Origin of the sequence: Thiogranum longum (assembly GCF_004339085.1) — a bacterium.
Classification (GTDB): Bacteria; Pseudomonadota; Gammaproteobacteria; order DSM-19610; family DSM-19610; genus Thiogranum; species Thiogranum longum.
The window spans coordinates 1250513-1365855 of the sequence record NZ_SMFX01000001.1 but is presented as its reverse complement, the minus strand read 5'-3'; the positions used below and the strand labels follow the sequence as shown (position 1 = coordinate 1365855).

108 protein-coding genes, 3 tRNA genes and 1 pseudogene (2 of these 112 running past the window's edge) are annotated in these 115343 nt (G+C 53.6%); 37 read left to right on the top strand and 75 right to left on the bottom strand.

Annotated elements, in window-relative coordinates:
- A protein-coding gene (locus DFR30_RS06875; RefSeq protein ID WP_132971955.1) for a peroxiredoxin crosses the window boundary here: on the top strand, positions 1-138 show its final stretch. 507 nt of this gene lie to the left of the window's left edge; the window shows 138 of its 645 coding nt (coding positions 508-645); its start codon lies off the left edge, out of view; it ends in the stop codon at positions 136-138.
- Between the two features lie 91 nt (positions 139-229).
- Here DFR30_RS06875 and DFR30_RS06870 read toward each other — a convergent pair whose 3' ends face one another.
- The 14 genes from DFR30_RS06870 to uvrB all read right to left on the bottom strand — a co-directional run bounded on the left by DFR30_RS06870 (position 230) and on the right by uvrB (position 13809).
- Positions 230-907, bottom strand: a complete 678-nt coding sequence (locus DFR30_RS06870; RefSeq protein ID WP_132971954.1) for a polyamine aminopropyltransferase — start codon at positions 905-907, stop codon at positions 230-232.
- Between the two features lie 57 nt (positions 908-964).
- Complete coding sequence (gene dbpA, locus DFR30_RS06865; protein WP_132971953.1) at positions 965-2350, bottom strand: ATP-dependent RNA helicase DbpA; 1386 nt, start codon at positions 2348-2350, stop codon at positions 965-967.
- 21 nt (positions 2351-2371) lie between these two features.
- Positions 2372-2448, bottom strand: a tRNA-Pro gene (locus DFR30_RS06860).
- 27 nt (positions 2449-2475) lie between these two features.
- Positions 2476-2832 carry a MerR family transcriptional regulator gene (locus tag DFR30_RS06855; RefSeq protein ID WP_132971952.1) on the bottom strand — a complete coding sequence of 119 codons (357 nt, stop codon included), beginning with the start codon at positions 2830-2832 and terminating at the stop codon, positions 2476-2478.
- Positions 2810-3112 (bottom strand): integration host factor subunit alpha, encoded by a 303-nt coding sequence (ihfA, locus tag DFR30_RS06850; protein WP_132971951.1) that lies wholly within the window; start codon positions 3110-3112, stop codon positions 2810-2812. The genes DFR30_RS06855 and ihfA overlap by 23 nt, the downstream gene beginning before the upstream one ends.
- A gap of 4 nt (positions 3113-3116) precedes the next feature.
- Positions 3117-5486 carry a phenylalanine--tRNA ligase subunit beta gene (gene pheT / locus DFR30_RS06845; RefSeq protein WP_132971950.1) on the bottom strand — a complete coding sequence of 790 codons (2370 nt, stop codon included), beginning with the start codon at positions 5484-5486 and terminating at the stop codon, positions 3117-3119.
- An 18-nt stretch (positions 5487-5504) separates the two neighbouring features.
- Positions 5505-6524 carry a phenylalanine--tRNA ligase subunit alpha gene (gene pheS / locus DFR30_RS06840; protein ID WP_132971949.1) on the bottom strand — a complete coding sequence of 340 codons (1020 nt, stop codon included), beginning with the start codon at positions 6522-6524 and terminating at the stop codon, positions 5505-5507.
- 98 nt (positions 6525-6622) lie between these two features.
- Positions 6623-6982, bottom strand: a complete 360-nt coding sequence (gene rplT, locus DFR30_RS06835) for a 50S ribosomal protein L20 (protein ID WP_132971948.1) — start codon at positions 6980-6982, stop codon at positions 6623-6625.
- Between the two features lie 16 nt (positions 6983-6998).
- Entirely contained in the window at positions 6999-7196 is a 198-nt protein-coding gene (gene rpmI, locus DFR30_RS06830; RefSeq protein WP_132971947.1) for a 50S ribosomal protein L35, read from the bottom strand.
- 127 nt (positions 7197-7323) lie between these two features.
- Positions 7324-7830 carry a translation initiation factor IF-3 gene (gene infC, locus DFR30_RS06825; protein ID WP_481557201.1) on the bottom strand — a complete coding sequence of 169 codons (507 nt, stop codon included), beginning with the start codon at positions 7828-7830 and terminating at the stop codon, positions 7324-7326.
- Between the two features lie 21 nt (positions 7831-7851).
- Positions 7852-9783, bottom strand: coding sequence for a threonine--tRNA ligase (gene thrS, locus DFR30_RS06820; protein WP_132971945.1), 1932 nt, complete (start codon positions 9781-9783; stop codon positions 7852-7854).
- Positions 9784-9938: 155 nt separating this feature from the next.
- The gene (locus tag DFR30_RS06815) at positions 9939-11528 is read right to left on the bottom strand and encodes a cation:proton antiporter family protein (RefSeq protein ID WP_132971944.1); all 1590 of its coding nucleotides are present in this window, start codon (positions 11526-11528) and stop codon (positions 9939-9941) included.
- Positions 11529-11664: 136 nt separating this feature from the next.
- A tRNA-Val gene (locus DFR30_RS06810) sits at positions 11665-11741 on the bottom strand.
- Between the two features lie 79 nt (positions 11742-11820).
- Complete coding sequence (gene uvrB / locus DFR30_RS06805) at positions 11821-13809, bottom strand: excinuclease ABC subunit UvrB (RefSeq protein ID WP_243640757.1); 1989 nt, start codon at positions 13807-13809, stop codon at positions 11821-11823.
- Between the two features lie 62 nt (positions 13810-13871).
- Between uvrB and DFR30_RS06800 the strand changes: the two genes are divergently transcribed.
- From DFR30_RS06800 to DFR30_RS14280, 3 genes are all read left to right on the top strand, one after another.
- Complete coding sequence (locus DFR30_RS06800) at positions 13872-15098, top strand: pyridoxal phosphate-dependent aminotransferase (protein ID WP_132971942.1); 1227 nt, start codon at positions 13872-13874, stop codon at positions 15096-15098.
- Positions 15099-15165: 67 nt separating this feature from the next.
- Positions 15166-15241 (top strand) — tRNA-Asn (locus DFR30_RS06795).
- A 173-nt stretch (positions 15242-15414) separates the two neighbouring features.
- Positions 15415-15759 carry a hypothetical protein gene (locus DFR30_RS14280; RefSeq protein WP_207891833.1) on the top strand — a complete coding sequence of 115 codons (345 nt, stop codon included), beginning with the start codon at positions 15415-15417 and terminating at the stop codon, positions 15757-15759.
- Here the strand turns inward: DFR30_RS14280 and DFR30_RS06790 are convergent, their stop codons facing one another.
- From DFR30_RS06790 to mtnA, 34 genes are all read right to left on the bottom strand, one after another.
- A complete protein-coding gene (locus DFR30_RS06790) occupies positions 15760-16743 on the bottom strand; it encodes a Wzz/FepE/Etk N-terminal domain-containing protein (protein WP_132971941.1) in 984 nt (327 codons plus the stop codon). It lies immediately after the preceding gene.
- A gap of 7 nt (positions 16744-16750) precedes the next feature.
- A complete protein-coding gene (locus tag DFR30_RS06785; RefSeq protein ID WP_165869120.1) occupies positions 16751-19258 on the bottom strand; it encodes an SLBB domain-containing protein in 2508 nt (835 codons plus the stop codon).
- Between the two features lie 23 nt (positions 19259-19281).
- Positions 19282-21393, bottom strand: a complete 2112-nt coding sequence (locus DFR30_RS06780) for a YjbH domain-containing protein (RefSeq protein ID WP_165869119.1) — start codon at positions 21391-21393, stop codon at positions 19282-19284.
- 80 nt (positions 21394-21473) lie between these two features.
- The gene (gene galU, locus DFR30_RS06775) at positions 21474-22391 is read right to left on the bottom strand and encodes a UTP--glucose-1-phosphate uridylyltransferase GalU (protein WP_132971938.1); all 918 of its coding nucleotides are present in this window, start codon (positions 22389-22391) and stop codon (positions 21474-21476) included.
- Between the two features lie 21 nt (positions 22392-22412).
- Positions 22413-24317, bottom strand: a complete 1905-nt coding sequence (locus DFR30_RS06770) for a polysaccharide biosynthesis protein (protein WP_132971937.1) — start codon at positions 24315-24317, stop codon at positions 22413-22415.
- 149 nt (positions 24318-24466) lie between these two features.
- Positions 24467-25039, bottom strand: coding sequence for a sugar transferase (locus DFR30_RS06765; protein WP_132971936.1), 573 nt, complete (start codon positions 25037-25039; stop codon positions 24467-24469).
- A 7-nt stretch (positions 25040-25046) separates the two neighbouring features.
- A complete protein-coding gene (locus tag DFR30_RS06760; RefSeq protein ID WP_207891832.1) occupies positions 25047-26090 on the bottom strand; it encodes an NAD-dependent epimerase/dehydratase family protein in 1044 nt (347 codons plus the stop codon).
- A gap of 18 nt (positions 26091-26108) precedes the next feature.
- Positions 26109-27239: a glycosyltransferase family 4 protein gene (locus DFR30_RS06755; RefSeq protein WP_132971935.1), complete on the bottom strand. Its 1131-nt coding sequence runs from the start codon at positions 27237-27239 to the stop codon at positions 26109-26111.
- 85 nt (positions 27240-27324) lie between these two features.
- On the bottom strand, positions 27325-28767 hold the full coding sequence (locus tag DFR30_RS06750) for a hypothetical protein (RefSeq protein ID WP_132971934.1): 1443 nt from the start codon (positions 28765-28767) through the stop codon (positions 27325-27327).
- A gap of 5 nt (positions 28768-28772) precedes the next feature.
- Entirely contained in the window at positions 28773-29474 is a 702-nt protein-coding gene (locus tag DFR30_RS06745; RefSeq protein WP_132971933.1) for a nucleoside/nucleotide kinase family protein, read from the bottom strand.
- Positions 29474-30565 carry a glycosyltransferase family 4 protein gene (locus DFR30_RS06740; RefSeq protein WP_132971932.1) on the bottom strand — a complete coding sequence of 364 codons (1092 nt, stop codon included), beginning with the start codon at positions 30563-30565 and terminating at the stop codon, positions 29474-29476. Before DFR30_RS06740 ends, DFR30_RS06745 begins: the two co-directional genes overlap by 1 nt.
- Complete coding sequence (locus DFR30_RS06735) at positions 30562-31908, bottom strand: hypothetical protein (RefSeq protein WP_132971931.1); 1347 nt, start codon at positions 31906-31908, stop codon at positions 30562-30564. Before DFR30_RS06735 ends, DFR30_RS06740 begins: the two co-directional genes overlap by 4 nt.
- On the bottom strand, positions 31898-32689 hold the full coding sequence (locus DFR30_RS06730; RefSeq protein ID WP_132971930.1) for a glycosyltransferase family 2 protein: 792 nt from the start codon (positions 32687-32689) through the stop codon (positions 31898-31900). Before DFR30_RS06730 ends, DFR30_RS06735 begins: the two co-directional genes overlap by 11 nt.
- Before the next feature lie 36 nt (positions 32690-32725).
- A complete protein-coding gene (locus tag DFR30_RS06725) occupies positions 32726-33595 on the bottom strand; it encodes a class I SAM-dependent methyltransferase (RefSeq protein WP_132971929.1) in 870 nt (289 codons plus the stop codon).
- A gap of 34 nt (positions 33596-33629) precedes the next feature.
- Positions 33630-35075 carry a polysaccharide biosynthesis protein gene (locus tag DFR30_RS06720; RefSeq protein ID WP_132971928.1) on the bottom strand — a complete coding sequence of 482 codons (1446 nt, stop codon included), beginning with the start codon at positions 35073-35075 and terminating at the stop codon, positions 33630-33632.
- A gap of 58 nt (positions 35076-35133) precedes the next feature.
- Positions 35134-35649: an acyltransferase gene (locus DFR30_RS06715; protein WP_132971927.1), complete on the bottom strand. Its 516-nt coding sequence runs from the start codon at positions 35647-35649 to the stop codon at positions 35134-35136.
- On the bottom strand, positions 35646-36560 hold the full coding sequence (locus DFR30_RS06710; protein WP_165869118.1) for a class I SAM-dependent methyltransferase: 915 nt from the start codon (positions 36558-36560) through the stop codon (positions 35646-35648). The genes DFR30_RS06715 and DFR30_RS06710 overlap by 4 nt, the downstream gene beginning before the upstream one ends.
- 163 nt (positions 36561-36723) lie before the next feature.
- The gene (locus DFR30_RS06705) at positions 36724-37842 is read right to left on the bottom strand and encodes a Wzz/FepE/Etk N-terminal domain-containing protein (protein WP_243640756.1); all 1119 of its coding nucleotides are present in this window, start codon (positions 37840-37842) and stop codon (positions 36724-36726) included.
- Between the two features lie 9 nt (positions 37843-37851).
- On the bottom strand, positions 37852-39270 hold the full coding sequence (locus DFR30_RS06700) for a mannose-1-phosphate guanylyltransferase/mannose-6-phosphate isomerase (protein WP_132971924.1): 1419 nt from the start codon (positions 39268-39270) through the stop codon (positions 37852-37854).
- Between the two features lie 303 nt (positions 39271-39573).
- Positions 39574-39849 (bottom strand): ComEA family DNA-binding protein, encoded by a 276-nt coding sequence (locus DFR30_RS06695; protein ID WP_132971923.1) that lies wholly within the window; start codon positions 39847-39849, stop codon positions 39574-39576.
- A 294-nt stretch (positions 39850-40143) separates the two neighbouring features.
- Positions 40144-40875: an orotidine-5'-phosphate decarboxylase gene (gene pyrF / locus DFR30_RS06690; RefSeq protein WP_243640692.1), complete on the bottom strand. Its 732-nt coding sequence runs from the start codon at positions 40873-40875 to the stop codon at positions 40144-40146.
- Entirely contained in the window at positions 40872-41888 is a 1017-nt protein-coding gene (locus tag DFR30_RS06685; protein WP_132971922.1) for a lipopolysaccharide assembly protein LapB, read from the bottom strand. The genes pyrF and DFR30_RS06685 overlap by 4 nt, the downstream gene beginning before the upstream one ends.
- Positions 41889-41902: 14 nt before the next feature.
- The gene (locus tag DFR30_RS06680) at positions 41903-42190 is read right to left on the bottom strand and encodes a LapA family protein (RefSeq protein ID WP_132971921.1); all 288 of its coding nucleotides are present in this window, start codon (positions 42188-42190) and stop codon (positions 41903-41905) included.
- A 223-nt stretch (positions 42191-42413) separates the two neighbouring features.
- Positions 42414-42779, bottom strand: a complete 366-nt coding sequence (locus DFR30_RS06675; RefSeq protein WP_132971920.1) for an integration host factor subunit beta — start codon at positions 42777-42779, stop codon at positions 42414-42416.
- An 81-nt stretch (positions 42780-42860) separates the two neighbouring features.
- The gene (gene rpsA / locus DFR30_RS06670; RefSeq protein ID WP_132971919.1) at positions 42861-44537 is read right to left on the bottom strand and encodes a 30S ribosomal protein S1; all 1677 of its coding nucleotides are present in this window, start codon (positions 44535-44537) and stop codon (positions 42861-42863) included.
- Between the two features lie 160 nt (positions 44538-44697).
- The gene (cmk, locus tag DFR30_RS06665; RefSeq protein WP_132971918.1) at positions 44698-45372 is read right to left on the bottom strand and encodes a (d)CMP kinase; all 675 of its coding nucleotides are present in this window, start codon (positions 45370-45372) and stop codon (positions 44698-44700) included.
- Between the two features lie 20 nt (positions 45373-45392).
- Positions 45393-46712: a 3-phosphoshikimate 1-carboxyvinyltransferase gene (gene aroA / locus DFR30_RS06660; RefSeq protein ID WP_132971917.1), complete on the bottom strand. Its 1320-nt coding sequence runs from the start codon at positions 46710-46712 to the stop codon at positions 45393-45395.
- A 127-nt stretch (positions 46713-46839) separates the two neighbouring features.
- Complete coding sequence (locus DFR30_RS06655; RefSeq protein WP_132971916.1) at positions 46840-47718, bottom strand: prephenate dehydrogenase; 879 nt, start codon at positions 47716-47718, stop codon at positions 46840-46842.
- Complete coding sequence (gene hisC, locus DFR30_RS06650) at positions 47715-48833, bottom strand: histidinol-phosphate transaminase (RefSeq protein WP_132971915.1); 1119 nt, start codon at positions 48831-48833, stop codon at positions 47715-47717. Before hisC ends, DFR30_RS06655 begins: the two co-directional genes overlap by 4 nt.
- On the bottom strand, positions 48834-49916 hold the full coding sequence (gene pheA / locus DFR30_RS06645) for a prephenate dehydratase (RefSeq protein WP_132971914.1): 1083 nt from the start codon (positions 49914-49916) through the stop codon (positions 48834-48836). It lies immediately after the preceding gene.
- 14 nt (positions 49917-49930) lie between these two features.
- On the bottom strand, positions 49931-51094 hold the full coding sequence (locus DFR30_RS06640) for a phosphoglycerate dehydrogenase (RefSeq protein WP_132971913.1): 1164 nt from the start codon (positions 51092-51094) through the stop codon (positions 49931-49933).
- Positions 51095-51228: 134 nt separating this feature from the next.
- Entirely contained in the window at positions 51229-52311 is a 1083-nt protein-coding gene (gene serC / locus DFR30_RS06635; RefSeq protein ID WP_132971912.1) for a 3-phosphoserine/phosphohydroxythreonine transaminase, read from the bottom strand.
- 176 nt (positions 52312-52487) lie between these two features.
- Positions 52488-55070: a DNA gyrase subunit A gene (gene gyrA / locus DFR30_RS06630; RefSeq protein WP_132971911.1), complete on the bottom strand. Its 2583-nt coding sequence runs from the start codon at positions 55068-55070 to the stop codon at positions 52488-52490.
- Between the two features lie 190 nt (positions 55071-55260).
- A complete protein-coding gene (mtnA, locus tag DFR30_RS06625; RefSeq protein WP_132971910.1) occupies positions 55261-56301 on the bottom strand; it encodes an S-methyl-5-thioribose-1-phosphate isomerase in 1041 nt (346 codons plus the stop codon).
- 291 nt (positions 56302-56592) lie between these two features.
- On the opposite strand from mtnA, the gene DFR30_RS06620 reads away from it, so the two are divergent.
- From DFR30_RS06620 to DFR30_RS06600, 5 genes are all read left to right on the top strand, one after another.
- Positions 56593-57423 carry a mechanosensitive ion channel family protein gene (locus DFR30_RS06620; protein WP_132971909.1) on the top strand — a complete coding sequence of 277 codons (831 nt, stop codon included), beginning with the start codon at positions 56593-56595 and terminating at the stop codon, positions 57421-57423.
- Positions 57424-57568: 145 nt separating this feature from the next.
- On the top strand, positions 57569-58897 hold the full coding sequence (locus DFR30_RS06615) for a TRZ/ATZ family hydrolase (protein ID WP_132971908.1): 1329 nt from the start codon (positions 57569-57571) through the stop codon (positions 58895-58897).
- A gap of 19 nt (positions 58898-58916) precedes the next feature.
- Positions 58917-59627, top strand: coding sequence for a bifunctional 2-polyprenyl-6-hydroxyphenol methylase/3-demethylubiquinol 3-O-methyltransferase UbiG (gene ubiG / locus DFR30_RS06610; RefSeq protein ID WP_132971907.1), 711 nt, complete (start codon positions 58917-58919; stop codon positions 59625-59627).
- Between the two features lie 2 nt (positions 59628-59629).
- Complete coding sequence (gene gph / locus DFR30_RS06605) at positions 59630-60316, top strand: phosphoglycolate phosphatase (RefSeq protein ID WP_132971906.1); 687 nt, start codon at positions 59630-59632, stop codon at positions 60314-60316.
- Between the two features lie 11 nt (positions 60317-60327).
- Positions 60328-61014 (top strand): rhomboid family intramembrane serine protease, encoded by a 687-nt coding sequence (locus tag DFR30_RS06600; RefSeq protein ID WP_132971905.1) that lies wholly within the window; start codon positions 60328-60330, stop codon positions 61012-61014.
- A 183-nt stretch (positions 61015-61197) separates the two neighbouring features.
- Here the strand turns inward: DFR30_RS06600 and DFR30_RS06595 are convergent, their stop codons facing one another.
- Positions 61198-61854, bottom strand: coding sequence for a glutathione S-transferase (locus DFR30_RS06595; RefSeq protein ID WP_132971904.1), 657 nt, complete (start codon positions 61852-61854; stop codon positions 61198-61200).
- Positions 61855-62042: 188 nt separating this feature from the next.
- Between DFR30_RS06595 and DFR30_RS06590 the strand changes: the two genes are divergently transcribed.
- Positions 62043-62852, top strand: coding sequence for a motility protein A (locus tag DFR30_RS06590; protein WP_165869117.1), 810 nt, complete (start codon positions 62043-62045; stop codon positions 62850-62852).
- 7 nt (positions 62853-62859) lie between these two features.
- A complete protein-coding gene (locus DFR30_RS06585; RefSeq protein ID WP_132971902.1) occupies positions 62860-63852 on the top strand; it encodes an OmpA/MotB family protein in 993 nt (330 codons plus the stop codon).
- 16 nt (positions 63853-63868) lie between these two features.
- On the opposite strand, the gene DFR30_RS06580 is transcribed toward DFR30_RS06585, so the two are convergent.
- From DFR30_RS06580 to DFR30_RS06565, 4 genes and pseudogenes are all read right to left on the bottom strand, one after another.
- Positions 63869-65083, bottom strand: a complete 1215-nt coding sequence (locus DFR30_RS06580; protein WP_132971901.1) for a cation:proton antiporter — start codon at positions 65081-65083, stop codon at positions 63869-63871.
- Between the two features lie 111 nt (positions 65084-65194).
- Positions 65195-66427, bottom strand: coding sequence for an organoarsenical effux MFS transporter ArsJ (gene arsJ, locus DFR30_RS06575; protein WP_132971900.1), 1233 nt, complete (start codon positions 66425-66427; stop codon positions 65195-65197).
- Positions 66428-66442: 15 nt separating this feature from the next.
- Positions 66443-66616 (bottom strand): annotated as a pseudogene (locus tag DFR30_RS14555) (ArsJ-associated glyceraldehyde-3-phosphate dehydrogenase); the annotation flags it as partial.
- Positions 66617-66945: 329 nt separating this feature from the next.
- Positions 66946-67299 (bottom strand): ArsR/SmtB family transcription factor, encoded by a 354-nt coding sequence (locus tag DFR30_RS06565; RefSeq protein WP_132971898.1) that lies wholly within the window; start codon positions 67297-67299, stop codon positions 66946-66948.
- Between the two features lie 124 nt (positions 67300-67423).
- On the opposite strand from DFR30_RS06565, the gene DFR30_RS06560 reads away from it, so the two are divergent.
- The 6 genes from DFR30_RS06560 (at position 67424) to DFR30_RS06535 (ending at position 72368) form a co-directional block, all read left to right on the top strand.
- Positions 67424-68587 carry an efflux RND transporter periplasmic adaptor subunit gene (locus DFR30_RS06560; protein WP_132971897.1) on the top strand — a complete coding sequence of 388 codons (1164 nt, stop codon included), beginning with the start codon at positions 67424-67426 and terminating at the stop codon, positions 68585-68587.
- Positions 68574-69260, top strand: a complete 687-nt coding sequence (locus DFR30_RS06555; protein ID WP_132971896.1) for an ABC transporter ATP-binding protein — start codon at positions 68574-68576, stop codon at positions 69258-69260. The genes DFR30_RS06560 and DFR30_RS06555 overlap by 14 nt, the downstream gene beginning before the upstream one ends.
- Position 69261: 1 nt before the next feature.
- Positions 69262-70470, top strand: a complete 1209-nt coding sequence (locus DFR30_RS06550; RefSeq protein ID WP_132971895.1) for an ABC transporter permease — start codon at positions 69262-69264, stop codon at positions 70468-70470.
- Between the two features lie 88 nt (positions 70471-70558).
- A complete protein-coding gene (locus DFR30_RS06545) occupies positions 70559-70801 on the top strand; it encodes an HP1242/YdcH family protein (RefSeq protein ID WP_132971894.1) in 243 nt (80 codons plus the stop codon).
- 13 nt (positions 70802-70814) lie between these two features.
- Complete coding sequence (locus tag DFR30_RS06540; RefSeq protein ID WP_132971893.1) at positions 70815-71144, top strand: TraR/DksA family transcriptional regulator; 330 nt, start codon at positions 70815-70817, stop codon at positions 71142-71144.
- Between the two features lie 24 nt (positions 71145-71168).
- Complete coding sequence (locus tag DFR30_RS06535) at positions 71169-72368, top strand: ABC transporter permease (RefSeq protein WP_132971892.1); 1200 nt, start codon at positions 71169-71171, stop codon at positions 72366-72368.
- Positions 72369-72474: 106 nt separating this feature from the next.
- Here the strand turns inward: DFR30_RS06535 and DFR30_RS06530 are convergent, their stop codons facing one another.
- Entirely contained in the window at positions 72475-73626 is a 1152-nt protein-coding gene (locus DFR30_RS06530) for a porin (protein WP_165869116.1), read from the bottom strand.
- Between the two features lie 171 nt (positions 73627-73797).
- On the opposite strand from DFR30_RS06530, the gene DFR30_RS06525 reads away from it, so the two are divergent.
- From DFR30_RS06525 to DFR30_RS06505, 5 genes are all read left to right on the top strand, one after another.
- Positions 73798-75087, top strand: coding sequence for a DNA recombination protein RmuC (locus tag DFR30_RS06525; RefSeq protein WP_132971890.1), 1290 nt, complete (start codon positions 73798-73800; stop codon positions 75085-75087).
- Positions 75088-75173: 86 nt separating this feature from the next.
- Positions 75174-76103 carry a squalene synthase HpnC gene (gene hpnC / locus DFR30_RS06520; protein ID WP_132971889.1) on the top strand — a complete coding sequence of 310 codons (930 nt, stop codon included), beginning with the start codon at positions 75174-75176 and terminating at the stop codon, positions 76101-76103.
- A 74-nt stretch (positions 76104-76177) separates the two neighbouring features.
- On the top strand, positions 76178-77053 hold the full coding sequence (gene hpnD, locus DFR30_RS06515; RefSeq protein ID WP_132971888.1) for a presqualene diphosphate synthase HpnD: 876 nt from the start codon (positions 76178-76180) through the stop codon (positions 77051-77053).
- Entirely contained in the window at positions 77046-78377 is a 1332-nt protein-coding gene (gene hpnE / locus DFR30_RS06510; protein WP_132971887.1) for a hydroxysqualene dehydroxylase HpnE, read from the top strand. The genes hpnD and hpnE overlap by 8 nt, the downstream gene beginning before the upstream one ends.
- Before the next feature lie 20 nt (positions 78378-78397).
- Positions 78398-79156, top strand: coding sequence for a YciK family oxidoreductase (locus DFR30_RS06505; protein ID WP_132971886.1), 759 nt, complete (start codon positions 78398-78400; stop codon positions 79154-79156).
- Here the strand turns inward: DFR30_RS06505 and DFR30_RS06500 are convergent.
- Positions 79153-80172, bottom strand: a complete 1020-nt coding sequence (locus tag DFR30_RS06500) for a thioredoxin family protein (protein WP_132971885.1) — start codon at positions 80170-80172, stop codon at positions 79153-79155. The two genes, DFR30_RS06505 and DFR30_RS06500, sit on opposite strands and share 4 nt — an antisense overlap.
- 273 nt (positions 80173-80445) lie before the next feature.
- Here DFR30_RS06500 and DFR30_RS06495 point away from each other — a divergent pair, with 273 nt between their 5' ends.
- Entirely contained in the window at positions 80446-81357 is a 912-nt protein-coding gene (locus DFR30_RS06495; protein ID WP_132971884.1) for a GGDEF domain-containing protein, read from the top strand.
- Between the two features lie 46 nt (positions 81358-81403).
- Here DFR30_RS06495 and DFR30_RS06490 read toward each other — a convergent pair whose 3' ends face one another.
- From DFR30_RS06490 to DFR30_RS06480, 3 genes are all read right to left on the bottom strand, one after another.
- Positions 81404-82018, bottom strand: a complete 615-nt coding sequence (locus DFR30_RS06490) for an NAD(P)H-dependent oxidoreductase (protein ID WP_132971883.1) — start codon at positions 82016-82018, stop codon at positions 81404-81406.
- Between the two features lie 27 nt (positions 82019-82045).
- Positions 82046-83071: a GGDEF domain-containing protein gene (locus DFR30_RS06485; RefSeq protein ID WP_132971882.1), complete on the bottom strand. Its 1026-nt coding sequence runs from the start codon at positions 83069-83071 to the stop codon at positions 82046-82048.
- An 80-nt stretch (positions 83072-83151) separates the two neighbouring features.
- On the bottom strand, positions 83152-83502 hold the full coding sequence (locus DFR30_RS06480) for a thioredoxin family protein (RefSeq protein WP_132971881.1): 351 nt from the start codon (positions 83500-83502) through the stop codon (positions 83152-83154).
- 72 nt (positions 83503-83574) lie between these two features.
- Here DFR30_RS06480 and DFR30_RS06475 point away from each other — a divergent pair, with 72 nt between their 5' ends.
- Complete coding sequence (locus tag DFR30_RS06475) at positions 83575-84522, top strand: LOG family protein (RefSeq protein WP_132971880.1); 948 nt, start codon at positions 83575-83577, stop codon at positions 84520-84522.
- A gap of 144 nt (positions 84523-84666) precedes the next feature.
- Entirely contained in the window at positions 84667-85008 is a 342-nt protein-coding gene (locus DFR30_RS06470; RefSeq protein ID WP_132971879.1) for a TusE/DsrC/DsvC family sulfur relay protein, read from the top strand.
- An 82-nt stretch (positions 85009-85090) separates the two neighbouring features.
- Here DFR30_RS06470 and DFR30_RS06465 read toward each other — a convergent pair whose 3' ends face one another.
- Positions 85091-87070 carry an ankyrin repeat domain-containing protein gene (locus tag DFR30_RS06465; RefSeq protein WP_165869115.1) on the bottom strand — a complete coding sequence of 660 codons (1980 nt, stop codon included), beginning with the start codon at positions 87068-87070 and terminating at the stop codon, positions 85091-85093.
- Entirely contained in the window at positions 87057-88283 is a 1227-nt protein-coding gene (locus DFR30_RS06460) for an NAD(P)-binding domain-containing protein (RefSeq protein ID WP_207891831.1), read from the bottom strand. Before DFR30_RS06460 ends, DFR30_RS06465 begins: the two co-directional genes overlap by 14 nt.
- Before the next feature lie 623 nt (positions 88284-88906).
- On the opposite strand from DFR30_RS06460, the gene DFR30_RS06455 reads away from it, so the two are divergent.
- The 6 genes from DFR30_RS06455 to DFR30_RS06425 all read left to right on the top strand — a co-directional run bounded on the left by DFR30_RS06455 (position 88907) and on the right by DFR30_RS06425 (position 96596).
- Positions 88907-89791, top strand: a complete 885-nt coding sequence (locus tag DFR30_RS06455; protein ID WP_132971876.1) for a transcriptional regulator — start codon at positions 88907-88909, stop codon at positions 89789-89791.
- Positions 89792-89836: 45 nt separating this feature from the next.
- Positions 89837-91378: a cytochrome c3 family protein gene (locus DFR30_RS06450; RefSeq protein ID WP_207891830.1), complete on the top strand. Its 1542-nt coding sequence runs from the start codon at positions 89837-89839 to the stop codon at positions 91376-91378.
- Positions 91362-93026, top strand: coding sequence for a cytochrome c3 family protein (locus DFR30_RS14275; protein ID WP_165869114.1), 1665 nt, complete (start codon positions 91362-91364; stop codon positions 93024-93026). The genes DFR30_RS06450 and DFR30_RS14275 overlap by 17 nt, the downstream gene beginning before the upstream one ends.
- Positions 93027-93128: 102 nt before the next feature.
- Complete coding sequence (locus DFR30_RS06435) at positions 93129-93491, top strand: hypothetical protein (protein ID WP_132971873.1); 363 nt, start codon at positions 93129-93131, stop codon at positions 93489-93491.
- A 2-nt stretch (positions 93492-93493) separates the two neighbouring features.
- Positions 93494-95947, top strand: a complete 2454-nt coding sequence (locus tag DFR30_RS06430) for an SPOR domain-containing protein (RefSeq protein WP_165869113.1) — start codon at positions 93494-93496, stop codon at positions 95945-95947.
- Positions 95948-96014: 67 nt separating this feature from the next.
- Positions 96015-96596, top strand: a complete 582-nt coding sequence (locus DFR30_RS06425; RefSeq protein WP_132971871.1) for a DNA-J related domain-containing protein — start codon at positions 96015-96017, stop codon at positions 96594-96596.
- A gap of 9 nt (positions 96597-96605) precedes the next feature.
- Here the strand turns inward: DFR30_RS06425 and DFR30_RS06420 are convergent, their stop codons facing one another.
- The 5 genes from DFR30_RS06420 to DFR30_RS06400 form a co-directional block, all read right to left on the bottom strand.
- Complete coding sequence (locus tag DFR30_RS06420; protein WP_132971870.1) at positions 96606-97367, bottom strand: ABC transporter permease; 762 nt, start codon at positions 97365-97367, stop codon at positions 96606-96608.
- Positions 97364-98290 carry an ABC transporter ATP-binding protein gene (locus DFR30_RS06415; RefSeq protein ID WP_132971869.1) on the bottom strand — a complete coding sequence of 309 codons (927 nt, stop codon included), beginning with the start codon at positions 98288-98290 and terminating at the stop codon, positions 97364-97366. Before DFR30_RS06415 ends, DFR30_RS06420 begins: the two co-directional genes overlap by 4 nt.
- A 7-nt stretch (positions 98291-98297) precedes the next feature.
- Entirely contained in the window at positions 98298-100076 is a 1779-nt protein-coding gene (locus tag DFR30_RS06410; protein WP_243640691.1) for a GMC family oxidoreductase, read from the bottom strand.
- Positions 99983-100588 carry a gluconate 2-dehydrogenase subunit 3 family protein gene (locus DFR30_RS06405; RefSeq protein WP_132971868.1) on the bottom strand — a complete coding sequence of 202 codons (606 nt, stop codon included), beginning with the start codon at positions 100586-100588 and terminating at the stop codon, positions 99983-99985. Before DFR30_RS06405 ends, DFR30_RS06410 begins: the two co-directional genes overlap by 94 nt.
- 107 nt (positions 100589-100695) lie before the next feature.
- Positions 100696-101199: an Hsp20/alpha crystallin family protein gene (locus tag DFR30_RS06400; protein ID WP_132971867.1), complete on the bottom strand. Its 504-nt coding sequence runs from the start codon at positions 101197-101199 to the stop codon at positions 100696-100698.
- 159 nt (positions 101200-101358) lie between these two features.
- Between DFR30_RS06400 and DFR30_RS06395 the strand changes: the two genes are divergently transcribed.
- Positions 101359-102381, top strand: a complete 1023-nt coding sequence (locus tag DFR30_RS06395; protein WP_132971866.1) for an NAD-dependent epimerase/dehydratase family protein — start codon at positions 101359-101361, stop codon at positions 102379-102381.
- Between the two features lie 34 nt (positions 102382-102415).
- Positions 102416-102985, top strand: a complete 570-nt coding sequence (locus tag DFR30_RS06390; protein ID WP_132971865.1) for a TetR/AcrR family transcriptional regulator — start codon at positions 102416-102418, stop codon at positions 102983-102985.
- Positions 102986-103105: 120 nt separating this feature from the next.
- Here the strand turns inward: DFR30_RS06390 and DFR30_RS06385 are convergent, their stop codons facing one another.
- From DFR30_RS06385 to DFR30_RS06370, 4 genes are all read right to left on the bottom strand, one after another.
- Positions 103106-104443 carry a tetratricopeptide repeat protein gene (locus DFR30_RS06385; RefSeq protein WP_132971864.1) on the bottom strand — a complete coding sequence of 446 codons (1338 nt, stop codon included), beginning with the start codon at positions 104441-104443 and terminating at the stop codon, positions 103106-103108.
- A 291-nt stretch (positions 104444-104734) separates the two neighbouring features.
- Positions 104735-105013, bottom strand: a complete 279-nt coding sequence (locus DFR30_RS06380) for a hypothetical protein (protein WP_132971863.1) — start codon at positions 105011-105013, stop codon at positions 104735-104737.
- A gap of 103 nt (positions 105014-105116) precedes the next feature.
- Positions 105117-105404 (bottom strand): heavy-metal-associated domain-containing protein, encoded by a 288-nt coding sequence (locus DFR30_RS06375; RefSeq protein WP_132971862.1) that lies wholly within the window; start codon positions 105402-105404, stop codon positions 105117-105119.
- Positions 105405-105502: 98 nt separating this feature from the next.
- Entirely contained in the window at positions 105503-106024 is a 522-nt protein-coding gene (locus DFR30_RS06370; RefSeq protein WP_132971861.1) for a hypothetical protein, read from the bottom strand.
- 255 nt (positions 106025-106279) lie between these two features.
- Here DFR30_RS06370 and DFR30_RS06365 point away from each other — a divergent pair, with 255 nt between their 5' ends.
- Positions 106280-106507 carry a hypothetical protein gene (locus tag DFR30_RS06365; RefSeq protein WP_132971860.1) on the top strand — a complete coding sequence of 76 codons (228 nt, stop codon included), beginning with the start codon at positions 106280-106282 and terminating at the stop codon, positions 106505-106507.
- Between the two features lie 48 nt (positions 106508-106555).
- Positions 106556-108982, top strand: a complete 2427-nt coding sequence (locus DFR30_RS06360) for a fatty acid cis/trans isomerase (RefSeq protein WP_165869112.1) — start codon at positions 106556-106558, stop codon at positions 108980-108982.
- 28 nt (positions 108983-109010) lie between these two features.
- Here the strand turns inward: DFR30_RS06360 and DFR30_RS06355 are convergent, their stop codons facing one another.
- The 6 genes from DFR30_RS06355 to DFR30_RS06330 form a co-directional block, all read right to left on the bottom strand.
- Positions 109011-110138, bottom strand: coding sequence for an NAD(P)/FAD-dependent oxidoreductase (locus DFR30_RS06355; protein WP_132971858.1), 1128 nt, complete (start codon positions 110136-110138; stop codon positions 109011-109013).
- Between the two features lie 47 nt (positions 110139-110185).
- On the bottom strand, positions 110186-110416 hold the full coding sequence (locus DFR30_RS06350) for an SHOCT domain-containing protein (protein ID WP_207891829.1): 231 nt from the start codon (positions 110414-110416) through the stop codon (positions 110186-110188).
- 42 nt (positions 110417-110458) lie between these two features.
- Positions 110459-111052 carry a ubiquinol-cytochrome c reductase iron-sulfur subunit gene (gene petA / locus DFR30_RS06345; protein ID WP_132971857.1) on the bottom strand — a complete coding sequence of 198 codons (594 nt, stop codon included), beginning with the start codon at positions 111050-111052 and terminating at the stop codon, positions 110459-110461.
- Positions 111053-111130: 78 nt separating this feature from the next.
- Positions 111131-111679, bottom strand: coding sequence for a cupredoxin domain-containing protein (locus DFR30_RS06340; protein ID WP_132971856.1), 549 nt, complete (start codon positions 111677-111679; stop codon positions 111131-111133).
- Between the two features lie 36 nt (positions 111680-111715).
- Positions 111716-112543, bottom strand: a complete 828-nt coding sequence (locus DFR30_RS06335; RefSeq protein WP_243640690.1) for a copper resistance protein B — start codon at positions 112541-112543, stop codon at positions 111716-111718.
- 32 nt (positions 112544-112575) lie between these two features.
- Positions 112576-114333, bottom strand: coding sequence for a copper resistance system multicopper oxidase (locus tag DFR30_RS06330; protein WP_132971854.1), 1758 nt, complete (start codon positions 114331-114333; stop codon positions 112576-112578).
- Between the two features lie 254 nt (positions 114334-114587).
- On the opposite strand from DFR30_RS06330, the gene DFR30_RS06325 reads away from it, so the two are divergent.
- Positions 114588-115271, top strand: a complete 684-nt coding sequence (locus DFR30_RS06325) for a heavy metal response regulator transcription factor (RefSeq protein WP_132971853.1) — start codon at positions 114588-114590, stop codon at positions 115269-115271.
- 10 nt (positions 115272-115281) lie between these two features.
- A protein-coding gene (locus DFR30_RS06320) for a heavy metal sensor histidine kinase (RefSeq protein ID WP_132971852.1) crosses the window boundary here: on the top strand, positions 115282-115343 show its beginning. 1324 nt of this gene lie beyond the right edge of the window; the window shows 62 of its 1386 coding nt (coding positions 1-62); it begins with the start codon at positions 115282-115284; its stop codon lies off the right edge, out of view.

The following is a 115343-nucleotide window of genomic DNA, read 5'->3' as shown; positions in this document are numbered from 1 at the left end:
GGCGTGGCTACACCGGAAGGCTGGCAGCCAGGTGACAAGGTTATCGTCCCGCCTCCGGCAACGGCCGACGCTGCCGAAGCGAGGCTTGCCGAGGGCCACGAATGTGTGGACTGGTACTTCTGCAAGAAGGCTTTATAACCGACGAAACCGGTCTGCCTGAAAAAAAGCGGCTACCTGTTGATGCAGGTGGCCGCTTCTACAGGCTGAATACCGCGCGGAGTCTTTAAACTCAAGCCGTACGCCGGGCAAACCAGAGGGTGTGCCGCGCGCCCTTCGACCCGTGTGCATATACACGCACTTCTTCCACGTCAAAGCCCACTTTCCGCAAGCGCTGCTGAAAGTCCCGATTCGGCCCGGCCGACCATACCGCCAGCACCCCGCCTGGCGTCAGTGCGGCATAGGCTGCGTTCAACCCACTCATTCCGTATAGCCAGTCGTTTTCCTTACGCGTCAGTCCCTCGGGACCGTTGTCCACGTCCAGCAAAATGGCCTCAAATGACGACTGAGCACCCCCGAGAATACGGGCGACGTCCACTTCACGCACAGCCACGCGTGGATCTTCCAGCGGGTGACCGGCACACTCACCAAGTGGCCCCTTGTTCCACACCACCACGGCCGGAACCAGCTCTGCCACCACAACCTGTACCCGGCTCTTGAAATGCCGAAGCGCCGCCGCCAGCGTAAACCCCATGCCCAGGCCCCCGATGAGCAACCGGGGGCTTTCACACTCCGCCAGCCTGGCACAGGTTTGCTCCGCCAGCGCGTCTTCAGAACCATGAACGCGACTGTTCATCAACTCACCGCCACCTGCGATTTTTATGGAGAATTCATCGCCGCGCCGGTACAGGCACAACTCGCCGCCATCACCGGGCACCGGTGCACGATCGAGTAAAACCCAGGGTGTCATGATCCTGGATACCCCATCAGTTTGTTCATGATTCGTTTCATCCAGAATGTCAGTCCGCTAGCGGAGCTTGCTGGCCTTGAAATAGCGCCCTTTTATCTTTCCCGAAGTAAGTTGCTGCAACGCCTTGTCCACCCTGTCTCGCTCGATAGCCACGTAGGAACGGCGATCGAAAATATCGATCTTGCCAACCTGGTCACCGGCAATACCTGAGGCATTGGTCAATGCCCCCAGAATATCACCGGGACGTACCTTGCTCTTGCGTCCCCCGTCGATACACAGGGTGACCATAGGTGGCCGACGGTCCGACTTTTCATCCACTTTCAGGCTGCCGATATCCGAAAATTCCAGCGGACTCTGCTGGTAATCCTCAATGGCATTCACCCGGTGAGACTCTGCAGCAATATACAGACCAAGCGCCAACCCTGATTTGCCCGCACGACCGGTACGCCCGATACGGTGAACATGCACTTCCGGGTCCTGGCTCAACTCGAAGTTGATTACGACCTCGAGGTCCTTGATGTCCAGACCGCGTGCCGCAACATCGGTAGCCACCAGGATGGAACAACTTCTGTTGGAGAACTGCACCAGCACCTGGTCACGCTCGCGTTGCTCGAGGTCGCCATGCAGGGCAAGCGCACTGAACCCTTTTCTGCTCAGTGTGTCGGCAACCTCCTGGCATTGCTGTTTCGTATTACAGAAGACCACACAGGAGGCCGGACTGTAATGTCCCAGCAACGTCACCAGCGCAGCGCCACGCTCGCCCTTGCCAGCCACTTCGTAAAACACCTGCTCAATCCTGTTTGGCGTATGCGTTGGCTTTACACAGACTCGCTCGGGGTTCTTTTGCATGGATGCGCTGATCTGTTTGATCGTATCCGGGAACGTCGCGGAAAATAACAGGGTTTGCCGTTCCACCGGTGTGGCGGAAATGATTTCCGCCATGTCATCATAGAAGCCCATATCCAGCATCCGGTCTGCCTCATCCAGCACCAGTGTCTGAAGCTGGCCCAGGTCGAGCGACCCCTTGCGCAGGTGCTTCAACACCCGTCCCGGTGTCCCGACAATAATATGCGCGCCATGTTTCAGTGAACCCGACTGCGGCCCATAGGGCACACCACCGCACAACATGAGTAATTTGATATTCGGGATCACGCTTGCCAGGCGACGAATCTCTTTGCCAACCTGGTCGGCAAGTTCCCGGGTCGGGCACAACACCAGTGCCTGTATATAAGCACGGCGTGTGTTCAGGCGGGTAAGGAGACCGATCCCGAAGGCGGCTGTTTTCCCGCTGCCGGTCTCGGCCTGGACAATGAGATCCTTGCCCTGCAGGATAACCGGCAAACTTTGTGCCTGGACAGGTGTCATGGCTTCGTAACCCATGGAATCCAGGTTTGCCACCAAAGCGGGGTCCAGTTGCAGACTGGAGAAAGCGATTGTCGTCATTGAGAGTACTACTTGGAGAAATGGTCGGGGCGAGAGGATTTGAACCTCCGACCACCTGCACCCCATGCAGGTGCGCTACCAGGCTGCGCTACGCCCCGAAAGAGCGCTGCATGATACAGCATCTGCTAGCGTTTGAGTATCTGTAACAACTCTTCCAGCTCCATGCGCATCTGGCGCACGATCTGCTGTCGCTGACTGACATCTTCCTTCGCCTCGTCGCCGGACAGTTGCTGGCGAGCCCCACCGATGGTGAAACCCTGCTCGTACAGCAAGCTGCGGATCTGACGAATCATGATGACGTCATGACGCTGGTAATAGCGACGATTACCACGGCGCTTTACCGGCTTGAGTTGAGGAAATTCCTGCTCCCAGTAACGCAGCACGTGCGGTTTTACGCCACACAGCTCAGAGACCTCACCTATGGTGAAGTAACGTTTGCCAGGAATCGCGGGTAGTTCGTTATTGTTGCTGGCTTCCAGCATAGGCCTCTACGCGTGCTTTGAGTTTTTGACCAGGACGGAAGGTTACAACCCGACGGGCGGAAATCGGAATTTCCTCACCCGTTTTGGGGTTACGGCCTGGTCGTTGATTCTTTTCACGCAAGTCAAAATTTCCGAATCCGGAGAGCTTAACCTGCTTGCCATTTTCGAGGGCACTACGGATTTCCTCGAAGAACATTTCAACCAGTTCCTTGGCTTCGCGTTTGTTGAGCCCCAGATCCTCGAACAGCTTTTCTGCCATATCGGCTTTCGTTAGCGCCATGGGATCACTCTCTTAAAATTGCCCCGAATTTTTGTTCCAGCTGACCGGTAATAACCGTGATAACCGCGTCAACGTCATTGTCAGTTAGTGTGCGTGAAGAATCCTGTAGAATCAAGCCAAAAGCGATGCTTTTTCGCCCGGATTCTATACCTTTACCTTCGTAGACATCGAAAACCCGCAGATCCTGGAGCAATGGCCCCGCTTCCGCCCGTATCGTGTCACAAAGTGCGCCGGCTGATGTCTCCGCACTCACTACTACAGACAAGTCACGGCGGATTGACGGAAATCTTGAGAGTTTTTCAAAACTTGGCACCCGCCCTTTAAGCACAACATCCAGTTCAAGCTCAAACAGGAAGGTTTTACCGGGAATTTCCAGTTTTTGGGCCACCTGGGGGTGTACACGGCCAAGCCAGCCCACCCGGCGTTCCTCGACATAGATGGCAGCACTCTGGCCGGGGTGCAGTGCTGGCTGCTCGCCAGCCTCGAAACGGGCCTCGACGCCCGCGTAATCGAGCAGACATTGCAGGTCGGCTTTAACGTCAAAGAAGTCGGACGGCTCGGGTTTTGCGCCCCACTGCTCCGGAAGACGGTCGCCGACCACAGCACCTGCTATTACTCTTTCCTGTTTTAATTCATTATGTTGCTGAATAAACTTAAGGCCCGACTCGAAGATTCTGATGCGGCTCTGCTGGCGCGCAATATTGAATTTCACCACGCCCGCCAGACCGGGCCACAGACTGGTGCGCATGACGGACATCTCAGACGAGATGGGGTTGGCCAGCGCCACGGCTTCGATACCCGGCACGATGACAGACTGCGTATCCGCATCGACAAAGCTGTAGCTGATCACCTCGCTGTAATCGCGATCTACCAGCATGGCCTTCACCCGCTCCAGCGGCGTGACCGTCTCCGGTACCGGGCGAAGTTTGAGATCACCCCGGTTGTTGGCCGAGGGCAGGTTGTTGTAACCGAACACACGTCCGACCTCCTCTATCAGGTCAGCCTCGATAGCAAGGTCGAAACGGAATCCCGGCGGGATCGCCAGCCAGCCGCTATCCACGGATTCAACAGCAATGCCGAGCCGGGCCAGTATATTCTCGACTTCTGCATCATCCGGCACGAAGCCAAGCAATCGCCTGATTCGGTCGCGACGCAGTGTTACAGGTGTTTTCTGCGGCAAGTGAGCTTCAGACACGGTTTCCGAAACCGGTCCGGCTTCACCACCGACCAGTTCAAGCAACAGTGCAGTTGCACGCTCCATCGCGCGCGACTGCAAACCGGCATCGACACCTCGTTCAAAGCGAAACGCCGAGTCGGTTGCCAGTCCATAGCGCCGTGCGTGCCCGGCAATTTTCTCCGGCGTAAAGAATGCCACTTCCAGAAACAGGTCGTGTGTGTTTGCCGAGATACCCGAATGTTCTCCTCCCATAATGCCGGCCAGCGCAAGCGGCTTGTCCTGATCGCAGATCAGCAGGGTGTCACTGGCCGGTTCAATCTCGCGTTCATCAAGCAGCGTCAGGGTTTCACCGGCTTTGGGATAACGGACTTCGATTCCGCCGGACAGTTGTGCCAGGTCGAAGGCATGCATCGGCTGGCCCAGTTCCAGCAGCACGTAGTTGGTAACATCCACCACCGGGCCCAGGCTGCGCAACCCCCCGCGGCGCAACTTCTCCTTCATCCACAAGGGTGTCTGTGCGTCCGGGTCAATACCGCGAATCACCCGCCCCAGGTAGCGTGGGCAAGCCTCCGGCGCCCTGACTGAAACATCCAGCGCATCCTCGATCGCGGTCTTTACGGGCGTCATGTCCGGAGTTGTCACATCGGTCTTTGTTAACGCGCCGACTTCTCGCGCCACGCCCTCCATACCAAGACAGTCACCCCGGTTGGGCGTCAGATCGATTTCAATCAAGGTATCATCCAGCGAAAGGTAATCGCGGATGTCCTGCCCGACCGGTGCATCCACCGGCAGGTCCATGAGACCTTCGTGGTCTTCACTCAGGCCCAGTTCTCTTGCGGAACACAGCATGCCGAACGATGGCACACCACGCAGTTTGGCTTTTTTGATTTTCATGTCGCCGATGCGGCCACCGATGGTCGCCAGCGGTGCTTTCATTGCGGCGCGGACATTGGGCGCACCGCAGACAATCTGCAGCGGCTCGCCCTCGCCTGTCGATACCTGGCAGACACGCAGCTTGTCGGCATCCGGGTGCGCTTCAACGGACAACACTTCTGCCACCACCACGCCACTGAACTCACCCGCCGCCGGTTCGATGGAATCCACTTCCAGGCCTGCCATGGTCAATTGCTCGGCAAGCTGTGCGGTTTCGAGATCCGGGTTGACCCATTCACGTAACCAGGCTTCACTGAATTTCATATCGGGTAACTCTTGTGGTTAGCGGAACTGCTGCAGGAAGCGCAGATCGTTTTCGAAGAACAGGCGCAGGTCATCGACACCGTATTTCAGCATGGTCAGGCGTTCCACACCCATCCCGAAGGCGAGCCCGGTCCAGTCTTCATTGTCGACGTCCACATGGGCGAATACGTTCGGATGCACCATGCCGCAGCCCAGCACCTCGAGCCAACCGGTATGACTGCATACACGGCATCCCTTGCCGGAACAAATCACACATTCAATATCGACTTCCGCCGAAGGCTCGGTAAAGGGGAAGTAAGACGGGCGGAAACGCACGGCAAGATCATCGCGCTCAAAGAAATCTTTCAGGAATTCGTCGAGCAAACCCTTCAGGTCGGCAAAGCTGACATTTTCATCCACCAGCAGACCTTCCACCTGGTGGAACATGGGCGTATGCGTCAGGTCGGAATCACAGCGGTATACCCGTCCCGGCGCAATCACGCGGAACGGTGGTTTGCGTTCTTCCATCACGCGAATCTGTACCGGCGAGGTATGTGTTCGCAACACGTGGTGCGTATCGATATAGAAGGTATCGTGCATGGCACGCGCCGGGTGATGGGCAGGAATATTCAGTGCCTCGAAGTTATGATAATCGTCCTCGATTTCCGGACCTTCGACCGACTCGAAACCCATGGAAGAAAACAGCTGCTCGATACGTTGCAAGGTACGCGTGACCGGGTGCAGACCGCCCGCGCCCTGCCCGCGCCCCGGCAAAGTGACATCGATACGTTCCGAAGCCAGGGCTTCCGCCAGTGCAGCATTCTGCAGTGCTTCCTTGCGCGCCTCGATGGCCTGCTGCACCTGCCGCTTGGCGACATTGATCGCCTGCCCGGCCTGCGGCCGTTCCTCGGCCGGTAGCTTGCCAAGCTGCTTGAGCTGTTCCGTCAACAGCCCTTTTTTACCCAGGTACTGAACACGCACCTCGTCGAGCGCCTTGAGATCACTGGCGGCATCGATGGCTTCACGGGCCTGTTGTTCGAGTGTGGCTAACGCCTCCACATCACTTCTCCTGAAAACAAAAAGGGGAAGGTTGGCATTTCACCAGCCTTCCCCTTTAACGGGTTTGGTTTTAACGCTGCTGTTACACAGCGTGTGGACTAACCTGCGAGGCTGGCTTTCGCTTGTTCTGCCAGCGCACTAAAGGCAGGCGCATCAAACACGGCCAGATCGGCAAGCACCTTGCGGTCGACTTCGATACCGGCCTTGCTCAGTCCGTTGATGAAACGGCTGTAGGACATGCCGTTCTCCCGGGCTGCGGCGTTGATACGGGCAATCCACAATGCACGGAACTGACGCTTGCGTTGACGACGGTCACGGTAGGCGTACTGGCCGGCCTTGATGACCGCCTGTTTGGCGACACGGTAGACCTTGCGGCGTGCGCCGTAATAACCCTTGGCCTTGTCGAGGACCTTCTTGTGTTTGGCTCGCGCCTGAACACCACGTTTTACTCTAGGCATGGCTTATCCCCTCCGGTTAGACAAATGGCAACATGCGGCGAACGGCACGCTGATCGGCTTCGTGCACCTGTTCGGTGCTGCCGAGATGGCGCTTGCGCTTGCTGCTTTTCTTGGTGAGGATATGGCGCAGATGCGACTGGCCACGCTTGAAACCGCCACTGGCGGTCTTGCGGAACCGCTTGGCGGCCCCACGATTGGTTTTCATCTTAGGCATAGTATCTCTCCCGCTTAATTAAAGGGGGACAGATTTAATATCTGTCCCCTCAAAGTCGCCCCAAGGTGCGGTGAGTACCCGGGTCGAACACCATCAATGGGGACAGGTTTAAACCTGTCCCCATTACTTACTTCTTCTTTGGTGCCATCACCATAATCATCTGACGGCCTTCCATTTTCGGAAACTGCTCTACCGTAGCAAGCTCCGACAAATCACCCTCTACACGCTTCAGCAAATCACGCCCCAGTTCCTGGTGCGCCATCTCGCGGCCGCGAAAGCGCAGGGTAACCTTGACCTTGTCCCCGTCATTCAGGAACCGGGTCAGGTTACGCAGCTTGATATTGTAATCGCCAATATCGGTACCGGGCCGGAACTTGATTTCCTTGACCTGGGTCTGCTTCTGCTTCTTGCGTGCAGCCTGTCGTTTCTTCTGCTCATCGAAACGGTACTTGCCGTAATCCATGATCTTGCAGACAGGCGGTTCTGCCTGTGGTGAGATCTCGACCAGATCAAGACTGGCTTCCGCCGCTTTTTCCAGGGCCTCGGCAAGTGGAACGACGCCGATTTGTTCACCTTCGGCGCCAACCAGGCGGACTTCAGTTGCATCAATGCTCTGGTTGAGCCGGTGTTTCAGTTTGTTTGCTGCAGCGATAGTTCAGTTCTCCAAAACGTTTCGGCCGCGGCTCGCGATTTCAGCGGTCAGCCCTTCTGACAGGGCTTGCAAGGACAGGCTTCCCAGGTCCTTGCCGCTTCGCGTGCGCACGGCCACAGTATTCGATTCAGCTTCCCGGTCGCCGACGACCAGCAAGTACGGGGTGCGCTGAATTGTGTGCTCGCGGATTTTAAAGCCGATTTTCTCGTTTCTCAAGTCCGAATTGACCCTGATTCCCTGATTTTTCAAGGTTTCTGCAACTTTTTTGACATATTCGGCCTGATTGTCGGTGATATTCATCACCACGGCCTGAATCGGGGCCAGCCACAGCGGCAGTGCACCGGCGTAATGTTCGATCAAAATGCCGATGAATCGCTCCAGCGAACCGAGGATAGCACGGTGCAGCATCACCGGCACATGCTTGCTGCCGTCCTCGGCGATATAGGTGGCACCGAGCCGGTCCGGCATGGAGAAATCGAGCTGGATGGTGCCCAGCTGCCAGACACGGTCCAGGCAGTCCTTCAACGAGAATTCGATCTTGGGGCCATAGAAGGCGCCCTCACCCGGCTGCAGTTCCCAGTCGAGTTTTTTATGCTCGAGCGCATCTTGCAGCGATTTCTCGGCCTTGTCCCACAACGCGTCGGCACCGACACGTTTATCCGGGCGCGTGGAGAACTTGATGATGACATCCTCGAAACCGAAATCACGGTAGACCTCGAACAGCAGGTCGATAAACGCCGACACTTCATTGAGCACCTGCGCTTCGGTACAAAAGATGTGCGCGTCGTCCTGCACGAAACCGCGCACGCGCATCAGCCCGTGCAGTGTGCCGGACGGTTCGTTACGGTGGCAGGAACCGAACTCGGCCAGCCGCAAGGGTAAATCGCGATAGCTTTTCAGGCCCTGGTTATAGATCTGGATATGCGCGGGACAGTTCATCGGCTTGATCGCAAAGGTGCGCTTCTCCGATTCGGTGATGAACATGTCATCCTGGAATTTCTCCCAGTGGCCGGACTTCTCCCACAGACTACGGTCGATGATCGTGGGTGTATGCACTTCCTGGTAATCATGATCGCGTAACTTGTCGCGAATGTACTCCTGAACCATCAGGTAAATGCGCCAGCCCTTGTCGTGCCAGAACACCATACCCGGCGCTTCTTCCTGGGTATGGAACAGGTTCATGGTCTTGCCGAGCTTGCGATGGTCGCGCTTCTCGGCTTCTTCCAGCCGGTGCAGGTAGGCCTTGAGTTCGTCCTTGTTGCGCCACGCCGTTCCATAGATGCGTTGCAACATGGGGTTGTTGGAATCGCCACGCCAGTAGGCGCCGGCCACGCTCATCAGCTTGAAAGCTTTTGGCAGTTTGGCGGTGCTGGGCAAATGCGGACCACGACACACATCGAACCATTCACCCTGGCGGTAGATGGATAACTCCTCGCCTTCCGGGATAATGTCCTCGATGATTTCGACCTTGTAGGTCTCACCCAGCTCGCTGAAGGTTTTGATCGCCTGTTCGCGTGTCCACACTTCACGCTCGATCGGCAGGTTACGCTTGACGATTTCACTCATGCGCTTTTCGATTTTCTTCAGGTCTTCCGGGGTGAACGGCTCTTCGCGTGCAAAGTCATAGTAGAAACCGTTTTCAATGGCCGGACCGATAGTCACCTGGGTGCCGGGATACAGCTCCTGCACCGCCTGCGCCATAATGTGCGCGGCATCGTGGCGGACCAGTTCCAGCGCATCGTCATCCTTGTTGGTAACGATAGCGAGGTCAGCATCGTTCTCGATACAGTAACTGGTATCCACCAGCTCGCCGTTGACCTTGCCGGCCAGCGCGGCCCTGGCCAGACCCGGGCCAATGTCGGCTGCGACTTCAGCGACGGTGACAGGGTGATCAAAACTGCGCTGACTTCCATCGGGGAGGGTGACTACGGGCATGCTCTGCTTCTCCAGTGGTGGCCGGTACGAGAGGCCACTTGTATAAAATTTAAATTCGCGCCATCGGCCGAAACCCTTGCGGTTCCGGACGATACGGGAACGCGGATACTACACTGCCGTTAACACCTTCGCAATCGGCGTCCCGGGCTCAACATTCACTTGTCCGCTTCCGGGAGCAGCGCTTTACAGACGTGTTCGGCAAAACCTGCGCCGGCCTCTGCATACAGGTTGAAGGCGGCATCTACACCGGCCTGCTTCAGTTTCTCGACTTCGTCTGCGTACTTGGCAACAGCGGCCACCTTGCCTTTGTAACCGGCTTGCGCGAGCTGTCTGGCAGCAAACAGGTTTTCCTGCGTATTGGGCATGGCCAGCAGAATCAGGCTGACCCGGTCAAAGTCCAGGTTGATACGGTCCCAGAACTCCGGGTCAGTCGCACTGCCGCGGATCACATTTCGGCCACTGGCTTTAAGCTTGTCGACGGTATCCTTGTCCACATCCACGCCGAGCACTTGCTCGCCCAGTCGTTGGCGGATAGCGTCATAGGTGCCGCTTCCGACACGCCCCATGCCGAACACCACGACGTTCACCTCACCCGGATCGATCGACTCTTCCTCGGTAATACGTTCTTTTGTTTCAAACCGGGACAACGGCATTCGCATGGCTGAATATAAGGCATAAGACACCCGGTTCAGGCTGGCTGCCCCGATAAACGACAGCGACAGTGCAATAGCGATGGCGATAAGCCATTCACCACCAAGCCAGCCGTTAGTGACACAGATAGCCGCCACGATCAATCCGAATTCGCTGTAATTGGCCAGACTCAACGAGGCCAGCAGCGCGGTTCGAACACGCAGGCGGAATCGACTCAACAGACCGAAAAACAGCAGCGTTTTAAATGGCACGAGCAACAACAACACGACACCTGTGACAAGCGCTTCCCGGCTGAGCGGGCCGGACAAACCGATGGACAGAAAAAACCCGACCAGGAAAAGATCCTTGAATCCCAGTAGCTGGCGCGCCAGCTCGGAAGCGCGGGAATGGCTCGCGAGCATGACACCCAGAATCAACGCACCAAGATCGCCTTTAACGCTGACCAGTTCAAACAAATGCGCTCCACCCAGCGCCAGCACCAGGCCGAACAGTATTTGCAACTCACCGCGTCCGGAAAATTCCAGCAATTTATGCAAGAGCGGTCTTAGCGGGATCAGCAGTAAAAGACCCAGCGCCCACACAGAAGGAACCTTGCCGGCAGATACCGCCAGAAAAATCACCGCAACGATATCCTGAACAATAAGGATACCAATGGAAATGCGGCCATACAGCGAACTCATCTCGCCCTTTTCTTCCAGTACCTTGACGGCAAACACGGTGCTGGAGAAGCTCAACGCAAACGCAATCAGGGCGATCGCTGACGGATCCAGACCGGTGAACAGCGACACGCTGATGCCACCCATGATGGCTATAAAGATTGCCGTCACTGCTACAGTGATCAGCATATGCAGGGAAGCCACGGCCCAGATCTGCGGCATAAGCAGGCTGCCAAGGCGGAGCTTGAGCCCGATACTGAACAACAACAGCGTTACGCCGATGTCAGAAAATTCTTCCAGCGTGGGTGTGATGCGGAAACCGATGGCGTACAGGATAAACCCGGTAATCAGGTAACCGACCAGCGGCGGCAGACCCACCAGCCGCGCACCCAGGCCCAATACAAAAGCGATACCAATAGCGATGAAGTCTGGCTGCACAGGTCATCCTGGTTAACTCAAGCTTGTCCGGGCCAAGGTTAACGCACCGGGAAATGCTCGTCGATGCTCTGCACCGGTTCGCAAGGCGTTACCGGCATAAAAAAGGCCACCCGAAGGCGGCCTGATTTCCGGAATTTGGTAGGCGCGATTGGATTCGAACCAACGACCCCCACCATGTCAAGGTGGTGCTCTAACCAACTGAGCTACGCGCCTGAAGTCGTAAAACGGGCATTATAGGTGGCCCGGCAGGCATGTCAATGACGGGTTAATCAGGTTCCCCGAGGGTTATCTCTCATACCCCTTCCATCAGCCCGAGGTTGCGCTCCTGGATGATGCGAATGCGGTCACGGAGCTTCGCCGCCTCCTCGAATTCAAGGTCCTGCGCATGCTGGTGCATCTGTTTTTCCAGCTTTTTGACTTCTTTCGCCAGCTTGTCGGGCGACAGGCTGGCATATTCAGCCACTTCCTCGGCAATCGCAGCAAACTTCTTCGCACCACCCGCACCGGAGGCATAGGCGCCTTCCATAATGTCGGCAACGGCTTTCTGGATGGTCACGGGGGTAATGCCATGTTCCTCGTTGTAAGCTACCTGTTTGGCACGGCGGCGTTCGGTTTCACCGATGGCGCGTTCCATGGAACCGGTCATCTTGTCGGCGTACAAAATAGCCTTGCCACGCACGTTACGTGCTGCACGTCCCATGGTCTGGATCAGTGAACGGTCTGAGCGCAGGAAACCTTCCTTGTCGGCGTCGAGGATGGCGACCAGCGATACCTCGGGCATATCCAGGCCCTCGCGCAGCAGGTTGATGCCGACCAGCACATCGAACTCACCGAGACGCAGGTCACGAATAATTTCCACGCGTTCCACAGTTTCGATATCGGAATGCAGGTAGCGAACCCGCACATCGTGTTCGCTCAGGTATTCGGTCAGGTCTTCCGCCATGCGCTTGGTCAGGGTGGTAATCAGTACGCGCTCATTGACTGCGGCCCGTTTGCGGATTTCCGACAGCACATCATCGACCTGCGTGCCGGCTGGCCGGACTTCGATCTCCGGGTCCAGCAGACCGGTTGGCCTTACTACCTGCTCGACCACTCGCCCTGCGTGTTCCGCCTCGTATTTGCCGGGTGTTGCAGACACAAAAATCGACTGCGGTATCAGGCGCTCGTATTCATCGAAGCGCAACGGACGGTTATCCAGCGCGGAAGGCAGGCGGAAACCGTATTCGACCAGCGTTTCCTTGCGCGAGCGATCCCCCTTGTACATGCCGCCCAGCTGGGGAATGGTGACGTGTGATTCATCCACCACAACCAGTGCATCGTCCGGCAGGTATTCCAGCAGGGTCGGCGGCGGCTCGCCGGCCTTGCGACCGGACAGATAGCGGGAATAGTTCTCGATGCCGGAGCAGTAGCCCAGCTCGATCATCATTTCGATATCGAAGCGAACGCGCTGCTCCAGCCGCTGTGCCTCGACCAGCTTGTCATGATTACGCAAGTGCTCCAGCCGTTCGGCCAGTTCTTCCTTGATATCATCGATGCAGTCCAGCAGGGTCTGGCGCGGGGTGACATAGTGACTCTTTGGATAAATGGTCAGACGCGGTACGCGGCGCAGCACCTCGCCGGTGAGCGGGTCGAAACAGGATAAGTTCTCGATTTCGTCATCGAACAGTTCGATACGCACGGCCTCGGCATCGGATTCCGCCGGGTGAACATCAATAACCTCGCCACGCACCCGGTAAGTGGCACGCGACAGTTCGACATCGTTGCGGGTGTACTGGAGCTCCGCCAGGCGCCGCAGCAGCTTGCGCTGGTCGATACGGTCGCCCCGGTCCAGGTGCAGCACCATACTCAGGTAGGAACGGGGGTCACCGAGGCCGTAGATGGCCGATACCGTGGCCACCAGCACCGTGTCACGCCGCTCCAGCAGCGCCTTGGTCGCTGACAGGCGCATTTGCTCGATATGGTCATTGACCGACGCATCCTTCTCGATAAAGGTGTCAGACGACGGCACATAGGCTTCCGGCTGGTAGTAATCGTAATAGGACACGAAATACTCCACGGCATTATGCGGGAAGAAGGTCTTCATCTCGCCGTACAGCTGCGCCGCCAGCGTCTTGTTCGGCGCCAGGATCAACGTCGGGCGCTGCACCTGCTGCATAACATTGGCGATGGTGAAGGTCTTGCCAGAGCCGGTGACGCCAAGCAGCGTCTGGTGGGCAAGACCATCGTTCAGTCCTTCGACCAGGCCAGCGATCGCCTCCGGCTGGTCGCCGGCCGGGGTCATGTCTGTTACCAGATGAAATTCTTTGCTCACAGGGATTAAGTAATGCGTCGGGTTTCAGTATCATGGGCCGCCATCATGCAGCCATTATCAAAAGGATCGCCGGAGTGAATGACATCACCCTGTCACAACGTGTGCAACGGGTTAAGCCCTCACCGACCCTCGCCGTCACCGCACGTGCCGCTGAGCTACGCGCCGCGGGCAAGGACATTATCGGCCTTGGGGCCGGCGAGCCGGATTTCGACACCCCGGATCACATCAAGGAAGCCGCCATCCAGGCGATCCGCAATGGCGCCACCCGTTACACGGCGGTGGACGGCACAGCAGAACTCAAAAGCGCCATTATAAACAAGTTTAGGCGCGATAACGGATTAACCTGCCAACCCGACGAGATTCTGGTGTCGTGCGGTGGCAAGCAGAGCTTCTACAACCTGTGCCAGGCGCTGCTCAACCCGGGTGACGAGGTCATCATTCCGGCACCCTACTGGGTATCCTACCCGGACATGGTGCGGCTGGCTGACGGCGAACCGGTCATCGTGCGTGCCGGACTGGAGCAACGCTTCAAGATCACGCCGGAGCAGCTGGAAGCCGCCATTTCACCCAGGACACGGCTGTTTGTCATCAACAGTCCTTCCAACCCCACCGGCGTCGCCTACAGCCGCGCCGAGCTGGAAGCACTGGCGGCAGTGCTGTTGAGAAACCCGCAGATCCTGGTGGCCACTGATGATATGTACGAACACATCCTGTGGTCGGATGAACCGTTCGTAAACATCGTCAATGTAGCGGAAGAACTGGTTCCACGCAGTATTGTGCTGAACGGGGTTTCCAAGGCCTACGCCATGACCGGCTGGCGCATTGGCTATGCCGGCGGACCAAAGCCGCTGATCCAGGCGATGAAAAAAATCCAGTCACAAAGCACTTCGAACCCCGCCGCCGTGTCACAGGCGGCCGCCGTGGAAGCACTGGACGGCGACCAGTCCTGTATTGCACCCATGCTGGCGGCCTTTCATGAACGCCATGATTATGTAGTCGCCGCGCTCAACGCGCTGGATGGCGTGCGCTGCGCCGAAGCCGATGGCACCTTTTACGCCTTTCCGGATTTCAGCTCCGTTATCGAACAGCTGGACGGTATCAACGATGATGCCGAACTGGCCGAGCATCTGCTGAATGAAGCCGGCGTAGCGCTGGTGCCCGGCTCTGCCTTCGGTGCTCCCGGCTACCTGCGCCTGTCCTTCGCCACCGGCATGGACACCCTGAAAGACGCGCTGGGACGTATCGCCGGCGTTCTTTGACGCTAATGCTATCCGGTTGACCGGCCGGGGGCAGTTCCGTATCATCCCCGGCTTCGCGAAACGCGATTCCCCGGTAGCTCAGTTGGTAGAGCGGGTGACTGTTAATCACTAGGTCGGCAGTTCGAGCCTGTCCCGGGGAGCCATCTACAGAAAAAGGCCAGTGAATCTCTTCACTGGCCTTTTTTATTGCAACTTACCCAGGAATACTTCACGTTCCATTTTCAGTAACGCACTGAATCCGGAGCCTTACTCAGCAAATAAAACTTGACTTCGCTTCGTTCATTTACGATTCTGGCCGCAAGTCAGGCAAACCGCCATGAGCAGGCCAGCCAGGGAGCATGATAACGTGACCAAAAACCCCGTATTCCAGTTTGTCATCTGGGCACTTTTCCTTAACAACCCCGTTTTTGCACAGGAAGCGATCCAGATCGAAATCGACAGCGCCCCGGTCGAGGTCGAGATCAAACCACCACCTGCGCCTGCAAAACCTCCGGAACCGGCACCGCCCAAACAGGCCAGTAAGGAAGAACCGAAAAAGGCCAAATCCGGTGGTTACGGGGTCGCAGTAGGTATTGGCGCGCTGGTAGCCGGAGCACTGGCGGCACTGGGCGGTGGCGGTGGTTCTGGCTCCGGTGGCGGGAGTTCCACCCCGGGACACTGATCAGTCAGCGCTGGCGCCTGCTGCATTGCGCTCACCCCGAATGGCGTTTACGACCAGCGCCACGACAATACCGAATATTAATCCGAAAATCGCTGACAGCACGAGGGTCATCACTAGCCGGACGTTAAATGGCTCCTCTGGCGCTGTGGCCGGATCGATGACCTTGAAGGCATAAGCTTCATTGATGTTGGCGAAAATGATTTTCTTCATTTCAGACTCGATCAACTGGTGCAGTACCTGCTGCAACTCGACCACACTGGTTTTACCCAGCTGTTCCTGAAGATAGGCGATCGCCTGCCTTGATGTTTCAACGGTCTGCTGACGCAGGGTCTGGTTAATGCTGGACACCAGCGCATTGGCCCACTGCGCAGCGATCTCGGGATCGTTCCATTCAATCGACAAGGTCACCAGGCCGGTATTCCGGTCTTCGCGAACTGTACGGACCTGTTTGTTGAATTTTTCATAGCTGTCCCACAATGTCGGCTCATCCTTCTTGTCCGAAACATCCCAGCGCTCGCTCTTTTCATCCCACCGGTCAGAAAACAGGATTCGGTCCAGCTTGTTGTCCTGGATGAACTGCTCGTTGAATTTGCGCGATTTCAGTGTTGCGATTGACTCGCTCTTTTTGTCACCCCGGTTCAGGTTAACGCCCGCCAGCGCGGCAATGCCGCCAAACTCCTTGAAGGGTTGCAGGTACCGGCTCCCTCCATCCTGTTCTGTGACCGGTGCCAGTAATACCTCGGCGCGATACAGGGGTGTTTTCAGCCACGATGCCAGCATCGCCAGCACAATGGCCGACATGGCAATGCCAAGTACCAGCATCCGGTACTTGCTGACAACCTGCCAGAGGTCGTAGAGACTTATCTCCCCTTCATCAGCGTAGGTCTCTGCTCTGTCGCCCGACACAGGAACACGTGCAATGCCGGGTAATTGATGCCCTGCCCCCTTGCGTTTATCGCGTAACAGTTTGTCTCTGGCGTACATGCGGATCCTAGAATACTCCAATCGCGTTGGCGCTGGCAGCGGTTATCGCCAACTGGTAAATAATCTGGCTGACATTGGTCCACAAGGTAATTGGACGCACACGCTCGACATCCAGTGGTACGACGATTGTATCCCCCGGCTTTACACCACCGCCATTGAAATCCTGGTACCAGTTACCGCCGGTTTCAACACTGCCATCAGCACGGATCACATAAGTGCGGCTGGTATCTGCCTTGCCGGTGGCACCACCGCTCATATTGATATAGCGATCACGATCCAGTCCTTTAGCATACAAGTGTGAAGTGGGATAAAAAACCTCACCTGTCACGGTGACTTCCTGCGTGACTGGCGGAACATAAAGCTTGTCACCGTCGGCAAGTGTCACATCATAGTCACTGCGACGACCTTGCCGGGTTTCCTCGATCAGCTTTGGCAGGTTGATGACAAGACGACCAATGGGTCGAACAGAGCGCAACTGATCTCCAAGCTCGCGAATTATGTCCAGTGAGCCGGCATTACCACCCTTTTCCTGCGCCAGCTTGAGCGACACCGAGGCAAGGTCAGATTCCAGCCTGCGGCTCATTTCATCGATACGCTGTTTCTCGCGCTTGCGCAGTTCTTCCCTGAGAAAAACCGCCCCCTGCGGAAACGCCATGTCGGTAACTCCACCTGCACGTTGCAGTACTTTACTGAGCTGTTCACCACGCGCGATAGGATAAATTCCCGGGAAACGCACCTCACCATGAATTTCTACCGTCTCGGCCGTGGCCCATTCCGGCAAGCGTTTTATATTGAGAACGTCGTGGGGTAGCAAATCAATATCCGCATCGCCTTCATTCTTCAGTATGGATGCAAGATCAACATTCACGTGGGCAATTTCACGGTAGCTGCCGTCGACAACGGCGTAACGGGTCAACTCTGCGCCCAGGGCATAGGCGGCTTCTGACAGTCCACCACCGGCGCGTATCAGATCGCTGACCTTCATCCCAGTTTCAAGCGGATAGTCCCCCGGGTGGCGTACAACACCTCCGATATGCACGGTACGTGCGGGCTGGCGAAAGCTGGCCTGCAACCTGAGCTGTTCAACCAGGGGGTCGACAATCTCACGGCGATCTTCGCTGGCACCAAACACAATCACTTCATCACGCGACTGGAGTACAACATTGTCCTGTGACTGCGGGTGTTGCAACGCCTGTCCCAGGTGAACGGAAAAAACCTCAATGCGCTGGTCCGGCATCAACTCGCGCCGCACCAGGGCATAATCAAGATCGGGCCGTGGCAGCAAATCATCCCGGATGGAGTGAATCAGATCCGAGAGGCGCATACCCTTACGCCACTGGTAACCGCCCGGCCGGTGGACATGTCCTGACAGTACAACAATATTTTCCATCTTTTCCAGAATGGAAAAGACATGCAGTGTGTCGCCGGACTGTATACGGGTCGACAGCACTGATTTGTCACTGAGATCCACATCGACCAGCGTACGTTCGCCACGGGAATTGATCCGCTCGATTTGCGAGGCCTGCGGGTATGCGGTGGGCAGCAGACCACCGGACAGTTCCAGCAACTGCTGAAGATTGCGTTCATGCTTGAGCTCATAGATCGCTGGACGCCTTACTTCGCCCGCCACTCCGACAGTTTGCCCAAGGGGCGGCACAAAAATGACATCGCCCGGTTGCAGGCGGACATCATTACCGGTATCGCCCTGTAGCAACAGGTCATACAGGTCCAGGTGCGCGACGACCTTGCCTCGACGTTTCAGCTGGATCTTGCGTAAGGAACCCACTTCACTGACACCGCCACTCACGAATAACGCATTGGTCATGGTCGACAGTGCGCTGACGGTATAGGAACCGGGCTGATTGACATCACCGAGAATGAAAACACGGATCGAGCGCAAGGCGCCGAGGGTGATAACGGCCTTCTCGCCAATCATCTGTTTTTCTATCTGCGTCTTGACGACATCCTGCATCTCGCGGAACGTCAAACCGGCCACCGGGATGGGGCCAAGTTTGGGAAAGTGCAACCGCCCTTCACGGGACACGACCAGGCTGTACTCGGCATGCTCCTTGCCGAACAGCTGGATTTTTACCGTGTCGCCGGGGCCCAGCACATAGTCAACATCAATGGGAATATCCGTCGCCGGCGCAAAGGTCGTGGGGACACCGGTGAACAGGTCATAGCCAAACGGCTTGAGCGGCTCCCGGGATTTGTCGGCTTCGGTCTCAGCACTTTCCGTGACGGCGTTTTCATCCTCTTCTTCCGGAGCGTGCCCGGGCTCAACCGGCAGGGGCAGAACCAGTTGCGGCTGTTCGAGTGCAGGTTCATCCACCTGTTTGGGTATGTCCTGCCCGATGACTTCCATCACACGAGCCTGCTGTGCGGGCGTAAGTTGCTCAAAGCGCTGCACCTGTTCCGCCGTGAGCGTTTGTGCGGCAGCAACCATCGCAAGACCGAACATCAGGATAAAACCTGTCAGGCGGGCCAGGAAGGCGGATTTTTGATGTTTTGTCATGGACATTATCGCTATCTGGTCAATCACTGGCCCAACTGGCTTGCGGTGTCTTCATCTGGCGCATCCAGCAGGAGGGCGCGTTCCGTTATAGTGTACAGATCACCGGGCGAAACCACCATTTGTCCAACGTCCCGCGCCCAGGGCGCCAGTGAGAATTCACTGCGCGCCCGGGTATCGCGGGTCAACAGAGGGTCAAGCGGGATCGACATAAAGATGCCCTTGTCGAAATAGGGTGAACCCGGACTACCCGGGTTTGTGATGTCGTTGCCATCGGTACGCGTGTACCAGGCGCCAAAGGTAACCCCCGAGCGGAAACGCCGCTTCAGCTCAAAGCGTACACCCTTGTCTTTGGCCAGGAAGCGGCCCGCACGGGCCGTAGCCGTCACGCCCCACACCGGGAAGCGGTAATGCAGCGCCCCCAGTGCAGTGACCGTACTGTAGTCACGAAAAGCAAAGCCCCCGTCCGGGTCACGCTGGCGCAGCCAGTCAACCGACAGGTCTGCCGCCCAGTTACCCCGCTGCGGCAGGTACAACACCTGCCCGCCGGCACCGGCGAACATCATTTCATAGATACCTGCACTCAGGCGGGCGTACACCTGCCTTCGTGGCTGGAAGTACTGGTTCACCAGCAGGCGGGTCAGCTTGAGACGACTACTTTGCAGGTAGCGCGCGATATCAGAACGCACATGCGGCAGCGTACTGTTGTTGGAACCGCGTGAAGATTCGCTGACATCTTCATACCAGATGAGCTCTGCGCCCGTTTCAAGGAAAAGACCGTGCCTGAGCTGCTGGGTATAGTTGGCACTTGCAAACAGGTTGAAACGCGCCACACCGTTACGGTCGTTAAAAATAACACCTGCATTGAAGGGCACGAACTGAAAACCACTCAGGTCCCGGCTTTCAAAACGGTAGCTGAGTACATGACCTTCGTCAGAGCGTTGCACATCGTCATTCAGGTCAAGGTCATCGATAACCGCTGCAGGAATGTCGATTTCATTTGCTGTCAATCGAGTATTGAATGAAGGATCTGTATAAGTTATCTCCAGGTAGCGATCCAGTTGGTCACGTGACAAGAGCCCCTGGAAATAGCGCCGCAGTTTGCTTGTATCACTGAACCGGTAGGTCAACAACGGCATATCGTTTCTGGTATAGGTGATTTCCAGCGCCTGTGTCTCGATCGGACCCAGTGACAACATCACACGCGCAGCACGGCCGACAGCCCTGCCGATACGGGATATACGTGTATTGGTCAAACTCGCAACCAGCGTATGGCCATCAAATCCAAGACGGATATTTTTATATTCCTGGCGATAAAGCTCCCGCGCCAGCCTGGCGGCGGCATCAGTGTCGGCGTGCCACTGATCAATGGTTACATCGGGTTGGCTGACGGGATAGGGTGCCGGCTCCTGAAACCTTGGTACAAACCTCGGCTTCATGAGCGGCACTGTCACATAGACATTGCCACCGACATCATCTCCATCTGTGGCAAGCTGTACGCCGTACCAATCCTTCCTGTATTCCACACCATACGTCCAACCGCCGTCACGTCGGTCAACCCCTGATTCCGATGCACGAAGATCGTTCCGATAATCATTGGCGTCATATTCGACGACGACAGAAAGGTTTTTGTTCCAGTCGAACCGGTGGCGGACGCCGCCAAATACGCCATCGATACGGTCGTCACCATAGCCCAGCGTATAATCGGAATTACCCACACGTTTGGACGCCACCGCATACCGGGCCCGGAATACACCGGTGCCGGTAAAGTCCTGACTGCCCAGCGCGAAATCAGGCAACCACTTGTTCTCTTTCCAGAGCAGTAACTTGGTATCGAAAGCCCTGTCCTTGTAGTCACCAAACCCCTGTCCCAGGCTGGTCGACAACCCTCTGATGACGGTGTAGCGAGCGGACAGCTCAAGCCGCGGCAGCAAGGATATACTGCTCCAGATCGGCAGATAGGGTCGAAAGTAGCTGGTTCCCAGGCGAAACGTGCCCTCCTCTTCGAAACGCGCGTCCGGCATGTTAATCAAACCTGTCTGGCCAGTCGTGCTGGGCTCGGCAGAAACCGGGCAAGCGAAAACGGCAATAACCGCCAGCATCAGGTACAGCGGAACATTCAGCCAGTTACGGGACATTGGATGTGTTTTTTGTGTGTGTAACAAACAAGAACACGCCCATACGGGCGCGTTCAGCGTAAAACGGGAGCCTTGTGGTATCAGGCGCGTTTGAACAGAGGCTCTATATCGCAGCCGTCTCCACCGCATCGCTTCCTGAGGTAATCGCGGAACTCCTCGCTCAAATCCGGGTGCTTCAAGGCATATTCTACCGTCGCCTGCAAATAACCCTGCTTGCTGCCGCAATCAAAGCGCTCGCCCTCGAACTCGTAGGCCAGCACCTGTTCTTCCTTGAGCAATTGAGCAATGGCATCGGTCAACTGGATTTCACCACCCGCACCCTTCGGTATAGTCTCCAGAAGATTAAAGATTCGTGGAGTCAGGATGTAACGGCCAACCACAGCAAGATTGGTCGGGGCATCTTCCGGACTGGGTTTCTCGATAATGCTGCTGACACGGCCAAGTCCTTTAGTGACCTCGTCAGACTGGACGATACCGTATTTCTCGGTTTCTTCTTTCGGCACCTGCTCAACACCCAGCACACTGCAACGGTTGTATTCAAAGGTTTTCGCCATCTGAGCCATGCAGGGGTTATCACCACCATCGATCAGATCATCCGCCAGAATGACGGCAAACGGCTCGTTACCGACCACAGATCTTGCGCATAACACGGCATGGCCAAGCCCCAGTGCCTCAGGCTGACGTACATAAATACAGGAAATGCCTTTAGGCACAACATTGCGCACCATTTCGAGCAGCTTTGTTTTACCCTTGCGTTCCAGTTCGGTTTCCATCTCGAAATTCTTGTCAAAATGGTCTTCAATGGCCCGCTTGCTGCTACTGGTCACAAAGATCAGTTCCTCGATCCCCGCCGCAATGGCCTCTTCGGCCGCGTACTGGATCAACGGCTTGTCGACGATGGTCAACATTTCCTTGGGATTGGCCTTGGTGGCGGGAAGGAAGCGGGTCCCCAGACCCGCCACGGGGAAGACGGCTTTTCTTATCTTGTTGTTGCTCATAATCGTTTACCTTGCATATTATTAGTGCAATATCGGCGATTCAGGCCCTGGTGAGGAAGCATCCCCTTTGGCCAGATCAACAGGCTGGGACTCCCCGGCATCGTAACCGCTCCACTCTGGCACCAATTCGGCCAGTAGACTTCTTAATGTATCTTCATTGCAATCATTACAGGCGATTGCCATTCCATCCAATATCCCGCTTAAACACTGCCAGTCAAATTCACGGTAGCGCGCCAGAAGAATCTTGTCATGCGGCGTGCTTTGCAACGCCTCTTTTTCATGAAACAGTTCTTCGTATAATTTTTCACCTGGACGCAGACCTGTATAGATTATGTCGATGTCTTCACCCGGAACTTTACCCGACAAACGAATCATTTGCTCTGCCAGGAACGTTATTTTGACAGACTCCCCCATATCCAGGACAAATATTTCTCCGCCTGCGCCCATAATACTGGCTTGAAGTATCAGTTGACATGCTTCCGGTATCGTCATGAAATATCGAGTTATTTCTCTATGAGTCACCGTAACCGGACCACCTGCCTCAATCTGTTGTTTAAACAGTGGAACTACGCTTCCGGCAGACCCCAGGACATTGCCAAATCGCACAGTGACAAAACGGGTTCGAGAACGCTGATTCAGGTTCTGACAAAAAATTTCCGCGGCCCGCTTGCTGGTACCCATGACATTGGCGGGATTGACGGCCTTGTCAGTGGAAATCATCACGAAGGCTTCACTACCGTAGAGGTCGGCCATTTCTGCCATCACCCGGGTACCCAGCACATTGTTCCTGGCGGCTTCCCTGATTTGATCTTCCAGCATAGGAACATGTTTGTACGCGGCGGCATGAAAAACGATTTCAGGCTGAAATTGCTCAAAAATCTTTTCAATGGCAGGCCGGTCAACGACATCGTTCAGGCAGCGGTTTATTTCCAGGCCGGGAAAATGTTTCTGCATTTCCATTTCAATGGAGTAGAGATTGAATTCGCTGTTATCCAGCAGAATTAACCGGGACGGTTCCAGGCGGGCGATTTGACGACAAAGTTCTGACCCAATGGAACCACCTGAACCAGACACCAGCACTATCCTGCCACGTAGTTCCGACTTGATAGCTTGCCAGTCAAGTCTGACGGGTTCGCGGCCCAGCAAGTCATCTATAGATACTTCACGCAGCTGATTGAGAATCACCTGGCCGGACATCAGGCGATCCATGGGTGGCAACGTTCTGACTGGAATCTCTGTTTTGTCACACAACCTGACCAGACGACGCATCTGCGCAGAAGTTGCTGAAGGCAATGCAAGGACAATCAGATCAATATTCAAACGTTCAGTGAAATCTGTAATTTCGTCGCATGCCCCAAGTACGCGTACACCATGAATCTCCTGGCCATGCTTTCTGATGCTGTCATCGACAAAACCTACCACATAGTAAAGTTCATCACGGCTTCGTAACAAATCACGAACAAGCATTTCACCTGCCTTTCCTGCCCCGACAATTAGTACGCGCTGGCCATCCTTCCTGTATATATGATGGTCCTTCGACCAACGCACAAGTAGGCGGGAACTGCCAAGTAGTGTCGTCAATAAAAGGCCATAAAGAGGGAAAACTGATCTTGGTACACCTTCCATCCGTGTCATCAGAAAAATGACTATTGCGGAAAACGCCATTCCAACCAGGACCGCTTTGCTTATACGTATAAGGTCAGGAATTGAAGCAAATCGCCAAACGCCTCTATACAGGCCAAAATATCTGAACGCTATACCTTGAACGAGAACCACGACAATCAAACTGGTAAAGGCTGCTGACAGGTACGTCTCAGGTATCGAACCCAGATTAAATCTGAGCCAATACGCCCCTATCCAGGCAACAGGAATCATTGCCAGATCATGGGTAATCGCCAACAGCTTATTGTCTATCTTCTTTATCATGCCCTGGTCTTGTTAAAACACACCGCTGGTACGATTATACTTTAAATCTCGATTAAATAGACCTTCACTCTGCCTGTTTCATGGAATACCGACCAGGCAGTATAAAAGCAGACGGGAATTTTCTTCTGGACAGACGGTTATCTAACTGTTCAGTGGGAAATATTCTTTCGGCGCATAACGTTAAAGAAAGTCAGAAACAGTATCTTAAGATCAAGTCTGAACGAAAACCTGGCAAGGTATTCGGCATCAAGCATGACTTTCTCGGGGATTGGCAGATCATCTCGGCCATTGATCTGTGCCCATCCGGTCAAACCTGGCACTAATTGATCAATGCCCTTGCTTGTCCGTAATGCTATTAAATCATCCTGATTGAATAACGCCGGTCTCGGTCCAACAAAACTCATGTCTCCAACAAGAATGGACCAAAGTTGTGGTAACTCATCCAGACTGGTACGACGAAGAAACTTACCTATTGTGGTTACATGGTTTTCCGGATTGCTTATCAAGTGTGTTGCAAGTACAGGAGTGCCAACCTGCATGGTACGAAACTTGGGCATCTTGAAATGCCTGTTATTCCGCCCCACGCGTTTAGACCAATAAATGACCGGGCCTGCAGAAGTGGCTTTTACAAGCACAGCAATCATCAACATTGGTAGAATGGCAAAAAATAGTGAAAATATTGCCAGAGCAAGATCAAAAACTCTTTTTCCTGGATATCGCATACGTGATTTATATCAGGGAAGAATCGATATGGTTTGATTCGAGAAACCACTTCACAGTCTCAGAAAATCCTTCATATCTGGTGAATGGAGGAGTCCAGTCTAGTTGCTCACAGATCTTCCTGTTGTCAACAGCCAAATCACCTATCAGGCTCTCGAATTCGGATGACTTGCCAGAAATTTTCCCCGATAAGCGCAGAATTGCTGGCGGCAGCCTCCACAAGCGTGGCGCTCGCCCCATCAATTCAGCAAGCTCGCGTATCATCTGAGGTGTGGAAACATTATCAGAATCACTTACCAGATATGTTTGGCCTGCGGCTTTGGGGTGAAACATACAGGCTATAATAGCGTCCACAAGATTGTCTATATAAATCATGCTCCTGATATTGTTAATTGAGGAAAATGGGAGTGGAATACCTTTCGCGACAAAGCGCAGCAACCGAAGAAAGTTACCGGGATTGCCCGGACCGTAAACCAGTGGCGGTCGTAGAATTACCGTTTCAAGACCCGTCTCGCTTGTGACACGGTGTAGTGCCTGCTCAGCCTCGTACTTGGAAACTGCATAGGGGCTATGCGGTGCAAAATGAGATTGCTCTGTCAGTGGGCTTTCGCCTGATCTACTACCTAAAACACCTATGGAACTGAGATATAAAAACCTTTTGACACCATTATCTGCGGCTGCGCGTGCAATAGACTCTGTTGCGCCAACATTAACAGTACGAAATTCCTCCAGCGGATCATTAGATGTTTCATCCATTATATGTGCACGCCCTATTAGATGGACAACAATATCCACATCGTTGAGCACACTACCCCAGTCTGTGACTGAATTTATGTCATGAATATATACCAGTTCACCTGACAAGTGACTATTGGCGCAATCATCACGTACTGCGTTACGCACTTTATAGTTGCGTTTACACAATTCATCAGACAACGCACTACCAATAAAACCATTCGAGCCGGTAACGAGAATTCGCTGATTGTTCATGTAATGAGAGGAGAGGTGAATTTGCCAGTCACAGGAGTAGAGGGACAAGCGATCCCAGCGCACAGTGACAATCCCGGATACTCAGGCATCACAGAGAATCTCCCGATATAGCTCCATTGTTTGGGATGCCACCAGTTTGTCAGAAAATTCATCTTCCACGATTTTTCGACTGTTATCTCCCATTCTTTTGCGTAATTCAGGATCATTTACGAGTCGCTCAATTGCATCTGCAAGTGCAACCGGGTCTCTTTCCGGAATCAGTACTCCATTAAAGTCATGCCTGACAATTTCCCTGCAACCAGGAGAATCTGTTGCGATCAAAGGTCGCCCGGATGCGCCGGCCTCTAACAGGGTTTTAGGCACACCCTCTCCATAGAATGATGGCAATACACCAATATTGGAATTAGCCCATATACCAGGCATATCCTCAGAATGGCCCGACCATACGAGATAACCATCTGCCTGCCATTGCTCCAGCTGTTTCTGGTTCACAGAAGATGGATTTTGGCTGTCGGGTTCTCCTACAAGTTGGAGCCGTACGTTGACATTCCTGTTGTTTAATAGTTTTCCCGCCTCGGCAAATACTCCCACACCTTTATCCCATAACAACCGGCCAGCCATAACAGCAGTCATATTGTTACGAGGTTCTAATGTCTGACTGAACCTTTCAAGGTCCACGCCTGAGCTTCGTATGAGGACTGCCTGTGAAGAACTTACCACACCCAGATTCAACATAAGATTTAGATCATCGGGATTCTGGAAAATGACGCGTATCTTGCATCCGCGATGGAGAAGTCTCAGGACCATATTCAGAAAAGGACGGATCGATCTGGCTTTCCAATGCTCCGATGAGTAAATGTAACCAAGCCCGGCAAATGCATTTACGATACCAGGCACTTTTAATATACGAGCAGCTATACTCCCATAGAGGATATTCTTAATTCCAATATGATGAACAAGATCAGGTTTTATACGTTTATAGATCGAGGAAAGCTCAACTATCGCTCTGATTTCATCGAATGGGTTGACACCTCCTCTTGTTACCGAGACAGGGATTACTTCCACCCCATGCTTTTCGATATCTTCCTTGTACTGTGTAATTCGGGTAACAACAGAGACACTGAAACCATGATCTATAGCCGCTCTTATTAATGGCATGCGATGAGTTAGCACCCACTTGTCTTCCGTTACAACAAGCAATAGTTTTTTCATGTCAGAATGATGCGCGCGAAATGAAATGCGGGAGTTTTACCCAAAATATATAAAATGACCAGGTGATGCATATTACGGTGAGCCTCTACAGGGCAGACCAGACCGAAGACTTGATCACTTTCATAGTTTCGTCTAACGAAGACGTCACATCTATAGTTTTGATTACGTTAGCTTCATATTCCAGACCCTGATTATCAACATGTCTTGCCAATAATTCATCGTCTGACTCCTTGAATTTTTTAATCCTTTTCTGATTCCTGAGCAATGCTGTTTCTACAGGAACTTCGAGTACAAGCAATAGATCTGCCTGGGGCATTGATGAGTATAGCCACCCCTCCAGTCTCTCAAAGAACCGGTATATATATCCGGTCTCCACCGTACTTTTTAGCTGTGGACTATCCATCCCGCCTGTTGTCAATGAGGGATAACGATCCAGAATAACGACGTATCCTTTGTCTCTAAGCATGGCTGAACGACGAAGAACCGAATATCTTTCAAAGGCCAGTGAACAATATCGAATTGCAGCTATAACTCCATCCTTCTTACTGACAGGGCTGGTAAAGTGCTTTTTCCTTTTCCATGACCTGTACATTCCAATCATAATACGTAAAGGCAATGTAATCAGTTTTGCTTTTGGGCGACCGAAGTGGTCCAGCCTTACATCGAACTGCTTACCAAACCAATGCTCTAGCTCGCTGCATGTGGTTGTTTTTCCTGTTCCATCAAACCCGGTAATGGCAATCACTGCCCCGCCCCTGACCAACCTCTTTTTTTGATGTAGTAAATATTTATTGATGACTCTATAGAGAATCTGCGAGTAACGGGAGGACATATCCCTGAACACTCCTCTCCTTCGCCAGGCAAACAATCTCCACCTCAGACTGATCCCCAGCAGAACACTCCTGATATTTGGTCCTTTTTCGTTAAAGGCCATACGTAATGATTCAATCGTTTGAACGCTGAATGGAGCACGCATGTTACTAACAAGAGCATCCCAGGCCACTTCATCCAGCTCATCAATTATCCGTTTATATTCACGCTTGAACTCAGACTGGCGTGAATACAGCAGGATAAAACCTATGACACATGATATTTTCAGATAATACCTGACCAGGTATATAAACAACTGCCACTCCCATGAAGGAACCGGACAGCCGGATATTCTTTGATTGCTGCTTTCGAGCAACTGTTTTTCAAATGGGAAATGGAAGTTTTTCGTGTGGCTCTCACCCGTATACAGTTTTAAGTAGACATGTATATGGAGAATTACCCCGGTATGTTCATCAAGCCCATAGTAATGGTAAACGAAAGGAACCTTCATATATCGATTTTCGGCTTCATGAAAACCAAACGCCAGCAATACCTGAAAGAACGACTGCGCATCATCCCGTGCGACCAGGATGTCCAGATCATCTTCACCCCGAAGTCCTTCTTCTACTGTTTGGTTGTTCTTCCAATGACAGTATCTAATGTTATTTCTATCGAGCTCTTTAAACAGATGCAAACCATGTTCTGAAATACCCGACATACGACTTACCCGACAGCTTCCTGTGCAATATAACTTGCAGTATTATCGTTGATTTTTATCACTCGAACGTCCTTGAATGCACATATTGCTTCACGTTTAATAGCCGTTATAACTTCCTTGTTAATCAGATTAAACTTTTTAGCCCATTCGACTGACCTGTTGTATGTCCTGGCGTGCCCTCTATCAAGCAATCTTTCGAATACATCAACACCTTCATCGTCCAGCACTATAAGCCTGCTATCCGCAGTAAACTTTTTGGCATATTTATAATATTCACTTATGCACGTAATATCAGCGTTCTCATGATAGTCCTGAAGGTTGAAGGGTACATGTCCCAGGCCTTCGTCAATAAAAACACGCAAATTGCCAAGATTTTCCTTGCAATACTGTATTCTGCCTAACTTCCTTACAATATTTCCAAAAACTCTGAGCTTGAACCATATTGACATTTTCCTGTTAAAAAGGACACGTCCCGTATATTTCATGAGAGCAAGACCCATCCAGCCACTACGAAAACCATAAAACACAAGCAAGGCGTCACAAACAAACCTGGTTAATAATTCTGATGAATACAGGCTATCAGACCAGGGCAGAATCATAGCGTCATTATAAATACAGCAGTTCTCACCACACAGTCCTGAAAGTTCATTCACCAAGGTTGTTTTACCAACACCGGGTATGCCCGTAATTTCTATGATTTCACCCATCAACTAGAAACATTCCGATATACTTTTGCGTAGGCACTCGAACTCTTTTCTAACTCATACAAATCGAATGCCCTTTGCTTTGCTTGCCTGGCCCTTTCAAGGATGATCTTATAGTTATTAGTCATGTACCTGATTTTATCAGCCAGACTATCTGCATTACCAGACTCAAAAAACAATCCATTCTCTTTTCCGAGAACTTCAACAAGCACATCAAGATTTGAAGCAATGACTGGCACACCAGAAAACATTGCCTCAACCATAGCATTACAAAACCCCTCCCAACGCGAGGAAACAATCAGACAATCTGCACCTGCCAGCCTAGCGTAAACATCATCCCGTCCCAACAGTCCGAGGAACCTTACGTTGTAATCAATTTTGTAAACCCGAACAAGATCCATGAGGCTGTTCTTAAGTATTCCGTCACCAATAATATCCACGAATACATCAAGCCCTCCCTCCTTCAACAAACTGATTGATTTCAGGAGAACATCGTGGCCCTTAGCGCTGACCAAGCGACCAATAATTAACATTCTCACGGGTTGCGACCCTGTTATACCATCAGAACACTCCGTTCTGGACATTATCCTTGAAGCGTCAACACCATTGTAAATTACAGTGACATTTTTATGCCAGTATTGTGACGGCACTGCATTCTTTATTGACTGTTTTGTACTGGCAGAATTACAAACAACATAATCCGCCATACGCATATTCAGCCAGATAAATGCTTTATGAAGCCAATAAAGATGTCGATAATCAGTATGAATAGTTACAATCAATTTGCTCCTGAGAAACACCTTGCCGACAATCGATGCCACAAAACCTGATAATGCATGATGTACATGAATAATGTCTGGACGGTATTCAAGCGTTGATTTAGCGATAACGAAAAGTCCAGATAATTTATTTCCCGGTTTGTTTGCTGCTTGTGCTTCTGTCGTTGTAATCGTTTGTTCACCCAATGCACTGCTCATTATAACGCCGTTAAAAGTGCAAACGGCTTTATCAATCTCCAAATCGGAAACCATCATAAAGTTTTCAAACGGTATATTTGTCTCGGATACTCCGTTAAATACAGCCAGAATCTTCATCCTGAGTTACCAGCCGTGTAGATTAATCTTTTCTGATTCGCAGAATTCATTCTAAATACATGGAATATCGCAATAAGAACCCACAGGAATGGGTGGTAGAAAGTAGAAACTATTGTTAGATGTAACACTGATGCTATAAATCCGACCAATATGTAGTATTTCGCCTCAATATCAGAAATCATGATGAGAAAACCGTTGGATACCAGGAAGAGAATAAATGCGATTGCGGAATATACACCACCTTCCAGTGCGACAAAAAGGTACCAGTTAAGTGAACTGGATGAACCTGCTGACGAAGTGCTGCCGGGACCAACAGGCATTCCATTTGTATTAATAATGGTTTCAACAGATCGAGACCACTGATGCTTCCTTATACTGGCTGAAGGATTTTTGTCGCTTAAAGATGCTTTCGATGTTATTGCCTGCGCGGCAAGAAACGCATAGTCCTTCACCACACTTATCTGTGACAACGACAGCAGCGCTATAATCGCAAGAAGGAATACTAATGTATTTTTACTGACACCCGCTTTAAATGCGTATCGCTTGTCTTTAAACCGAGAAACATTCGATGCATTACGTATATCCCTGATCTGGGATATTATAAAATGCGCTATAAATGCAATGGATATTGCCAGTAGCATAAATACATAACCGCCAACAGAGAATGTTGCTATCCACGCCAGGAATATTGCGCCCCTTACAAATATGACTACACTTCTTTTATATGGGCAGATACGGGCTATATGCCACCACGCCAAGGGGCCCAGTGTATTTATATACATAACAAGTATTGTTGGCTCGGTCGCCATACCGTAGGCGCGAGGTATCATTCCATGCAAAAAGGTAGCCGTCGTTTCCCGATGTCTGGGAATATAACTCTGAATATCTACACCACTAATACTCTCAATTGATACTTCCAGAACTGCATATAGAGATACCAGTAGTATTCCGGCCAGATTTGCATTAAGAATCTGCTCTCTGGTAACCAGGCTCGACATGAGTATTTTAAGGCCCCAGTAACCGATTATAAATGTATACCCATACGCGGCAATATAGTTCAGTGTCTTGTCGTTCCAATTGGTAATTGCAGCACCGAAGTAGAGAAGTAACGCGAATACCAGCATCAAATCTGAAGCAGGGAATAATAATTTCTTACCGGAGAGAAAAATCGGCATATATGGGAGAAACAATATTGACGCCATCGTCAGCAGAACCACATGCAAGGGGAACCATGAGCTTACAGAAAAGGCATCGGTCCATCCAAGGAATACGAGATAAAGCTGTATCAGGATTACACCTGAGCGCCTGAATAACTTCTCTGCCAGATCCGCATTAAACGGCACGCTCGCCCCTCAAAACATCTTTAACAAGCCCTAAAGAATTAAGAGCATAATATTTGACCCAGCCCCAGAAATAGGTAAACTTTCGTCGAAATATTGAATACTCGTACAACCCGTTGTCCTGCAGCACCAGATCTCTTTCAGGGGCTATCTTTCCCGATGCGGTAATACTCGAAGCATGTCTTCGGAAAACAGCAAGTGTCACAGGTATAAACTGAAGCCTGTAATTTTTCAGTACCCTTAGAATGAAATCATAATCTGCCGCATAGCGGTATTTTTCCTGATAACCATTCAGCTCATTAATCACACTTCGCTTTACAAACAAAGTGATATGCGGAACAAAAGTACCCTTCATCGACATGAGGTAGCTTTCAAAGCTGACATCAAAAACTCGCCTGGTACGCAACTTCTTCCCATAATCAACCAGCATATTGCCGTATACACCAACAGCATCTCCTTTTCTTAACAGATCTACAGCTGTCTCTACTGCTTCATTGCTGTAATAACGGTCATCGGAATTCAGAACAGCGATGATATCGCCATTCGAACGTTGTATGCCTTTGTTTATAGCGTGATACATACTCCCGTCAGGCTCACTGCACCAGTATGCAATGTGTTTCTCATATTTTTTTATGATATCGACTGTTCCATCATCAGATTTTCCATCAATAATCAGATACTCAATATTAGGGTATGATTGCGTAATAACACTTTCAATGGTCTCTTCCAAATACGACTCTGAATTCTTAGTCACGGTGATTATGGTAACCAGAGGCATATTCATATTGTAAAGCACCCGAGATATAGTACTACTGGCATTTTACTTGCATCGCCTTAACCAAAATGAACCGGGCCAACCATCTGAGTTTATATCCAGACCAACGCATGCACTTACAAGATCCTCCTTGTGGTTCTGAAAATAATAATTCGAAGCGAAAAGCACTTCAAAACTATCATTAAAAGCCAGAAACATATGCAGTAAATATTGCTCAGCCCAGAACTTTTTGGCCCCCAGAACCCACTCTCTGGGGTACTCATAAGGGTATCTGATATCATGAATATGGATAATTGTACCGACGGGAATTTTAGGCAGAAGATGTAAATACAGGTAGTGAACGTCATTACCAATATCCACAACATGCGATGAATCGATAAACAGCACATCTCCTTCACCCAGATCCTGGAATATCTTTTGATCTACATTCTCGACTTTACTTTCTATAAGCTCGACATTTGCACTTGTGCTGACTATGTCCCGAAGAACGGGTTTTGGGTAGGGTTCTATAGATACGATTTTACCGCAATTATTTTTCTTCATTGCGTGTTCTATGATAGTCGTAGAATATCCAGAACCCACTTCAATAACTTTCCGTGGCTTTAGATCACGAATCATTCCATACAGTATCGAACCATCTCCATTTGACGCATATCCACAATTTACATGAATAGGCTCATATTCATCTCTATAGGAACCTATTCTTTCAACTATTTCTCGGCTCAATTCAAGATCGATATTAACTCCATCCATAGGAAATTTTTTATCGAAGTCGAACTCTTCCAGTTTCCTGGTATCACCTATTGGCCAATAAAAGTGGTTAGGCACAAGATGAACGCCCAGGTACTCCCATAACTTCCATGTTTTAAGACAGAAATTTCGTACCAGTTTTTCCTTTAGGATACCCAGCCTCATCAGCCCGATACCAAATAATCATAAATGTTGTATGTCATAGTTTTGAACCCAGTATATTTATCTTCCTCAACACGCCGGATGTTAACGGCTCTCTCCATAGCCTCCAAAACAACAGTAAGACCCCCAGACTTGCAATGCAGAAGTACAAATATGAATCCTCCGGTGGTATCAGCAAAAGAGCAAGCCAGGTAATAATAAATATAGTGAACACGACAACGGCGTTGTTATCGCTCCGCTTCACAAGATTAAAAACACCACCCAATTTCCCGTATTTCATCTCAAATCGCCTATAAACTGAAAAACCATTATAAATCGTGGCGACAGAGACACCTATCCCGGCGCCAATAATTCCGATCAACGGCACCAACAAAACCGAAACAATCGAGTTAAGAACTGCAAGACGCGCGTGCAGAACAAGTATATATTTATAGTCTCCGGCGCCAATCAGAAGTGAATAGAGGGGCGCAACAAGAACAATCGCAATACTCGGGATCAGCATAACCAACATTAACTGGACAGATTGGTGGGAAACCCCCAGCGCACCGCTGTTTATTCCATATAAAAACAGTAAAAACACAACCATGTGAAGAATTATGGATGGCAAGAATATATAAATAATAACCTTCTTGTATTGAACCGAAGCAAGCGTTTTATCTGGTGCAAGCTGGAGAAATGCTCTGAATGCGGCAGAAAAGACCCCTCTAACCGCGATAATTATTTTTGATACAAGCTCATATGAAGTAACCTGTGAAACGCCTATGAAATGGTTAATTACAAGCTTGTTTAAGGGGTCAACAAACATCGAAAATATATTCGACAACTGAAGCCTGATTGATTCACCAATAAGTTCTGGTAACCGACCCACCATTCTTGAAACACTAGTTTTTCCGGTATCTGCAGGCCACTCACTAATAAGCAGCATAGTAGTCGACACCAGCAATTCACATACCAGGGATGCCAGGAATATCTGGAAGTACATTTTTACTGTAAGACCGCCCTCAAGTAATTGCGGCATAATCAATAGTCCCAACAACAGGATCACGGGAGAAGTCAGCTGTATTTTTGCGGCAGTGGAAAATCTTCCCACACCTTCAAACAATGCCAGAGAATACAAAACAAACAACCGGGCAACTATAAGCGTTAATGCATACTTGAAGGCTATAGACAGTTCGCCTGATGTTTTATTGCTGCTGGAACCCAGTATCACTTTCTCCATCAGTTCATTTTCTGATGTCAAAGCAATAAACAGAAAGATTAACGCTGAAAGACCAGTATAAACCAGCCCAAGTAGTATCATCTCGCGCAACGCTGAAATGTCATCGGCACAGATGAATATTATTCGTCTGACCAGGACAGTATAAAAACCATTATTAAGCATAACCCAGAGCATGGTCACTGTGCTTATCAAAACTACATACCCATAGCCTTCATCGCCAAGCAGTCGAATTGCCAATATGGTTGTGAATACAGACAGAGACATTCGGAGCACAGCTGATACCGCACCCCAGAAGCTGTTATCAAAGAAAGACACGATAAAATCAGTTCAGTTTTCGCAAAATCTTCGCTGGTATACCTGCAACAACTACATTTTCAGGTACATCTCTTGTCACAACTGCGCCCGCACCAACTATACTATTCCTTCCTATTCGCACTCCGGGCAACACAGTAACACCACTACCAATCCATACATTGCTTTCGATTGTGACATTGCTCATAACCGCGCTATCCCGATAATTATTTGAGAGAATATCATGAGTCTGGGATGTAATTGCTACATGAGATGCTATGATTACGTTATCACCTATTATCACACCACCCCCACCCCAGACATGCACAAACTCGGCAATTACCACACCACTACCGATAAAAACATTTTTTGGTGCGCGGATTACAACATAAGGACATATCTTGGACTTCTTACCGATTGAGCCAAGTCGAGCACCCCACTTTATCCATCTCAAATAAATAAATGCACGTCTCACCAAAGATATGTTCTCAAACCGCCACACAAGACGAAACAATGATATAAGGCTATTTTCCAGAATATTATTCATACGGCATCACGTTTACTTTTCAGCCTGCTTTTATCTTTTAGGATTTCAACAGCGAAATGGTCCTTTGCTGACAGCCAGGTTGGTGGGTAATATGCGAGCGACACATCACCATATACTCCACGCTTACCCAGACCCAATATTCTTGATGCAGCAAATATCCAGGGGGAATATTTATAAGTTGTGTTTTTTAACAAATCCAATATTCTGTATGTGAGCCCTTTCGACCTGTAAGAGAAACAAGCATATTCACCTACTACAGCGCCCATTTTACTACATGTCTTCTCACACCACGCCGGACTGATGAAAGAGATATGCTCCGGGTTTGCACAATACCAATACCTGCTCCCCATAAATTTCCATGAGGCTGAATCTGCATTACCGGTACTTAATACCACTAATCCATCAGGTGCCAGCATAGACAAAAGATTACTCAGAAAAGTCTTTGGATCAATAACATGCTCAATCACATCTATTGCGACGATGACATCGAACTTTTCGACAACTTCCCCAAGTCCATCGTAATCCTGCCTGACAATCCTGATGCCACGTGAACGCGCTCTCGCAACCGCGCCATCATTAACTTCTATCCCGAATAACTCATACTCTCCATCAAGCGAAAGGAGAAACCCTCCATCAAAACAACCAACATCAAGCACTTTTCCTTTTCGACAATTTTTCTGAATTATTTCAGAAACGACTTTCCAGTCCTTCCTGTTTTCTTTGGCGTCGCTCCAATTTGTATCAGAGCCTGAACGATAAAGTCTTTCCAGTTCTTCTTTTTCAGGCCGAGGATAACGAAACTTGAGACTACATTTGGAGCAATGGTAGAGAGCGCCTGTATCCAGTTTTCCGGGTTGAATATTTCCGGCAAATCGATTGCTTGCGGGCAACTTCCCAACACGCTTAATCAAACCTGATCCACATGACGGGCACGTACAGTCTGCCAAAATAATATCTCTCAAATACTCAACAAGACATTACTGCACAGGAAATTCCAGAACCCTGCTTCATGACCTGTCAGGTACCGGTTTCCGGGACAACGCGGGCCATTGTTCTTGAATTTACCGCTCGTAACTACTGCCGAGAGTGATTAAATACTTCGCTGATCATTGCCGCAAAGATCCCGAACATTAAACCTAGTACCGAAGCGAGTAAAAACACAAAACTTTTGCGTGGCTTCTCGGCCTTATATGGAACCCTGGCAGCCATATCAATAGTGATTGAAGATAATTGACCCGCATCGATCAGCGCGCCATCCAGGAAGGCTTTACGCTCCTGTAAGTTACGCAAAGCTGGAATGAATGGTTCATCTGATTTCCGTGACTCTAGTACTGATATCTCTGCCTTGAGCGCCTCTTCCCCTCTCATATACAGAGGCATCTGGCCTGTACTTACAACAATATTAGGCTGTTTTTTTCCTGGCACAACCGGGGAAACACTTGCACCTGTGGCAGCCGTCTCTTTAGCTATGCGAAGTGCTTCCCGTAACTGATTAATCCTGTCAAACCTTCTCTGTGCAGCAAGCTTTAACTTGCTATCCATCTGACGCTGAATCCCGTCAATTTCAGATCGAATTGCAGAATTTACATCATTTACCAACTGGCGAACGGTTCGCTTATCAGCAAACTCAACAAGTTGATTGAGCCATTGTGAAGCCAGCTGTGGGTCCGTGTCAGAAAGACTGACAACAGCCAACGAAGGGTCTGCTTTATCCTCCTGGACCTGGAGGTTTACGTTGAACTTCCTATCAAAAACACGATCAATATTGGCGTCCTTGTCCGAAGCATCATTTAGATAATGCATTACCAGATCATTGGCGTCGAAAAACTCTCTGCGCAAGCCCTTCGATCTGAGGTTCTTCAGGAAAGCCTGGTAGACAAGTTCCGGCGTGTACCGTTCCACACCCAAATCTGAGCTTCCGTTAATATTTACCGCAAGCGCCTGAATATCCTGCTGCTGCGGCGGCAGCAAATTCGCCTCGGCCCGATACGAAGGTTCAGCAACAAAAACATAAACCGTCGCCAGCGCAACAGCCACCAGCACACTCATCAGAACAAGATATTTGCGTGCCGCAATAATCCGCCATAGATCAACAAGGCTGATTTCACTTTCACTGTTCGTGTAGGGAACCACACAAACCGGTACAGGTTGACCACCTGATCGACTATCAACAGACCTGGATTCCGGATCCATATTCACTCGTCACTCAACCCTGTTATACACATCTTCAAACCGCACAATATCGTCTTCTCCAAGATAACTCCCCGACTGCACCTCGATAATTTCCAGCGGAATGTTCCCGGGGTTCTCCAGCCGGTGCGTAGTACCAAGCGGAATATAGGTCGATTCGTTTTCCGACAGCATGAAAACGTCATCACCACGCGTTACTTTTGCCGTCCCTGACACCACAATCCAGTGTTCTGCGCGGTGGTGGTGCATTTGCAATGAAAGCTGAGCTCCGGGTTTTACCGTCAGGCGCTTGACCTGGTAGCGTGCGCCGTTATCGATCCCCTCATAATCACCCCAGGGTCGATACACGCGACTGTGAAAGCGGTATTCCTCACGATCACTCGCCTTGAGCTGGGACACAATGGACTTGACGTCCTGGCTGTTCCTTTTGTCTGCGACGAGCACTGCATCGGCCGTTTCAACCACAATCATGTTGTCCAGGCCAACGGCAGCAATACAGCGCTGGTCGGCCATTAACAGGGAGTTTTTTGTATCGTGTGTCAGCACGTCGCCACGCGCAACGTTGCCGTCCTCATCGCGTTCGGAAACCTCCCAGATGGATGACCACGAACCTACATCCGACCAGTGCGTTTCCATCGGCACCACGGCGGCACGATCGGTTTTTTCCATCACGGCGTAGTCAATCGAATCAGAGGGTGATTCAAGAAAAGCGCTCTTGTCTGCACGCAGAAAGTCTGCGTCACTCTTGCCATGCTCCATGGCGACGCGACAGGCTGCCAGGATATCCGGCTGGTATTTTCCAATCTCTTCCAGCCAGCGGTCTGCGCGCATGACGAAGATACCGCTGTTCCAGTAGTAGTCGCCGGAATCCACGTAGCCTTGTGCTGTAGTCGCGTCGGGTTTTTCTACAAAGCGGTCCACTGTAAAGCTGCCACTGTCTTCGATTTCTTTACCGCGATTGATATACCCATAACCGGTCTCGGGCTTGTCGGCCACCACGCCGAAGGTGACAAGGTAACCTTTTTGCGCAAGCTCACCACCCCGCTCGACGGTTTCCGTAAACGAGGCCCGGTCAGGAATAACGTGGTCTGCCGGCATAACGACCATGACGGCATCGGGATCTTTGCCCGCCAGGTGCAGGGCCGCCAGTGTCAGCGCTGGCGCTGTGTTGCGACCTTCCGGCTCCAGCATAATGGCCTCCGCTTCCTTATCCAGCGCACGAACCTGTTCGGCGACCAGGAAGCGGTGTTCTTCATTGCACACAAAAAGCGGGGACTGGACGGAATCGACACCATCTAACCGGGTGGTGGTGTCCTGTAACAGGGTGTGCTTGCCAAACATTGGCAACATCGGTTTAGGGTAGAACTCGCGGGATGCGGGCCACAGGCGGCTACCTGCCCCACCGGACAATATTACCGGGTAATAGTGCATGATATCGGGTATCTCAAAAAACGACGCTATGGCCTGAAATTATTGGCCTGACAATACCCAAAAGCGCCTGACCGGTCAATGAGAAAGCCGTTCTTGCACTTGACTTATCTTGTTAAAACTCCGGTGTTAAATGGTTCCCGAAGCAACGGGATATGCCTCTGAAAGGCACCTGTATCGGCTCCCTGCCCAGGCACAACACGATCCCTGTGTCACCTGCCCGACAGAGGCATAACCGGTTACTTCGTGAAAAACGGGCAGCCCCCATGCAGCCCTGCCAGGGCTGTCAGGGGATGCCCAAAGCCCTCAGGGCTGGCTGGCCTGCTCACCAACGGACAGGTAAGCACGGTTTCGTTCGACGGTGCCCTGGCCTATCCCCTTGACCTGGACCAGGTCATTCACTTGCCTGAATGGCCCGTTGGTCTGCCGGTAACGAATAATGGCCATGGCCTTTTCCGGGCCTACGCCCGTCAGCCCATCCACCAGGGCTTCGGAATCTGCGGTGTTGATATTGATGGTGGGGTTGGCGAATGCCAGTACCGGCGCCAGTAACAGTGACGCCATCAGTGTTTTAAGGTTCATGTTGTATCCTCCATGCAGTTTGTCAGCGGACACACCCTGTGTCCGGGTGCAGTATCAAAGCACTGCGCAGCCCGGATGCTACAAGAAAGCAGCAGCCGTACAAGCGGGAATTTCTGATTATGTCGTAGGATATTTCTTACAAATGATCTTCAGGGTGGATTTGATTGATCCGTTATGCCGGCGCAGCGTCAGAGTTCACGTCATTGCGAGCGAAGCGCGGCAATCTCTTTGGCCTGGTGCCAGACTGACGGAGATTGCCGCGCTTCGCTCGCAATGACGTGAACTCTGAATTAATCAGGTTCCTTGGACTATGCCCTGAATCTCGGCATTGATGGCTTCAAGCGCACTGACGGGATCAGTAGCCTGCGTCACGGGCCGGCCGATAACCAGGTAACCTGCACCGTCACGAATGGCGTCAGCCGGTGTCATGACACGCGTCTGGTCATCCTTTGATGCGCCGGCAGGCCGAACACCCGGGGTCACCAGCACAAAATCGTCACCCAGCTGTGCGCGTAATTGGCCGGCTTCCCGAGGCGAGCAGACAACACCATCCAGTCCTGATACTTTGGCCAGTTGCGCCAGGCGCTCCACCTGTGCCGCCGGCTCGACGTTCACACCGATTTCAGCCAGGTCCTCTGCACCCATACTGGTCAACACGGTCACACCAATCAACAGGGGTTTGCGTTCCCCGTCGCAATCCTTCAACGCCGCTGCCGCAGCTTCCATCATCCGGCGACCGCCAGAAGCATGCACGTTCATCATCCATACACCCAGCTGTGCAGCTGCCCCGCAGGCACGCGCTACGGTATTGGGGATATCGTGGAACTTGAGGTCCAGGAACACGTCGTGCCCCATAGCCACCAGCTGGCGCACCAGCTCTGGTCCTGCGCTGGTAAACAGTTCCTTGCCGACTTTCAGCCGGCAGCTGCCGGGTGGCAATTGCTGAACAAATTTCAGTGCCGTCGGGCCGTCCGGGAAATCCAGCGCAACGATAACGCGGGGCCCATCCATCAAGTTCGAACTCATTCAGCACTTCCTGTTTTTATCGGTTTGACACTGCTCCAGTTCTGGCAGCCCGGGCACTGCCAAAAGAGCTTGCCTGCCGTGAACCCGCACTGCTGACAACGGTACCGCGACCGGGGAACAACGGCCTGGGCCACATGCTGTTCAACGACATTCTTGCGATAAAAAACCAGCCAGGTGTGACGACTTGCAAGTGCATCGACATAGGCTGTCCAGTCAGCATCCCGCCCCAGTTCCAGTAACCCGTCACGAATTTCACCCAGCACTTCCGGTAACAGCTCGGCACACTGGTCTTCCACACGACGGAAGCACTCAACCGCATCGGCCAGCCGGCCCGATGCCCGCAGGCAACGCCCCTTCAACAGGGTGGCACGTACACAGTCCGGGTCTTCGACCAGCGCATCATCGGCATAACCTTCGGCACGGATGGTATTACCGTGTTCCAGCGAGATCTCTCCCAGTGCGCAAAGATACTGGGCAAGGCGTGATCGCCAGGCAACATCACCCCGGACCGCAAAGGTACGCGCCAGCTCGGCCGCTTTGCTCCACTCCTTTTCCTGCTGGTAAAGGTCGATGAGATGAGCACGCGCATCATCGTTATAGCGGTGTGTTTCCAGCAACTGCTGAAACAGTACCTCGGCACGATCCAGCAAACCGGCCTTGAGGAAATCCCGACCCAGTTCCAGTGTCGCCTGTTCGTGCAGCGACTCACTGAGACCCGAACGCGCAATGATGTTGCGGTGCACACGGATGGCACGATCAACCTCACCACGCCGCCGGAACAGACTGCCGAGGGCAAGGTGCAACTCGACTGTATCGGGGTCGACCTCGACCATCTGCACCAGCACCTCGGTCGCCTTGTCAGGCTGCTCGTTGAGAAGGTAGTTCAATCCCTGCCCATAGGCTGAATTCTGTACGGCCTTGGTGCGGCGCTGCTGCTTTCTCTGGCGCCAGGTCGCAGCCCACCAGCCTGAAGCGGCGGCAACCGGCAGCAGTAACCAGAGCAGGTATTGCATATCGTCAGCGCCCTTTATTTACCGGCCGGCAAAACGCTGGTGGTGGATACCGACTTTTCAGCTTTCTTCAACTGGCGGCGCAGACGGAAGGTCTGCTGCTTTTGTCGCAGCAGTATACCCATACTGACCAGCACACCGATCACCGCGCCGGTCGCCAACGCTACGACGACGATCATGGATAGCGGTATATCCCGGTAACCAAAATAGTAGTTGAGTGGTACCGGGTCAGCATTCAGCACGGCGAAGGAAAGACCCAGAACAGTGAGCGTAATAAGCAAAAGTATGTTGATAAGGCGCAGCATGTGGTTCCTTTGAGGCTTGCATCAGGACAGGAACAGATTATCGGTGCTTTACCGGTTGGCGGCAATCACCCGGCCATAAAAAAACGCCGGACAAGCCGGCGTTTGGTGTTTTGCGTCGTCATTCCCGCAAGTATCGTCATTCCGGTGCATGCCGGAATCCAGTGGTTTGTTTATGGACACCGGCCTGCGCCGGTGTGACGATGTGACGTTATTTATTAGATTTTCAGAACAGGCTACCACTGCTGGAAGGTGTCTGATCACCTTCCGGAGCTGATGACGCATTCTCGGCCGGCTGCTGATCGGTGCGACCATAGATATTCACCCGCTCACGCAATTCCTTGCCAGGCTTGAAATGCGGCACATATTTGGCGGCCAGCGCAACGGCTTCACCGGTTTTGGGGTTACGTCCCATCCGTGGTGGACGATAGTGCAGCGAAAAACTGCCAAAACCACGAATTTCAATCCGGTTACCGGTCGACAGGGACTGACTCATCTGTTCAATCAGACTCTTCACCGCGAGCTCGACATCTTTATGGTTCAGATGGCTGTTCTTGGCTGCAAGTATTTCAATTAATTCAGATTTTGTCATAAAACTGTCCCCGTTTCGGCTCGGAGGCCTGAAATGGCCCCCTCCTGCCTCTATGCGCTATAGTTTAGACCAAATTACTGATTAGTCACCACTATTTTCAAGTTGTTCCTTCAACACGTCGCCCAATGTTGCGCCTGTGGCGCCGGAGCTGCGTGTATAATCCTTCACTGCGGCGGCTTCCTCTTCGGTATCCTTGGCCTTGATAGACAGCGCAATGGTGCGGGTCTTGCGATCCATACCAATGTACTTGGCTTCAATTTCCTGGCCTACCGTCAACACGGTGCGGGCATCCTCGACCCGGTCGCGGGCCAGTTCGGACGCACGCAGGGTGCCTTCGATGCCGTCGCCAAGGTCAACAATCGCCGCTTTGGCGTCGACTTCCTTAATAACGCCCTTAACAATACTTCCTTTAGCGTTATCTGCTGAGAAATTGGAGAAAGGATCTTTCTCAAGCTGTTTGATACCCAAGGAAATTCGCTCGCGCTCGGCGTCAACCGACAGTACCACGGCTTCCAGCTCATCACCTTTTTTGTAATTACGTACCGCTTCTTCGCCCGGATCGTGCCAGGAGATGTCGGACAGATGGATCAGACCATCGATGCCACCATCCAGACCGATGAAGATACCGAAGTCGGTAATCGACTTGATGGTGCCCTTCACATGATCGCCCTTGTTGTGGGTTGCGGAGAACTCGTCCCACGGGTTGTTGTGGATCTGCTTCATGCCCAGCGAGATGCGGCGACGCTCTTCGTCGATGTCCAGCACAATGACTTCGACTTCCTGGCCGATATGAACCATCTTGCCCGGGTTGACGTTCTTGTTGGTCCAGTCCATTTCGGAAACGTGCACCAGGCCTTCCACGCCATCTTCGAGTTCCACGAAGCAACCGTAGTCGGCAATGTTGGTAACCTTGCCGAACAGGCGCTTGCCTTCCGGGTAACGGCGCGCGAGATCTGCCCACGGATCCTGGCCCAGCTGTTTCAGGCCCAGCGATACGCGGTTGCGCTCGCGATCGAACTTGAGCACCTTGACGTCGATCTCCTGGCCGACTTCAACAATCTCGGAAGGATGCTTGACGCGCTTCCAGGCCATGTCGGTGATGTGCAGCAGACCATCGATGCCGCCCAGGTCGACGAACACACCGTAGTCGGTGAGGTTCTTGACGATACCCTTGACTTCCGCACCTTCCTGCAGGCTTTCCAGCAGTTCTTCGCGCTCTGCACTGTATTCGGTCTCGACCACGGCGCGACGGGATACCACCACGTTGTTGCGGCGCTGGTCCAGCTTGATAACCTTGAATTCGAGTTCCTTACCTTCCAGGTAAGTGGTGTCGCGTACCGGACGGACATCGACCAGTGAGCCCGGCAGGAAGGCGCGGATGTCTTCGATGTCGACGGTGAAGCCGCCCTTGACCTTTCCGCTGATAATACCCTTGACGACCTCGCCTTCTTCGAAAGCTTTTTCCAGTCGTATCCAGACCTGTGCGCGTTTGGCTTTTTCGCGTGAAAGACGCGTGGCGCCAAAGCCGTCTTCAACGGCCTCCAGTGAAACCTCAACGGGGTCGCCAACAGCGACTTCGAGTTCACCCTGACTGTTCTTGAACTGTTCTATCGGGATGACACCTTCGGACTTCAGACCAGCATTAACGATGACGGCATCGGGCTGAATATCAACAACGGTACCAGTAACAATGGTGCCCGGGCGCATTTCTTTATTGGCCAGGCTCTCTTCAAACAGTTCAGCAAAACTTTCAGACATGGGTTAAAAATCCTTCCGCAGCGCAAATGCAACGGCATAAGTAATATCCGCTCGACCGGCAAACATCCCGGTGGGCGGGTTGAGGTTAGACAAACTGGGAGCAATTAAAAACGCTACCAGACCGCGTAACCGTGAAGTATAACCTTATAGTCTTTGAATTTCACGGGTTTAGACGGTTTTTTATCGCGTCGAGAACCCGTGTAATGGTGGTGGGAATATCCAGCGAAGTGGTATCGATCTGTATCGCATCCTGCGCAGGTTTCAGGGGTGCTACAGCGCGGCTGGAATCTCGCTCGTCCCGGGCCTGAATGTCTGCCAGGATTTCCTCGTAAGGTGATTCTTTTCCTTTTTCCTTCAGCTGGTTGAATCGCCTTCTTGCACGTTCTTCTGCGCTGGCGGTGAGGAAGAATTTTACCGCGGCATCGGGGAAAACCACGGTCCCCATGTCGCGGCCATCCGCCACCAGCCCGGGCGACTGGCGGAAATCACGCTGGCGCTGCAGCAGCGCCTCGCGCACCGCTGGCAGAGCGGCAACTCTCGACGCACCCGCGCCGGCGGCCTCGGTGCGGATGTTATTACCGACATTCACCCCGTCCAGCAGGACAACGTCATTTTCGCCCTCGGCAGGGAAGTGGATGTCGAGTTTTCCGGCCAGTTCCGCCAGCGCCGGCTCATCATCAAGGGCAATACCTTTTTGTTGTGCGGCATAGGCCAGAATGCGGTACAGCGCCCCACTGTCGAGAAAATGAAAGCCCAGCGCTTTTGCCACGGCGTGACTGATGGTGCCCTTGCCGGAACCACTGGGGCCATCCACGGTAATAACGGGTACAGACATGCTGCCCTGACCTGCCATAACTAGCGCACCGCCTGAATGGAAAGACCGGCTGTTGAAGCCAGCCCGACAAAGTCAGGAAATGAGGTGTTTACGTTATCGCAATCGTCGATAACGATTTCGCTCCTGGAACGTAATGCTGCCATGGCAAAAGACATGGCGATACGGTGATCACCGCAACTGTCGACGCGACCGCCATTGATCGCGCCACCCTCGATGATCATACCGTCAGGTGTCGCCTGCGCATCGACACCGAGTGCCTGCAAACCATCAGCCATCACCTGGATACGGTCACTTTCCTTGACGCGTAATTCTTCTGCACCGGCCAGCACAGTGCGTCCTTCTGCACAGGCGGCCGCAACAAACAGGGCCGGGAATTCATCAATAGCCAGTGGCACCTGCTCAACGGGGATATCGATTCCTTTCAGTGGCGCGTAGCGTACGCGCAGGTCCGCGACCGGTTCTCCACCGACCTCTCGCGGGTTCTGCACTTCAATATCAGCCCCCATCAGGCGCAGTATTTCCAGTACCCCCGTGCGCGTCGGGTTGATACCGACATGTTCGATCAACAGGTCTGAACCGGGGGCGATGGAAGCACCGACCAGAAAAAAAGCCGCCGATGAAATATCAGACGGCACGTCGATTGCCGCTGCCTTCAGGTGACCGCCACCCTCCACACAGGCGCGACTCGTGTTTCGCACGACCTCGTAGCCCATGCCCGACAACATGCGCTCGGTATGGTCGCGGGTCGGCGCCGGTTCGGTGACACAGGTTTTGCCCTGCGCATACAGACCGGCCAGTAATAAACAGGATTTCACCTGGGCACTGGCAACCGGCATGTCGTAATCGATACCCTTTAATGTCTGTCCACCGCGAATACGTAACGGTGCGGTACCCTCATCCGTGGTTTCAATAACAGCGCCCATCTTTGCCAGTGGTTCGGTCACACGTCGCATGGGACGACTCATCAACGAGTGGTCACCCACCAGCTCAACATCAAATTCCTGTCCTGCCAGTAGCCCGGACAACAGGCGCATTGAGGTGCCGGAATTACCCAGATCGAGTGCAGTGGCGGGCGCTGTCAGACCGTGCATGCCGACACCCTTTACCACTACACGGCCCTCATGGGGTCCGTCGATGGAAACACCCATGGCAAGGAATGCCTTCAGCGTCGCCAGGCTGTCCTCGCCTTCCAGAAAGCCCTGGATTTCCGTCACACCATCGGCCAGCGCACCCAGCATGATGGAACGATGGGAAATCGACTTGTCGCCGGGCACGCGGAGCTTGCCTTTCAGCGAACCACCCGGTGTGGCTTTAAATTGAGGTGATGAATGCTTGTTCATAGACAGGAACCCCTGATTAATTTCTCTTCCGTCATTCCGGCGAATGCCGGAATCCATGACATTTGACATAACTGGATGCCGGCCTGCGCCGGCATGACGTTTTAATCAGCATGCTCATAACAACAAACTAGTCCTTTGACTTTTCGGCGGGGCGGGAAAAGGCATCACGCGCCACTTTGGCTTCGGTAAATATACGCAACAGGGTTTCTTCATCACGGCTGTCGATAGCCGTATGCAGCGTTTCAAGGTCAGTATTGAAACGCTCCAGCATCTTTAGCAGCGCATCGCGGTTGGCGATACAGATATCGCGCCACATCACCGGGTCACTGGATGCGATACGCGTAAAATCGGTAAAGCCACCTGCGGCATATTCAAATATTTCACGTTGCTCGGAAAGTCGCGCCAGGCTTTCCACCAGCGCAAACGCCAGCATGTGCGGCAAGTGACTGGTGGCGGCAAGCACTTCGTCGTGGTGCTCCACGCTCATTTCATTAACCGTTGCACCCGCGGCCTCCCACATGGCGCGAACCCTGGCAGTAGCCTCTGGCCGGGTCTGTTCGAGTGGCGTCAATATCACCCGCCGTCCCTGGTATAGCCCCGCGAATGAGGCCGCCACGCCACTTTGTTCTGTGCCGGCGATGGGGTGCCCGGGCACAAACCAGTCCGGTGTGTCCCCGACCGCTGTACAGACATCACGCACCACGCTGGCCTTGGCGCTGCCGCCATCCGTCACCACGGCACCTGTCGCCAGCTTGCCCGCAATGCTTTCAAAGACTTTGCCCATCGCACCCAGCGGTACAGCGACAAACACCATATCCGCACCTTCAACAGCGCGCGCCGGGTCGCTATCGAAACGATCGATGACACCCAGATCGAGCGCTTCCTGCAGGTGTTCCTCGCGGCGGCTGGAACCAACAATCTCTTCGACATAACCGGCTTCCCGCAGCGCTCTCGCCAGCGAACCACCGATCAGTCCCACACCGATTATGCACAGTCGCCTGATCATGCCAGCACCTTGCCCAGCGCTTCCAGGCAACGTCGGTTCTCGTCTTCAAGGCCAATGCTGACGCGCAGGTAACCGGGCATGCCATAGTTATCAACCGGTCGCACAATGACACCTTCGTGCAGCAAGGCTTCGTAAACCGTGCCGGGGTCTCGTCCGACATCAACCGAGATAAAATTTCCTGCCGAAGGGATATAAGGCAGGGTCAGCTCATCAAAGCCTTTCGTCAGTTGCGCCATGCCCTGCCGGTTTATTTCGACAGCACGCGCCAGATGCTCCCTGTCGTCCAGCGCTGCACGCGCCGCCAGTTGGGCAAAACTGTTCACGTTGAATGGCTGACGGACACGGTTCAGCACGTCCGCCAGGATCGGTTGGCTGACGCCATATCCGATACGTAGCGAGGCCAGGCCGTAGGCTTTGGAGAAAGTACGCGTCACCAGCAGGTTAGGGAACTCATCCACCCACTGAGACGTATCCGGGTAATCTTCTTCATCCACATACTCAAAGTAGGCCTCATCGATTACAACCACTACCTCAGCCGGAACACTTTCGATAAAACTCCGCAAGGCATTATGCGGCAACCACGTCCCGGTCGGGTTGTTGGGATTGGCAATAAATACCACGCGGGTATCCGCATCGATCTGCGCATGCATGGCATCGAGATCGTGGCCGAACAGGGGACCGCGCCTGCCATTGTGTGCTGCTGCCACCCGCGACCTCGCACCAATCGCCTGGGTCACAATCGGGTACACCGCAAAAGCATGCGCCGAGAATACAGCAGATGATTGAGGCGACAGGAAGGCCCGCGCCACCATCTCCAGCACATCATTGGAACCATTTCCCAGTGTTATCCATTCCGCTTTGACGTCATGCCGTTCCGCCAGCGCGGATTTCAGTTCAAAACCGTTACCGTCCGGGTAACGCGCCAGTTCGTGGTAACCACACTGCAAGGCGTCCAGTACAGATTTTGAAGGGCCGAGGGGGTTTTCGTTGGAAGCAAGCTTGACAGCATCTGTGATGCCGTATTCACGCTCCAGCTCGCTGAGCGGCTTGCCTGGCGCATACGGCCGCAACCCCTGTACACCGGGAATAGCGGATTCAAGCAGGCTTGCCGTCATCTACAGCTCGCATTTGGGGTAGGACCCCAGTACCTTGAGCATCGATGCGCGTGTTTCCAGTTCCTTCAGCGCAGCAGCGACGCTTTCATCATCACGGTGGCCTTCAACGTCGACAAAGAACACATAGTCCCATTTGCTCATGCGTGATGGCCGCGATTCGATTTTGGTCATACTTACACCGTGGCGCGACACCGGTTCCAGCAGGGAATACAGGGCGCCGGCCTCGTTTTGCACTGTCACCATCAACGTGGTCTTGTCGTTTCCGCTGGATCCAACAGACTGGTCGCCCACCACCAGAAAGCGCGTGGTGTTGTTCGGGTCATCCTCGATATTCGAGGCCAGCGTATCCAGGCCATAGGTTTCAGCCGCCGCATCGCTGGCAATGGCCGCAATGGCGCTGTCCTCGCTCGCCTGTCGTGCCGCCTCACCATTACTGCTGACCGCCACGCGTTCCACGCCCGGCAGGTTTGCGTCCAGCCATTCCCGGCATTGTGCAAGCGCCTGCTGATGTGCATGCACCGATTTCACGGCAGCAAGACTCTCGCTGTTGGTGATCAACTGGTGATGAATTCGCAGCTCGACATCGCCGCAAATCTTCAGCGGCGAACGGATGAACATGTCCAGCGTGTGGTTGATGGCACCTTCAATGGAATTTTCGACCGGTACAACGCCAAAGTCGGCGCTACCAGCCTCCACTTCACGGAAGATTTCGTCAATCGCCGCCAGGGGCTTGAGCTGTACGGAATGCCCGAAGTGCTTGAGTGCAGCCTCCTGGGTGTAGGTACCTTCCGGCCCCAGGTAAGCAATGGTCAGCGGTTGTTCCAGTGCAAGGCAGGCTGACATGATCTCGCGGAACAGGCGTGCCACTTCATCGTCGGAAAGTGGGCCGTTGTTACGTTCGCGCACCATACGCAGCACTTCCGCCTCGCGTTCCGGCCGGTAAAAGACTGTGTCAGGGTCTTCACTGCGTTTGGCTTCCGCCACCTGTTGAGCGCAACTGGCGCGCTCATTCAACAGCGCCTGGATTTTCTCATCCAGCGCGTCGATGTGTTTGCGCAGTTGATCAAGTGTCGGATTTGCCATTGTGCAAATGTCCTTTACAGGGTCCGTACCGACAACACACCTTCGGTAGCAGCGATCCTGTCGGTGCATTCCTGAGTGATTTCACCCTCCACATCGACCAGCGTATAGGCAAGTTCTCCCCGCGACTTGTTGATCATATCGACAATATTCAGACCGGATTCCGCCAGTGATGTCGAAATCTGGCCGAGCATATTGGGAACATTGGCATTGACGACTGCCAGCCGCGACTTGCCACCACGCTTCATGTAGACCTTGGGGAAATTGACCGAGTTGCGTACGTTACCGTTTTCCAGGAAGTCACTGACCTGGTCGGCAACCATAATGGCACAGTTGTCCTCGGCTTCTTTCGTTGAGGCCCCCAGGTGCGGCAGGGTAATGACGCGTGGGTGATCCTTGAGCAGGTTGCTTGGGAAGTCGCAGACATAGGAGTAGACCTTGCCTTCCTCCAGCGCCTTGACGACAGCCTCGTCATCGATGATGCCGTTACGCGAGAAATTGAGCAGCACCACATTATCGCGCATGCTGTGCAGGCGCTCTTCGTTGATCATATGACGGGTAGCATCGACCAGCGGCACATGGAAAGTCACGAAATCGCTGCGTGACAACAGGTCATCGACACCTGCCGCCTGTTCCACGTCCGAAGACATCTGCCAGGCGCTCTGTACGGTAATGTCAGGGTCATAGCCAATAACATTCATGCCCAGGGCATGTGCTGCATTAGCGACCTGCACCCCGATAGCGCCCAGTCCGATCACACCCAGTGTACGGCCCGGCAGCTCGAAACCGGCGAAGTGCTTTTTGCCCGATTCAACCTGCTTGCTGATCTCATTGTCCTCGCCTTCAAGGTTGCGGGCAAATGACCAGCCCTGACACAGATTCCGCGCAGCGATCAGCATTCCTGCGACAACCAGTTCCTTGACCGCATTGGCGTTCGCGCCGGGCGCGTTGAACACCGGCACACCGCGCTTGCTCATGTCATCAACCGGGATATTGTTGACACCTGCACCGGCACGGCCAATGGCCTTGACGGATGAGGGAATCTCCCAGTTGTGCATATTGAACGAACGCAACAGGATGGCGTCCGGGTGCTGGATTTCGGAAGCCACTTCATATTTGTCGCGTGGCAGACGTTCCAGGCCGGCTACGGATATATTATTCAACGTCAGTATTTTGTACATAGTCCTACTGTTCCAGTTCAGCGTTATGCTGATTGATTTGTCATTGCGAGCGAAGCGCGGCAATCTCTCTGGATCTGGCACCATCCTGTTGGAGATTGCCACGGCGCTGCGCGCCTCGCAATGACGCGGTTTTTTTAACCGTGGCGCTTCTCGAACTCGCCCATGAAATCTATCAATGCAGCAACACCCTCTTCCGGCATGGCGTTATAGATGCTGGCGCGCATGCCACCGACAGAACGGTGTCCCTTGAGAGTAACAAGGCCTTCCTGCTTTGCTTCTTCCAGGAAAGTGGCATCCAGTTCCGGATCGGCCAGGGTGAAGGGCACATTCATCCAGGAGCGGCAATCGGGATCGACCGGGTTGGCATAAAAACCCGAATCATCGATTGTCTTGTACAGGGCGCTGGCCTTGCGATGATTGATCATCGAAATCGCTTCCAGACCACCTTTGTCCTTCAACCACTCAAACACCAGCCCGGCGAAATACCAGCCGTAAGTGGGCGGCGTGTTGTACATGGAGTCGTTGTTGGCGTGAGTGGCATAGTCGAACATCACCGGCTGTCCATCGACCGGTTGACCGATCAGGTCATCGCGCACGACCACCACCGTTAACCCGGCCGGGCCAATGTTCTTCTGCGCACCGGCGTAGATCACGCCATATTTGCTGACGTCGATCGGACGCGACAGGATGGTCGATGACATGTCCGCCACCAACGGCACATCACCGACATCCGGTATCCAGTGAAACTCGACGCCACCAATGGTTTCATTTGGCGTGTAGTGCACATAGGCGGCATCCGCATCCAGCGACCAGCCGGACGGATCCGGAATTGTGGTGAATTTTTCTGCCTCGGAGCTGGCGGCGACATTCACGTCGCAATAGCGCTTGCCCTCGGCAATGGCTTTCTTGCCCCAGGCGCCGGTCCAGATGTAGTCAGCCTTGCTGTTACCGCGCAGCAGATTGATCGGCACCATTGAGAACTGGCTGGAAGCACCACCCTGCAGGAACAGCACCTTGTAATTGTCCGGGATTTTCATCAACTCGCGCAGGTCGGCCTCGGCCTTCTCCGCAATAGACATGAATTCCTTGCCGCGATGACTCATCTCCATGACTGACATGTGACTACCATGCCAGTCGACCAGTTCATCACGCGCGCGCTCCAGTACTTCCGCGGGTAATACGGCGGGACCTGCACTGAAGTTATACACCTTGGACATATGCTTTGGGCTCCTGGGTAATTCCAACAATAATTTTTGTAACGCCGGATTAACGTTACTTCCTTACGTAAAAGCTGCTTCCGTACGTTTAAGCTACTTCCGTCATTCCGGCGCAGGCCGGAATCTACCGGTGCCTGCGCTCTGGATACCGGCCTGCGCCGGTATGACGGTCACTCTTATGTTTCATCGGCGCCATTACCATTGTCATCGACATCATCATCACTCTCATCATCACCACTGACATCCGCGACCGGTGCAATGCCAACCAGTACTTCGCCATCATGCAGCTTGATCAGGCGTACGCCCTGTGTGTTACGACTCATGGTCGAAACTTCGGCAACGCGGGTTCGCACCAGTGTGCCGCCGTTGCTGATCAACATGAACTCATCGTCGTCCTGCACCAGTACGGCACCGATCACCTCACCGTTACGTTCGGTGCTCTGAATCGAGATCACACCCTGACCGCCACGACCGTGTGTCGGGTATTCGGATACCGGTGTGCGTTTACCATAGCCATGCTCGGTGGCCGTCAGCACCGAGCCCTCACTGACAATAATCAGGGCGATGACGCGCTGGCCGGCAGCCAGGCGGATACCGCGCACGCCACAGGCGGTACGACCCATGGGCCGCACATCGGATTCATTGAAACGAATGACCTTGCCGACATTACTGAACAACATGACGTCTTTTGTGCCATCGGTAATGGCGACATTGATCAGGTAATCGTCAGCCCGCAAATCCACAGCGATGATGCCGTTGCTACGCTGCCGCGAGAAATCTGACAAGGGTGTTTTCTTCACCGTGCCCTGTGCGGTCGCCATAAACACAAACTGGTCTTCCGGGAACTCGCGAACCGGCAATACCGCGTTGATACGCTCGCCCTCTTCCAGTGGCAACAGGTTCACAATCGGTTTCCCGCGTGCCATGCGTCCGGCCTGTGGTAGCTGGTAAACCTTGAGCCAGTAGGCCTTGCCACGGCTGCTGAAACACAAAATGGTATCGTGGGTACTGGCGACAAACAGCTTGTCGACAAAGTCTTCTTCTTTCACTTTGGTGGCTGCCTTGCCACGCCCGCCACGCCGCTGCGCCCGGTAGTCGGACAACGGCTGTGATTTGGCATAACCCTGGTGTGACAACGTCACTACGACGTCTTCCTCGGTGATCAGGTCTTCCATGGTCAGGTCGAGGTGGTCCGTCAGGATTTCGGTACGACGCTCGTCACCGTAATTTTCCAGCACTTCTTTCAGCTCGTCACGGATGACCTTCATCAGGCGATCAGGGTTATTGAGAATCTCCAGCAGTCCGTCTATACGCGCAATGAGCTCACGGTATTCATCAACGATCTTGTCCTGTTCCAGACCCGTGATCTGGTGCAAACGCAAATCAAGAATCGCCTGTGCCTGAATTTCTGACAGGCGGTATACCTCGCCGTGGTAGCCGAATACGTCGTCCAGGCCGTCCGGGCGCGATGAAGTGGCGCCGGAGCGCTGCAACAACTCACCGACAACACCCGGCTCCCATTCCCGGCGTACCAGCTCGGCGCGTGCCTCGGCACGGCTGGAGGATGATTTGATCAGTGCGATCACTTCATCGATATTGGCCAGCGCAACGGCCAGGCCTTCCAACACGTGTGCCCGCTCACGCGCCTTGCGCAACAGGAATACGGTACGGCGTGTGACCACATCACGGCGATGGCGAATAAAGGCTTCAAGAATCTGTTTGAGGTTGAGCAGCCGCGGCTGACCATCGACCAGCGCTACCATATTGATGCCGAATACACTCTGCATCTGTGTCTGCTGGTAGAGGTTATTGAGCACAACCTCGGCGACTTCATTACGCTTGAGCTCGACCACCATGCGCATGCCGTCCTTGTCAGACTCATCACGCAGGTTGGAGATGCCTTCAATCTTCTTGTCCTTGACCAGCTCGGCAATTTTCTCCAGCAGGCGCGCCTTGTTGACCTGGTAAGGCAACTCGGTGACGACAATGGACTGTTTGCTGCCCTCTTCACCCTCGATGTGACTGAGCGCACGGATATGTACGCGCCCGCGCCCGGTATGATAAGCCTCGTGGATACCGCGCACACCATTAATGATGGCTGCGGTCGGGAAGTCCGGACCGGGAATTGTCTCCATCAATTCCTTGATGGTCAGTTCCGGGTTATCGATCAGCCCGATACAACCCTTGACGATTTCCGTGAGGTTATGTGGCGGTATATTGGTCGCCATACCCACTGCGATACCGGCCGATCCATTGACCAGCAGGTTCGGTATGCGTGTCGGCATAACCGAGGGCTCATGCTCGGACTCGTCGTAGTTGGGAACAAAATCGACGGTTTCCTTGTCCAGGTCAGCCAGCAATTCGTGGGCAATCTTCGACATGCGCACTTCGGTGTAACGCATGGCCGCCGGTGAGTCGCCGTCCACCGAACCGAAGTTACCCTGTCCGTCGACCAGCATGTAACGTAGCGAGAACGGCTGCGCCATACGCACAATGGTGTCGTACACAGCCGTATCACCGTGCGGGTGATACTTACCGATGACATCACCGACGACGCGCGCGGATTTCTTGTAAGGTTTGTTGAAGTCATTGCCGAGTACGCTCATGGCGAACAGCACACGTCGATGCACCGGCTTCAGTCCGTCGCGCACATCCGGTAACGCTCGTCCGACAATCACGCTCATGGCGTAGTCGAGATACGATTGCCGCATCTCGTCTTCCAGGTTAACCGGAAGCACTTCTTTGGCGAAATCAGACATGAAAATCAACCCGGGAGCCGGCGATTCACCGGTTCCGCAAAAATGAAAATGAAGCTACCTGAGACGCGCTGAAACGCCCAGAGCGGCTAAAAGCCGAATCTTAGCACACATAGGCACACTACTGCATCCGGGTAATTCGTGCTGAGAACGGCTCAGAGAGCCCCTGAGAGGCGGGTCGTCAAATTCCTGTCTATACCATAAGGGAACGCATTTTTACCGTATCCGGATGCTCGACAATACCCCGTTCAGTGACGATAACATCGATCAGTTCTGCCGGCGTGATGTCGAAGGCCGGGTTCCAGGCCTGCGCGCCGTTGGCTGCCACAGGCTGTCCACCCGCACTGAGGACTTCCTGTTCCGCACGCATTTCGATGGGAATGTCCGCACCGCAGGCGGTACCCATATCCACGGTCGAAGACGGGGCAACGACCATGAATCTGACACCATGATGCCGCGCTGCCACCGCCGCGGCATAGGTACCGATCTTGTTAGCCACATCGCCATTGGCTGCAATCCGGTCTGAACCGACAATGACCCACTGCACCCTGCCCTGCTGCATCAACCAGGCGGCAGCGCCATCAACCAGAAGTGTTACAGGAATGCTGTCCTGTACCAGCTCCCAGGCGGTCAGTCTTGCACCCTGTAACCAGGGTCGCGTCTCGTCGGCATAAACGGCGTTGAGTTTATTATCCGACCAGGCGCTGCGAATAACCCCCAGCGCCGTCCCGTAACCGCCGGTCGCCAGTGAACCGGTATTGCAATGGGTAAGGACACTGCTGCCGTCATCGATACAGGCGGCACCCCGTTCGCCCATGGTGTAATTCGCCGCAATATCCTGTTCGTGTATCGCCTGCGCTTCGGACAACAGTACCGGCACGGGATTGCCGTTCAGCGAGAATGCCAGCTGCTGCATGCGTTCCACCGCCCAGACGAGGTTTACTGCAGTAGGACGCGACTGAGCAAGATTTTGCATATCGATTGCAAAGCCTGTACGCCAGTCAGAAGGCTGCCTTGCATACCGCTCGCGTGCTGCCAGAACCGCTGCATAGGCCGCGGTAATACCAATGGCCGGAGCACCGCGCACGACCATGTCACGAATCGCCCGTGCCACTGAAGCACAGTCGCACAGCACCAGCCAGGATTCTGCCAGCGGCAATTTTCGCTGATCGAGCAATTCGAGTCCTGCGTCTGTCCATGCCATGGCGCGAATCGCGTCGTGTAATTTTTCCAAACCGTACCTCCCTGAATAGACATCTGTCTATCTTGAGGAGCCTCTGATTAATGCGTCATTGCGAGGAGCGGAGCGACGCGGCAATCTCTAACAGACTGATTTCATAGTATGAGATTGCCCCGCTTCGCTCGCAATGACGCATTAACTCGCAATGACGCATTAATCAGAGGCTCCCTAAGCTAGTCAGCCATTGTAACAAGGTTGCATTTACATGCGTTTCAAATTCTAATTGCCCGCTGACATAAATAATCAAGCCGCAACAACGTGTTGTCTGCGCCAAGGAGCCAGTAAATGGAATCAATAAATATTGCAGGATTGAGTAACCCGGAAACGATCCAGAATGTGCTGATCCCCTGGGCCATTCAGATTGGCGTCGCCATCGCCATCTTCATCATCGGTCGTTGGGTGGCAAAATGGCTGACTGGCATAGTCGAGAAACTGATGAATAAGTCCAACCTGGACGTGATGCTGGTCAATTTCATCGGCAACCTGGTCTATACCGTCCTGCTGCTGGTGGTTGTCATGGCGGCCCTCGATCACCTCGGTATCGAAACCACCTCACTGCTTGCTGTGTTCGGCGCCGCCGGCCTGGCCATTGGCCTGGCCCTGAAAGATTCGCTGGCCAATTTCTCCTCCGGGGTAATGATCATCCTGTTCCGCCCGTTCAAGGTCGGTGACTTTGTCGAAGCAGGCGGAGCAACCGGCGTGATCGAGGAAGTACAGATGTTCGCCACCATCATGCGCACCGGTGACAACCGTGAAATCATTGTCCCGAACGGGCAGATCTATAGCGGCACCATTACCAATTATTCCGCCAGGCCGACACGTCGTATCGACCTGGTATTCGGTATTGGCTACGACGACGATATTGCGAAGGCCAAACAGATCATCAATGACATCATGAAGCAGGATGAGCGCATCCTGTCCGATCCCGAACCGGCTGTCGCCATGGCAGAACTGGCCGACAGCAGTGTGAACTTCAATGTTCGTCCCTGGGTCAAGAGCGGTGACTACTGGCCGGTGCATGCCGACCTGCTGGAAAAGGTCAAGCTTGCTTTTGATGCCAATGGCATCAGTATTCCTTACCCTCAGCAGGAAGTGCACATGCATAACGTAGACTGACACAGCTTACGGACACGCAGTATAAAGGGCAGCCTGTAATTAACGGGTTGCCTTTTTTTATGGCAGGCGCCGGATTGCTCCTCTTTAATGAAGCGACATTCGGGTCTTGAGGTATACTCCCTTTTCTCGACCAGAGCGCACAATAATGAAACAAACCGAGCTGCTGATACACGCCCGCTGGATTATTCCTGTTGAACCGGATACACAGACGCTGGAATATCACAGTATTGCCGTGGATGAAGGTCGTATTACCGCTCTGCTTCCCGGCAATGAGGCCCGCCAGTCATTCGAGGCGCAAACCACTATTGAGCTTGGTGATCACGCACTGATCCCCGGCCTGGTCAATGCCCATACCCACGCCGCCATGTCGCTGTTACGTGGTATCGCGGATGACCTGCCATTGATGGAATGGTTACAGCAACATATCTGGCCGGCAGAGCAGAAGTGGGTCAGCGAACAGTTTGTTCACGATGGCACACAACTCGCCATCGCCGAAATGCTGCGCAGCGGCACAACCTGTTTCAATGACATGTACTTCTTTCCGGAGGTCACTTCCCGGGTTGCATCGAGCTGTTTCATGCGCGCCTGCACCGGGTTGATCCTGCTTGATTTCCCGACCCGATATGCCGAGAACCCGGATGAATATTTCGCCAAAGGTCTTGCACTGCGTGACGAGACCAAACACCACCCGCTGATCAATCATGCGTTTGCACCACACGCACCCTACAGTGTGTCGGATGACCCTCTGAAAAAAGCACAAATGCTGGCCGATGAACTTGACCTGCCTGTGCACATTCACTTGCATGAAACCGCCAGTGAAATTGAAGACAGCATCAGGCAATACGGACAACGACCACTGGCGAGACTGGCGAAGCTTGGCCTGCTTTCTCCTGCCCTGACTGCCGTGCATATGACACAGCTGGAGGATAGCGAGATTGCACAGCTGGCGGAAAGTGGCGCCAGTGTCGTGCACTGCCCGGAATCCAACCAGAAGCTGGCGAGTGGTTTCTGCCCGGTTCACAAACTGCTTGATGCAGGGGTCAACGTGGCACTCGGGACCGATGGTGCCGCCAGCAACAATGACCTCGACATGACCGGCGAAATGCGTAGCGCCGCACTGCTTGGCAAGCTGGTGGCCGATGATGCCTGCGCGCTGCCCGCGCACACCGTGTTGCGCATGGCCACCCTGAACGGTGCACAGGCGTTGGGGCTGGCCGACCAGACAGGCTCGCTGCAAGCCGGCAAGTGGGCCGATATCACTGCCGTCGATCTTGGTGCGCTGGAGACACAGCCGGTCTACGACCCGGTATCACAACTGGTCTACGCGGCCGGCCGTGAACAGGTCAGCCACGTATGGGTGGCAGGTCAGCTGCTGATGCGCGACCGCCAGCTGACGCACCTCGACATTGATGACCTGCTACAACGCACACGTGGTTGGCAAACGCGTATCGCGGCAGGTGAACCCGGGCGCTGATTCCGGTATCTTGCACACCATGAATAACGCTACACACAATGTCGATGCGGCAGAAATCAGCAAGTTCGAGGCACTGGCCTCGCGCTGGTGGGACCCGAACAGCGAGTTTAAACCGCTGCACGACATCAATCCGTTGCGTATCGACTATATTGACCAGCGTGCGCCACTGGCAGGATGCAAGGTCATCGATGTAGGTTGTGGTGGCGGCCTGTTGTCAGAAGGTATGGCGCTACGCGGCGCGCTGGTGACCGGCATCGATATGGGCGAAGCACCGCTCACGGTGGCCAGACTGCACCAGCACGAGTCCGGTGTTCAGGTCGATTACCAGCGTATTACGGCTGAAAGTATGTCCGCCGGGCATCCGGGCGCATTCGATACGGTAACCTGCCTGGAAATGCTGGAGCACGTCCCCGACCCTGCATCTGTCATCCAGGCCTGTGCCGACCTGGTAAAGCCGGGTGGTGATGTATTCTTCTCTACGATCAACCGCAACCCCAAGGCTTATATGCTCGCCATTGTCGGCGCAGAATACCTGTTGCGCATGTTACCGCGCGGTACCCACGACTACCGGAAATTCATTCGCCCCTCGGAAATGGAGCGCTGGTCGCGCGGCGCCGGCCTGCAACTGCAGGATCTCACCGGCATGACCTATAACCCGCTCACCGGTGAATACCGTCTGGGTAATGATGTCGATGTGAACTACCTCGCCTGGTTCCGGAAGACCGACTGAATATGGCTGCACAGACAAGCGCCGTGCTGTTCGACCTGGACGGTACACTCCTCGACACTGCGCCAGACCTTGCTGCGGCACTGAATGCTACATTGCAGCTGAATGAACGTGATGCACTGCCCTTTGAGACCATTCGCCCGGTGGTATCACACGGCGGACGGGCACTGATAGAGCTTGGCTTCGGGATTGACTCGCAACACCCGGACTTCGAGCCGTTGCGCAAACAACTGCTGGATCTGTACCAGGCCAATCTCGCCGTACACACGGCTTTGTTCCCGGGTATGGGAGAGGTGCTGGACGAACTCGAACAACGCCATATCCGCTGGGGTGTGGTCACCAACAAGCCGGGCTGGCTGACTGACCCGCTGCTGGATGCGCTGAATCTTGCACAGCGCACCGCCTGCATAGTGTCTGGTGACACACTACCGGAACGCAAGCCCCACCCTGCCCCCCTGCTGCACGCCTGCAAACTGGTTGGTTGCCAGCCACAAGACGCTATATATATCGGTGACGCCGAACGCGATATCGAAGCCGGTCGCAATGCCGGTATGCGGACGCTGGTCGCACTTTTTGGCTACCTGATGGAACACGACCGCCCGGAAAACTGGGGCGCTGATGCACTTATTGAGCAACCGGCCGATATCCTTGAGCACCTCGACACCACACGCACACAAAGCCACGCCGGGTAACTGGACAGACTGTGATACCACTGTACGATGACAACCCGACCCGTACCACCCCGTATGTCACGATAGGCATCATCATCGCCTGCGTACTGGCATTCTTCTGGGAACTGTCACTGGGTAAACGGGTAGAACTGGCCGTGTACAGCCTTGGCATGACACCCGCGATTGTCTTTGGGGGCAAGCAACTGCTGCCGGAGCTGAGCATTGTGCCGGAATGGATGACGATTTTTACCTCCATGTTCCTGCACGGCGGCTGGATGCACCTGATCGGCAACATGCTGTACCTGTGGATTTTCGGTGACAACGTCGAGGATTCAATGGGACACGGACGTTTTCTGGTCTTCTACCTGGTCTGCGGTGTATTTGCTGTATTTGCCCAGGCTTTGCCCAATCCGGATTCCACTGTCCCGATGATCGGTGCCAGCGGTGCCATATCCGGCGTGCTCGGCGCCTATCTGCTCATGTACCCGCATGCACGCGTACTGGCCGCCATACCACTGGGATTCTTCCTGTACACCATGCGTATCCCCGCGGGACTGGTGCTGGGTTTCTGGTTTTTGTTGCAACTGGTCAGCTCGGCCGCCAGCAGCGGTCAACCGGGCGGTGTGGCATTCAGTGCACATATTGGCGGTTTCCTTGCCGGCATGGCACTGATCCCTTTCTTCAAGTACGCACGTATACCGCTGTTACCGCCACGTTAGCTATACCGTCATGCCAACTATACCGTCATGCCAACTATACCGTCATGCCAACTATACCGTCATGCCGGCGAAGGCCGGTATCCATGGTCCCGGGCAGATACTGGATTCCGGCATACGCCGGAATGACGGGAGCCTCGGAATGACGGGAGCCTCGGAATGACGGGGGCGCCGGAATGACGGGTCTCAAAGATAAACCGGTGTATCGCCGGGCTTCCACAGCGGGTGTTTTACCATCACCGATTTAAACAGCTCCGACGCCAGCCATTCATCCAGCCAGTTACGCAGATGCGGGTAAGGTGACTGATCAAACCAGTCCCGATCCACTCCGGCAAACTGGCGAATGAACGGAAACACGCCAATGTCGGCCAGTGTGGGGCGGTCGCCAAGCAGGTAGCGCGTTTCCGACAGAATTTCTTCCAGCTCTTCCAGAAATTCTTCACCACGCTTTCGGTAATATTCCTGCGGGTGCTCCGGGTAGCGCTCAAAATACTTGTAGCGATCCAGGTCTTCCTTGAAGGAAAAATCATTGATTTCCAGTAGCTGGTCTGCCGGAATCACATTCGCCTCGTCATCACCCAACCCGTTGTCCGGGTCATTGTGACGCAACGACCACAGCACAATATCCCAGCTCTCATCGATCACCTCACCACCTGGCGTCACCAGCACCGGCACTGTGTTCTTGGATGATGCCGCCGACAACTCAGCCGGCACGGCATTCAGATCCACTTCGCGCAGTTCAACGGGAAGACCGGAATATTTCAGTGCCAGTCGCGCGCGCATGGCGTAGGGACAGCGCCTGAAGCTGTACAGGATGTTTGGCGATGCCGACGGAATACTCATATTTCTCCAGTTTCAAAGCGGGTCATAGCGGCAAACGGATCGGCAAGGCTTTGCCGCCAGTCTCGCCTGCCACCGCGGCTCACTATATTACTTCATTTCATAACAAACACTTACCGATGTTTTCCAGGGTAATTCAAAAGCGGTTCGGAAATTGCTTAATACCTGTGCAAGTCTGTATGGAGCCATTTATGAAACAATCCACTCGCCTGATTTTACTGGCATCAGCCGTCGCTATTGCGGCAATGATGTTGATTTCACCCTCGCATATCGGTGCTTTCCTGAACCTGCCCGGCCTGGTTGTGGTCTTTGGCGGCACCCTGATCGCCACCTTTCTCAGCCGCCCGACGGTGGAAGTCATGGCTGTTCTGCGAAGCATCCCTGCCCTGTTGCGCGAGGAACCGCTGCCTGCCATAAAGCATGATATTGACCAGCTGCTGCAGTTTGCCAGCCGCTACCGGGTTGCCAGTGTACGTAATGCAGAGCGTGAACTCTCCCGCATCAAAAATCCGTTTGTGCGTGCCGGTCTGCAACAGGTCGTCGATCGCGCACCGGAACAGGAGCTGGAGAAAACCCTGCACTGGCGTCTGTCCAGTGTGCTGCGACGTGAACAGGGACGCATACAGATTATCAATACCATGGCCATTTTTGCACCGGCCTTCGGCATGCTTGGCACCCTGTTCGGGCTGGTCAATATGCTCTCTGGCCTGGGTGAAAGCGGCCTCCAGGAAATTGGTGGAAGTATGGCCTTCGCCATGATCACCACGGTGTACGGCATCATTGCCGCCAACCTGTTATTCAAACCCCTGGCCATCAAGCTTGAACGCCGGACAAGCCAGCGACTGATGCAAATGAAAACGCTGATGGAAGGTATTCTGATGATTTATCACAAACGTCATCCCGCACAGATTCGCGATGTACTTGAATCCATACAGCACGGCGCCACAAACGAAGCTGAAGCGGAACGTCAGCCCAACAACCTGACACTGGTCGGAGCCTGAACCAATAATGTCCGTTGCGTCAACATTGTCCCGGCAAACAACGCCGTCGTCAGGACAACCGGGAGATGACTCATTCCCCTGGGATCTTGACGCCGCACCCTCCGTGATGGAGAACGACACCTGGCTGTTGAGTTTTATCGATGTACTGACGCTGCTGCTGGCGCTGTTTGTTTTGTTGCTGGCGCAGGAACACCAGCGCAACAAGATACCGGGACATGAAATTCCCGATGCGCCGGCGCGTATTGATTTTGAATACAGGACTGCGCCGCCTGCAGCTGCTCAAACTACAGCTCCAGTTCCAGCTCCGGACCAGATCCACGTACTGAAACCGTTTGCCACTATTCAACTACCACCCCTACCACAAATTGTCACTCCCTTGAATCGACTGAAAATACCGGCACCTGAACGGAGCAGGAAAAGTGTGGAAAAGAAGAACGGGGTCAGCACGCCTGAGCCTGAAGCACAAATTGCAGCTCATGAGCATGCGCCGGTAGAGCAAGAAAATAATAGCGCCATAGATACGGAGCAGGAACATCCGGAAAACGTGGCAACGGTCACTTCACCGATCGACCGGTTGATGCAGAGCATTCATGCCAGCGGGCTGGCTGACCGTATTGATATCCAGACGCGCAGCAACAGTCTGCGCCTTGATATCGCCGACAGCATTCTGTTTGCCCCGGCTCGTACCGCACTTTCAGAAGACGGGGTGAAGCTGCTCGGTGAGCTGGCGTCCACGCTGAAGACCTTGCCCTGGTCACTGTCCGTGGAAGGTCATACCGACAACATTCCTATCAAGACATCTCGCTTCCCCTCCAACTGGGAACTTTCCACGGCACGCGCATCCAGTGTCGCTCGTGAACTGATCGAAAATGGTGTGGAGGCAGATCGCATCCGCGCCATTGGTTATGCGGATACACGACCGCGTGCCAGTAACGATTCACCGGAAGGTCGCAACCGGAACCGTCGGGTAACCTTTGTACTTGAACTGCAGGAGGAATAGACAGAACCGCTCCGGTTCAGGAGTCAGCAGGCAAATGGTGTCCGTAGCGTTTATAAAATGCCTTGATCCAGATAGGTGAAACCAGGGTAGTGTAGGCAATAACGATGATCATACCTGCGTAGACTTCTGCATCGAACACATTCGCCGTTCGCCCCAGTTCGGCAAAGATCAGACCTACCTCACCACGCGGCACCATTGCCATCCCGATCGCGATTTTCCGGTGACGGGTTTCCCTGATAAGCCAGGGCCCGACCATCTTGCCGACGACTGCAATTATCGCAATAGTAATCGAGAACACCCAGATAAATACTGATGACCAGTCGACAGCCCCCAGATCCAGAGACAGGCCTACCATCACAAAAAACAACGGTGTAAACAGCTGTATGATGGGTCGCATTTGCTGGTGCGTATGCTCGGCAAATTCCGGATCAATCGTAAGTGCCGCGCCAAACGGCAGGAAGAAACGACGTGAAAGGGCAATACCGGCAACAAAACCACCGAGCAATTCAGGTGCCCCCAGGGCGTGTGCCGCACTGGCAAAAATCAGTACCAGCGAGACAAGTACAATGGGCAAGAGACCGGGTACCTTGCTCTGAAAATGATAATGCTTGATGACAGGCACAAGCATTTTAGCCAGTACAGGCGCGATCAGGAAAAAGGCCCCGGCATACAATATAATCTTGCCGGTATTCATCAGGCTTATCGATCCACTGACAGAAAACTCAAACAACACCGCAAGCAGGAACACACCGAGCAGGTCGTCGATGACAGCCGCTCCCAGTACAACCTGCCCTTCCTGACTATGTATACGCCCCATATCCGACAGGACGCGCGCTGTAATGCCTATACTGGTAGCCGTCAGCGTACCCCCGACGAAAAGTGACACCATTACTGACAGGTCGAATACATACAGACTTAGAACAAACCCCAGTACAAACGGTAAAATGAACCCGGCCAGCGCAACCACGGCCGCACTGGACCCGGCTTTGACCAGCCGCCCGATATCGGTTTCCAGCCCCACCTCGAACAACAACAGGATAATTCCGATTTCCGCCAGCAGCGCGAGCACATCATTGGGCTCGACCCAGCCCAGCAGACTCGGCCCAAGCACAATACCCGCGACCAGCTCGCCGATAATAGGCGGTACATTGATACGAGTCGCTATTTCGGCAAAGGCCCGCGCCGCCAGAAGAATGAACGCGATATCAAGTAGTATTGAATTCGGTTCCATAGGACGCTTCTTGTTCCGCTGATCCTGGTGACAGGAGATTCCTGTATAACGGATAGTATCCGTCCGTGAAGGAAAGTCCAGGGACGCTCCGGGTATAGGTCTGACCGTATTTTATGTGGCAGGGGCAACCGCATCGGAATCGCGCAGGCCCAGGGACAAAATAGCCGCAGCAAGCACAAATCCGACTGACCACCACAGGCAGCCTGTCAGTCCCTGGTTCTGGTAGACCCAGCCGGACAGCACCGTCCCGAGCAGTCGACCACCGGCATTTGCCATGTAGTAAAACCCCACATTGACGGCCGCCTGGTCGTGCTGTGAATAGGCCAGCACCAGGAAGGAATGCACCGCCGAGTTGATGGCGAACACCAGCGCAAACAGGCCAAGTCCTGCCACCAGGACGGTCGCCGGGTCATAACCGGCCGTCAGACCCAGCGCAATACCCGCCGGAACAAGGACCAGGACAAATACCCAGAAGCGTGCCGTGTCCGCACCCGGGCCACGTCCACCGCCCCGTTTACGCAACAGGATCGGCACACTCGCCTGGACAATACCGTAGCCGATTACCCACAGGGCAAGAAAACCACCTACCCGCGCATTGTCCCAACCCAGTTGTGAAGCGAAGTACACCGGCAAGCCAACGACAAACCAGATATCGCGTGAACCAAACAGAAAAAACCGTGCTGCTGACAGCCAGTTGATATTGCGGCTGCGGGAAAACAACTGGCCAAAGCGTGTCTTCTTGCTGGAGCGACCCAGCTGGCGGGGCAACAACATCAATGTAGCCAGCAATACCAGTAACAAACTGCCTGCCAGTATGAACAACGCATGACGGAAACCCACCAGCGACAACAGCCAGCCACCGACAAAGAACCCAAAGCCCTTCAGCGCATTCTTGGAGCCGGTCAATACGGCGACCCACTTGAACAACCGCCCGTGCGCATCCTTTGGCAGCATCAACTTGACGCTGGCCTTGGCGCTCATCTTGTTCAGGTCCTTGGCGATACCGGACAGGGCCTGCGCCGCCATGACGTACGGCACACTGAGCCAGGCTTCGGGTACCGTCAGCATAGCCAGGGCAATCACCTGCAAACTCATGCCAAGGTGCATGGTCACATTCAAGCCGATACGCGAACCGACCCAGCCACCCAGCAGGTTGGTCAGTACGCCAAAGAATTCGTAGAACAAGAACAGGAAAGCGATTTCCAGCGGTGCATAACCCAGTCGGAAGAAGTACAGCACCACCAGCATACGGATGGCACCGTCGGTAATGGTGAAGGCCCAGTAGGACGCCGTCACTACCAGGTAGTTACGCAGACTTTCGCTCGAGGTGGATGCCGTATTCATGACGGGTGCCGCTCAGAGACTGGTGGCAACCTTGCACACCAGTTCCGCCAGGCCATTCAGCTTGCCGGTCAGTTCAGGAAAGATCTGCGTAATCGCCTTTGACGACCCGGTCGATGTCGGGATCAGTGACTCGTCACAGGCACGTGCCCGGCGCAGAACTTTATGCCCCTTATCGATAATAGTCTGGGTAGCGGAACAGGTCGTATCCCCCGCTGTTTCATTGATGTGTACAAATTCCAGCTCGTCACATCCCCGCGCCATGCGTAGTGCAAGGCACCGCATTCGGCCAAAGCCGTTGATTGCTGTGCATATTGCCACGGTGCCACTCCCCGCCTGGTCGTCATACCCGAAACAGGGTCAAATATACTTATTTTCATATATATGCACAACTGTATATACGAGTACCACCATGCTTGCGTTCTCACCTGAATACCGTCATTGCGATGCCTTGACCCGCAAGGGTAAGGCCTCGCAATGACGGGAGGCGGGTTGAGGCCGGCAGTATTTGGCTCAGGCAGTCAGGCGCAACAGGAGGCACCGGGGCGATCTGGCATGTCAACAAGCGCCTGTCGGTCGTCGGCAAAGGGCGCCTGCCCGGCAACGCCCTTTGCTGTTGCCTTCAGCACCTGTTTTACCCAGGCGGGCAGATTTTTGTGCAGACGGTAGTAAATCCACTGCCCTTCCCGTCGGGTCGAGACAATGCCGGCCTCACGAAGTTGCGCCAGGTGACGGGAAATCTTCGGCTGGATAATATCCAGCGCGCACATGAGTTCGCATACACACAACTCACCTTCCTGCACCAGCAACATCAGGCTGCGCAAGCGGGTGGGGTCGGCGAGTGCCTTGAAGAAAGTTTCTGCGCTCAGTTCCATAACAGCGAGTGTGAACCAGACGTTTGCAACGGGTCAACCTTTATACAGGCAACTGCAAGGCTCACTGCCCTTCGCAAGTTGATTTGGTGTATCGTACCGCTGTGCCAAAGGGAGAATCCAGAACATGGTTCGTAAACGACTGAAGCTGCTTGGCTTCAGCTTGCTGTTAGCCGTTATCGCTGTAGCCGCAGTGCTGTACCTGACTCGCCCCGGACCGGTCGAAGTCGTGGTCGCAACCATCACACGTGGCACTGTCGAGGACACCACTGCAAATACCCGCGCCGGCACAGTGAAAGCCTGTAAACGTGCCGCTATTTCTCCCGCCATTGGCGGCCAGATTGCCCACCTTCCTGTGCAGGACGGTGACACCGTCAAGGCTGGTGATGTTTTACTGGAATTATGGAACGATGACCTGCGTTCCCGCGTTACGCTCGCTGGCAGCCAGACCAAAGCCGCGCAGGCGCTGGCAAGGCAGACCTGTGTACTGTCCAGAGTGGCCCGGCGGGAAGCCGTGCGCTTACGTTCACTGCGAAGCAAGGGGCTGGCAACGGAAGAAGCCAGCGACAAGGCCGACGGTGAAGCCGAGGCCCAGGCCGCGGCCTGCGAAGCAGCCAATGCCAATACACGCGTCAACGAGGCCCAGCTTGCTGTGGCGCAGGCACTGCTGGACCGTACCCGCCTGACCGCACCATTTGACGGTATTGTCGCGGAGATCAATGGCGAAATCGGTGAGTTTGTCACACCTTCTCCGGTGGGTGTTCCCACACCTCCTGCGGTGGACCTGGTAGACATCAGCTGCCTGTATATCTCGGCACCGGTCGACGAGGTCGACGCGCCGGGCGTCAGAACGGGCATGCAGGCAAGAATTTCGCTCGACGCCTTCCCGGACCGGACCTTTGCCGGCAAGGTCCGGCGCATCGCGCCTTATGTCATCGACCGGGAAAAACAGGCGCGTGTAGTTGATGTCGAGGTAAATTTTGTCAATGCCGAAGACAGCAAAAACATGCTGCCCGGCTATAGCGCTGACATCGAGATTGTCCTGTCGAAACACGACGACACCTTGCGTATTCCTACCGAGGCGATTCTTGAAGGTGACAAAGTGTTTGTGGTTGGCAAGGACAATCTGCTGCGGGAACAGGCCATCGAAACCGGGCTGTTCAACTGGAACTACACCGAAGTCCTGTCTGGTCTCGATGCCGGAGAAAAGGTGGTGATTTCGGTTGACCGGGACGGTGTGGAAGACGGCGCCGAAGTGCGCATTGAATCGGCTAAAGATGGCCGTCATTGAACTCCGCCAGGTGCACCGGGATTTCCAGGTGGGTGACCAGACTGTGCATGCCCTGGACGATGTCAACCTGCACATTGAAGCCGGGGAGTATGTCTCTATTATGGGGCCCTCCGGGTCAGGTAAATCCACCCTGCTGAACCTGATCGGGTTACTGGACAGGGCTACCCGCGGCCAGTACTTGCTCAATGGTGAAGATGTAACCACACTGAGTGATGTCGCACAGGCCGAGGTGCGTAACCGCCAGATCGGATTTGTATTCCAGGCTTTCCATCTTGTGCCACGCCTGACTGCGGCGCAGAACATCGAACTGCCACTGATGCTCGCCGGAATAGACAAGGCGATTCGCGATGCGCGCGTCAGTGAAGCCCTGAAAGCACTGAATCTGGATACTCGCGCTCACCACAAACCTGACCAGCTGTCAGGCGGCCAGCGCCAGCGTGTCGCCATTGCGCGCGCCACCATCATGCAACCGAAAGTCCTGCTGGCGGATGAGCCAACCGGCAACCTGGACCGGAAATCCGGCCAGGATGTCATCGATATTATCGAATCGCTCAATGCCCGCGGCATCACCTTGCTGGTTGTGACTCACGATGCAGAAATCGGCAGTCGCGCACGCCGCCAGGTCCACATGCTCGACGGACGCATCGAAACTGACCGGACGAGGGGAGCGTAGCATGCACAGCCGTGACATCGGTGCCTTTGCCTGGCATGCCCTTACGGGCTACACCACACGAACGGTGCTGATGCTTATGGCCATGGCCATCGGTGTGGCGGCGGTGGTCATGCTGACTGCACTGGGTGAAGGTGCGCGCCGATATGTCGCCGGGCAATTCGCCTCACTGGGAACCAACCTGATTATTGTCATCCCCGGCCGGGCGGAAACGGCCGGCGTTTCTCCCAGTACATTGATGGGTGAAACACCGCGCGATCTCACCCTTGACGATGCCATGGCATTGACACGCAGCTACCGGGTACGACGTATTGCGCCGATCAATGTTGGCTCGGCTGATGCCAGCTGGAAAAGCCGAAGTCGTGAAGTCACGGTTTTTGGTACCACCAATGAACTGCTGGCACTACGTCACTGGACACTGGCAAAAGGCCGCTTCCTGCCTGACACGGATATCGATATCGCCAGCCCGGTGTGTGTGATTGGTACAAAAATCCGCGACGAACTGTTCGGGTCACAACCCGCGCTCGGCCAGTGGATGCGTATCGGCGACAGGCGTTTCCGGGTAATCGGAATCCTGGGCTCCGAAGGCCGCTCTATTGGCGTGGATGTACAGGAAACCGTCATGATCCCGGTCGCCTCGGCACAGCAGTTGTTCAACACCCCGTCGCTGTTTCGTATCCTGGTGGAAGCCAGAACCCGTGAAGCCATAGAACCTGTCAAACAGTTCATCCTCGATACGCTGAAGGAGCGCCACCAGGGCGAGGAAGATGTCACGGTGATTACGCAGGACGCCGTACTGGCGACATTCGACCGGATTTTTACCGCACTGACGTATGCCGTCGGAGGGATAGCCGCCATAAGCCTGTTTGTTGCAGGCATTCTGATCATGAACGTAATGCTGGTCGCTGTATCGCAACGCACGGCTGAAATCGGGCTACTGAAAGCGCTGGGCGCTGCACCACGGCAGATCGTGGCACTGTTTCTCGCCGAAGCCTTTCTGTTATCGTCGCTGGGGGCACTGCTGGGCCTGTTGCTTGGCGAGCTGGGCAGCGTCATCGTCCGGCAGATGTTCCCGACCCTGCCAGCCTACCCGCCTGGATGGGCCACCCTGACCGCATTGCTGGTGGCATTGACCACAGGACTCCTGTTCAGCCTGTTGCCCGCCCGGCGTGCAGCGCGGCTGGACCCGGTACTGGCACTGTCCGGCAGGTAGTAAAAACTTGCTCGATATCAATTACAACCCATAAATATCTATCTACCATGTAGCTGTATCTGACAAACTGACAAACGAGGAAAAATCAATGCTGGGCGAAAAACACGACCTGATCCACGAGCTCCCTGAATACAAGGACCGCATTCATAACCTGAAAATATCCAACCGGCACTTTTCACACCAGTTCGAGAAATATCATGAATTAGACCATGAGATTCATCGTGTGGAGGAAGGTATCGAAACCACATCAGACGAGTACCTGGAAGAACTGAAGAAAAAGCGGCTTGCCCTGAAAGACGAGCTGTTTTCCATGCTAAAAAGCGAAAACTGATACGGGGTGTTCAATGACCGACTACACGGCATACGAAACCAGGTTGCGGGCCTTGCGCGAAGAAATGGTTGCGCGCATCAATGCGCTCGAAAAAGACCTCCATCACCAGGACCAGCCTGTCGAGAAGGACTTTGCCGAACAGGTGACCCAGGGGGAAAACGATGATGTACTGACCGCGCTGGATGATGAAGCCAGGGCCACAGTTCAGAAAATCGACGCCGCACTGCTACGCATCAAGGCCGGAACCTATGGTGTCTGCGAGCGTTGCGGGAACCCCATCGGCGAAAAACGGCTTGCCGCTGTACCCTACACGACAGTATGCATTGATTGTGCTGAAGGCTAACGGCATGGGTTCAGGCTGAAGCCCGTGCTGTTCCGTGATTTTATTACCCTGACCGGCAGCGCCCTGGTCGCGCACCGCATGCGCAGTTTTCTTACCATGCTGGGCATTGCGATCGGCATTGCCGCGGTGGTTCTGCTCACCTCTATCGGTGAGGGCATCCACCGCTTCGTACTGTCCGAGTTTACCCAGTTTGGTACGAATATTGTTGCCATCAATCCCGGACGTACCACCACGCACGGTGGTAGTGTCGGCGTATTCGGTACTGAACGGCCACTGACGATCGAGGATGCTGAAGCCCTCAAGCGTTTACCGAATGCAGCGTCCGTCGTCCCCTTCGTTCAGGGCAATGCTGAAGTGGAGGCAGCAGGACGGCGGCGGCGCACGACAATCTATGGCGCCGGCCCCGATATGCCGGTGGCATTCAGCATGCATGTAAAATCAGGTCGTTTCCTGCCAGCCGATGACCCGACTGCACCGCGTGCACTGGCTGTACTGGGAAGCAAGTTACGCCGGGAACTGTTTGGAGACAACAACCCGCTCGGGCAACGTATCGGCATTGGCGGCAACCGCTACCGCATCATTGGCGTCATGGAGCCCAAGGGCACCGTGCTCGGCTTTGACCTGGACGACACGGTGTATATCCCGGCCCAACGTGCGCTTGAGTTGTTCAATCGCAACTCGCTGTTCGAAATTGATGTGCTCTACCCGCCTGAAACCAGTGTCGACAAGGTGGTCAGTAGTATCCGGCGCACCCTCATCAACCGGCATGGCCGTGAGGACTTCACCATTACCACCCAGGCACAGATGCTTGAAGTCCTGGGTTCGATTCTGAATATCCTGACCTTCGCCGTGGGTGCAATAGGTGGCATTTCACTGCTTGTCGGTTCGATTGGCATTATCACTATTATGACTATTTCGGTAAATGAACGTCGCAGTGAAATCGGGCTGGTACGCGCACTGGGTGCACAACGTAGCCAGGTGCTATCGCTGTTTCTTGGTGAAGCCATCGTACTTGCGGCCGCGGGCGGGCTTACCGGCTTGATGCTGGGGGCAGGACTGGCGAGTGCGATCAGTTACGCCCTCCCCGACCTGCCGGTTCACACACCCTGGATATATGCCGTCATGGCTGAAGGCCTTGCCGTCGTCATCGGTATTGCTGCCGGTGTTCTGCCGGCACGCAATGCGGCACAGCTTGACCCGGTCGAGGCACTAAGAACCGAATAGGCAAAAAAATCCCCGCCGTAGCGGGGATTCATTATTGAACAACAAACCGGGAGCGCGGGTGGAGTCCTCAGGCTATGAGACCGTGCCCCCACGCTGCGCCGAGCTTTTAGAACACGTACTGGGCCTGCACAAAGACTTCATCCTCGTCATCGCCCTTGACACCGTTCACGTCCGAGTTCTGACGGTACGTGGCCTGCATCTTGATATCGTGCTTGTGCAGGTACCAGTTGGCACCAAAGGATGTACGGATCCACTCGGTGCCGTAGTTGTCGGCATCCTGCGACTGGTAACCGGCAACCAGCTCGAATTTGGCCGGTACAATCATGTAGCCGCCTTCGATGGCCCAGTTCTCAAGATCCGTTGAACCGTTCTCGTAGATACCACCGGTGAAGTTACCATCCACCGTATCCGCACTGATCTTGTTGTACTCGGCATCGACAGAGGCACCGGCTGCACGTAACGCACCACTGATCTCAAACCCGGTCACTTCATCAACGTCAGCCTTGCTGGCACTGGTTGAAACGCCACCCAGCGTGTAGGTGTTATTATCGTCATCGTTGCTCCAGCGGAATGCTGCTACACCAATGGTAGCCCGGGTGTCGCCCCTGAAGTCTCCCTGTGACATTTTCAGGATACCGAAGGGGTGGAAATCCACACGTGCCGCAGTAACCCAGCCTTCATTGAAGTCATCGTTGCGGTTAACCGGTGTATCGAAGTCCAGTTTTTTGGCATCCGGATCGATATTGGCCTGGGCAAACGTGGCGCCCCAGGTCAGGTTCTCCTTGTTGCTGCCTTTGAGGTGTAAACCCAGACTGCGATCCGGTGCGCCGTAGTTGTGATCGCCGACAAAAGTGCGCTCGACCAGCTGCTGCTTCTTGGACGACGTCAGGAACTCACGTGAAAAGGCCGTTTTTACATTACCCAGCAGAATCTTTGCCGCATCGAAACCCATGTACTCCATGTAGGCATCCTTGACAGCCACTTCGTTACTGCCTTCGGCCTTGCCAAAATCAAACTGGAACTTGCCCTTCCAGTCCTTGTGGATACTACCTTCGATGTAAGGACGGAAACGACGCAGGAACAATTCATCCGTGTCATCGCCATTGTCCGGGTCAGACTGATGGTACTGCATCTGGATGCGGCCACCCATCTTCAGGTATTTTTCACCCTCTTTGTAGACGGTAATGCCGGCTGCGTGGGCGGGTATGGCAATGCATATTCCCAATACTGACAGTATGCCTTGATGAACAGCGTTCATGCGCATGTGCTTCTCCTGATTAACTGTATTTGATTTGTGAGACGGGTTGTTAAGTGACAGGCGTACTTTATGTCGCCTGTATGACGGTGAAATGACATCTGTATGACGGGAATGTGACAAAAATCAGTACAGCAGGCAGCGAAGGGCCGGGAGATTGGGTATCATGCGCCCATGGAAATTACATGGATCATCGTTCTCCTCAGCGCCCTGCTCGCCGGCCTGGTGGGCTGGTTGGCTGCAAGTATGCGTGCACAGCGCAAACTCTCGGCACTGAAGGAGGAAAATGTGCGTGTGACGGCGCAGCTGGAAAGCGAACGCCGGGTAATGGAAGAAAAACTGCGTAGCTTTGAAACCGCGCGCACTCAACTGGAAGATTCCTTCAAGGCACTGGCCGGCGACATCATGAAATCCAGCAGCAGCGAATTCCTCAAACTGGCAGAAACCCGTTTCAGGGCCCTGCACGAGCAATCCAGTAACGAGTTCGACAAGCGTGAAAAAGCCGTTGAGAACCTGGTCAAGCCTATTCGCGAAACGCTGGACAAAACCGATCAGCAGATCCGGAAAATGGAAGAAGAGCGGCAAAAAAGTTTTGGCGCGCTCAACCAGCACCTTGAATTCATGAAATCAGCCCACGACCAGTTGCAGAACGAGACCCGCAACCTGGTCAAGGCGTTGAAACGCCCGGAAGTGCGTGGCCAGTGGGGTGAACTGACACTCAAGCGTCTGGCCGAGCTTGCCGGCATGGTCGAACACTGCGATTTCAAACAGCAGCACAGTATCGATAGCGAAGAAGGCAAGCAACGCCCGGATATGATTGTACGCATGCCTGGTGGACGTGAAGTTGTCGTGGATGCCAAGGCACCCATGGATGCCTACCTGTGCGCAGTCGAGGCAGAAGATGATGTAACGCGCGCGCAGGAACTGCAGCGCCACGCACGCAATGTCCGTGCGCGGGTACGAGAGCTGGCGAGCAAGGCCTACTGGCAAAACCTGTCGTCTTCACTCGATTTTGTCGTCCTGTTCATCCCCGGCGACCAGTTCCTCAGCGCCGCACTGGAACTGGATGCAACCCTGCTGGAGGATGCACTGACAGACCGTGTGGTGCTGGCAACGCCGTCCAGCCTGGTTGCCCTGCTACGTGCCATTGCCTATGGCTGGCGACAGGAATCGCTGGCTGAAAATGCCGAGCAGATACGCACAGTGGGTGAAGAACTGTATGAAAGACTGAGTACCTTTGCCGGTCATCTCGACAAGCTCGGCAGCGCATTGGGAAACAGCGTCAAACACTATAACAGCGCCGTTGGCTCCTTCGACAGCCGTATTCTTCCCAGCGCCAGGCGCTTCAATGAAATGGGCATACGTGGCAAGAAGGAGATAACGGAAGCAGCGCCCGTCGAACGATTGCCACGCGATGTACGTGACAGTGAAATAGCCGATAAACCGCCGGATGAAACCCATTAAGATACTTCCTTCCAATTACCTCCTGTCATTCCGGCGCATGTCGGAACCTGTAACATTCCGTGAACGGGAACCCGGTCAACGCCGGTATGACAATCCAATATGCCACGGCATGGTACAAACCAGGGTTTTCTGACGCCTTGGAAAGCCCATCTACTTACTGTACAACAGCTGATATTGCACAGGCCTATCGCAGTTGCCGGAAACTCGCGCAATCGCATTATGAAAATTTCCCGGTCGCTTCATTCCTGCTACCACGCCGGCTGCGCGACCCCGTTGCCGCTATCTATGCCTTTGCACGCCGTGCCGACGATATTGCCGACGAAGGAGATGCCGATGAAGCTGAACGGCTACTGCAACTCGAGGAAATGGGACAGGCCCTGCAGCTGATTGAACAGGGAACACCGCCACCCCAGCCGTTGTACACTGCACTGGCCGACACAATTGAAAACCACGCGCTACCCGTAGCACTGTTTCAGGACCTCCTCAGCGCCTTTCGCCAGGATGTAACCCGCAAGCGCTACGCCAACTTTGGTGAACTCATGGACTATTGCCGACGCTCAGCCAATCCGGTCGGTCGACTGTTGCTACACCTCAATCGCCAGGTTGATGAACGCAAGTTCGCCCGCTCTGATGCCATTTGCAGTGCGCTGCAACTGATCAATTTTTTGCAGGACATCCACCAGGATTACCAGGAAAACGACCGGATCTACTTACCACAGGACGAGATGCAGCGTTTTTCCGTCACCGAGGACACCATCCGGGACCGTCGAAACAGCTTCGAGCTGAAAGAACTGATCCGTTTCCAGGTCCGGCGTGCAGACAAGCTGCTGCGTGCAGGCAGCCCGCTGGGCCAGCAGCTGGGTGGGCGCTTCGGTCTGGAATTGCGCACCATCATCCTCGGAGGTGCCAGAGTGCTGGAAAAACTGTACGCACAGGATGATGTATTCGCACGGCCGCGGCTGGACCGGAAAGAGCGGATCGGCATCCTGTTTTCTGCTATTCGTCAGGGCTTCTGACGGCGCTGAAAAAGTACATTTCACTGGACCGGCAAAGCGGTTAGAATTTGTTTTTTTCATTCAATCAGGATGCCATGTCACCCGATCGATACTGTCAGGAAAAAGCCGCTGCAAGTGGCTCCAGCTTCTATTACAGCTTCCTGTTTCTACCACCTGAAAAACGCCAGGCCATCACAGCACTGTACGCTTTCTGCCGTGAAGTCGATGACGTGGTGGACGAATGTTCGGATGCCGGCATAGCACGTACCAAGCTGGACTGGTGGCGTAGCGAGATCGAGCACTGTTTCAAGGGTGACCCGACTCACCCGGTTACCTGCGCCCTGCTCAACCCTGTTCAGACACACAACCTGCCTGTCGAATATTTCCAGGAGATCATCGATGGCATGGCGATGGATCTCGACCAAACGCGTTACGAGACATTCCCGGACCTGGCCCTGTACTGCCACCGTGTCGCCGGCGTGGTCGGCCTGTTGTCAGCGGAAATTTTCGGCTACCGGGATCGCCACACCCTCAAGTACGCCGAAACACTGGGCACGGCTTTCCAGCTGACCAATATCCTTCGCGATGTACGTGAGGACGCCGAACGCGGTCGCATTTACCTGCCCCTCGATGAAATGCTCGAACACAAGGTCAACCCGCACGATCTGCTCGACCTCAAACCAGGTGAAGGCATGCGCGCCCTGTGCCACCAGCAGGCACAGCGTGCGCACGAATATTACCGGCGTGCCATCGATTACCTGCCTGATGCCGACCGCGAAGCACAACGAGGCGGTCTGATCATGGCCGCTATCTATCGCACCCTGCTGAAGGAAATCGAGGCAGATGACTACCGTGTTATGGAACACCGCGTGCGTTTGACACCCATACGTAAGCTCTGGATCGCCTGGAATACAGCCAGGTGCGAACGCCGCTGGCAACGTAAATACCGAAAACAGCCTGCACATGCCTGAACTGACTAACGACGAAGCGCCTGTCGTGATTGTTGGCGGCGGCTGGGCTGGCCTGAGTGCCGCTATCACGCTAACCCGCCGTAACGTGCCCGTGATGTTGCTGGAGTCCGCCCGCCAGCTCGGTGGGCGCGCACGCAGTATCCGCTTTGGCGAAACGGTAGTTGATAATGGCCAGCACCTGATGATTGGCGCCTACCAGTCAATGCTGTCGCTGTTACAGGATATTGGGCTGGACCTGGACAAGGTATTACTGCGCGAGCCCCTGTCGCTGACAACCTTTCACAAAGGACATGCCAGCCTGCAATTTCATACACCACGTCTGCCTGCCCCCCTTCACCTGTTATCGGCGATTCTGTTTGCACGCGGACTCGGCTTAAACGACAGACTACAGGCATTGCGCTTTGGCCGGCACCTGAAAACCTTGTATTTTTCCCCCAGCGATGACATCAGTGTTCAGGCCCTGCTACACAGTGAAAAGCAGACGCCAGCCATGATCCGGCGCTTGTGGGAACCACTCTGTATCGCCACGCTGAATACTCCGATCACCGAAGCGTCTGCTCGTATTTTCCTGCGTGTACTGAAAGACGCTTTCCTGCAAATGAACCGGCATTGCGATCTGTTATTCAGCCGCGTTGAACTCGGTAACCTGTTACCGACACCTGCTGCGGCCTGGCTGGAAACACATGGCGCTCAAACCCGGCTTGGCGAACGTGTCACCGGTCTTTCAGTAAACAACCCGTCAGCGCTTTCCGTCTGTATCGGGCAAAAACAACTCCCCGCCCGGCATATTGTACTGGCGACTCCGCATATCATCAGCCGGCGTCTGATGTCGCACCACCGGAAACTGAAAGCGCTTTGCAGGCACCTCGAGCAGCTGGGGAATGAGCCGATTATTACCCTGTATGTACAATACCCGGATACCGTTAGCCTCCCCCAACCCATGGTCGGTATCGAGGAAGGCCTTGCGCAATGGCTGTTCGATCGCCGTGTTTGTGGACAGCCCGGGCTGATTGCCGTAGTGATCAGCGCACGTGGAAAACACAGCAAACTGGACAACAGCACACTGGCCAGACACGTCATTGCAGAACTTGCTGAAACCTTCCCTGGCTGGCCCGGTCCATCAGAGCACCGGGTAATACGGGAAAAACGGGCTACTTTCTCGAGTCAGACCGGTATTGACGCGATTCGCCCGGGCAATCACACGCCGGTCGATGGACTCTGGCTGGCAGGTGATTACACAGACACCGGCCTGCCTGCCACACTCGAAGGTGCCATACGCAGCGGTGTAAACTGCGCCAACGCCATTATTAAAACCCTGGACTGACCGCTATGGAATCACGCGCTATGAATATACCGGACAACTGGCTGCCGCAAGACGGACTGCTGGACAAACGCATTATCCTGATTACCGGTGCTGCCGCCGGTATTGGCGCCGCTACCGCCAGGCGATGCGCCGCAGCCGGGGCTACCGTGATCCTGCTGGACAAGATTGTGCGTGGCCTGGAACAGGTCTATGACGAGATCGAATCTGCCGGTGGTGCACAACCCGCTATCTATCCGATGAACCTGGAAGGTGCCAGCGAAAAAGATTACACGGAGCTTGCCGAAACCATTGAACGCGAGTTCGGGCGCCTGGATGGCCTGGTGCACAACGCCGCCATGCTCGGCGCACTGGTGCCGGTCGCACATTTTGAATCCGAACTCTGGTACAGGATTATGCAGATCAATCTGAATGCCCCCTTTCTCTTGACACGTGCCTGCCTTGAACTGCTCATGAAAAGCGATGATGCCTCGGTTGTATTCAACAGCGATGCAGTTGGCAGGCACGGCAAGGCTTACTGGGGCGCCTATGGCGTCAGCAAGGCCGGACTGGAGAACCTGATGCAGGTTCTGGCCGATGAAATGGAAACCAATACCAGCGTGCGCTTTAACAGTTTTGACCCGGGACCGGTTGCCACCGGCCTGCGCGCTATCGCCTACCCCGGCGAAGCACCGGGCAAGGTACCCGGGCCAGACGAAGTCATTGAACCTCTCCTGTATCTGCTCAGCAGTGACAGCGAGAAAGTAACCGGCCAGCAGTTCAGCCTGAACTCGTCCGGCTAGTCCATCAGGTTGATATGCACGCCCTGTGCTTCCAGTGCTTCGGCACGCTTCTGGATATAGCGCTGAAAATTCGGTTGCTCCCGGTAAGCACCTGATGCCACATAATCCAGCACGGACTGGATATGAAATGTTCTGAGATAGGCCTCCGAGCGAAATACTTCCCTGCCCTCTGAATCAAACATCACCAGGGTCGGGACATACTGCACATTCAATGTCCTTGCCCACTTCGCCGCAGTCGTCCTTTTTCCATCAGGCGTCGTCAAAGGCGTTTTTGACCACATGTCGAGCAACACCACATCGAATTTGGAAAGCAGCTTGCGGCTTTCATCCCTGGCAAGAATGTCCTGGTGTAATTCATCACAGGCCGCACAGTCTTTCTGCTCAAATAACACCAGCAGGGGTTTTCCGGAAGCCCGCTTGTCCAGCCTGTAGGGTGGTTGCAACTCGTCAGGCGACCGATGCAGTTTCCCGCTGGACACGGATGGTGAACGCGCTTTCCAGAAGTCCGGGAAGCTGGTCTCCTTTTCCATGTGCTGACCGACATAGTCGATGACTGCACTGAACTTGTGAGGAGGATAATAGCCATTCAGGCGGAGTATCACCTTACCCTGCTCATCGAGAAACAACAGCGTGGGTGTGTACATCACCTTGAGTTCGGTGGCAAAATCCTTTTCTGTCGTTGGCTTGCCGTTGAGATCAGTCACTTCCAGCGCGCCCCACATATTAATGGCAATCACATCGAAGTACTTTTGGGTATTCTCGGCAATTTCCCGCTGCGCAAAATTGGTGTCCAGCAATTTCGCGCAGTACGGACAACCATCCTGGTAGAAATACAGCATCACCCGTTTGCCGGCCCGGGCAGCATCGGCAACATCCTCGCGCAGATCCAGGAATGAGTTTTTGAACCAGGCCGGTTTCTCGTGATAGCCGGGGTTTTCATAGTCAGATGCTTGCTCGGCAAAACCGACTGACTGGGCCAGCATAAAAAACAGTAGTGCCAATAATCCATGTTTCATCACATGTTTCCTCCAGGCTTGCTCGCCTGTGGCGAATCCGAACATATTGATTAGAGCAGCCAAACGTTGCAAGCGGTTTAAAAGCCGGAAAATTGGCGCCGGAAACCGGCAATCTGACGACGATGTATACGACGTATTTTTGACGTTTAGCCTCATAGCAAAAACGACTTTAAATGTATCTTATTGTTTTAATTTATATTTGTTATTTTAAATGACAATTGGCACAGAATTCGCAATAGCCATGTCACACATCCGAGCAACCTGGATATCAGCATGAACAAGCTACTGCCACAAACTGCAGACCTACTGAAAGACCCGTTAAAAACGGGAGATCGCAGCGTGCTCCAGGAACTGACCAGCAAGAAAGCACTGGAGATAACACAAAGCCTTCAGACAACCCTGGATCCTACCCGACTGATCGAGATTTTCAGTGCCGAAGTCGGTTCACTGATCGTTCACCATGGCGTCCGTTATCATAATGAAGATACGGGTATCGATCTGAAGCTGGGGCGTCAGGCACGCCACGCTTGCTCGTATAACCTGAACATCGGTGATGAGCCGCTCGGTAGCCTGACATTCCGTCGCAACCAGAAATTTTCCGATGCCGAATTCGAGGCGCTGGAGCAATTACTGTGCAGCCTGCTTTACCCGCTGCGTAACGGTCTGCTGTATGAAGATGCTATCCAGCTCGCACAGAAAGACCCGTTGACCGGTATTTGTAACCGCGCAGCACTCGATGAAATGCTCAAGCGCGAGCTGAGTCATGCACAGCGCAAGGATACTTCACTGTCATTACTGGTACTGGACATTGATCATTTCAAGAACATCAATGACCGTTACGGCCACATAACCGGAGACTGCGCACTGAAGTGTGTCGCCAACATGGTTGACGCCTGCAAACGTGATGGAGACCTGCTGTTCCGTTACGGTGGAGAGGAATTCGTGGTGCTGATGCGCGATACCGATCTGGCCGGTGCACATCTGCTGGCAGAACGTATTCGCCAGTACATTGCAGAAAACAGCTTTGACTGTTCCGGCGCCACACTGAGCATTACGGCAAGTATCGGTGTCAGCGAACTGAAACAGAACGATGACCCGACCGCCATGTTTACCCGCGCCGACAAGGCCCTGTACCGCGCCAAGAAGAATGGCCGCAACCAGGTCTGCATGGCGGCAAATAACTGAATTTTCCGAGTGACTCCTCTTCATCCCGCTTCGGCGGGATTTTTTTTTACATGCCGTTCCTGAATACTTCCAGGCTCGCAGCCCCGCTGGAGCGCACTTCCCGTAACGCCAGCGCGTATTCTTTCAAAACACCGAGCGCATAGGCGATACGCTCGCGGAAATAGCCATCCGCATCCGGGTTATTCTTTTCCGGGTCGTCATTCAGTACTGATTCCACGTTCCGCACGATTACCTGTTCGGGGATATAGCACAGTCGGTTGTTCTTGTAGCTGCTCATGCGTAACTCGGCGACCGGGTAAGCACCGCCATCGGCCGATGACACTGTCACGATCAATGCCGGCTTGTGTGCCAGCTCACCCTTGCCCCACATAAGAAAGAAATTTTTCAACCCGGCGGGCACCTGTCCATGCCACTCGGGTGCAATTACGACAAAACCGTCACTCGATGCCAGTTGTGTAGAGATTGGCGTCAAACGCGCCTGCCACTCAGGATTGCCTTCCCAGATACTTTCATCCCACAGGGGCAACGGATTGCCTTCAAGAGTAAACAGCCAGGTCTCGTCGCACAACTGTTTGTCTTTCAGGGTTCGCTCGATAAAACGTGCGACCTTTTCACTTTGTGAATTTTTCCTGTGGCTACCGCTGATAATACTGATTTTCATTGCGCAGGTTCCGTTATATTCTTGTCATTAGCGACGAAACAGCTCGACACGATTACGACCGTTTTGTTTGGCGGTGTATAATGCCTTGTCGGCCCGCTTCAGAACGTCCCCCGGCCTGTCATCCGGTTTCAGGCAATCATACCCGATACTGACCGTCACCTTCCCGAGTGGCTCACCGGTGTCCGTTCGCTTCAGGGTACTGTCACTGACCTGCTCGCGTATTGTCTCGGCAACCCTCTGTACGCCCGCAATAGGTGCATTCTCCACAATTACGGCAAATTCATCGCCGCCAAACCGCGCCACCAGATCCTTCCCCTTGAAGTTTTTCTTCAACACCGAGGAAACGTACTGGAGAATTTTATCACCAATCTGATGGCCGTGTTCATCGTTGATCTTTTTAAAATGGTCAATATCCACCATCAACAAACAGATTTTACTGAGTTGTTGCAGACTATCGTCCAATGACTCGGCCAGCCTTTCATCGAATGCGCGTCGATTTGCCAGACCGGTAAGAGGGTCCTTTACAGCTTCCTGCCGGACCCTGTCGAGTTCGGCGCGCAGGAGATCAATTTCATCGGCATGTGCTTTCAGCGTACCGGCAGTCTGTTGACTGGATTCAGCCACCCTGCCGGTATCCGATTTCAGGGTTGCCACGAGTTTGCGGATTGACCGCAGGTCATCCGCTGACTCGAGCCGGGTACTGCAACTCTGTAACAGATTACTGTACTTGCCGAGGTCCAGTCCGGTATCGATTACAATTTGAACCACATCAGCGAGCAGGCGACACACCTCGGACTCAATACGCTCAAGCGCTTCTACGCCGGGCGTTGCAACATAGCGCAGGAACAGCGCCTTGGCCCGTTCTGGATCATAGGGCTCATCACCACACTGGATCTTGTCCAGCGCAGTCACCAGCTCTTCCATACGCCCGAGCTGGTACTCATACCAGAGCGCGTAGTTGACAGGATTCATCGGGATGCCCAGCCGGGTCATCAACGGGAATACCAGGCGTGCGATTTCCTGAGCTTGTGCTACATCCTGCTGATACTGCATAGCTGATCCTTTCCCGACGAGCTGGTTTTATTTCTGTCGGCTGGCATATCGGGCAGCACGAACAGTTTCACAGCATTGAATCAGACAGGGTCAGCAAGATCAACATGTTCGTCGATAAAATGCCGTATCCAGCTGACAGGCCTGGCACCGCTGAAGCGACCCAGCTCTCCTCCCTTGTGAAACAGGATGACCGTAGGAAAGCCCCGCACACGGTAATGACCGGCGAGTTTCATGTTTTCACCTTCATCAACTTCCAGTTTGGCCAGTCGAACTGCGCCCTCAAGGTCGTTCAGGAGCCGTTCAAGGACAGGCGCAATCACCAGGCACGGTGCGCACCAGTCTGCCCAGAAGTCGACCAGTACGGGGGTTTCATAAGAACGTGCCAGTACATCGTTATCAAATGTCTCTAGAGAAGTATCGTAAATTATCATCCGAACATTGTAACAAATACCGGAATGTTGCAGTGTACGTATCGTAATAATGATTCAGCACAAAGGTTAAATATGAGCCGGAAATCACATAGACCACATATTCCTTCTCCCGCCAACCCGAAGCAGCGCCAGGAACCTTTGCCCTGGTGCCACCCGAAGTCACCGGAAGAAGACCCCGACGCCCCCGGCATGGTAGAGGCCATACTCAACAGCCCCAGCTATACCCCGGCAGACAGGGATCTTGACTTTCTGCAGCAGGACGATACCCGCAGTATTCGTCTGCAGCTCGACTATCTGAAACCGGAACTGCTATTGAGGCAGCATGGTGTAAAACACACTGTCGTCGTATTCGGCAGCACACGCATTGTTGAGCCAATCGCGGCAAAACAGAAAGTGGCTGCACTACGCAGCGCACTGGCCGACAAGCCGCAGGACAGCGAGCTTGAAAGACGGCTTGCGATTGCCGAACGTATCGAGGACAAGAGCCGGTATTACAGCGTAGCGCGTGAATTCGGCTCGCTGGTAGCTGATGCCAGCGGCTGCCCCGGTAATCCGGAATTTGTCGTCATGACCGGAGGCGGCCCCGGCATTATGGAAGCCGCGAACCGCGGTGCCTACGATGCGGGCCTGAAAACGGTGGGGTTAAACATTTCGCTACCGCATGAACAATACCCGAACCCGTATATCACACCTGAACTGTGCTTTCATTTTCATTATTTCGCATTGCGCAAGATGCACTTCCTGCTACGCGCCAAGGCGCTGGTCGCCCTGCCAGGTGGCTTTGGCACCTTTGACGAACTGTTCGAAACCCTGACCCTGATCCAGACCCGCAAGATCAAGCCGGTACCGGTTGTTCTCATCGGGGAACAATACTGGCGACGGGTACTGGATATCGACTTTATGGTTGAGGAAGGTGTCATTGACCTGGAAGACCGCGAACTGTTCTGGTATGCAGAAACAGCACAGGAAGCCTGGGACAGTATCAAAAGCTGGCATCTCAGCAACAATACCCCCCTGTAAACATTCGTCCACTAGCGTTATATCCCTGAAAAGATCCTGACAATATGGCAGTTCTGTAATTATCTGCTATACCTTGTAACTAACCGCACAAACAAATCGTGCGGCCTGAAATGGCATCACAGGCAACAGAACGGGAGTAAAAGTATGAATCTTGAGATAAACAAAAAAACCATCGAATGTAACGAGCAGGGCTTTCTGTGCGATCTGGATGAATGGAGTGAGGAGGTCAGCAGTGCACTGGCCAAACGTGACGGGGTCGAACTATTTGTCGATCACTGGGAACTGATCTGGTATTTCCGGGATTACTACAAGGAGAACCTGAGCAACCCCACCATGCACACTGTCATCCGCACGCTGGGGCACAAGGGCGATAAATTCCACGACCAGAAAGAATACGAGAGACATATCTACAAACTGTTTCCCAAAGACCCGGTTCATGAGGTCTGCAAGCTGGCAGGCTTGCCAATGCCTCCACCCGACACCTGATTTACCAAACGCTCTTCTTTGACCAGGCGTTGCGTGCAATAACAGGGTACGCAGCGCTTTTTTCTGGTCTGCCCTGTATGCTCTACCAGAACCCTTTGTCATCCTGTTCCCGGAGATGCGCTGCAATCACATCGAAACCGGCATCACTGGCAAGATCTGAAGCCTGTTGTCTTTTACTATTGCGAAGTGCAGGATTGGCCCCACTTTCCAGTAAGAGATCAACAACGGCCTGATGCCCTCGGGAAGCAGCAAGCATCAGCGCCGTGTTGCCACTGGCATTTCTTGTATCGAGTTCGATACCCGTGTCCAGCAGGCGGTTGACGACAGAAATGAACCCTTTCCCGGCTGCCAGCATCAATGCACTGTTACCTCCGCTGGCATAAGTACGCGGATCAGCGTTGCGCTCAAGCAAAAACCCTACAATAGCGTCGTGTCCATTCAGTGCCGCCCGGTGAAGAGGTGTATAGCCATCACCATCCGGCTGATCAATATTGCCGGTCCGCGTGATAAACAGCTTCACCAGTGGCAAGTTGCCGGTGTCAGCTGCGTACCACAAGGCATCGCGCCCGTTATCATCGGTGCAGTCCACACAGGCGCCCTGTTCAACCAGTTTTTTTGCTGATCGCACATCGCCATTTTGTGTCGCCCAGTGCAGTGGGCCAACCTTGCCTGTACTGCCCGTTTGCAGTGTTGACCCATTCTTCAGCAGCAACCCGACAAGGGATTTCTGGCCGGACTTCATGGCATGGTTCAGGGCTGTAATACCGTTCTCATCCGCAGTATCTGTCGCGCCCGCCATCAGGAGTTGCCGTACTATACGTTCATTTCCCTGCCTTGCCGCCAGCAATAACGCTGTTGATTCATTTGTGCTACGGGCATTGATATCGGCACCTGCAGCAATCAGGTCCTGTACAATTTCCTCATGTCCGCCCCATGCCGCACGAGCCAAAGCGGTATACCCCTCCTTGTCCCGCGTATTAACTGAAATGCCCTGTTTCAACAGGCTGCGCACGACGTCCTGCTGGCCTCTCCATGCCGCTTCCACAATCAGCGGTATATCATCTTCTCCGCGCCGGGCTGCAATCTCGCCCAATTGTCTTACGCGCTTGCTCTCATCATGTTTCGCGACTGGCGCAAGCTGTGCACCTGCATTAAGCAACAGCTTCTCGATAGCGGTATAGCCTCCGCTTTTTGCAAGATTTAGCGCAGCTCTCCCGTTACGATTACGCACACCGGGATCTGCGCCTTGCCGGAGAAGTATTTTTACAGTTTCCTTTTCGCCTGCCCGGGTCGCTACTATCAGCGCAGTATTGCCGCCCGCATCACGGGCATTAACATTTGCTCCTGCAGCGAGCAACAGGCTTGCAACCTTGTCATGCCCCCCGGCGGTGGCTTTCATCAATGCACTATCGCCCACGGCATCTTTTGCATGTATATCGGCGCCTTGCGCCAACAACTTTTTAACGAGAGCATCATGCCCCAACCCGGCAGCACGAATCAGTGGCGTCGCCTTGTTTGCATCCCGCGCATTGACCGGGACACCAGTCTCCAGTATCGCAATGACACGTGCGCTGTCTCCTTTTATAACAGCACGGTGCAGATCAGCCCCGGTGGCCTGCTTTTTTCTCTCATCTACCTTTGCGCCGAGTGTTCCTTCAAGCCTCGCACGGGCCTTGCGATGCCCCTGGTCAGCCGCAAGCTGTAACCAGTGTCTGGCTTCTTTTGTGCTCTGATTGACACCCCACCCGTTTTCATACATGACACCGAGATTGTATTGCGCTTTTACATGCCCCTGTTCTGCAGCCTTGCGGTACCAGTAAGCGGCTTTACGGTGGTCTTTTCCGGTACCTGTGCCTGCCCGGTACATGGCTGCGAGCTGGTACTGCGCGTCGACATGCCCCTGGTTACCCAACTCCCTCAACAGTTGATATGCCTGGGTATAGTCACGTGTACGTATGGCAAACAAGGCGTCGCTGTAGGCATCGGCAAGGACAGGTTCTGCCAGTACCAGCAGGCATAACAACAGAACCTGCCTCAACAGACTTTGTTCAGGTCTTGCCATGGTGTGTTTCGACTTCAATCCCGGTTTTTTGCAGGAACGGTGTTGGGAGAATACCCCCCGCAGATACGATGATGGCATCGTTGGGTAATTCGACAGTCTTTCCTTCCTGGTCAATTGTCACAGAAGACTCGCTGATAGAGAGCACATTGGAGTTAAAAATAACCTGTAAACGCCCGTTTGCAACGGCTTCATCTATACGTTTCCGGTTCTTGTCCCTGGCGCGAGAAAACGCACCCGAACGATAGGACAGGGCAACCGTGGTGCCAGGTTGTTCTGCCACGCTCACTGCAGCTTCCAGTGCACTGTCGCCACCACCGACTACAAGTACATGCTGCCCCCTGTACTGTTCGGCATCAATCAGGCGATAGACCACCTTGGACAGGGATTCGCCTTCCACACCGAGTTTACGCGGCGTGCCTCTACGACCGATCGCCAGCAATACCGTACGCGTCCGGTACGATGCTTTCGATGTCCGTACCAGATACCCCCCGGCCTCGGGTGTAATTTCTTCCAGTCGCTCTCCGTAATTGATATTAACGCCGGTTTCCTGTTCGGTCTTTTCCCAGAACGCCATCAGCGTTTCCTTGGTGGTTTCGGTGAACGACACCTTGCCGACCAGGGGAAGTTTTACGGGCGCGGTCATTACCAGTTTACCACGCGGGAAATGACTGACTGTTCCACCCAACGATTCCTGTTCGATCGTTACCGCACGCAGCCCGAGTTCCATTGCGCCAAGCGAGGCAGAGAATCCTGCCGGCCCTGCGCCAACGATCACCACATCCTGCCATTGATTATCCTTTACAGCACCGTCATACGCAGCAATGGATTGTATTGCCTGTCGTCCCTGCTCAACGGCATTTCGTATCAGGCCCATACCACCAAGCTCGCCAGCAATAAAAATGCCCGGCATGTTGGTTTCGAAATTGGGCTTGACCGCAGGTATATCAACGCCACGTTTTTCGGTACCGAACACCAGCGTGATCGCATCGAAAGGGCAAGCTTCCTTGCAAGCCCCGTGGCCGATACAGTGTGTGGCATTAATCAATGCCGCCTTGCCCGCTACCAGTCCGAGTACATTACCTTCCGGACAGGCACTGGCGCAGGAACCACATCCCATACATCGACCAGCATCAATCACCGGGTGCAACGAAGCAGGTTCTGTCAGGCCGGCGCGTTCGTTTTCTTCGAGCGCAGCCAGGCTTTGCGCGTGCAACCTCTGCCCGCGATGTACATACCAGAGCAGGATAAGTGCCAGCGGTAAAAAATATAGGGCAAACGTTGCGTTCATCGTAGCGTTGAAAATTGCGTCCAGTTAAAACGGGTAACGGCTGACTCATCGGCGCGCAGCGCTGTACCCTGATATTGATCGGGGTATAACGCCCGAAAATGTGATGTGCTGCACAAAGTTCCTGACACACTGCAGTTCATGTGCCATACCCTGAAACCCGGTTCATCGGCCGGAAGGGCGTTAATCTGGTACAAAACCTGTCTTCATCTGCCGACAGTCTTTCGATGGACGAATGGCCAATCCGCCTTAAAAACGCTATTTTTTGCACCGTTTTGTCGTCGCCGAATACCGACATGGGTCAAAATTTCAACCTCTATTGGCTGTTTACATAGATTGAGCCCATAAAAAAAACAAGCACTTACAGTTCTTTAGGCGGAATAAACCGCTAATCAGACCCACTTATTCTGGCACATTCATTGCAACTTGGGTGTAATTTCCCAATTTTTGTGACGCGATAGGCAGCATGGAAAACGCACTTCAAAAGACAATCTGCCTACCGTTATATAGCCAGGAGCCGTCCACCATGACCTGTGGATGTAAAAAACATCATGCCCGCTGAACTCGTTATACCCGTAACCGAAAAAGATACAGCATCACCGCAGCGCGGTTCGTTGATCGAACTGTACCGTCCTCGCATGCGTGGGATTTTGCTGGCTATGGGGTACCTGTCAATCCTCGCGATCATCGCTTACGGGTGGAAACACCGTATTGAGCAACCGCTGACTGCAGAAAATGGCGCAGGGTATGCGCTCGGCATCGTGGGCGGCACGCTGATGCTGTTATTACTACTTTACCCCTTGCGTAAACATGCGGGTTTTATGCGGCGAATGGGACCGGTGCGATTCTGGTTTCGCACCCACATGCTGTTCGGCATTATCGGGCCGGTTTGCATTCTCTTCCATAGTGGTTTCCAGCTTGGATCGCTGAACAGCAACATTGCACTGTTCTGTATGTTGCTGGTCGCGGGTAGCGGTCTGGTCGGTCGATACTTCTACACACGTATCCACCATGGCCTGTACGGACGCAAGGCAACGCTGGAGGAACTCACTCGCCATGCCGAGCTACTCAGCGGCTCTCTGGAAAGTCACCTCACAGACTACCCCCGGATTCGCAACCAAGTACGCGAGTTCGAGGCACTGGCGCACACAAAGCCGGCGGGGATCATTAGCAGCTTTTTAACCCTGGGCTCGCTGGGTTTCCGGACCTGGTTACTGTACCTGTCTTTATGGCGGCAGGTTCCATCAACCTTGCCGACTGCACAACGTAAAACATTACTCCGACATATCGGCGCACAACTCGAAAGCGTTCGAAAAGTGACAGAATTTCATTTTTACGAACGGCTGTTTTCTATCTGGCATGTACTGCACTTCCCGTTTTTCCTGATGCTGGTGCTATCCGGCGTAGTGCATGTCGTCGCGGTACACATGTACTAGCGGGGGCTGACAGATTACTGAATGGGTAACTGGATACGAATTATCATGATGACACTGACCGGACTCACGCTGGCATCTCCGCGCCTCATGCTGGCAGCGGATATCGAGACATTGCTGATGCCTGGCAAGGTTATCGAGGGTCATAAAAAACTCGAATCGGATTGCTCGCAATGCCACCTGCGTTTTCGTAAAGGTACGCAGGAACAACTTTGTCTGGATTGTCACAAAGAAGTCTCTGCAGATATCGCGAACAGCAAAGGTTTTCACGGGCAAATCGACGGTATTAAAAACAGGACCTGCAAGAGCTGCCACAGTGAGCACCTTGGCCGTAATGCCGATATCGTGCAACTGGATCCATTAACATTCAATCACACGAAAACAGATTTTCACCTGAAAGGTGCTCACACAACCATTGCCTGTACTACCTGCCATCTTGCGGGAAAGACCTGGTCTGAAGCACCTTCTGCCTGCAATGACTGCCACAAGGAAAGTGACCCACACAAGGGCAACCTGGGCAGCAAATGTAATGATTGCCATACACCTGCCCGTTGGGATCGCTTCGAGTTCGATCACGATTCGACAGATTTCCAGCTGCTTGGGGCGCATAAAAAAGTTCGTTGTGCCAGTTGCCATGTCAATGAACGCTACGAAGACACCCCGGACCGTTGCAACAGTTGTCACGCCATTAATGACGTACACGCCGGCGCAAATGGCAACAAGTGCGAAACCTGCCATAACGAGAAAAGCTGGGACAAGACCGATTTTGACCATGGGGACACTGATTTCCCGCTGCGTGGGAAACACAGAAAGGTTCGGTGTGAAGCCTGCCATACAGACCCCGTCAAGGACAAGAAACCGGAAACTGAATGTATCGCCTGCCATCGCAGTGATGACGCCCATCACGGAAATTACGGGAAACAGTGCGATAGCTGCCATAGCGAAAAAAGCTGGTCGACAACCCGTTTTGACCACGACCGGAAAACCGATTTTGCACTAACGGGAAAACACAAAACCATCTCCTGTGTTGCCTGCCACCAGGGTGATATACAGCAGGAAGAACTGTCTACGAGTTGCTTGAGCTGCCATGCCGGTGACGATGTTCACCATGGACAGGAAGGCAAGGCCTGCGAGCGCTGCCACCAGACACAAAGCTGGTCAGAACGTATTGTGTTCGACCATGATCTGACACGCTTCCCCCTGTTGGGACTGCACGCCACCGCACCCTGTGAAGAGTGCCACACCTCTGCGGCGTTCCGTGACACGTCCCGGTCCTGTATCAGTTGTCACCGTGATGACGATGACCACAAGTCGACACTCGGCACAAATTGCCAGCAGTGTCACAACCCGAACAGCTGGTCAGCCTGGCAATTTGATCATGCCGAGCAAACCGGTTTCCGGCTGGAAGGCGCGCATGAAGACCTGTCGTGCAAAGACTGCCATACCACACCGACCGAAGATGCACTGCCCGCCACAGCAAACAGCTGTAACAGCTGCCACCGGGCGGATGATATTCACAAAGGCCGTTTTGGACGCAACTGCGCCAGATGCCACAATACGGAGCGATTCAGCGATGTACATATCAACTGATCAACCTTACCTGCGCTACCGTTGTCACAGCCTTCTGGCTTCGGGCCGGCACTACCGCCTGCTGCAGCGCATACTGTTCACGCTGACCTTCATCGCGGCACTGTTCGCCACAGCCGGCGCTTACGCGAAGGACACAACGTTTGATCACTTTTCCACCGGGTTCCCGCTTGACGGCGGGCATCAGTCTGCTGATTGCGACGCCTGTCATATACGTGGTGTATTCAAAGGCACCCCGACGCGTTGCGCCAGCTGTCATAACAGCGCATCGCGGATGGAGGGCGAGAGCATGCCGACCAGCCATATCCGTACCACCGACAGCTGCCTGGACTGCCACACGACACGTGACTGGAAACAGGTTACCCGCATTGACCATATTGCTGTACTCGGTAGCTGTACTTCCTGCCATAACGGCACGGCAGCTCAGGGGAAATCTGCTTCGCATATCGCTTCCGGTAACAGCTGTGATGATTGTCACACCACCAACGGCTGGACCGGGGCCGTATTTGACCATAGCAGTATCGGTGGGAACTGCATCAGCTGTCACAATGGCGCCACGGCAACCGGGAAAAATGCCCGGCATATACAGACCAACAATCTGTGCCAGGACTGTCATCGGAGCCGCAGCTGGACACCTGTCATTCGCGTTGATCATGCCGATGTCATGGGAAGCTGTTCTACCTGCCACAACAACAGTACAGCAACCGGAAAGCCGGCAAATCACATTAACTCGGGTAACCAGTGCGAGGATTGCCACAATACCAACAACTGGTCATCGGCTTCTTTTGATCACAACAGCATCAGTGGAAACTGTTCCAGTTGTCATAATGGCACCACTGCAACGGGTAAAAATGCACAACATATCCAGACCAGCAACATTTGTGAAGACTGCCATCGCAGCAGCAGCTGGACACCGGTTATTCGTGTGGATCACACCGATGTTGTGGGCACCTGCTTCAGCTGCCACAACGGGAGTACTGCAACCGGGAAATCGGCATCTCATATCGCGTCCGGAAACACTTGCGATGATTGCCACACAAGCAACGCCTGGATTCCCGCTGTATTCGACCATAACAGCGTAGCTCCTGGAACCTGCAGCAGCTGCCACAACGGTGTTACCGCAACCGGGAAAACCGCCAATCACACCCAGACCAGCGCTCAATGCGACACCTGTCATTCAAACCGCGCCTGGTTACCGGCAAGCTTTGACCACAATAATGTCACCGGGTCCTGCTCATCCTGCCACAACGGCAGCACAGCAACCGGCAAGCCAGGTAATCATTTTGTGACTGCACTGCAATGCGACAGCTGTCACAACTCAACACGCTGGACACCGATTGACTTCCGGCATAGCTCGGGGAATTATCCCGGCGATCACAGAAGCAATATGGCCTGCACCTCGTGTCATCGCAGTAACGCACAGACCGTAACCTGGACTGCGCCGAGCTATCAGCCGGATTGTGCCGGTTGCCACGCGGGTGATTACGAATCCGGGCCGCACAAGAAGTCTGAAAACCCGGATATCAAATACAAGGTAGGCGAACTCCGTGACTGTTCCGGCAGCTGCCATACCTATACAGACAGCAGTCTGACCACCATCAAAAAGCGTCGAAGTGGTGAACACCGCGTCAGTGATGGCAGCTTTGACTGACATATCGTGATGATGAAAACGTTACGCAGGCTTTTTATAACGACAGGTCTCTGCCTGTCATTGCCAGGTGTTTTTTCCTGGACTGCGGCCGTCGCTGCTCCCGTGCCCAACAAGGTACTCGAAGAGGTGACAATCCAGGTTGTGGACGGAAAACCGGTACTTGAAGCAAAACTCTCGTTCCTGTTCAGTTACCTGGGACATTTCCCGATTGACGAAGGCAAAGAACTGCGCATTCGTCTGAAACCTGTTCAGGTTGCACCCGTGGACCGGGAAAGTGTTTCCGGTCGTGAAGGTATAAGCCCACAAGGTGCTGAACAGTATTCTGTTGACGAAGTAGTCTACGAAGGTGACGTGAAAGAAGGCCCCTGGCTGACCATACATTTCACCCGGCCCGTTCATTACCACGTTATACCCGGTCCGGACTACCGCAGTATAAAAGTTTTCCTCGACCCTTCCGACCAATGATAATGAATCATATAAAAGCTAATGGACTGCGCTTGCTGGCCTTCGCCGGGTTATTACTGGCATCTGTTTCAATTTTCGCTGCTGGTGTCATTGATACTGTCAGCATCGATGATAGCCGCAACCCGGCGACAATACGTGTCGAATTTAACGTGCCAATGCAGTACGTCACACATGCCCCTGAAAGGCGCGGCGATGAACTCCTGATCGAGTTACGCGCACTGAGCAATGGTCTCTTTTCACTGGAAACATTTTCCAATGAGCTTCAAACCGTTGTAGCCGAACGTGACACGCTGGTTCCACTGATTGAGGCACGCTATGATCCACTCGACACAGAACGCGGAACCTTGACGCTAAGGTTTTCACGCGAGGTCAGCTACAAGCTCTACCCGGGCAGCGACCGCCGTCACTTGCGACTGGAAGTTGTCACCAATGAAAATATCGTAAACAAACCTGCTGTCTTGCAACCGGAATCCAGCCGCCGAAGCCAGAGTAAATCCAGTCCCGAGGCCAATTATACCGAGCACTATGTCATCAACCTGGAGTCATCACTGCGTGACATCGCTGTACCTTCTGCAGGCGCCCTCCCCCTGAACCGGAACTTGACCCTGTACACAACGAAATTTCCGATTGATGGCCGTGTTTGGTCACGTTTGCGTGCCGGGTTCTTCGAAACCCGTGCGCAGGCCAGGGCTGCACTGAAGAAAGTCAAATCGCGCTACCCTGGCGCCTGGGTCGATTACGCCAGCGCCAGTGAAATAACAGCTGCACTCAAGCAGGCCGGGGGGGAAGCTGTTGTACGAAAACTGCGAGTACCAGGAATCACCCCTACCCTCCCTAAAACACCGGACGAAAAGATTGCCGAACTCATGGAACAGGCACGGCAGTCCATGGCAAAAAACGATATTAACCATGCGATTCAGCTGTACACAAAAATTCTTCGCTACCCGGACAACCCGTATCGCCAGGATGCACTGGAATTTCTTGGCGTAGCCAGGGAGCGAAAGGGACAGCTTGCTCATGCAGTTCGCGAATACAAACGTTACCTCGCCCTTTACCCGGATGGCGAAGATGCTGACCGGATTGCACAACGACTGGCGGGTATCACGACTGCAAAACAGGCATCACGAGAACCAACAGGCCGAAAACGTCGTTCCTCACGCAAGCCGGAATGGGATATCTATGGCGGCGTATCCCAGTTCTACCGGCGTGACGAAAGCACCACAGACGCTGCCGGTGATGTAGTGACCCAGTCATCACTGTCAACCGACCTTGATATTACAGCGCGCAAACGTGGTGAGCGATATGATATCCAGTCCCGGTTTACCGGTTCTTACCTGTACGATTTTCTAAGCGATGGGCCTGGTGACAGCAGTAGCATCAGCAGCCTGTATGCCGACATAAACCATAAATCCAGCGGGCTCTCCGCGCGGTTGGGACGCCAGTCCCGGAACACGGGTGGTGTACTGGGTCGTTTCGACGGGCTGCTTGCCGGTTACCAGCTCAATGACAGAATCCTTGTCAACGTCGTCGCCGGTTTTCCCGTTTTATCGACACGGGACCAGCTGAAGACCGAGCGTTACCTTTATGGTATCAGTGCCGATCTCGGAACTTTCGCCAACGCCTGGGATTTCAATGTCTTTTTAATCGAGCAGCAAAATGACGGTGTTCTTGATCGTCGTGCTGTCGGTGGCGAAGCGCGCTATTTCGACCCCAGGCTCTCACTGCTAAGCTTCGTCGACTACGATATCTCCTATTCGTCACTGAATACGCTGATCCTTCTCGGCACCTGGACACTGCCCGACCGAACAACTATTAATGCTTCAATCGACTACCGCAACAGCCCGATACTGACAACCTCGAATGCCTTGCAGGGACAGACGGTACCCGACATGAATGCATTACAGGATATCTTCACAGACGATGAAATCCGCGACCTGGCAGAAGATCGTACAGCCGACTCGACCAGCATCACACTGGGTGCCGCACACCCGCTAACCGATAAATACCAGATCAGTGGTGACATCACCCTATCGAAGTTATCTGACACCAGGGCATCCGGAGGTGTTGATGAAATCCCCGGAACTGACTACGAATTCTTCTACAACCTGCAGTTCATCGGCAGCAACCTGTTAATGCCGGGTGACGTTAGCGTGGCAGGGCTACGTTACTCGGACACTACCAGCAGTCACATTGCCTCGCTATCGCTGAACAGCCGCTTCCCGTTCCGTAAAGTCTGGCGTGTAAATCCCCGTATGAGGGTCGATTACCGGGACAATACCAGTAACAACTCCACACAATGGATCGCTGCACCGTCGATGCGTATCGACTACCGCTGGCGGAAACGCTACCGATTTGAAACAGAGTTCGGTGGAGAATGGTCTACCCAGGATTTACCCAATGATACCCAGGACACCTCCTCTTTCTTCTTCAATCTCGGTTATCGCGCTGATTTCTAGTGGACCTGGCAGATAAAGCACCGACACCGCACAGGGATAAAACATAAAAGCCGGGTATACTGTAACCATGTCGCAGGACAACTCACGTTTACCCGATGTCTTTTATACGGCAATCAGGCAGGAACTCGAAGCCCAGCCAGGCGGGATCAGGGAACACGATCTCATCAGTGCCCTGAAGGCCCGCGGGTTCTTCGAATTTCTGCCTCCACCCCCCGCTGACCCCATCCACTTGTTCCGCGCGCATTTCCTGCTTTTCAACGCCCTTTACACCCTCAGGGACAGACTGACATCCTCAAAACAGGGCTTGCTGGAAATTGGCCCGTTGAGTATTCGCTGCCTGCCCTGGTCAGCAGGCGAAGTATCGCTGACCACACCGGACCCGCTGCGCAGCTACTACCTGGACTGGAACAACCTGGACGGGGCAACGGAAGACGACGTCTGCAATCTGATTGCCTCATTCTGGAAGCAACTTGGCAAGTTTGATAATCGTGGTGAAGCACTCGCGGAACTGGGGCTCGCAGACCCGGTGGATGATGAAACCATCAAACTGACCTGGCGACGCCTGGCCATGGAGCATCACCCAGACAGGGGTGGCGATACGGATCGGCTGAAAACCATTAATGCGGCGATTGATCGTTTAATGAAATAATCAGTTTCTTTATTGTTTCAGTCGATAGCCGGTTTTAAACATCCAGCCGACAACCATCAGGCACACAACAAGGAACGCCAGCACCATAAACAGGCTGAGTCCGACGCTGACATCAGACACCTCGAAAAAACTCCAGCGAAATCCGCTGATGAGATACACCACGGGATTAAACAGTGTGACCGTCTGCCAGGCCGGCGGTAGCATGCTGACCGAGTAGAAGCTGCCGCCCAGGAAGACCAGCGGTGTGATAATCAGCAGCGGAATCAACTGCAGCTTCTCGAAATTATCTGCCCACAAGCCAATAATAAATCCGAACAGACTGAAAGAAATACAGGTCAGCACCAGGAAGCCGGTCATCCAGAACGGGTGTGCGATTTCCAGCGGCACAAAAAACCCGGCAGTGGCCAGGATAATCAGACCGATTATCAGGGATTTGGTGGCAGCCGCACCGACATAACCGATCAGAATTTCAAAAAATGAAACCGGGGCAGACATGACTTCATAGATCGTGCCGGTGAATTTCGGAAAGAAAATACCAAATGAGGCATTGGCGATGCTGTGTGTCAGTAATGCCAGCATAATCAGGCCCGGCACAATAAACAACCCGTAGGGTACACCCTCGACCTGCTGAATACGGGAGCCGATCGCCGAACCAAACACCACAAAATAGAGTGAAGTCGAGAGTACGGGTGAAACAAAACTTTGCAGCAGTGTTTCCCATGCCCTCAACATTTCGTGCTTGTAGATAACCTTGACTGCCTGCGTATTCATGATTTCGTGCTCACCAGGCTGACAAATATTTCTTCAAGACTGCTCTGCGTGGTTTGCAAATCCTTTATCAGCAGACCCGACTGACTGATGGCCTGGAGTAATTCGCTGAGCCCTGTATCGGTATTGAGCGGATCATAGGTATAGGTGAGTTGCCTGCCATCGGAAGACAGCTCCAGTGGCCAGCTGACCAGCGTCTCCGGGATTTGCGATAAAGGTGCATCGAGTTCGATAATCAACTGTCTTTTACCGAGCTTGTGCATCAGCGCTTTTTTGTCTTCGACAAGCAGTAATTCACCGTTGCTGATGACACCGACACGATCCGCTATGGCTTCAGCCTCTTCGATATAGTGGGTCGTCAGGATAATCGTGACGCCCGACTTGCGCAGGCGCTCTACCAGCGCCCACATATCCTTGCGTAACTCGACATCCACCCCTGCGGTGGGTTCATCCAGGAAGAGTACCGTCGGCTCATGCGACAAAGCCTTTCCAATCAGTACACGGCGCTTCATACCACCCGACAGCGCCATGAGTGGACTGTCTTTTTTGTCCCATAGTGATAACGTTTTCAACAACTGCTCAATATAGTCCGGTGCGGGTTTCTTCCCAAACAGCCCACGGCTGAAATTCACGGTATTCCAGACCGTTTCAAAAGCGCCCAGTGTCAGCTCCTGTGGCACCAGGCCAATCATCCCGCGCGTCACACGGTAACCACTGACAATATCATGACCACCGACCGTCACTGATCCCTCGCTGGCATTGACAATCCCGCAGATAATCGAGATCAGGGTCGTCTTGCCCGCCCCATTGGGGCCCAGCAATGCCAGGATTTCGCCGGGCGCAATATCCAGGCTGACACGCTTTAGCGCCTGGTGTCCGCTGGCGTAGATCTTGGACAGGTTAGAGACAGATACAATGGGTTGCATAACGTTGCTACAGGTGTTCCCTGATTTTGTCGGCTACCCTGAAGGCATTGGCATAGATCGTCCAGGTATAGGGCACGCTGCCTCCGGTTGGCATAAAACTGCCATCCGTTATATAGAGGTTATCAACATCGTGGGCCCGGCAGTCGGCATCCAGCACGGAGGTTTCAGGATCGTGGCCGAACCGGCAACCCCCGGCGACGAGGTTTTGTGGCGGTGAACCACTGATACTGGATCTTACGTTACTCGCACCCAGTGTTTCCAGCACGGTCCTGGCGCGCTCGTTAATATAGTGACCCACTTTCAGGTCATGTTCATGGTAACCGATGCGCACTTTGGCCACGGGTGTGTTCCATTTATCACGCACACGGCTATCCAGGCCGACAAAACAGTTGTCTGTCGGCAACCAGTCACAAAAGATTTCATAGCGTAAATACTGTGCATCGGTAAATACCGACTTCAAGCGTTGCTGGAGCGGACGCCCCCACACCAGCTTGTCATTATCACCCCATTTCTCACCCATAGCCTTTCCGATCGGGTTGGGGTGACGTAACAGGAAATCGACCGTACCGCCCTTGGCCTGCCCGCCAAGCGCCTTGTCGTTGATAAAATACCAGTCCTGTAAGCCACGGTTTACAAACGGGCCGCGGGTCTTCAGGGCTTCGGCCTCCGCATCACTCATATCAACGTACACAAGGTCACCGGTACCTGCTCCACCGGCAGAAAACAGCAGGTTCCTGCCGACCTGGGCGTGGCGATTGGCCAGGCCATCGGGATGTTTTGGCCCCGTCGAAGCCAGTAAAAGGCGGCTGGTTTCAATCGCCTGGCACGCGACAACAAATATCCTGGCGGTGACTTTTTTTACCGTGTTATCTGCATCGTAATATTCCGCCGCAACCACCTTCCCTTTGGCATTACTGGCCAGTTTATACACCTTCGCATGCGGCTGGATCCTGCAATGCCCCGTTGCAACCGCCCTGCCCAGCAGCGCGGCCCGTGCGCTGCCTTTTGCACCGGACGAACAACCGTAACTGCCACAGTAACCGGAATATTCACAACTGCGCCGCTGGCCTTCCGGCCTGGACAATATGGCACGTGGCGTAGGTAACGGGTGATAACCCAGCTTTCGGCAAGCCGCGTCTATCTGTCGGGAGACAGGGTGCTCGTGCGTCGGGGGATAAGGGAAATCGCGAGTTGATCGTGGTTCTGCCTGCGGGTGATCGACAAACCTCCCCGAGATACCCACTTCTGTTTCCACGCGTGTGTAATATGGCTCGAGATCGTCGTAACTGATCGGCCAGTCTGCCACATTTGCACCCTGAATCGGTCCAAACACAGACAGCAGACGGAAGTCTTTTGGCTTGAGGCGGTAGAAGAACCCGCTCATGAAATTGGACGATCCACCTACGCAGTTACCGTTCCAGAAATCCCAGCCCGAATCCGACGTGGCTTCACCGACCCAGTCCCCGTCACTGTCGAGGTCTTCGATAACATGCTGCTCGTCACTCAGTTCCGGGGTGTACACGCTGCGCCGGCAGCAGGCCAGTTCATCCTTGTAAAAATCTTTCTCTGTAAACCATGGCCCCTTTTCCAGCACCAGAACCGAATAACCGGCCTGCGCCAGTATCAGGGCAACCGGGCCACCCCCGGCGCCACTGCCGACGATACAGACATCAAAATCGTGGTCCATGCGGATCAGGCCTTGCGCTGGTAGTGTACCGGTGCGGCCAGCCTGTACCAGGTCTTGTCCGCCGGGGGTGTCGGGAAACCCGGCTGATGTTCCAGCCATTTCCAGCCAATGCCTTCCGGATTACCCCCGTACACCGGGTCTGCCAGTAAAGCCTCTATAAGGTAGGTCAGCAGCAGTGACAACCAGCGCTCGCCTGCCCTGCTCTGTTCGATCTCCCGCAACACAGTTTCCTGTTGTGTCGTATCGAGCGTTGCAAATGATTGCTGGTACTTTTCCTGTACCCGCTCATTCAGCCAACCCGCACCCTTGACAATAAACTTCCTCTCTTCACCATCGGTCGCGGGATTTTCGAGGCTGTTATACAGGTACACAATTGCCTTGATATCACTGGCGCCGGGGGTGTCTTGTGCCGCAGGAAACAGGTGCTGCTGAACGTCGGCAAGGGTTTTCCAGGGATCGGCTTTCAGCCAGTCTGGCTGTGGTTGCGATCTACCTGCGTCCAGACGCGCCTGTGCCAGTAGCGAAGCCGGGTAACTCGCGCCCAGCACACCCAGCATGGCGATTTGCTCCATGAAGGTGCGACGGGTGATCCTTTTACCCCGAGAAGTCATAACTAAATGCCTCGACAGCCTGCTTTATCACAAGACTATCACTGAATGGCACCGGGGAAAAAGAAATGTACCGGTATAGGCTCCGCCATCCCTGGCAGACACCCCTGTTAACTCTTCACTTCGATCCGCCTGACCCGGGCCGACTCGGCAATGGGTAAACGCACCGTCAGTACACCGCGCTTGTAACGGGCTTTTACACCCGAGGCGTCAACACGGCGTGGTAACGGGATTGTCCTTTCAAAGCTGCCGTAGGCGCACTCCATCACATGATACTGGCCACGCTTCTGCTCACGCTCCATACGTTTTTCACCCTGAACGACCAGCAAGTCGTTCACGACGCTGATATCGAAGTCATCCGGCTCCAGTCCGGGCACCTCTAACCGAACAACAACCTCGTCATCGCGCTCTTCGACTTCTGCTGCAACAACACCCCAGCGGATCGTTCGCTGCATCAGTTCGTCTTCGGCACTGCTGGGCTCGCCCCTGCGTTTTTGTAGCGGGTGAAAACGCGTAATCGCCTGCGATGCTTTCTGGCGCAGCTGATGCCACCCCTCTGCCAGAGATTCCCAGGCACGATCCAGCCCTTCTCCAAGATATGCCAGTCTGCTCATCGTTTTGCCTCCTGAATCCTGTTCCAGTTTCACGTTACTGCTTAATGGGGATTCAGGCGCTGAATTTCAATGTCTGACCCCGGACTTGACAGACTGGTATGATCGTCCTAATCTCTGGGACGATCATACCAGTCTGTCACTGCATAAGGAAAGCCGCACATGGAAACCCTCAACGTACTGGTCACGGGAGCGAACGGTTTTGTCGGCAGCCATATTCTTGAAGCACTGATGAAAAAGGCTGGCGTAAAACCTGTCGCAGCCTGCCGTGACAGACGAAAATTGCTACCGGCCTATGATGGCGAGATACGCGAGGGCGATCTGCAAGACAAGGCGTATCTTGAAACGCTGCTCGACAATATTGACGTGGTTTGCCACGCCGCTGCCTGGACTTCGGCATGGGGTTACCGCAAGGCGTCGGAGCAGTTGTTTTATCAACCAACAAAAGCACTCATCGAACAGTTACGAAAAAGCAACGTCTCCAGGTTTATTTTTCTCAGTTCGACAAGTGTTGCTGCACCCTATGCCTCGCAGGACCCGATGAGCCGTGCAGATGAAAGCCGCTTGAAGCTCTGGCCGCATATGCGCAATGTGGCGCGCATCGAAAACCACATGCGTGACTGCGACGTCCGTGGCTGCACCATGATCTCTTTACGCACCGGCCTGTTTGCAGGACGACGTTATGGCATCGGATTGTTGTCGTTACTGGTGCCGCGCCTGAAAACACATCTTGTCCCCTGGGTCAGTGGCGGTAAAACCGGCATGCCACTGATAGCCGGTGACGACATTGGTGAAGCATTTGCACTGACTGCCACCGCTACGGGGCTTGAGGGTTACCAGGGCTTTAACATTGTTGGCCCGACCGTCCCCACGGCACGCGAGGTCATTGGCTTTCTGAATGAAAGCTATCAGCTGCCAACACCACACTTCAGTGTTCCCTTTGCAGTCGCCTACCCTTTTGCCCGCAGCATGGAACTGCTGGATCCGGTTATGCCCCGGGAACCCCTGGTCACGCGCAGCATTATTCACCTGCTGGAAGAAACCGGTGCCAGTAATACACGGGCAACAGAAAAGCTGGGCTATCAACCGAAAATACACTGGAAGGAAGCCATTCGCATGCAGATGAACGAAATGGCAACACGGCAGCAAACACCCATGAAGATGTGCAAGCCCATTCCCTCCTGACATCGACAGGCAGATTTGGGTTAACCTTGTCACCATGAGCAGTCATCGCGGGCAAACACGGGACGAAATAATCGAGGCCGCCAGAACACTTTTCTACCGGCGCGGGTACGCCCGAACCTCGTTCAGCGACATCGTCAATCACACTGGCATACAACGTGGCAATATCTACCACTACTTCCGGACCAAGGACGACATCCTCGATGCCGTTATCCGTCAACTCGCCAGCGAATACCGTGCGGCACTATCGGCATGGGATACGGAACTTCCCGACCCGAAAGACCGCTTGCGACGTTTTGTGCACATGGTCATGTCGAACCGGGAGAACCTGATCCGGTATGGCTGTCCGATCGGCTCTCTCAATACCGAACTCGGAAAAGAAACCACCTGCGCAACCAGGGAAAGCGCCAGACAGCTGTTTGATCTGTTTCGTGACTGGCTGGAAGAACAGTTCAGCAAGCTGACTGATCCACAACAGGCCCGCTCACTTGCCCTCCACCTGCTGGGGCGTACCGAAGGCATCAGCCTCATGGGCCACGTTTACCATGACCCGGATTACATCAGCAGCGAAGTTAAAATGATTGAAAAATGGATCGATACACTATAGCTGCCAGTCGATAAACGCCAGGGCTCTGCACATCAGCTGCAACAAAGGGAAGAATGCTGTATGACCACTGTCGCCTTCTGGCGTAGCTGATGCCAGCCCTCTGCGAGAAATTACCATGCCCTATTTCTTGTCGGTGATCGCAACCTTGACGTCCCCGTCTACCTGCACACGGTGCGTCTTGTCCTTTACGCAGTTCATGGTCTTTTTGCCATTCATCTGGCAATCAACCTGGTGCGCACGGGTCCATCCGGTCTGTATTGCAAAACCCCTGTCTTCCTCATCGTCGTAACCAGCGCTGTCTTCATCATCAGGAACGTCCATGTCCTCAACACCCAACACCAGGTTGCTGTAGGAAATCGAGAAACCGCCCTTACTTTTACGCACTTCGGACTTTACCTTGTAGAGCACTGTCTGGTTACCACTCTCGCGCTTCAGTTCGTCGCTGAAACACACAAGCACATCGCCTTCCAGTTCGCATTCCGAAACGGCAGATGGCAGATATTCAACCGGTTTGTTACGAGCTGACCACTTGATGCGGGAAAGTTTTTGCAGAGGCGTGAGTCTGACGGGCGCCTTGACAACTTTTGGGCTGACCTTTGCAACCGTTTTTTTCGGTGCCTTCTTCGCCTTTGCGGCCTTTACCGTTTTTGCTTTTTTGATTGCATCTGCCCGGGCCTGCCTGCGCTGGGCGGATTCAACAGATGCACGCTGCGCTTCGGCAGCAGCCTTGCTGGCATTTTTCTTGCGGCGGGCTTGCATGCGGATCTCCTCCTGCATGTTAATAACCTTGCCACCCGCCATACTGAAACCGTTATCACCTGCCTTCTGATACCAGTTCATCGCCGTCTCATAGTTACGCGGAACACCCTTCCCTGATGCATACAGTTCACCCAGGTAGTACTGGGCCAGGGCACTGGTTTCACTGATGCTGTCCAGCAGATCGCGTGCTCGCTTGTAATCCTTCGAACCGCCATCACCTTTGATGAGCAGAATTGCAAGCCGTGCCTTTGCTTTTTCATTGGACTGTGCTGCAGATTTCTCGAGCCATTTTCTGCCCTCGTCCGGATCCAGCTTCACACCACGACCCTTCAGGTACATCATGCCAATATCGTACTGTGCCTTGCTGTCACCTGATTCTGCACGCTTCAGGGTCGCGGTAAATTTCTTTTTCTGACTCTTGATTCTTCGCAACTTGCTGGCTGCCTGCTCACTGCCATTTTCTGCAGCCCGCTCCAGCCATAACAGGGTTGCATCAAAATCCTGTTCTACGCCGCGCCCGTTAAGATACATGATAGCGACTTCGTACTGCGCATCAGGGTCACCGGCTTCAGCACTCTCCATCTGCTCCTTGAATAACTCGTCCCAGACCCTGGCATTACTTGCTGGAACCGCAAATATTCCTGAAAATGCCAGTATAATCAGTAGCCTGATATATGTAACACCTGATCCACTTGCCATGCCTGTTTCTCCCGGATTAAAAAATATCTACTGTGCTGCTGAAACGCCAGGCAAACACCCTTGTTGAAGCAGATGTAATCCAGAGGTGTTTTATTCAATATCAAACGTCAGGAGAGGAATTAAATGAATTTTGAGTCAACGGGCACATTACCTCTCCTGGCCTTCTACATCGGCTGTAACTCTTTAAACTGTTGTCTATACTGACCGCTGGTCATTTCGTAAGCTCGATGCGATGAAATATTCAGACGATGAAGTAAAACTGGCGGGAGGGAAATAGAACAGGCTGCTGCTCTAGCGAAACAGAAAGCGGGGTGTATTCAGATAGACCAGGAAGCGGGACAGCCATGAAGACCGTGAAGTGGTTTGCGTGGGATCACTGGCTGGCCCGGGTGAGGCAACAGGCGGCGAGTTCTGCTCACATTCCCGCTGCGCGTCACGTGCTCGCTGGAGATTATCAATACGCTCGGAGGCGCGGCGAAGCATGCTTGAATAGTCTTCATAGCCCGCCCTGCTTTCGTCGACGCGTGACGAGCGAAACATAACGCCGGATTTTTTCGGTGTGCTACACACTTTGAAAGTATTGCCTCCGCAAATGCACTTCACCCTGTAGTCAGGGTATCGGCACGGAAAGGGAGAACTTTGTGAAGCCTGTCACAATCCGGGGCAGGCAGGCTCAATCTGAAGGCTTGTCGGCAAATCGACCGACAGCGCAGCTGACAAATGATTTTGCTTTCGCTTTTACGGAATTAACACCACTGGTACTTCCCGACTCAGGGTATCCCAGCACCTCGAGCAGTACACAGACTTCAGCACGCGCCAGTTCATCTCCTGTTACACGCACAATGCCAAGCTCGACATCCACCTGGACCTCATCAACACTATCGAGGCCAGACAGGCGTTTTACAATCGTACCCGCACAGCCACTGCACTTGATGTTTTCAACTTCAATTTCGTAAGACATATCTCAATTACTTACCCCTGCACACTATTAGCTGTTCATTATATATAAAGGTCTATCAAAAAAGCACGCCCAATACGTTTGGGCGCGCTCATGATGGATCAGTACGCTGTTCCAAAATGTGGATCTACATCGTGGCGCAACCGGGGCAGCTTGGCGAGCAGGTGGATTGTGAACAATGGCCCGTAAGGAAATAATTTATATAGGTATTTTTTTCCACCCTTGCCCTTGAATGCCTTTAACAACACACGGTACAGTGGGTAGGCCCTCTGCGCCTCTTCACTGCTCAACTGGCCATACGGGCAGTCTTTGGTTTCAGTGTCTTTCCTGCACTCAGGGTCGTCAAGGCAGTTAACGTACTTCCAGTACACCTCTGAACTGACATAGCCCGGATCCTTTGTTTCACAACAGTAGGTGTAGAAATCAAACAGGAAATTAATAACTTCCCGGTGCTCGTCTGTCAGATCGATACCGACTTTTGAAGCATTGCTGTTGATACGCGCCATAATCTCATCGCGTGGTGTATCACGAACAATAACCGCTGGCGGGTAATCTGCCGGCGGAAGCGCGATGGGATCGAGGATTTCCAGCACGTCATCCAGTTTTTTGTCTCCGACACTCATTTTGAAACTCCTGTTCCAGTTAATAACAATGATTTATTTCACTTCCGGCTAACGGCTACATAGGGTCTTAAAACAAAAAATCAACCGGCGACGGGCAATTGTTTCCGAAAATCCTGCGAGAAAGGCGCATTGAAAAAAGGGGTATTCCGGTGCAGGCTATACTAATGTTTTTGAGCTCTTCTCTACTGTACTTGTGCTCACTGTTTACAGTGAAACAGTAAGTGTTAGTATTCAGATAAAATAGGAGGAAACAAGATGTCTGCCAGTCTGATAAAAGATGCCAAGAAGGTACTGGCCGGTAAGTCCGGTCGTCTTGAAGATGAGGAACTGGAACACCTCGCTCGCGAAATAACCAGGCTCGGATTCAAGATAGGTTTCGCGCGCGCTTATGCGGCGGGCCCGACACTGGTATCCATGCTGATCCATGAGCTGGAGCACAAAGAAGAACAGCTCAACCAGATTCACAAAGCGCTTGGTATCTGATTCTGGTACAAACTTCACCCGAAAACTGTTTCTGCTAACATGCGGGTTGTGGCGGGACGATTCAAAACTTCAATCAAGACACGCGTCCTGGTGGTTACGCTCCTCGCTTTGCTGGCAGGCAGCCTCCTCTATACCCTTCCGCTGCCACAACATGATGGAAACAACAAACAGGCCTCAACGGATATCGCAATTCCTGCGGACCTCCTGAGCACGCCTGTTGACTACGAGCACCAGGTCAGACCCGTTCTGGAACGACGCTGCGTGGTCTGCCATGGCTGTTATGATGCACCCTGTCAGCTAAAGCTTTCCTCGCATGAAGGCCTTCAACGCGGCGCCAGCGAAGAAGCGGTCTATAACCCGGCGCGGATTGACGCCATGCAGCCAACACGTCTGTTTGTGGACGCCAAAAGCACGGCTGAGTGGCGTTCCCGTGGTTTTCACCCGGTACTCAATGAGGGCCTGAAAACACCTGAACAAAACCTGAACAACTCGGTGCTATACCGACTGCTGAAACTGAAACGACAGCACCCACAGCCCCACTCGAAGCGACTTCCGGACAACTTCACCCTGGGGCTCAACCGTGAACAGACCTGTCCTGCCCTGGACGCAGTTGATGAATTTGCAGAGGAGCATCCGTCATGGGGGATGCCCTATGCCATGCCAGATCTGTCTGAACAGGAATACCAGACCCTTGTTTCGTGGCTTGCACAGGGTGCACGTGCGCCCGCACCCGCCGGCCCCTCTGCAGCGGTGGAGCCTCAAATCAATCGCTGGGAAGATTTCTTTAACCGGACATCCCGTAAACAACAACTGGTCAGCCGTTACCTCTATGAGCACCTGTTTCACGCACATATTCACTTTACCGACTCACCGGCGCGGGAATTTTACCGGCTGGTGCGTTCCCGCACACCACCGGGACAAGGCATTGACGAAATCCCGACTGTACGACCTTATGATGATCCGGGCCTTGCCCGATTCTACTACCGGCTGCGGAAATATGTCCCGAGCATTGTTGTAAAAAACCATATCGTCTATGAATTCTCTGGCCAGCGCATGCAGCGCTACCGTGAACTCTTTCTGGACCCGGTATATAAAGTGCAAAAACTGCCTTCCTACCAGCCGGAAACAGCCTCCAACCCCTTCAAGACTTTTATAGACCTGCCCATCAAATCGCGCTACCGGTTTCTCCTGGATGATGCACATTTTTTTGTCGAAGGGTTTATCAAAGGGCCGGTCTGTCGCGGGCAGATCGCACTCGATGTTATCGAAGACCGGTTCTGGGTCATGTTTTTTGACCCGGAGCAATCAGTATTCACCAATGATGCCCAGTTTGTCGGCAAGGTTGCCGACGACCTTCAGCTACCCTCGGAGCGCCGCAGTTCGCTGGATATCACCAGTATCTGGACCGATTACTGGAAACGCCAGCGGCGCTACCTGGAAACCAAGCAGGCCATGTTCGAGAAGATCAACACCCACGATATCGGGCACGCGATGGGCTATATCTGGGACGGTGACGGCAACAACCCCAATGCAGCGCTGACCGTGTTTCGGCATTTCGACAGTGGCTCTGTGTCTTATGGCCTGGCAGGTGTCAACCCGGAAACGGCCTGGATCATTGACTACCCCCTGTTCGAGCGCATTCACTACCTGCTGGTTGCCGGGTACAACGTCTACGGCAACCTGGTCCACCAGGTAAATACACGCGTGTATATGGACTTCCTGCGTATGGAGGGTGAGGATTATTTCCTGGCCTTCTTGCCGGCGGATCGACGCAAGGCCATACGTGACAGCTGGTATAGCGGCCTGCGCACCGGCGTGGAAGAACTATTCAACGCACCGCAAGCGTGGCTACAGGTAGAGTCTGTAAGCGGATACCGGACAGATGAACCGCAGCAGGAACTTTACCAATACATCAAGGAGCGTGTTGCCACCACCACACAACAGGCCATAAACATCAACCGCTGCGGCAGCAGGAATTGCCTGGCAGATTCAACAGACACTGACAGTGTACGCGTTGACAAGGCGATGAACGAGATTGCCCGGATACACGGCGCCAGGCTTCATGCCTTCCCGGACGTGGCCTATGTCAGGGTAAGGATGGACAAACCGGAGCAGGATCTGGCCTACACCCTGGTCCGCAACAATGCCTACAAGAACGTTTCATCTTTTATAGCAGACGAACATGACCGCGACAGATCGGATATTGATCAGGACACCATGACCGTTGTGAACTGGCTGGAAGGTTCGTACCCGAATTTCTTCTTCTCGGTACCTGTCTCCGAAATCGACGCGTTCGCCAGACACTGTGCATCGGTTCGTACTAAACAGGAATTTGAAGCATTCGTTGATAAATATGGTGTGAGACGAACCAATACTGCATTCTGGGAACTGGCCGACTGGTTCCAGGACGAACTGGCGCGAAAACAACCTGTCAGGGCAGGTTTACTGGATCTTAACCGTTACCAGAACCGCTGAAAAACTCCTTCCCTTCCCTGCCTGACCTTCATCCCGCCTGGGCCAGGCGGCGGTCGCAACGACACCAGGTACAGTCACAGTTTTCACGCGGCTGTAACAAAGGCTTGTTACCCCGCGACGCCATTATGTAGTACCAGGCTTTCTTCCACAGGGCGGGCGCATAGGCCCGCTTCATCCAGGCACGGGCATCATTTTCCCGGGCGTACTTGCGCAACGCCGTGGCATAACCCCGCTCACCCAGCCGTTCGTAAAACCAGCGGTTGGTTGCCGCTGCCTGATGGTAGGCCCGCAACCGTTTTTTCCAGACATGTTCATAACGGGCGGGATCACCCTCGGCCAGCGCCCGACCCGCCTCTACCCCGGATATCAGTGCCCAGCGAATGCCAAAACCAAACAGCGGGTCCTGAAACCCCGCGGATTCGCCCGCGTAGAGCATATTGCCTTTACGGGCAGTGCGCGGTAGCGAGAAGTTTCCACCACCGCCAAAACGGCGTGGATTCTTCATACGAACACCCACCTTTTCAGTAAAATATTCGACACACCGTTCCAGGTACTGACGCTCCTTGTGGAAGTCTTCAAACATGCAGGTTGCCAGCGTACCGCGACCTTTACAGACAAGCAGATAAGCGTAACCCTTTGGCGCCAGCTTATCGGAGATAGCTGCATAGGCACCATCCGCCATATCCGTATCGAACAGATAACCGGCGGCAATCGCGTCTGCACGGCGTGGGCCCTGGGTCACAATGCCACCTGACGGGAGTCGGTGCAGCTTTTCACCAAAGCGAATCACCACACCCGCATCCAGGGCCTGCTGCTTGAGCGAGGTATCGAGACAGCCTGCCTCACTACCACGCCGTATCAGGTAGAACAGGGGTTGTGTGGAGCGAAATTCACGTGGAACGCCATCAGGAGAAAAGCAGGTTACCGCGTAGAATGGCGTATGTTCAAAACTGGCCTCAATGCCCATCGTGGCCAGTTCCTCAAGTACATCGATTTCCGTGGTCCAGTTCTCCAGCCCCTGGAAGTCACCGTGGAAGCGTTTCCCAACATCCTCACGTCGTTCACAAACTCGAGCTTTGCGCCCGGAATGCGCCACGGCAATCGCTGCAGCAAGCCCCGCAGGGCCAGCACCTGATATTTCAATGGTATCCGTCATAAATGCAACCCTGAATGCAGCAATTAGAGTTCAATGGTTAACACAGTTCAAGGTTTTTCCAGCTCTTCCCGTCGGCGGTTGAACTCTTCCTCATCAATTTCACCACGCGCATAACGCGCTTTAAGTATTTCCATGGGACTTTTATCCTGCGGTGGTAACCCGCTACCCTGGCTTATGACCTTGACCACGGCAACGATAATTATGATCAACACTATCCAGAAAACCCACATACCCAGTCCCATACCAAATCCCCATCCACCGTCTGATCCGTGCATCATATTTCTCCTCAATGATTGTCAGGCCACAGAGCCACACCAGATTCAAACAGGATCCTCGCCAACAAGTACTTTTGTATCAGAAATAAACCGGTAGGGCGGTATCACCAGGTTTGTCGGTGCAGGTACGCCCTTGAATACTCTTCCTGCCAGATCAAAACGTGATCCATGGCAGGGGCAGAAATATCCCCCCAGCCAGTCACGTCCCAGGTCGGCAGGTGCGACATCCGGTCGGAACGTCGGCACACAGCCCAGGTGTGTACAAATACCGATCACAACCAGATACTCGGCTTTAATGGCACGAAATTCATTTTTCGCATAAGCCGGCTGTTGGGATTCGACCGCTGAGTCCGGATCACGCAGCTTGTCCCGGATAGTCGAAGAACGCAGGTCTTTCAGCATTTTCGGAGTGCGCCGAAGGACCCAGACCGGCTTCCCTCGCCAACTCACGGCAATCTGCTGCCCGGGTTCCAGTTTGCTAAAATCCACCATTACCGGCGCACCGGCCGAGCGCGCTTTTTCACTGGGGTTCCATGACTCAATGAACGGCACCACGGTAGCAACAACACCGACCCCACCCGCCACAGTGGCCGCGGCTATCAGCAAGCGCCGCCGCTTCTTGTCAATTGATTCAGTCATAACTGCATCCTCCCTGGTTTGCCACACAACCTACAACCTGTGCTCTGGGCACAGGTCAAGGATGCCTCCGTCAATCATCTAGTGGGACGACACACGGTTTACTGCGATTTTTCCGGTCATGCCCGCCTCAAGGTGGCCGGGTACAAGGCAGGCAAAATCAAACGTACCGGGCTGGCTGAATTGCCAGATCAGCTCACCTTGCTTCCCCGAATCCAGAGAAATCATATTCGATTCCGTGTGTTTCATCGTCGGCATGGTACGCATCATATCTGCGTGTTCCCTGAGCTCATCGACAGATCCGATGACCATTTCGTGCGTAATCTTCCCGTTGTTTCTGACAATAAAACGTACCGTCTCTCCTGCATCGAAGGTCATGTTGCCTGGTGCGAACCGCATACTATCTTCCATGCTTACTTCTATCGTACGCGTCACTTTTTCCGGGTCACCCGGTTTACCGGCATCCGCCTTATGGCTGCCTTCTTCTGCGTGATTCATGGAAGAGGTAGCATGATCGTGATGCCCTTTGGCATTCACTGCATTTCCGTGATGGGTATCAGTATGTCCACTACCCGCCATGGCAAAGGCAGGCAAGGTGGTAAACGCTATAATCGAAATCATCTTTTTCATTGTAAACCTCTCAGTCGTAGTCGTATTGTTAAATAATCAGAACCAGAACCGCAGACCGGCAACCAATCTTGCCTCACTTGCCTCTTGCCCGGCGCTCTGCGAAAAGTCTTTTGTATCACCATACTTCCTTGCCCATTCAAGCCCCACGTACGGGGCCAGCTCACGACGGACCTCATAGCGCAATCGCAAGCCTGCTTTCACTTCGGAAACCCCGCTACCCAGCCCACGCCGTGTATCGCGCTTTCCATACCAGTCGGCTTCAATTCTTGGCTGTAAAATGAGTTTCTGCGTCAGCAACAGGTCATACGTCGTTTCCAGATTTGCTGCCGTTCGTCCTCCTTCACCAACATACGCGGTCGCATCCACTTCAAACCAGTAAGGCGCCAATCCCTGCACACCAAAGGCCAGCCACCTTCTGTCAGTCCCGTCACCGCTATCGTAGCGAATGCCAAGCTGTGTATCCCAGTAAGTAGCCACTGCATGGCCCCATAACAACTCCGTACTGGCATCCTCGAGCCGGTTACTGTCAACGGTGCCTTCGGCCTTTAACACCGCACGGTCGTAATCCCGACCATACCAGGCCTGCAAGTCGTAGAAACCCGAGGTGATATCGCTTGTTCTGACAGTTTCCAGTCGATCCATAAGGACGAGGTAAAAGTTTTTCTCATCTGCAAATCGCGGACGTGGCACATCGCCGAAATCATAACCATCTGAATAAGCATATGGATCACGTGCATCAGCTGGTGGTGAACCACCCTGCATCAAAGGTGTTTTCACCTGGGGAGTTGATACCTGCGCCTGTACACCGGGTAGACCAAATACCAGTACAGCAGTCATCAGGTAAGTCGCTTGCCTGTTTATCATCGCAGTGCTCTCCGATACTCGCTTAAGCAACATCACGCCACAACCACTTCGCGGAACATTCCCGCATCCATGTGATAAAGAAGATGGCAGTGCCATGCCCAGCGACCGAGCGCATCTGCGGTCACAAGGAAACTGACGCGTTGCGCCGGCTGTACGCTGATAGTGTGGCGCCGGGCCAGAAATTCTCCATCCGCTGTTTCCTGTTCACTCCACATACCATGCAGATGCATGGGGTGTGTCATCATGGTGTCGTTATGCAGTATGACGCGCAGCCGCTCGCCATGGCGGAAATGCACCGGTGTGGACTTGCCGAACTCGAGACCATCGAGCGACCAGGTATAGCGCTCCATATTGCCAGTGAGATGGAGTTCAATTTCGCGTTCAGCGTCACGCGGATCGAGTGGCCCACCGATCGTGTGCAGGTCGGCATAGGTCAATACTCGCCTGCCGTTGTTGCGCAACCCGACACCGGGGTCATCCAGATTTGTGCGTGGCGTATCGACACGCATATCGACGCTGGGTCCGTATTCGGTTCTGGCGTGGCGGGCATGCACCTTGTTGTCACCCATTGCCATGGACCCATGATCCATCGCATCCATCGTCTGCATGCCGCTCATACTCTCTCGCGCCATACTCCCCATCATGTCTGCCATAGTCAGCCATTGCGGCTTGTCAAGCGCCGGTACTTCACCTTCCATATCGATACGTGGCGCCAGTGTTCCTCGCGCATAGCCGGTTCGATCCATGGACTGTGCAAAGATGGTGTAAGCCCTGTCATCCTTCGGCTCGACAATCACATCATAGGTCTCACCCGGTCCGAAACGGAACTCATCAACCGTAACCGGCTCTACATCCTGACCATCAACGTGCACAACCGTCATTTTCAGGCCGGGAATCCGAACATCAAAAAAACTCTGGGTCCCGCTGCCAATAAAACGTAACCGCACACGTTCACCACGCCTGAACAGGCCCGTCCAGTTACCCGAGGGTGTCGTCCCGTTCATCAGAAAGGTGTAGGTATACGCCGAAATATCCGCCAGGTCCGTAGGATTCATTCGCATACGGTTCCACATGCGCCTTTTGTCCATGGCTATACCCAGCCCCTTATCAGATACATCCTTAAGGAAATCACCGGCGGTGAGCTGATTGAAATTGTAGTAATCGCTTTGCTTCTTCAGTTTTGCAAAGACGGCAAGCGGATTCTCGTCGGTCCAGTCAGATAACTGGACGACATAATCACGATCTGCACGAATACGACCTCCCTCGGCGGGATCAATGATTATGGCGCCATACATACCGGTCTGTTCCTGAAAAGCTGTATGAGAGTGATACCAGTAGGTTCCCGATTGCCGGACTTTAAAACGGTAGACAAAGGTTTCACCTGGTGCGATGCCCGAAAAACTGACGCCCGGGACACCATCCATCTGGAAAGGGAGGATAATCCCGTGCCAATGTATCGATGTAGATACCGCAAGACGGTTCGTTACACGCAGGGTAATGGTGTCTCCCTCGCGCCAGCGCAGGATTGGCGCAGGTATTGAACCGTTGATCGTAGTCGCCAGGCGTGGCTTGCCGGTGTAGTTGACCATTGTCTCGGCTATAGTGAGATCAAATTCTTTTCCTGTGAGCACGGGGGCCATGCCTGTTTTTGTCCCGGCAGCCTGCTGAGCCCACACCGGGCTCAGCATGGGGGACAGGCCCAGCATGGCCCCTCCTGCAGCAAGACCCTGTACAAATCGGCGCCGTGAATGATCCGGGATGATATCTGCCTGCGCTAAAGTGCGTTTCATACGAGTATGATCCTCCGTTTAAATATTTCCTGGCAATCTGGCTGGTCAGTGGCGCACAAGCTAGCAGTACACTGCTTTCCCTGACATGACACAACCATTACAATTTTGTCATGGTTGTGTCATCTTCCCGCCATTCAACCCTGCTTAATATGGCGACTAACCCGGCCTGGCAGAAAGATTGGCAATGTTCCGTCACAACGGCCGGAATATCTGGAAGACCTTTTTATAACAACGGGTATTTGCGCGGATTACAGATGAAACTCCTGATCGTCGAAGACGAAAGCAAAATTGGCGATTACCTCCACCAGGGCCTCAGTGAGGCCGGATTTATCGTTGACCTCGCACGTAATGGGCTGGATGGCCATCATCAGGCCATGACTGAAGATTTTGACCTGCTGATCCTTGATGTCATGCTGCCTGACATCGATGGCTGGAAAATTCTCAAATCACTTCGCGAGGCTGGCAGAAATGTGCCGGTACTGTTTCTTACCGCACGAGACAGTGTTGATGACCGCGTCAAGGGACTGGAACTCGGTGCCGACGACTATCTGGTCAAACCATTCGCCTTCTCCGAACTGCTGGCACGGGTTCGAACCCTGCTGCGGCGCGGTGCAACGCCGGTAAATGAAACGAGGTTGAGCGTTGCCGATCTCGAACTCGATTTATTGCGAAGATGCGCAACACGTGCAGGGCAGAATATACAACTCACCGCCAAGGAATTTGCACTGCTGGAACTGCTGGTCAGACGGCAGGGCGAAGTACTACCCCGTTCCCTGATTGCATCACAGGTCTGGGACATGAACTTCGACAGCGACACCAACGTCATTGATGTCGCGATTCGTCGACTCCGCGCCAAGATAGACGAGAATTTTGAACCGAGGTTGATCCATACCCGTCGCGGCATGGGCTACATACTTGACCTTCAGGACGCGAGCTGAATCAGGGACAATGCGGCGCCCACATTCACTAACGCTACGACTCACCGTTTTATTCGGTGTCGTGGCCATTAT

Excerpts from the sequence above, each read along its gene's own strand:
- DFR30_RS06870 (WP_132971954.1), bottom strand. The coding sequence starts at position 907 with ATGACACCCTGGGTTTTACTCGATCGTGCACCGGTGCCCGGTGATGGC.
- dbpA (WP_132971953.1), bottom strand. The coding sequence starts at position 2,350 with ATGACGACAATCGCTTTCTCCAGTCTGCAACTGGACCCCGCTTTGGTG.
- DFR30_RS06855 (WP_132971952.1), bottom strand. The coding sequence starts at position 2,832 with ATGCTGGAAGCCAGCAACAATAACGAACTACCCGCGATTCCTGGCAAA.
- ihfA (WP_132971951.1), bottom strand. The coding sequence starts at position 3,112 with ATGGCGCTAACGAAAGCCGATATGGCAGAAAAGCTGTTCGAGGATCTG.
- pheT (WP_132971950.1), bottom strand. The coding sequence starts at position 5,486 with ATGAAATTCAGTGAAGCCTGGTTACGTGAATGGGTCAACCCGGATCTC.
- rplT (WP_132971948.1), bottom strand. The coding sequence starts at position 6,982 with ATGCCTAGAGTAAAACGTGGTGTTCAGGCGCGAGCCAAACACAAGAAG.
- rpmI (WP_132971947.1), bottom strand. The coding sequence starts at position 7,196 with ATGCCTAAGATGAAAACCAATCGTGGGGCCGCCAAGCGGTTCCGCAAG.
- thrS (WP_132971945.1), bottom strand. The coding sequence starts at position 9,783 with ATGCCCGTAGTCACCCTCCCCGATGGAAGTCAGCGCAGTTTTGATCAC.
- uvrB (WP_243640757.1), bottom strand. The coding sequence starts at position 13,809 with ATGACCCCGGCCGGCGACCAGCCGGAGGCGATCGCTGGCCTGGTCGAA.
- DFR30_RS06800 (WP_132971942.1), top strand. The coding sequence starts at position 13,872 with ATGGGCCGCCATCATGCAGCCATTATCAAAAGGATCGCCGGAGTGAAT.
- DFR30_RS14280 (WP_207891833.1), top strand. The coding sequence starts at position 15,415 with ATGAGCAGGCCAGCCAGGGAGCATGATAACGTGACCAAAAACCCCGTA.
- DFR30_RS06790 (WP_132971941.1), bottom strand. The coding sequence starts at position 16,743 with ATGTACGCCAGAGACAAACTGTTACGCGATAAACGCAAGGGGGCAGGG.
- DFR30_RS06785 (WP_165869120.1), bottom strand. The coding sequence starts at position 19,258 with ATGACAAAACATCAAAAATCCGCCTTCCTGGCCCGCCTGACAGGTTTT.
- DFR30_RS06780 (WP_165869119.1), bottom strand. The coding sequence starts at position 21,393 with ATGTCCCGTAACTGGCTGAATGTTCCGCTGTACCTGATGCTGGCGGTT.
- galU (WP_132971938.1), bottom strand. The coding sequence starts at position 22,391 with ATGAGCAACAACAAGATAAGAAAAGCCGTCTTCCCCGTGGCGGGTCTG.
- DFR30_RS06770 (WP_132971937.1), bottom strand. The coding sequence starts at position 24,317 with ATGATAAAGAAGATAGACAATAAGCTGTTGGCGATTACCCATGATCTG.
- DFR30_RS06765 (WP_132971936.1), bottom strand. The coding sequence starts at position 25,039 with ATGCGATATCCAGGAAAAAGAGTTTTTGATCTTGCTCTGGCAATATTT.
- DFR30_RS06755 (WP_132971935.1), bottom strand. The coding sequence starts at position 27,239 with ATGAAAAAACTATTGCTTGTTGTAACGGAAGACAAGTGGGTGCTAACT.
- DFR30_RS06750 (WP_132971934.1), bottom strand. The coding sequence starts at position 28,767 with ATGTCGGGTATTTCAGAACATGGTTTGCATCTGTTTAAAGAGCTCGAT.
- DFR30_RS06745 (WP_132971933.1), bottom strand. The coding sequence starts at position 29,474 with ATGGGTGAAATCATAGAAATTACGGGCATACCCGGTGTTGGTAAAACA.
- DFR30_RS06740 (WP_132971932.1), bottom strand. The coding sequence starts at position 30,565 with ATGAAGATTCTGGCTGTATTTAACGGAGTATCCGAGACAAATATACCG.
- DFR30_RS06730 (WP_132971930.1), bottom strand. The coding sequence starts at position 32,689 with ATGAATATGCCTCTGGTTACCATAATCACCGTGACTAAGAATTCAGAG.
- DFR30_RS06725 (WP_132971929.1), bottom strand. The coding sequence starts at position 33,595 with ATGAGGCTGGGTATCCTAAAGGAAAAACTGGTACGAAATTTCTGTCTT.
- DFR30_RS06720 (WP_132971928.1), bottom strand. The coding sequence starts at position 35,075 with ATGTCTCTGTCTGTATTCACAACCATATTGGCAATTCGACTGCTTGGC.
- DFR30_RS06715 (WP_132971927.1), bottom strand. The coding sequence starts at position 35,649 with ATGAATAATATTCTGGAAAATAGCCTTATATCATTGTTTCGTCTTGTG.
- DFR30_RS06705 (WP_243640756.1), bottom strand. The coding sequence starts at position 37,842 with ATGGATCCGGAATCCAGGTCTGTTGATAGTCGATCAGGTGGTCAACCT.
- DFR30_RS06700 (WP_132971924.1), bottom strand. The coding sequence starts at position 39,270 with ATGCACTATTACCCGGTAATATTGTCCGGTGGGGCAGGTAGCCGCCTG.
- DFR30_RS06695 (WP_132971923.1), bottom strand. The coding sequence starts at position 39,849 with ATGAACCTTAAAACACTGATGGCGTCACTGTTACTGGCGCCGGTACTG.
- pyrF (WP_243640692.1), bottom strand. The coding sequence starts at position 40,875 with ATGAGTTCGAACTTGATGGATGGGCCCCGCGTTATCGTTGCGCTGGAT.
- DFR30_RS06685 (WP_132971922.1), bottom strand. The coding sequence starts at position 41,888 with ATGCAATACCTGCTCTGGTTACTGCTGCCGGTTGCCGCCGCTTCAGGC.
- DFR30_RS06680 (WP_132971921.1), bottom strand. The coding sequence starts at position 42,190 with ATGCTGCGCCTTATCAACATACTTTTGCTTATTACGCTCACTGTTCTG.
- DFR30_RS06675 (WP_132971920.1), bottom strand. The coding sequence starts at position 42,779 with ATGACAAAATCTGAATTAATTGAAATACTTGCAGCCAAGAACAGCCAT.
- rpsA (WP_132971919.1), bottom strand. The coding sequence starts at position 44,537 with ATGTCTGAAAGTTTTGCTGAACTGTTTGAAGAGAGCCTGGCCAATAAA.
- cmk (WP_132971918.1), bottom strand. The coding sequence starts at position 45,372 with ATGTCTGTACCCGTTATTACCGTGGATGGCCCCAGTGGTTCCGGCAAG.
- aroA (WP_132971917.1), bottom strand. The coding sequence starts at position 46,712 with ATGAACAAGCATTCATCACCTCAATTTAAAGCCACACCGGGTGGTTCG.
- DFR30_RS06655 (WP_132971916.1), bottom strand. The coding sequence starts at position 47,718 with ATGATCAGGCGACTGTGCATAATCGGTGTGGGACTGATCGGTGGTTCG.
- hisC (WP_132971915.1), bottom strand. The coding sequence starts at position 48,833 with ATGACGGCAAGCCTGCTTGAATCCGCTATTCCCGGTGTACAGGGGTTG.
- pheA (WP_132971914.1), bottom strand. The coding sequence starts at position 49,916 with ATGGCAAATCCGACACTTGATCAACTGCGCAAACACATCGACGCGCTG.
- DFR30_RS06640 (WP_132971913.1), bottom strand. The coding sequence starts at position 51,094 with ATGTACAAAATACTGACGTTGAATAATATATCCGTAGCCGGCCTGGAA.
- serC (WP_132971912.1), bottom strand. The coding sequence starts at position 52,311 with ATGTCCAAGGTGTATAACTTCAGTGCAGGTCCCGCCGTATTACCCGCG.
- gyrA (WP_132971911.1), bottom strand. The coding sequence starts at position 55,070 with ATGTCTGATTTCGCCAAAGAAGTGCTTCCGGTTAACCTGGAAGACGAG.
- DFR30_RS06620 (WP_132971909.1), top strand. The coding sequence starts at position 56,593 with ATGGAATCAATAAATATTGCAGGATTGAGTAACCCGGAAACGATCCAG.
- DFR30_RS06615 (WP_132971908.1), top strand. The coding sequence starts at position 57,569 with ATGAAACAAACCGAGCTGCTGATACACGCCCGCTGGATTATTCCTGTT.
- ubiG (WP_132971907.1), top strand. The coding sequence starts at position 58,917 with ATGAATAACGCTACACACAATGTCGATGCGGCAGAAATCAGCAAGTTC.
- gph (WP_132971906.1), top strand. The coding sequence starts at position 59,630 with ATGGCTGCACAGACAAGCGCCGTGCTGTTCGACCTGGACGGTACACTC.
- DFR30_RS06595 (WP_132971904.1), bottom strand. The coding sequence starts at position 61,854 with ATGAGTATTCCGTCGGCATCGCCAAACATCCTGTACAGCTTCAGGCGC.
- DFR30_RS06590 (WP_165869117.1), top strand. The coding sequence starts at position 62,043 with ATGAAACAATCCACTCGCCTGATTTTACTGGCATCAGCCGTCGCTATT.
- DFR30_RS06585 (WP_132971902.1), top strand. The coding sequence starts at position 62,860 with ATGTCCGTTGCGTCAACATTGTCCCGGCAAACAACGCCGTCGTCAGGA.
- DFR30_RS06580 (WP_132971901.1), bottom strand. The coding sequence starts at position 65,083 with ATGGAACCGAATTCAATACTACTTGATATCGCGTTCATTCTTCTGGCG.
- arsJ (WP_132971900.1), bottom strand. The coding sequence starts at position 66,427 with ATGAATACGGCATCCACCTCGAGCGAAAGTCTGCGTAACTACCTGGTA.
- DFR30_RS06565 (WP_132971898.1), bottom strand. The coding sequence starts at position 67,299 with ATGGAACTGAGCGCAGAAACTTTCTTCAAGGCACTCGCCGACCCCACC.
- DFR30_RS06560 (WP_132971897.1), top strand. The coding sequence starts at position 67,424 with ATGGTTCGTAAACGACTGAAGCTGCTTGGCTTCAGCTTGCTGTTAGCC.
- DFR30_RS06555 (WP_132971896.1), top strand. The coding sequence starts at position 68,574 with ATGGCCGTCATTGAACTCCGCCAGGTGCACCGGGATTTCCAGGTGGGT.
- DFR30_RS06550 (WP_132971895.1), top strand. The coding sequence starts at position 69,262 with ATGCACAGCCGTGACATCGGTGCCTTTGCCTGGCATGCCCTTACGGGC.
- DFR30_RS06545 (WP_132971894.1), top strand. The coding sequence starts at position 70,559 with ATGCTGGGCGAAAAACACGACCTGATCCACGAGCTCCCTGAATACAAG.
- DFR30_RS06540 (WP_132971893.1), top strand. The coding sequence starts at position 70,815 with ATGACCGACTACACGGCATACGAAACCAGGTTGCGGGCCTTGCGCGAA.
- DFR30_RS06530 (WP_165869116.1), bottom strand. The coding sequence starts at position 73,626 with ATGAACGCTGTTCATCAAGGCATACTGTCAGTATTGGGAATATGCATT.
- DFR30_RS06525 (WP_132971890.1), top strand. The coding sequence starts at position 73,798 with ATGGAAATTACATGGATCATCGTTCTCCTCAGCGCCCTGCTCGCCGGC.
- hpnC (WP_132971889.1), top strand. The coding sequence starts at position 75,174 with ATGACAATCCAATATGCCACGGCATGGTACAAACCAGGGTTTTCTGAC.
- hpnD (WP_132971888.1), top strand. The coding sequence starts at position 76,178 with ATGTCACCCGATCGATACTGTCAGGAAAAAGCCGCTGCAAGTGGCTCC.
- hpnE (WP_132971887.1), top strand. The coding sequence starts at position 77,046 with ATGCCTGAACTGACTAACGACGAAGCGCCTGTCGTGATTGTTGGCGGC.
- DFR30_RS06505 (WP_132971886.1), top strand. The coding sequence starts at position 78,398 with ATGAATATACCGGACAACTGGCTGCCGCAAGACGGACTGCTGGACAAA.
- DFR30_RS06500 (WP_132971885.1), bottom strand. The coding sequence starts at position 80,172 with ATGAAACATGGATTATTGGCACTACTGTTTTTTATGCTGGCCCAGTCA.
- DFR30_RS06495 (WP_132971884.1), top strand. The coding sequence starts at position 80,446 with ATGAACAAGCTACTGCCACAAACTGCAGACCTACTGAAAGACCCGTTA.
- DFR30_RS06490 (WP_132971883.1), bottom strand. The coding sequence starts at position 82,018 with ATGAAAATCAGTATTATCAGCGGTAGCCACAGGAAAAATTCACAAAGT.
- DFR30_RS06485 (WP_132971882.1), bottom strand. The coding sequence starts at position 83,071 with ATGCAGTATCAGCAGGATGTAGCACAAGCTCAGGAAATCGCACGCCTG.
- DFR30_RS06480 (WP_132971881.1), bottom strand. The coding sequence starts at position 83,502 with ATGATAATTTACGATACTTCTCTAGAGACATTTGATAACGATGTACTG.
- DFR30_RS06475 (WP_132971880.1), top strand. The coding sequence starts at position 83,575 with ATGAGCCGGAAATCACATAGACCACATATTCCTTCTCCCGCCAACCCG.
- DFR30_RS06470 (WP_132971879.1), top strand. The coding sequence starts at position 84,667 with ATGAATCTTGAGATAAACAAAAAAACCATCGAATGTAACGAGCAGGGC.
- DFR30_RS06465 (WP_165869115.1), bottom strand. The coding sequence starts at position 87,070 with ATGGCAAGACCTGAACAAAGTCTGTTGAGGCAGGTTCTGTTGTTATGC.
- DFR30_RS06455 (WP_132971876.1), top strand. The coding sequence starts at position 88,907 with ATGCCCGCTGAACTCGTTATACCCGTAACCGAAAAAGATACAGCATCA.
- DFR30_RS06450 (WP_207891830.1), top strand. The coding sequence starts at position 89,837 with ATGATGACACTGACCGGACTCACGCTGGCATCTCCGCGCCTCATGCTG.
- DFR30_RS14275 (WP_165869114.1), top strand. The coding sequence starts at position 91,362 with ATGTACATATCAACTGATCAACCTTACCTGCGCTACCGTTGTCACAGC.
- DFR30_RS06430 (WP_165869113.1), top strand. The coding sequence starts at position 93,494 with ATGAATCATATAAAAGCTAATGGACTGCGCTTGCTGGCCTTCGCCGGG.
- DFR30_RS06425 (WP_132971871.1), top strand. The coding sequence starts at position 96,015 with ATGTCGCAGGACAACTCACGTTTACCCGATGTCTTTTATACGGCAATC.
- DFR30_RS06420 (WP_132971870.1), bottom strand. The coding sequence starts at position 97,367 with ATGAATACGCAGGCAGTCAAGGTTATCTACAAGCACGAAATGTTGAGG.
- DFR30_RS06415 (WP_132971869.1), bottom strand. The coding sequence starts at position 98,290 with ATGCAACCCATTGTATCTGTCTCTAACCTGTCCAAGATCTACGCCAGC.
- DFR30_RS06410 (WP_243640691.1), bottom strand. The coding sequence starts at position 100,076 with ATGGCTGGAACATCAGCCGGGTTTCCCGACACCCCCGGCGGACAAGAC.
- DFR30_RS06405 (WP_132971868.1), bottom strand. The coding sequence starts at position 100,588 with ATGACTTCTCGGGGTAAAAGGATCACCCGTCGCACCTTCATGGAGCAA.
- DFR30_RS06400 (WP_132971867.1), bottom strand. The coding sequence starts at position 101,199 with ATGAGCAGACTGGCATATCTTGGAGAAGGGCTGGATCGTGCCTGGGAA.
- DFR30_RS06395 (WP_132971866.1), top strand. The coding sequence starts at position 101,359 with ATGGAAACCCTCAACGTACTGGTCACGGGAGCGAACGGTTTTGTCGGC.
- DFR30_RS06390 (WP_132971865.1), top strand. The coding sequence starts at position 102,416 with ATGAGCAGTCATCGCGGGCAAACACGGGACGAAATAATCGAGGCCGCC.
- DFR30_RS06385 (WP_132971864.1), bottom strand. The coding sequence starts at position 104,443 with ATGGCAAGTGGATCAGGTGTTACATATATCAGGCTACTGATTATACTG.
- DFR30_RS06375 (WP_132971862.1), bottom strand. The coding sequence starts at position 105,404 with ATGTCTTACGAAATTGAAGTTGAAAACATCAAGTGCAGTGGCTGTGCG.
- DFR30_RS06370 (WP_132971861.1), bottom strand. The coding sequence starts at position 106,024 with ATGAGTGTCGGAGACAAAAAACTGGATGACGTGCTGGAAATCCTCGAT.
- DFR30_RS06365 (WP_132971860.1), top strand. The coding sequence starts at position 106,280 with ATGTCTGCCAGTCTGATAAAAGATGCCAAGAAGGTACTGGCCGGTAAG.
- DFR30_RS06355 (WP_132971858.1), bottom strand. The coding sequence starts at position 110,138 with ATGACGGATACCATTGAAATATCAGGTGCTGGCCCTGCGGGGCTTGCT.
- DFR30_RS06350 (WP_207891829.1), bottom strand. The coding sequence starts at position 110,416 with ATGATGCACGGATCAGACGGTGGATGGGGATTTGGTATGGGACTGGGT.
- petA (WP_132971857.1), bottom strand. The coding sequence starts at position 111,052 with ATGACTGAATCAATTGACAAGAAGCGGCGGCGCTTGCTGATAGCCGCG.
- DFR30_RS06340 (WP_132971856.1), bottom strand. The coding sequence starts at position 111,679 with ATGAAAAAGATGATTTCGATTATAGCGTTTACCACCTTGCCTGCCTTT.
- DFR30_RS06335 (WP_243640690.1), bottom strand. The coding sequence starts at position 112,543 with ATGATAAACAGGCAAGCGACTTACCTGATGACTGCTGTACTGGTATTT.
- DFR30_RS06330 (WP_132971854.1), bottom strand. The coding sequence starts at position 114,333 with ATGAAACGCACTTTAGCGCAGGCAGATATCATCCCGGATCATTCACGG.
- DFR30_RS06325 (WP_132971853.1), top strand. The coding sequence starts at position 114,588 with ATGAAACTCCTGATCGTCGAAGACGAAAGCAAAATTGGCGATTACCTC.